109 protein-coding genes, 1 tRNA gene and 2 pseudogenes (2 of these 112 running past the window's edge) are annotated in these 112,838 nt (G+C 70.2%); 74 read left to right on the top strand and 38 right to left on the bottom strand.

Annotation, left to right across the window (positions count from 1 at the left end; translation table 11 throughout):
• Positions 1–934: the 5' portion of a TIGR01777 family oxidoreductase gene (locus tag G6N60_RS17230; RefSeq protein ID WP_163739534.1), read on the bottom strand. The gene continues 2 nt to the left of window position 1, outside the view; only the first 934 of its 936 coding nucleotides appear in the window; it begins with the start codon at positions 932–934; the stop codon is cut by the window's left edge — 1 of its three bases falls inside, at position 1.
• A gap of 4 nt (positions 935–938) precedes the next feature.
• Positions 939–2,714 carry a 2-oxoglutarate dehydrogenase, E2 component, dihydrolipoamide succinyltransferase gene (sucB, locus tag G6N60_RS17225; protein WP_163739532.1) on the bottom strand — a complete coding sequence of 592 codons (1,776 nt, stop codon included), beginning with the start codon at positions 2,712–2,714 and terminating at the stop codon, positions 939–941.
• 144 nt (positions 2,715–2,858) lie between these two features.
• On the opposite strand from sucB, the gene G6N60_RS17220 reads away from it, so the two are divergent.
• Positions 2,859–3,197: an oxidoreductase gene (locus G6N60_RS17220; protein ID WP_163739530.1), complete on the top strand. Its 339-nt coding sequence runs from the start codon at positions 2,859–2,861 to the stop codon at positions 3,195–3,197.
• Positions 3,198–3,207: 10 nt separating this feature from the next.
• On the opposite strand, the gene G6N60_RS17215 is transcribed toward G6N60_RS17220, so the two are convergent.
• Positions 3,208–4,713: a leucyl aminopeptidase gene (locus tag G6N60_RS17215; protein WP_163739528.1), complete on the bottom strand. Its 1,506-nt coding sequence runs from the start codon at positions 4,711–4,713 to the stop codon at positions 3,208–3,210.
• Positions 4,714–4,751: 38 nt separating this feature from the next.
• On the opposite strand from G6N60_RS17215, the gene gcvT reads away from it, so the two are divergent.
• Both gcvT and G6N60_RS17205 read left to right on the top strand, forming a co-directional pair.
• On the top strand, positions 4,752–5,849 hold the full coding sequence (gene gcvT / locus G6N60_RS17210; RefSeq protein ID WP_163739526.1) for a glycine cleavage system aminomethyltransferase GcvT: 1,098 nt from the start codon (positions 4,752–4,754) through the stop codon (positions 5,847–5,849).
• Positions 5,850–5,871: 22 nt separating this feature from the next.
• Positions 5,872–6,978 (top strand): branched-chain amino acid aminotransferase, encoded by a 1,107-nt coding sequence (locus tag G6N60_RS17205; RefSeq protein WP_163739524.1) that lies wholly within the window; start codon positions 5,872–5,874, stop codon positions 6,976–6,978.
• On the opposite strand, the gene G6N60_RS17200 is transcribed toward G6N60_RS17205, so the two are convergent.
• Genes G6N60_RS17200 through G6N60_RS17185 form a run of 4 tightly spaced genes read right to left on the bottom strand, consistent with a single transcriptional unit; the run spans position 6,975 to position 9,965 of the window.
• Positions 6,975–7,697 (bottom strand): adenosylcobinamide-GDP ribazoletransferase, encoded by a 723-nt coding sequence (locus G6N60_RS17200; RefSeq protein WP_163739522.1) that lies wholly within the window; start codon positions 7,695–7,697, stop codon positions 6,975–6,977. The two genes, G6N60_RS17205 and G6N60_RS17200, sit on opposite strands and share 4 nt — an antisense overlap.
• Positions 7,694–8,761, bottom strand: a complete 1,068-nt coding sequence (gene cobT / locus G6N60_RS17195) for a nicotinate-nucleotide--dimethylbenzimidazole phosphoribosyltransferase (RefSeq protein ID WP_163739520.1) — start codon at positions 8,759–8,761, stop codon at positions 7,694–7,696. Before cobT ends, G6N60_RS17200 begins: the two co-directional genes overlap by 4 nt.
• Positions 8,758–9,288 (bottom strand): bifunctional adenosylcobinamide kinase/adenosylcobinamide-phosphate guanylyltransferase, encoded by a 531-nt coding sequence (locus G6N60_RS17190; protein WP_163739518.1) that lies wholly within the window; start codon positions 9,286–9,288, stop codon positions 8,758–8,760. Before G6N60_RS17190 ends, cobT begins: the two co-directional genes overlap by 4 nt.
• Before the next feature lie 5 nt (positions 9,289–9,293).
• Positions 9,294–9,965 carry a DUF3043 domain-containing protein gene (locus G6N60_RS17185; RefSeq protein ID WP_163739516.1) on the bottom strand — a complete coding sequence of 224 codons (672 nt, stop codon included), beginning with the start codon at positions 9,963–9,965 and terminating at the stop codon, positions 9,294–9,296.
• Between the two features lie 71 nt (positions 9,966–10,036).
• Between G6N60_RS17185 and G6N60_RS17180 the strand changes: the two genes are divergently transcribed.
• Both G6N60_RS17180 and G6N60_RS17175 read left to right on the top strand, forming a co-directional pair.
• Positions 10,037–11,113, top strand: coding sequence for a glycerate kinase family protein (locus tag G6N60_RS17180; protein ID WP_163739514.1), 1,077 nt, complete (start codon positions 10,037–10,039; stop codon positions 11,111–11,113).
• 75 nt (positions 11,114–11,188) lie between these two features.
• Complete coding sequence (locus G6N60_RS17175; protein ID WP_163739512.1) at positions 11,189–11,554, top strand: HesB/IscA family protein; 366 nt, start codon at positions 11,189–11,191, stop codon at positions 11,552–11,554.
• Between the two features lie 36 nt (positions 11,555–11,590).
• On the opposite strand, the gene G6N60_RS17170 is transcribed toward G6N60_RS17175, so the two are convergent.
• Positions 11,591–12,259: an Rv0361 family membrane protein gene (locus tag G6N60_RS17170; RefSeq protein WP_163739509.1), complete on the bottom strand. Its 669-nt coding sequence runs from the start codon at positions 12,257–12,259 to the stop codon at positions 11,591–11,593.
• A gap of 77 nt (positions 12,260–12,336) precedes the next feature.
• Here G6N60_RS17170 and G6N60_RS17165 point away from each other — a divergent pair, with 77 nt between their 5' ends.
• Positions 12,337–13,311: a carbohydrate kinase family protein gene (locus G6N60_RS17165; RefSeq protein WP_163739507.1), complete on the top strand. Its 975-nt coding sequence runs from the start codon at positions 12,337–12,339 to the stop codon at positions 13,309–13,311.
• Here G6N60_RS17165 and asnB read toward each other — a convergent pair whose 3' ends face one another.
• A complete protein-coding gene (gene asnB, locus G6N60_RS17160; RefSeq protein WP_163739505.1) occupies positions 13,312–15,255 on the bottom strand; it encodes an asparagine synthase (glutamine-hydrolyzing) in 1,944 nt (647 codons plus the stop codon).
• 137 nt (positions 15,256–15,392) lie between these two features.
• On the opposite strand from asnB, the gene ctaC reads away from it, so the two are divergent.
• The 4 genes from ctaC to G6N60_RS17140 all read left to right on the top strand — a co-directional run bounded on the left by ctaC (position 15,393) and on the right by G6N60_RS17140 (position 18,521).
• Positions 15,393–16,424 (top strand): aa3-type cytochrome oxidase subunit II, encoded by a 1,032-nt coding sequence (gene ctaC / locus G6N60_RS17155; RefSeq protein WP_163739503.1) that lies wholly within the window; start codon positions 15,393–15,395, stop codon positions 16,422–16,424.
• 10 nt (positions 16,425–16,434) lie between these two features.
• Positions 16,435–16,854: a cytochrome c oxidase subunit 4 gene (locus tag G6N60_RS17150; RefSeq protein WP_163739501.1), complete on the top strand. Its 420-nt coding sequence runs from the start codon at positions 16,435–16,437 to the stop codon at positions 16,852–16,854.
• 156 nt (positions 16,855–17,010) lie between these two features.
• Positions 17,011–17,871, top strand: a complete 861-nt coding sequence (locus G6N60_RS17145; protein ID WP_163739499.1) for an MmpS family transport accessory protein — start codon at positions 17,011–17,013, stop codon at positions 17,869–17,871.
• Positions 17,871–18,521: a DUF2561 family protein gene (locus G6N60_RS17140; RefSeq protein ID WP_163739497.1), complete on the top strand. Its 651-nt coding sequence runs from the start codon at positions 17,871–17,873 to the stop codon at positions 18,519–18,521. The genes G6N60_RS17145 and G6N60_RS17140 overlap by 1 nt, the downstream gene beginning before the upstream one ends.
• 378 nt (positions 18,522–18,899) lie before the next feature.
• Here the strand turns inward: G6N60_RS17140 and qcrB are convergent, their stop codons facing one another.
• The 4 genes from qcrB to ctaE are packed head-to-tail and all read right to left on the bottom strand — an operon-like array spanning position 18,900 to position 23,234.
• On the bottom strand, positions 18,900–20,576 hold the full coding sequence (qcrB, locus tag G6N60_RS17135; RefSeq protein WP_163739495.1) for a cytochrome bc1 complex cytochrome b subunit: 1,677 nt from the start codon (positions 20,574–20,576) through the stop codon (positions 18,900–18,902).
• Positions 20,573–21,793 (bottom strand): cytochrome bc1 complex Rieske iron-sulfur subunit, encoded by a 1,221-nt coding sequence (qcrA, locus tag G6N60_RS17130; protein WP_163739493.1) that lies wholly within the window; start codon positions 21,791–21,793, stop codon positions 20,573–20,575. Before qcrA ends, qcrB begins: the two co-directional genes overlap by 4 nt.
• Positions 21,790–22,596 (bottom strand): cytochrome bc1 complex diheme cytochrome c subunit, encoded by an 807-nt coding sequence (gene qcrC, locus G6N60_RS17125; RefSeq protein ID WP_163739491.1) that lies wholly within the window; start codon positions 22,594–22,596, stop codon positions 21,790–21,792. The genes qcrA and qcrC overlap by 4 nt, the downstream gene beginning before the upstream one ends.
• Positions 22,597–22,622: 26 nt before the next feature.
• Entirely contained in the window at positions 22,623–23,234 is a 612-nt protein-coding gene (gene ctaE, locus G6N60_RS17120) for an aa3-type cytochrome oxidase subunit III (protein ID WP_163739489.1), read from the bottom strand.
• A 60-nt stretch (positions 23,235–23,294) separates the two neighbouring features.
• On the opposite strand from ctaE, the gene trpD reads away from it, so the two are divergent.
• Complete coding sequence (gene trpD / locus G6N60_RS17115) at positions 23,295–24,362, top strand: anthranilate phosphoribosyltransferase (RefSeq protein WP_372511093.1); 1,068 nt, start codon at positions 23,295–23,297, stop codon at positions 24,360–24,362.
• Here the strand turns inward: trpD and G6N60_RS17110 are convergent.
• Positions 24,300–26,126: pseudogene (locus G6N60_RS17110) on the bottom strand (DEDD exonuclease domain-containing protein); the annotation flags it as partial. The gene trpD and the pseudogene G6N60_RS17110 sit on opposite strands and share 63 nt — an antisense overlap.
• 106 nt (positions 26,127–26,232) lie before the next feature.
• Between G6N60_RS17110 and G6N60_RS28620 the strand changes: the two are divergent.
• The 4 genes from G6N60_RS28620 to G6N60_RS17090 all read left to right on the top strand — a co-directional run bounded on the left by G6N60_RS28620 (position 26,233) and on the right by G6N60_RS17090 (position 29,764).
• Positions 26,233–26,499: a hypothetical protein gene (locus tag G6N60_RS28620; protein WP_372511092.1), complete on the top strand. Its 267-nt coding sequence runs from the start codon at positions 26,233–26,235 to the stop codon at positions 26,497–26,499.
• Positions 26,500–26,665: 166 nt separating this feature from the next.
• Positions 26,666–27,793 carry a peptidoglycan hydrolase RipC gene (gene ripC / locus G6N60_RS17100; RefSeq protein ID WP_163744123.1) on the top strand — a complete coding sequence of 376 codons (1,128 nt, stop codon included), beginning with the start codon at positions 26,666–26,668 and terminating at the stop codon, positions 27,791–27,793.
• Between the two features lie 150 nt (positions 27,794–27,943).
• A complete protein-coding gene (locus G6N60_RS17095) occupies positions 27,944–28,609 on the top strand; it encodes a peptidase (RefSeq protein WP_246240792.1) in 666 nt (221 codons plus the stop codon).
• An 18-nt stretch (positions 28,610–28,627) separates the two neighbouring features.
• Entirely contained in the window at positions 28,628–29,764 is a 1,137-nt protein-coding gene (locus G6N60_RS17090; protein ID WP_163739486.1) for a glycosyltransferase family 4 protein, read from the top strand.
• On the opposite strand, the gene G6N60_RS17085 is transcribed toward G6N60_RS17090, so the two are convergent.
• The gene (locus G6N60_RS17085; RefSeq protein ID WP_163739484.1) at positions 29,761–31,572 is read right to left on the bottom strand and encodes an AMP-dependent synthetase/ligase; all 1,812 of its coding nucleotides are present in this window, start codon (positions 31,570–31,572) and stop codon (positions 29,761–29,763) included. The two genes, G6N60_RS17090 and G6N60_RS17085, sit on opposite strands and share 4 nt — an antisense overlap.
• Before the next feature lie 91 nt (positions 31,573–31,663).
• Between G6N60_RS17085 and G6N60_RS17080 the strand changes: the two genes are divergently transcribed.
• The 5 genes from G6N60_RS17080 to G6N60_RS17060 all read left to right on the top strand — a co-directional run bounded on the left by G6N60_RS17080 (position 31,664) and on the right by G6N60_RS17060 (position 35,059).
• Positions 31,664–32,053 carry an SRPBCC family protein gene (locus tag G6N60_RS17080; protein WP_163739482.1) on the top strand — a complete coding sequence of 130 codons (390 nt, stop codon included), beginning with the start codon at positions 31,664–31,666 and terminating at the stop codon, positions 32,051–32,053.
• A gap of 94 nt (positions 32,054–32,147) precedes the next feature.
• Positions 32,148–32,585, top strand: coding sequence for an SRPBCC family protein (locus tag G6N60_RS17075; protein WP_163739480.1), 438 nt, complete (start codon positions 32,148–32,150; stop codon positions 32,583–32,585).
• Positions 32,578–33,870 carry an ArsA family ATPase gene (locus tag G6N60_RS17070; protein ID WP_163744122.1) on the top strand — a complete coding sequence of 431 codons (1,293 nt, stop codon included), beginning with the start codon at positions 32,578–32,580 and terminating at the stop codon, positions 33,868–33,870. The genes G6N60_RS17075 and G6N60_RS17070 overlap by 8 nt, the downstream gene beginning before the upstream one ends.
• Positions 33,867–34,277 (top strand): hypothetical protein, encoded by a 411-nt coding sequence (locus tag G6N60_RS17065; protein ID WP_163739478.1) that lies wholly within the window; start codon positions 33,867–33,869, stop codon positions 34,275–34,277. Before G6N60_RS17070 ends, G6N60_RS17065 begins: the two co-directional genes overlap by 4 nt.
• A 59-nt stretch (positions 34,278–34,336) precedes the next feature.
• Complete coding sequence (locus tag G6N60_RS17060; protein WP_163739476.1) at positions 34,337–35,059, top strand: lysophospholipid acyltransferase family protein; 723 nt, start codon at positions 34,337–34,339, stop codon at positions 35,057–35,059.
• Between the two features lies 1 nt (position 35,060).
• Here G6N60_RS17060 and G6N60_RS17055 read toward each other — a convergent pair whose 3' ends face one another.
• On the bottom strand, positions 35,061–36,383 hold the full coding sequence (locus G6N60_RS17055) for a glycosyltransferase 87 family protein (protein WP_163739474.1): 1,323 nt from the start codon (positions 36,381–36,383) through the stop codon (positions 35,061–35,063).
• Positions 36,384–36,467: 84 nt separating this feature from the next.
• Between G6N60_RS17055 and G6N60_RS17050 the strand changes: the two genes are divergently transcribed.
• The 3 genes from G6N60_RS17050 to G6N60_RS17040 all read left to right on the top strand — a co-directional run bounded on the left by G6N60_RS17050 (position 36,468) and on the right by G6N60_RS17040 (position 39,321).
• Positions 36,468–37,337, top strand: a complete 870-nt coding sequence (locus G6N60_RS17050) for a hypothetical protein (protein ID WP_163739472.1) — start codon at positions 36,468–36,470, stop codon at positions 37,335–37,337.
• The gene (locus tag G6N60_RS17045) at positions 37,337–37,861 is read left to right on the top strand and encodes a polyadenylate-specific 3'-exoribonuclease AS (RefSeq protein ID WP_163739470.1); all 525 of its coding nucleotides are present in this window, start codon (positions 37,337–37,339) and stop codon (positions 37,859–37,861) included. Before G6N60_RS17050 ends, G6N60_RS17045 begins: the two co-directional genes overlap by 1 nt.
• Before the next feature lie 62 nt (positions 37,862–37,923).
• Entirely contained in the window at positions 37,924–39,321 is a 1,398-nt protein-coding gene (locus tag G6N60_RS17040) for a class II 3-deoxy-7-phosphoheptulonate synthase (protein ID WP_163739468.1), read from the top strand.
• A gap of 3 nt (positions 39,322–39,324) precedes the next feature.
• Here G6N60_RS17040 and G6N60_RS17035 read toward each other — a convergent pair whose 3' ends face one another.
• Positions 39,325–40,515 (bottom strand): protein kinase domain-containing protein, encoded by a 1,191-nt coding sequence (locus G6N60_RS17035; RefSeq protein WP_246240790.1) that lies wholly within the window; start codon positions 40,513–40,515, stop codon positions 39,325–39,327.
• 23 nt (positions 40,516–40,538) lie between these two features.
• Here G6N60_RS17035 and G6N60_RS17030 point away from each other — a divergent pair, with 23 nt between their 5' ends.
• Positions 40,539–40,940 (top strand): Rv2175c family DNA-binding protein, encoded by a 402-nt coding sequence (locus G6N60_RS17030; RefSeq protein WP_163739467.1) that lies wholly within the window; start codon positions 40,539–40,541, stop codon positions 40,938–40,940.
• Here G6N60_RS17030 and G6N60_RS17025 read toward each other — a convergent pair.
• From G6N60_RS17025 to G6N60_RS17010, 4 genes are all read right to left on the bottom strand, one after another.
• Positions 40,934–42,463 (bottom strand): alpha-(1->6)-mannopyranosyltransferase A, encoded by a 1,530-nt coding sequence (locus tag G6N60_RS17025; RefSeq protein ID WP_163739464.1) that lies wholly within the window; start codon positions 42,461–42,463, stop codon positions 40,934–40,936. The genes G6N60_RS17030 and G6N60_RS17025 overlap by 7 nt on opposite strands.
• Before the next feature lie 14 nt (positions 42,464–42,477).
• Entirely contained in the window at positions 42,478–43,575 is a 1,098-nt protein-coding gene (gene idsA2 / locus G6N60_RS17020; RefSeq protein WP_246240788.1) for a bifunctional (2E,6E)-farnesyl/geranyl diphosphate synthase, read from the bottom strand.
• A gap of 79 nt (positions 43,576–43,654) precedes the next feature.
• The gene (locus G6N60_RS17015) at positions 43,655–44,299 is read right to left on the bottom strand and encodes an LppM family (lipo)protein (protein WP_163744115.1); all 645 of its coding nucleotides are present in this window, start codon (positions 44,297–44,299) and stop codon (positions 43,655–43,657) included.
• A 56-nt stretch (positions 44,300–44,355) separates the two neighbouring features.
• Positions 44,356–44,952, bottom strand: coding sequence for a GNAT family N-acetyltransferase (locus G6N60_RS17010; RefSeq protein WP_163739462.1), 597 nt, complete (start codon positions 44,950–44,952; stop codon positions 44,356–44,358).
• A 229-nt stretch (positions 44,953–45,181) separates the two neighbouring features.
• Here G6N60_RS17010 and G6N60_RS17005 point away from each other — a divergent pair, with 229 nt between their 5' ends.
• From G6N60_RS17005 to G6N60_RS16915, 19 genes are all read left to right on the top strand, one after another.
• Positions 45,182–45,583 carry an SCO2097 family morphological protein gene (locus G6N60_RS17005; RefSeq protein ID WP_163739460.1) on the top strand — a complete coding sequence of 134 codons (402 nt, stop codon included), beginning with the start codon at positions 45,182–45,184 and terminating at the stop codon, positions 45,581–45,583.
• Positions 45,584–45,913: 330 nt separating this feature from the next.
• On the top strand, positions 45,914–46,345 hold the full coding sequence (mraZ, locus tag G6N60_RS17000; protein ID WP_163739458.1) for a division/cell wall cluster transcriptional repressor MraZ: 432 nt from the start codon (positions 45,914–45,916) through the stop codon (positions 46,343–46,345).
• Positions 46,346–46,496: 151 nt separating this feature from the next.
• Complete coding sequence (rsmH, locus tag G6N60_RS16995) at positions 46,497–47,501, top strand: 16S rRNA (cytosine(1402)-N(4))-methyltransferase RsmH (RefSeq protein WP_246240786.1); 1,005 nt, start codon at positions 46,497–46,499, stop codon at positions 47,499–47,501.
• The gene (locus G6N60_RS16990) at positions 47,501–48,598 is read left to right on the top strand and encodes a cell division protein FtsL (protein ID WP_407665256.1); all 1,098 of its coding nucleotides are present in this window, start codon (positions 47,501–47,503) and stop codon (positions 48,596–48,598) included. The genes rsmH and G6N60_RS16990 overlap by 1 nt, the downstream gene beginning before the upstream one ends.
• Entirely contained in the window at positions 48,595–50,466 is a 1,872-nt protein-coding gene (locus G6N60_RS16985; protein ID WP_163739452.1) for a peptidoglycan D,D-transpeptidase FtsI family protein, read from the top strand. Before G6N60_RS16990 ends, G6N60_RS16985 begins: the two co-directional genes overlap by 4 nt.
• 43 nt (positions 50,467–50,509) lie before the next feature.
• Complete coding sequence (locus tag G6N60_RS16980) at positions 50,510–52,024, top strand: UDP-N-acetylmuramoyl-L-alanyl-D-glutamate--2,6-diaminopimelate ligase (RefSeq protein WP_163739451.1); 1,515 nt, start codon at positions 50,510–50,512, stop codon at positions 52,022–52,024.
• The gene (locus tag G6N60_RS16975) at positions 52,021–53,526 is read left to right on the top strand and encodes a UDP-N-acetylmuramoyl-tripeptide--D-alanyl-D-alanine ligase (RefSeq protein ID WP_163739449.1); all 1,506 of its coding nucleotides are present in this window, start codon (positions 52,021–52,023) and stop codon (positions 53,524–53,526) included. Before G6N60_RS16980 ends, G6N60_RS16975 begins: the two co-directional genes overlap by 4 nt.
• A complete protein-coding gene (mraY, locus tag G6N60_RS16970) occupies positions 53,523–54,602 on the top strand; it encodes a phospho-N-acetylmuramoyl-pentapeptide-transferase (RefSeq protein ID WP_163739447.1) in 1,080 nt (359 codons plus the stop codon). The genes G6N60_RS16975 and mraY overlap by 4 nt, the downstream gene beginning before the upstream one ends.
• A gap of 162 nt (positions 54,603–54,764) precedes the next feature.
• Complete coding sequence (ftsW, locus tag G6N60_RS16965; RefSeq protein WP_246240784.1) at positions 54,765–56,432, top strand: putative lipid II flippase FtsW; 1,668 nt, start codon at positions 54,765–54,767, stop codon at positions 56,430–56,432.
• On the top strand, positions 56,429–57,550 hold the full coding sequence (gene murG / locus G6N60_RS16960; protein ID WP_179969706.1) for an undecaprenyldiphospho-muramoylpentapeptide beta-N-acetylglucosaminyltransferase: 1,122 nt from the start codon (positions 56,429–56,431) through the stop codon (positions 57,548–57,550). Before ftsW ends, murG begins: the two co-directional genes overlap by 4 nt.
• Positions 57,547–59,004, top strand: coding sequence for a UDP-N-acetylmuramate--L-alanine ligase (murC, locus tag G6N60_RS16955; RefSeq protein ID WP_163739445.1), 1,458 nt, complete (start codon positions 57,547–57,549; stop codon positions 59,002–59,004). Before murG ends, murC begins: the two co-directional genes overlap by 4 nt.
• Positions 59,001–59,912 carry a cell division protein FtsQ/DivIB gene (locus G6N60_RS16950; RefSeq protein WP_163739443.1) on the top strand — a complete coding sequence of 304 codons (912 nt, stop codon included), beginning with the start codon at positions 59,001–59,003 and terminating at the stop codon, positions 59,910–59,912. Before murC ends, G6N60_RS16950 begins: the two co-directional genes overlap by 4 nt.
• A 145-nt stretch (positions 59,913–60,057) precedes the next feature.
• Positions 60,058–61,200, top strand: a complete 1,143-nt coding sequence (ftsZ, locus tag G6N60_RS16945) for a cell division protein FtsZ (protein WP_163739440.1) — start codon at positions 60,058–60,060, stop codon at positions 61,198–61,200.
• Positions 61,201–61,234: 34 nt separating this feature from the next.
• Positions 61,235–61,942 carry a peptidoglycan editing factor PgeF gene (gene pgeF / locus G6N60_RS16940; RefSeq protein ID WP_179969705.1) on the top strand — a complete coding sequence of 236 codons (708 nt, stop codon included), beginning with the start codon at positions 61,235–61,237 and terminating at the stop codon, positions 61,940–61,942.
• Positions 61,939–62,751, top strand: coding sequence for a YggS family pyridoxal phosphate-dependent enzyme (locus tag G6N60_RS16935; RefSeq protein WP_163739437.1), 813 nt, complete (start codon positions 61,939–61,941; stop codon positions 62,749–62,751). Before pgeF ends, G6N60_RS16935 begins: the two co-directional genes overlap by 4 nt.
• A gap of 19 nt (positions 62,752–62,770) precedes the next feature.
• The gene (locus tag G6N60_RS16930) at positions 62,771–63,433 is read left to right on the top strand and encodes a cell division protein SepF (protein WP_163739435.1); all 663 of its coding nucleotides are present in this window, start codon (positions 62,771–62,773) and stop codon (positions 63,431–63,433) included.
• Between the two features lie 118 nt (positions 63,434–63,551).
• Positions 63,552–63,836, top strand: a complete 285-nt coding sequence (locus G6N60_RS16925) for a YggT family protein (RefSeq protein ID WP_163739433.1) — start codon at positions 63,552–63,554, stop codon at positions 63,834–63,836.
• A 184-nt stretch (positions 63,837–64,020) separates the two neighbouring features.
• Entirely contained in the window at positions 64,021–64,845 is an 825-nt protein-coding gene (gene wag31, locus G6N60_RS16920; protein ID WP_163739431.1) for a DivIVA-like cell division protein Wag31, read from the top strand.
• Between the two features lie 19 nt (positions 64,846–64,864).
• The gene (locus G6N60_RS16915; RefSeq protein ID WP_163739429.1) at positions 64,865–65,236 is read left to right on the top strand and encodes a DUF308 domain-containing protein; all 372 of its coding nucleotides are present in this window, start codon (positions 64,865–64,867) and stop codon (positions 65,234–65,236) included.
• Between the two features lie 16 nt (positions 65,237–65,252).
• Here G6N60_RS16915 and G6N60_RS16910 read toward each other — a convergent pair whose 3' ends face one another.
• A complete protein-coding gene (locus G6N60_RS16910) occupies positions 65,253–65,852 on the bottom strand; it encodes an alpha/beta hydrolase family protein (RefSeq protein ID WP_246240782.1) in 600 nt (199 codons plus the stop codon).
• A 79-nt stretch (positions 65,853–65,931) separates the two neighbouring features.
• On the opposite strand from G6N60_RS16910, the gene G6N60_RS16905 reads away from it, so the two are divergent.
• Positions 65,932–67,290, top strand: a complete 1,359-nt coding sequence (locus tag G6N60_RS16905; RefSeq protein ID WP_163739425.1) for a TIGR01777 family oxidoreductase — start codon at positions 65,932–65,934, stop codon at positions 67,288–67,290.
• Here G6N60_RS16905 and G6N60_RS16900 read toward each other — a convergent pair.
• Positions 67,281–67,991 (bottom strand): type 1 glutamine amidotransferase, encoded by a 711-nt coding sequence (locus tag G6N60_RS16900; RefSeq protein ID WP_163739423.1) that lies wholly within the window; start codon positions 67,989–67,991, stop codon positions 67,281–67,283. The two genes, G6N60_RS16905 and G6N60_RS16900, sit on opposite strands and share 10 nt — an antisense overlap.
• A gap of 109 nt (positions 67,992–68,100) precedes the next feature.
• On the opposite strand from G6N60_RS16900, the pseudogene G6N60_RS16895 reads away from it, so the two are divergent.
• Positions 68,101–68,379: pseudogene (locus G6N60_RS16895) on the top strand (DUF2784 domain-containing protein); the annotation flags it as partial.
• Between the two features lie 70 nt (positions 68,380–68,449).
• Here G6N60_RS16895 and G6N60_RS16890 read toward each other — a convergent pair.
• The 3 genes from G6N60_RS16890 to G6N60_RS16880 are packed head-to-tail and all read right to left on the bottom strand — an operon-like array spanning position 68,450 to position 71,409.
• On the bottom strand, positions 68,450–69,151 hold the full coding sequence (locus G6N60_RS16890; RefSeq protein ID WP_163739421.1) for a M24 family metallopeptidase: 702 nt from the start codon (positions 69,149–69,151) through the stop codon (positions 68,450–68,452).
• A gap of 4 nt (positions 69,152–69,155) precedes the next feature.
• Positions 69,156–69,839: a response regulator gene (locus G6N60_RS16885; RefSeq protein WP_163739419.1), complete on the bottom strand. Its 684-nt coding sequence runs from the start codon at positions 69,837–69,839 to the stop codon at positions 69,156–69,158.
• The gene (locus tag G6N60_RS16880; RefSeq protein ID WP_163739417.1) at positions 69,832–71,409 is read right to left on the bottom strand and encodes a sensor histidine kinase; all 1,578 of its coding nucleotides are present in this window, start codon (positions 71,407–71,409) and stop codon (positions 69,832–69,834) included. The genes G6N60_RS16885 and G6N60_RS16880 overlap by 8 nt, the downstream gene beginning before the upstream one ends.
• Positions 71,410–71,549: 140 nt before the next feature.
• On the opposite strand from G6N60_RS16880, the gene G6N60_RS16875 reads away from it, so the two are divergent.
• From G6N60_RS16875 to G6N60_RS16860, 4 genes are read left to right on the top strand one after another with little or no spacing between them, the layout of a single operon-like run.
• Positions 71,550–72,548 (top strand): Bug family tripartite tricarboxylate transporter substrate binding protein, encoded by a 999-nt coding sequence (locus G6N60_RS16875; protein WP_163739415.1) that lies wholly within the window; start codon positions 71,550–71,552, stop codon positions 72,546–72,548.
• On the top strand, positions 72,545–73,060 hold the full coding sequence (locus G6N60_RS16870; protein ID WP_163739413.1) for a tripartite tricarboxylate transporter TctB family protein: 516 nt from the start codon (positions 72,545–72,547) through the stop codon (positions 73,058–73,060). Before G6N60_RS16875 ends, G6N60_RS16870 begins: the two co-directional genes overlap by 4 nt.
• Before the next feature lie 2 nt (positions 73,061–73,062).
• On the top strand, positions 73,063–74,601 hold the full coding sequence (locus G6N60_RS16865) for a tripartite tricarboxylate transporter permease (RefSeq protein ID WP_163744109.1): 1,539 nt from the start codon (positions 73,063–73,065) through the stop codon (positions 74,599–74,601).
• Positions 74,598–74,990: a universal stress protein gene (locus G6N60_RS16860; protein WP_163739410.1), complete on the top strand. Its 393-nt coding sequence runs from the start codon at positions 74,598–74,600 to the stop codon at positions 74,988–74,990. Before G6N60_RS16865 ends, G6N60_RS16860 begins: the two co-directional genes overlap by 4 nt.
• Positions 74,991–75,027: 37 nt before the next feature.
• Here G6N60_RS16860 and G6N60_RS16855 read toward each other — a convergent pair whose 3' ends face one another.
• Genes G6N60_RS16855 through G6N60_RS16845 form a run of 3 tightly spaced genes read right to left on the bottom strand, consistent with a single transcriptional unit; the run spans position 75,028 to position 78,218 of the window.
• Positions 75,028–75,345 carry a Rieske (2Fe-2S) protein gene (locus tag G6N60_RS16855; protein WP_163739408.1) on the bottom strand — a complete coding sequence of 106 codons (318 nt, stop codon included), beginning with the start codon at positions 75,343–75,345 and terminating at the stop codon, positions 75,028–75,030.
• Positions 75,346–75,405: 60 nt separating this feature from the next.
• Positions 75,406–77,865, bottom strand: coding sequence for a nitrite reductase large subunit NirB (gene nirB, locus G6N60_RS16850; protein WP_163739406.1), 2,460 nt, complete (start codon positions 77,863–77,865; stop codon positions 75,406–75,408).
• A complete protein-coding gene (locus G6N60_RS16845) occupies positions 77,865–78,218 on the bottom strand; it encodes a molybdopterin oxidoreductase (RefSeq protein ID WP_163739403.1) in 354 nt (117 codons plus the stop codon). Before G6N60_RS16845 ends, nirB begins: the two co-directional genes overlap by 1 nt.
• Before the next feature lie 161 nt (positions 78,219–78,379).
• Here G6N60_RS16845 and G6N60_RS16840 point away from each other — a divergent pair, with 161 nt between their 5' ends.
• The 5 genes from G6N60_RS16840 (at position 78,380) to G6N60_RS16820 (ending at position 85,507) form a co-directional block, all read left to right on the top strand.
• Positions 78,380–79,819 carry a nitrate/nitrite transporter gene (locus G6N60_RS16840; protein WP_163739401.1) on the top strand — a complete coding sequence of 480 codons (1,440 nt, stop codon included), beginning with the start codon at positions 78,380–78,382 and terminating at the stop codon, positions 79,817–79,819.
• A gap of 5 nt (positions 79,820–79,824) precedes the next feature.
• On the top strand, positions 79,825–83,847 hold the full coding sequence (locus tag G6N60_RS16835; RefSeq protein ID WP_163739399.1) for a bifunctional nitrate reductase/sulfite reductase flavoprotein subunit alpha: 4,023 nt from the start codon (positions 79,825–79,827) through the stop codon (positions 83,845–83,847).
• A gap of 92 nt (positions 83,848–83,939) precedes the next feature.
• Positions 83,940–84,077 (top strand): hypothetical protein, encoded by a 138-nt coding sequence (locus G6N60_RS16830; RefSeq protein WP_163739397.1) that lies wholly within the window; start codon positions 83,940–83,942, stop codon positions 84,075–84,077.
• A 270-nt stretch (positions 84,078–84,347) separates the two neighbouring features.
• Positions 84,348–84,560, top strand: a complete 213-nt coding sequence (locus G6N60_RS16825) for a hypothetical protein (RefSeq protein WP_163739395.1) — start codon at positions 84,348–84,350, stop codon at positions 84,558–84,560.
• Positions 84,561–84,643: 83 nt separating this feature from the next.
• Positions 84,644–85,507 carry a PhzF family protein gene (locus G6N60_RS16820; RefSeq protein ID WP_246240779.1) on the top strand — a complete coding sequence of 288 codons (864 nt, stop codon included), beginning with the start codon at positions 84,644–84,646 and terminating at the stop codon, positions 85,505–85,507.
• 25 nt (positions 85,508–85,532) lie between these two features.
• On the opposite strand, the gene G6N60_RS16815 is transcribed toward G6N60_RS16820, so the two are convergent.
• Complete coding sequence (locus tag G6N60_RS16815; protein ID WP_246240777.1) at positions 85,533–86,261, bottom strand: polysaccharide deacetylase family protein; 729 nt, start codon at positions 86,259–86,261, stop codon at positions 85,533–85,535.
• A 179-nt stretch (positions 86,262–86,440) separates the two neighbouring features.
• On the bottom strand, positions 86,441–87,139 hold the full coding sequence (locus tag G6N60_RS16810) for a class I SAM-dependent methyltransferase (RefSeq protein ID WP_163739392.1): 699 nt from the start codon (positions 87,137–87,139) through the stop codon (positions 86,441–86,443).
• 267 nt (positions 87,140–87,406) lie between these two features.
• Between G6N60_RS16810 and G6N60_RS16805 the strand changes: the two genes are divergently transcribed.
• On the top strand, positions 87,407–88,489 hold the full coding sequence (locus G6N60_RS16805; protein ID WP_246240774.1) for an alpha/beta hydrolase fold domain-containing protein: 1,083 nt from the start codon (positions 87,407–87,409) through the stop codon (positions 88,487–88,489).
• A gap of 40 nt (positions 88,490–88,529) precedes the next feature.
• On the opposite strand, the gene G6N60_RS16800 is transcribed toward G6N60_RS16805, so the two are convergent.
• The 3 genes from G6N60_RS16800 to G6N60_RS16790 all read right to left on the bottom strand — a co-directional run bounded on the left by G6N60_RS16800 (position 88,530) and on the right by G6N60_RS16790 (position 90,665).
• A complete protein-coding gene (locus G6N60_RS16800; RefSeq protein WP_163739390.1) occupies positions 88,530–89,288 on the bottom strand; it encodes a prevent-host-death protein in 759 nt (252 codons plus the stop codon).
• Positions 89,278–90,336 (bottom strand): transcriptional regulator, encoded by a 1,059-nt coding sequence (locus tag G6N60_RS16795; RefSeq protein WP_163739388.1) that lies wholly within the window; start codon positions 90,334–90,336, stop codon positions 89,278–89,280. Before G6N60_RS16795 ends, G6N60_RS16800 begins: the two co-directional genes overlap by 11 nt.
• A gap of 243 nt (positions 90,337–90,579) precedes the next feature.
• Positions 90,580–90,665, bottom strand: a tRNA-Leu gene (locus G6N60_RS16790).
• Positions 90,666–90,740: 75 nt separating this feature from the next.
• On the opposite strand from G6N60_RS16790, the gene G6N60_RS16785 reads away from it, so the two are divergent.
• Together G6N60_RS16785 and G6N60_RS16780 are read left to right on the top strand one after the other, a co-directional pair.
• Positions 90,741–92,075, top strand: coding sequence for a M20/M25/M40 family metallo-hydrolase (locus G6N60_RS16785; RefSeq protein ID WP_163739385.1), 1,335 nt, complete (start codon positions 90,741–90,743; stop codon positions 92,073–92,075).
• A 22-nt stretch (positions 92,076–92,097) separates the two neighbouring features.
• Positions 92,098–92,631, top strand: coding sequence for a YbhB/YbcL family Raf kinase inhibitor-like protein (locus tag G6N60_RS16780; RefSeq protein WP_163739383.1), 534 nt, complete (start codon positions 92,098–92,100; stop codon positions 92,629–92,631).
• Positions 92,632–92,681: 50 nt separating this feature from the next.
• Here the strand turns inward: G6N60_RS16780 and G6N60_RS16775 are convergent, their stop codons facing one another.
• The 3 genes from G6N60_RS16775 to G6N60_RS16765 are packed head-to-tail and all read right to left on the bottom strand — an operon-like array spanning position 92,682 to position 94,980.
• Positions 92,682–93,755 (bottom strand): quinone-dependent dihydroorotate dehydrogenase, encoded by a 1,074-nt coding sequence (locus G6N60_RS16775; protein WP_163744100.1) that lies wholly within the window; start codon positions 93,753–93,755, stop codon positions 92,682–92,684.
• Positions 93,755–94,012: a DUF5703 family protein gene (locus tag G6N60_RS16770; RefSeq protein ID WP_163739381.1), complete on the bottom strand. Its 258-nt coding sequence runs from the start codon at positions 94,010–94,012 to the stop codon at positions 93,755–93,757. The genes G6N60_RS16775 and G6N60_RS16770 overlap by 1 nt, the downstream gene beginning before the upstream one ends.
• Positions 94,009–94,980 (bottom strand): YncE family protein, encoded by a 972-nt coding sequence (locus tag G6N60_RS16765; protein ID WP_163744098.1) that lies wholly within the window; start codon positions 94,978–94,980, stop codon positions 94,009–94,011. Before G6N60_RS16765 ends, G6N60_RS16770 begins: the two co-directional genes overlap by 4 nt.
• A gap of 149 nt (positions 94,981–95,129) precedes the next feature.
• Between G6N60_RS16765 and G6N60_RS16760 the strand changes: the two genes are divergently transcribed.
• The 9 genes from G6N60_RS16760 to G6N60_RS16720 all read left to right on the top strand — a co-directional run bounded on the left by G6N60_RS16760 (position 95,130) and on the right by G6N60_RS16720 (position 102,341).
• Positions 95,130–95,441, top strand: coding sequence for a hypothetical protein (locus G6N60_RS16760; RefSeq protein WP_163739379.1), 312 nt, complete (start codon positions 95,130–95,132; stop codon positions 95,439–95,441).
• 37 nt (positions 95,442–95,478) lie between these two features.
• A complete protein-coding gene (locus G6N60_RS16755; RefSeq protein WP_163744096.1) occupies positions 95,479–96,309 on the top strand; it encodes an undecaprenyl-diphosphate phosphatase in 831 nt (276 codons plus the stop codon).
• Between the two features lie 92 nt (positions 96,310–96,401).
• The gene (locus G6N60_RS16750; protein WP_163739377.1) at positions 96,402–97,079 is read left to right on the top strand and encodes a histidine phosphatase family protein; all 678 of its coding nucleotides are present in this window, start codon (positions 96,402–96,404) and stop codon (positions 97,077–97,079) included.
• Between the two features lie 65 nt (positions 97,080–97,144).
• A complete protein-coding gene (locus G6N60_RS16745; RefSeq protein ID WP_163739374.1) occupies positions 97,145–97,732 on the top strand; it encodes an Rv2134c family protein in 588 nt (195 codons plus the stop codon).
• The gene (locus G6N60_RS16740) at positions 97,716–98,555 is read left to right on the top strand and encodes an Rv2133c family protein (protein ID WP_163739372.1); all 840 of its coding nucleotides are present in this window, start codon (positions 97,716–97,718) and stop codon (positions 98,553–98,555) included. Before G6N60_RS16745 ends, G6N60_RS16740 begins: the two co-directional genes overlap by 17 nt.
• A 58-nt stretch (positions 98,556–98,613) precedes the next feature.
• Positions 98,614–99,291, top strand: a complete 678-nt coding sequence (locus G6N60_RS16735) for a GNAT family N-acetyltransferase (protein ID WP_163739370.1) — start codon at positions 98,614–98,616, stop codon at positions 99,289–99,291.
• Positions 99,292–99,296: 5 nt separating this feature from the next.
• Complete coding sequence (locus tag G6N60_RS16730) at positions 99,297–100,061, top strand: 3'(2'),5'-bisphosphate nucleotidase CysQ (protein ID WP_163744094.1); 765 nt, start codon at positions 99,297–99,299, stop codon at positions 100,059–100,061.
• A gap of 131 nt (positions 100,062–100,192) precedes the next feature.
• Complete coding sequence (mshC, locus tag G6N60_RS16725; protein WP_163739368.1) at positions 100,193–101,440, top strand: cysteine--1-D-myo-inosityl 2-amino-2-deoxy-alpha-D-glucopyranoside ligase; 1,248 nt, start codon at positions 100,193–100,195, stop codon at positions 101,438–101,440.
• 10 nt (positions 101,441–101,450) lie between these two features.
• The gene (locus G6N60_RS16720; RefSeq protein WP_163739366.1) at positions 101,451–102,341 is read left to right on the top strand and encodes an SDR family oxidoreductase; all 891 of its coding nucleotides are present in this window, start codon (positions 101,451–101,453) and stop codon (positions 102,339–102,341) included.
• Here the strand turns inward: G6N60_RS16720 and G6N60_RS16715 are convergent.
• Positions 102,338–103,225, bottom strand: coding sequence for a PAC2 family protein (locus G6N60_RS16715; protein ID WP_163739364.1), 888 nt, complete (start codon positions 103,223–103,225; stop codon positions 102,338–102,340). The genes G6N60_RS16720 and G6N60_RS16715 overlap by 4 nt on opposite strands.
• 378 nt (positions 103,226–103,603) lie before the next feature.
• Here G6N60_RS16715 and metH point away from each other — a divergent pair, with 378 nt between their 5' ends.
• The 8 genes from metH to G6N60_RS16675 all read left to right on the top strand — a co-directional run.
• Positions 103,604–107,272 (top strand): methionine synthase, encoded by a 3,669-nt coding sequence (metH, locus tag G6N60_RS16710; protein WP_246241257.1) that lies wholly within the window; start codon positions 103,604–103,606, stop codon positions 107,270–107,272.
• 6 nt (positions 107,273–107,278) lie between these two features.
• Complete coding sequence (locus G6N60_RS16705; protein ID WP_263992042.1) at positions 107,279–107,983, top strand: HAD family hydrolase; 705 nt, start codon at positions 107,279–107,281, stop codon at positions 107,981–107,983.
• A gap of 77 nt (positions 107,984–108,060) precedes the next feature.
• Positions 108,061–109,542: a sugar porter family MFS transporter gene (locus tag G6N60_RS16700; RefSeq protein ID WP_163739360.1), complete on the top strand. Its 1,482-nt coding sequence runs from the start codon at positions 108,061–108,063 to the stop codon at positions 109,540–109,542.
• Positions 109,543–109,590: 48 nt separating this feature from the next.
• Positions 109,591–109,872 carry a phosphoribosyl-ATP diphosphatase gene (locus G6N60_RS16695; protein WP_163739357.1) on the top strand — a complete coding sequence of 94 codons (282 nt, stop codon included), beginning with the start codon at positions 109,591–109,593 and terminating at the stop codon, positions 109,870–109,872.
• A 5-nt stretch (positions 109,873–109,877) separates the two neighbouring features.
• Positions 109,878–110,729, top strand: coding sequence for an ATP phosphoribosyltransferase (hisG, locus tag G6N60_RS16690; RefSeq protein ID WP_163744090.1), 852 nt, complete (start codon positions 109,878–109,880; stop codon positions 110,727–110,729).
• A gap of 50 nt (positions 110,730–110,779) precedes the next feature.
• The gene (locus G6N60_RS16685; RefSeq protein WP_163739355.1) at positions 110,780–111,277 is read left to right on the top strand and encodes a DUF4126 family protein; all 498 of its coding nucleotides are present in this window, start codon (positions 110,780–110,782) and stop codon (positions 111,275–111,277) included.
• Between the two features lie 10 nt (positions 111,278–111,287).
• Positions 111,288–112,658: an FAD-containing oxidoreductase gene (locus tag G6N60_RS16680; protein ID WP_163739353.1), complete on the top strand. Its 1,371-nt coding sequence runs from the start codon at positions 111,288–111,290 to the stop codon at positions 112,656–112,658.
• Positions 112,659–112,769: 111 nt separating this feature from the next.
• On the top strand, positions 112,770–112,838 hold the 5' end (the start) of the coding sequence (locus tag G6N60_RS16675) for a MarR family winged helix-turn-helix transcriptional regulator (RefSeq protein ID WP_220100366.1). It continues 423 nt past the right edge of the window; the window shows 69 of its 492 coding nt (coding positions 1–69); it begins with the start codon at positions 112,770–112,772; its stop codon lies off the right edge, out of view.

Here is a 112,838-nt window from a genome sequence, read left to right as displayed (position 1 = left end):
AGGCGCCCGCGGGAGCGGAGACGTAGGCCAGCGCCTCGCCGATGGTGTTGTGGTGGAACTCGAAACCCGCCCGCTCCAGCGCCGACGGTATGGCGCGCTGCCCGATGAGCAGACCCTCGTCGGCGAATTCGCCGAGCAGCGCGCGAATGGCGAAGGCGGGGGCCGGCAGTGGCGTCGGCCGGTTGAGGGCCCGGCCGAGCGCCGCGGTGAATTCGGCATTGGTGACCGGCGCGGGACCCGTCGCGTTCAGCGGGCCGGCGAGATCGTCGTGGCCGATCGCGAACAGCAACGCCCGTACCTCGTCCTCCATGCTGATCCACGGCATGTACTGCCGTCCGCTGCCCAGCCGGGCGCCCAGGCCCAGCGAGAAGATTGGTTTCAGTCGGCCGAACAACCCGCCGCGCGGGGACAGCACCAGCCCGGTGCGGACGAGCACGACCCGTACGCCGGCGCTGCTGGCGGTGTGGGTCGCCGCCTCCCAGTCCTGGCACAGCGTGGCGAGGAAGCCGTGGCCGGCCGGCGCCGACTCGTCGAGCACCCGGTCGCGCCCGTCGCCGTAGTAGCCGACCGCGCTGGAGTTGATCAGCACCGGCACCCCGGCTTCCACGACGCACCGGGACAGCACCTCGGTCGGGCCGATTCGGCTGTCGCGCAGGCTCTGCTTGAAGGCGCCGGACCAGCGCTTGCCCGCAACGTTGACGCCGCACAGGTTGATCACGGCGTCGGCACCGCGCAGCGCGGCCGCGTCGAACTCGCCGGTGTCGGGATTCCAGAACACCTCGTCGGCGGCGGCCGGCGCGCGCCGCACCAGTCGCAGCACGCGATGGTCGGCCGAGCGCAGCACCGACGTCAACGCCGAACCGATCAGTCCCGAGGAACCGGCTATCGCGATGACGGCACGACCCGAGGCCGACGGCCCGACTCCGTTGGCCACGTCGTCAGAGTCCGAGGTCGGCCTCGAACGCTCCTTCTTCGAGGCGACGCTTGATGGTGGTCAGGAAGCGACCGGCGTCGGCGCCGTCGATGAGTCGGTGGTCGTAGGTCAGCGGCAGGTAGCAGACCGAGCGCACGCCGATCGACTCGTTGCCGTTCTCGTCGACCACCACGCGCGGGCGCTTGACGATCGCGCCCGTACCCAGCATCGCCGCCTGCGGTGGCACCAGGATGGGGGTGTCGAAGAGCGCGCCCTGGCTGCCGATGTTGGTGATGGTGAACGTGCCCCCGGACAGTTCGTCGGGCTTGAGGTTGCCCGACCGGGCGCGGGCCGCGATGTCGGCGATCGCCCTGGCCAGCCCGCCGAGGGACAGGTCACCGGCGTTGTGGACGACGGGGGACAGCAGACCCTGTTCGGTGTCGACCGCGAAGCCGAGGTGCTCGGCGTCGTAGTAGGTGATCTGCTTGGAGTCCTCGTCGTAGCTGGCGTTGACGTTCGGGTGCGCCTTGAGGGCGTCGATGACGGCGACCGCGAAGAACGGCAGGAAGGTCAGGTTGACGCCCTCGCGTTCCTGGAACGTCGCCTTGGCGCGGGCGCGCAGCGCCACGATCTTGGTCAGGTCGACCTCATGGGTTTGCGTCAATTGCGCTGTGGTCTGCAGGGATTCGCGCGTCTTCTTGGCCGTGATCTGGCGGATCCGGTTGGCCTTCTGGGTGGTGCCACGCAGGTGCGCCAGTGCGGGCGCCGGCGCGGGCGCCTTCGACGGGGCGGCCGCTGCCGGCGCCTCGGCCGCAGCGGGGGGCGCAGCGGGCGCCTTGTTGGCCTCCGCGGCCGCCAGCACGTCCTGCTTGCGGATGCGTCCCCCGACGCCGGTGCCCTTGACCGACCCCAGATCGACGCCGTTCTCCGAGGCCAGCTTGCGCACCAGCGGCGTCACGTACGGACTGCCGTCACCCGACGGAGCGGCCGCAGCCGGTGCGGGCTCTGGCTGGGGTTCGGGCTTCGGTTCGGGCTTGGGCTCCGGCTTGGGTTCGGGCTTCGGTTCGGGCTTGGGCTCTTCGGCCTTCGGCGCGGGTTCCGGCTCTGGCTCGGGTTCGGGCTCCGGCTCTGGTTCGGGTTCGGGCTCCGGCTCGGGGGCCGACTGCGAGGGCGCCGCGCCCTCCGCACCGATCTTGGCCAGCTCGCCACCCACGGCGACGGTGTCGTCCTCGTCGGCGGTGATCGACAGCAGGGTGCCCGCGACGGGCGAGGGGATCTCGGTGTCGACCTTGTCGGTGGAGACCTCGACCAGTGGCTCGTCCACCTCGACCGTGTCGCCGACCTTCTTGAGCCAGCGCGTGACGGTGCCCTCGGTGACCGACTCGCCCAGCTCGGGCATCACGACCGACGTCGACTCCCCGCCACCGGAGGACGCGGCCGGCTGGCTGGATGCGGCGGGCTCCTCCTTCGCAGCGGGCTCGGGTTCCGGTTCGGGTTTGGGTTCCGGTTCGGGTGCCGCCTCGGCTTCGCCGCCGCCAGAAGCACTTTCGTCGCCACCCTCGCCCGCGTCACCGATGGTTCCGAGGTCGCCGCCGACCTCGACGGTGTCGTCCTCGTTCGCGATGATCTTCGTCAGGACGCCCGCGGCGGGAGAGGGGATCTCGGTGTCGACCTTGTCGGTGGACACCTCGAGCAAGGGCTCGTCGACCTCGACGGTGTCGCCTTCCTGCTTCAGCCATCGCGTGACGGTCCCCTCGGTGACGCTCTCACCGAGTGCGGGCATCTGGACGGTGATGGCCATGTGCGTTGACTCCTCGAACGGTCGCTCGTATCGGGCCGAAATGCTCGGCACCCATCCTGTCACGTCCGTGGCCACCGGTCGCCGCAGACCGGTCCACTTGGTGCTCTGGCACCATTGAAGGAGGCCGAGGAGAGAGGGATTGCGTTGGGACTGTTCGACACGTTTCGTCAGCGACGCCGCGCCGACGGCCGCGATCCCTCCGCCGACGTGGAGTACCTGCGCCGGTGGGTCGCCGAGCACCATGGCGTCGAGGCCTTCGTCGAACCCAAGACGACCGTCACCGAACTGACCGTCGTGCTGGTCGCCGCCGACGGCGAGTGGACCCGTCGGCGCACCGGTGGCGAGAAGGGCGCGCGTCGGCTCAACGCTCAGCTCGGCATCCCGGTCTACGACGTCCAGAAGGTTGGCTACCCCCAGCGCATGCGCGATCACGATGCCCGCGAGCGCATCAAGCGCGACCGCGAACGCCGGCGCGAGCTCTGAGTCCCCGGCGTCAGCCGTTCTTGGCGATGTCCTCGAGCACGGCGAACATCGTGCGAACCGGTACGCCGGTACCACCCTTGCCGGTGTAACCCCACGGCCCGCCGGTGTTGTAGGCCGGTGCGGCGACGTCGATGTGGGCCCACTGCACGCCGTCGGCGACGAACTCGCGCAGGAACACCCCCGCCACCAGCATGCCCGCGTAGCGCGACCCGCTGACGTTGGCCAGGTCGGCGACCGTCGACTTCAAGTCGTCCTTCAGTTCGTCGGGCAGCGGCATCGCCCACGCGTTCTCGCCGATCGCCTGCGACGTCGTGGCGACCCGGTCGCGGAACGCGTCGCTCCCCATCACGCCGGGGGTGCGGCTGCCGAGTGCCACGGTTTGCGCGCCGGTCAGCGTCGAGGTCTCGATCAGGTAGTCGGGGTCGTCCTCGCACGCCCGCACGATCGCGTCGGCGAGGATGAGTCGGCCCTCGGCGTCGGTGTTGAGCACCTCGACGGTGATGCCGCCGTACTGCGTCAGCACGTCACCGGGCCGCTGCGCGGTGGCCGACGGCATGTTCTCCGCCATCGGCACCGTGGCGACGACGTCGATCGGCAACTGCTGCTTGGCGGCCAGGACGACGGTCGCGATGACGGCCGCCGCGCCGCCCATGTCGGACGTCATGTGATGCATGTTGGCCGCGGGCTTGATGGAGATGCCACCGGTGTCGAACGTGATGCCCTTGCCGATGAGCGCCACCTTCTTGCTCTTTCGCGAACCGCCCGCGTGGGTCAGGCGGACCAGTCGCGGTGGCCGTGAGGACCCCTTGCCGACGCCGACGATGCCGCCGTAGCCGCCCTTCTCGAGCCCCTTCTCGTCGAGGATCTCCACCCGCAGTCCGACCGACTCGCCGAGAGCCCTTGCGCGCTTCGCGAATTCGTCGGGGAACAGGTGACTCGGAGGAGTGTTGACGAGATCGCGGGCGGTGGCGACCGCGGTGGCGACGTCGGTCCCGCGGACGGCCTCGGTCTTCGCGGACTTGGCGGTGGCCAGTGCCGTGATCTTGGCCAGGGGCGCATCCTTGGGCGCGGTCTTGGTGCTGCGGAAGTCGGCGAACCGGTAGGAGCCCAGGATCAGACCCTCCACGGCCGCGGCCACGTCGAGCTCCGAGAGCGTGGTGACGACGCTCTCCGTGCCGCTCAGCGCGCGGGCCGCGACGCCGGCCGCGCGGCGAACCGCCTCCTGCGACCACTCCTCGCGGGCCTTGCCGAGGCCGACCGCCAGCACGCTGGCGAACGGCAGCGACGCGGCTACCGCCCGCGTCGTCTGATCGGCGCCACCCTTGGCGCCGAGCGCCTTGAGGGCCCCCTCGATCTCGCCGACCGCCGCGGCGTCGAGGAATGGATTGGCGACCACCCTGGCCTGGTCGTCGTCACCCGTCGCGACGGGAACGATCAGTACCGATCCGCCGGCGCGCTTGGGTAGCGAGGCCGAGACGGTGACGGTGGGGGACTGGTAGCCAGGTGCGGTGCTCACGCAGTTCACCCTAGCCGGGGGCACTACGCTGGCTCGCTGTGAGTGAGAACCTGCTGAAGGGCCCGTTGGAGGATCGCCACCGTCAATTGGGGGCGAGCTTCGCCGAATTCGGGGGATGGCTCATGCCGGTGTCCTACGCGGGCACCGTGACCGAGCACAACGCCACGCGCACCGCCGTCGGCCTCTTCGACGTCAGCCATCTCGGCAAGGCTCTGGTGAAGGGGCCGGGCGCCGCGGAGTACGTGAACGCCGCACTGACGAACGACCTGCGCCGCATCGGACCCGGCAAGGCGCAATACACGTTGTGCTGCAACGACTCTGGCGGCGTCATCGACGACCTGATCGCCTACTACGTCTCCGACGACGAGGTGTTCCTGGTGCCGAACGCGGCCAACACCGCCGCCGTGGTCGCCGCGTTGCAGGCCAACGCGCCGGACGGCGTGACCGTCACCGACGAGCACCGGTCCTACGCCGTGCTCGCGGTGCAGGGGCCCAGGTCCACCGACGTGCTCCGCGCACTGGGCCTGCCGACCGACATGGACTACATGGGCTACGCCGACGCGGAGTTCGACGGCGTGCCCGTCCGCGTGTGTCGCACCGGCTACACCGGCGAGCAGGGCTTCGAATTGCTGCCGGACTGGGATCGCGCCGGGGTGGTGTTCGACGCCCTGGTCGAGGCGGTCCGGGCCGCGGGCGGGGAGCCCGCCGGACTCGGCGCCCGCGACACGCTGCGCACCGAGATGGGCTACCCGCTGCACGGTCACGAACTGTCGCCGGAGATCTCGCCGCTACAGGCCCGCTGCGGGTGGGCGATCGGCTGGAAGAAGGACGCCTTCTGGGGCCGCGACGCACTGCTGGCAGAGAAGGAGGCCGGGCCGCGCCGGTTGCTGCGTGGCCTGAAGGCGGTCGGGCGCGGGGTGCTGCGCGCCGACATGACCGTGCTCGACGGTGACCGCGAGATCGGCGTCACGACGTCGGGAACCTTTTCTCCGACATTGAAACTCGGCATCGCGCTGGCGCTCGTCGACGCCGACGCGGGCGTCACCGACGGGAAGCGCGTCGCGGTGGACGTACGGGGACGTTCGCTCGAATGCGAGGTCGTGACACCGCCGTTCGTGGCGGCCAAAACTCGGTAGTCATGGGTTATACAATCGGCCCATGACTGACGGCCCCCTCGAGTTCACGCTTGCCCGCTCTTCGAGTCCGGCGAGCGACGAGGTACGTGCCGGCATCCTGTCCGACCCCGGGTTCGGGCGCTTCCACACCGACCACATGGTGTCGATCGACTACACCGACGGCCGCGGCTGGCACGACGCGAAGGTCGTCCCCTACGGTCCCATCGAACTCGACCCGTCGGCGATCGTGCTGCACTACGCGCAGGAGGTCTTCGAGGGGCTGAAGGCCTACCGCTGGCTCGACGGCTCGATCGTGTCGTTCCGCCCGGAGGCCAACGCGGCGCGGCTGCGGACGTCGGCGCGTCGACTGGCCATCCCCGAACTCCCCGACGAGCTGTTCCTGGAATCGCTGCGGCAGCTCATCGCCGTCGACGGTGACTGGGTGCCCGCGGCGGGCGGCGAACAGTCGCTCTACCTGCGGCCGTTCATCTTCGCCACCGAGCCGGGTCTGGGCGTGCGGCCCGCGATCGAGTACCGCTACCTGGTGATCGCGTCGCCCGCGGGTGCCTACTTCAAGGGCGGCATCAAGCCGGTCTCGGTGTGGCTGTCGACGGAGTACGTGCGGGCCAGCCCCGGCGGCACCGGTGCGGCCAAGTTCGGCGGCAACTACGCCGCGTCGCTGCTGGCCCAGGCCGAGGCGGCCGAGCACGGGTGTGACCAGGTCGTGTGGCTCGACGCCATCGAGCGCCGCTACGTCGAGGAGATGGGCGGGATGAACCTGTTCTTCGTCTTCGGCAGCGGGGGTGCGGCCCGGCTGGTGACCCCCGAGCTCAGCGGCTCGCTGCTGCCCGGGATCACGCGAGATTCGTTGCTGCACTTGGCAACCGACGCAGGCTTCTCCGTCGAGGAGCGCAAGATCGACGTCGACGAGTGGCAGAAGAAGGCCGCCGCGGGGGAGATCACCGAGGTGTTCGCGTGCGGGACCGCCGCGGTCATCACGCCGGTGTCGCACGTGAAGTCCGGCGACGGCGAGTTCACCATCGCCGACGGTCAGCCGGGGGAGGTCACGATGGCCCTGCGCGACACCCTCACCGGGATCCAGCGCGGCAAGTTCGCCGACACCCACGACTGGATGACGCGCCTCGGCTAACGGACGGCCAGGCCGAGGGCGCCGATCGTCGTCGCCACCTCGACGCACGCGCCGAGCACGTCACCGGTGATGCCGCCGAACCGTCGCACGCAGTGCGCCACCAGTCCGACGGTGACCACGAGCGCGACCGCCACCGCCACCGGGCCCTGCCAGGGTCGTCCGGTGGCCAGTGTCGCAACCGCGGCCAGTGCGACGGCCCAGGCGGCACCGACCCACCGGGGTTGCGTGCCGGCCACCAGGGCGCCGAGGGTGCTACCCGGTGCGGCCGGCACCGAGCGACGGCAGGCCAGCACCACCGCGACGCGGCCCGTCGTCACGGCCACCACGATCGCCAGCGGATCCAGCAGCGTGAACGCCGCACCCTGCACTGCGACCGTCACGACGATCGCCGCCACGCCGAACGGTCCCGCCGTCCCGTCGCGCATGACCTGGAGCGCCCGCTCGGGCGGGCCGTAACACCCCAGGCCGTCCACGGTGTCGGCGAAGCCGTCGACGTGCAGGCCGCGGGTGGTCAGCAGGAGCACGGCCACCGCCGCCAGGCCCGTCAGCAGCCCGGGGCCGAACGCCTGTGTCGCCGCCCAGGCCGCCGCGGCCGCCACCGCGCCGAGGACCACCCCGACCACGGGGAGCGCGGTGAGGGCACCCCTGCCGAAGGGGTGGTCGGTGCGCACCGGTAGCACGGTGGCGAACGCGAAAGCCGATGCGAGCGAACCGATCACGGTGAATCGGTGACGTTGGCCTCGTCGAAGGTGGCCATCGACGCCAGCGTCGCGACGGCGGCGCGCAGCACGGGCAGTGCCACCGCAGCGCCGGTGCCCTCGCCGAGGCGCATGCCCAGGTCGACGATCGGCTCCAAGCCGAGGTGCGCGAGCGCGAGGCTGTGCGCGGGTTCGGTCGAGCGGTGGCCGGCCTGCCACCATTGCGACGCGCCGGGGGAGAGTCGAGCGGCGACCAGCGCGGCCGCGGTGACCACGACGCCGTCCAGCAGCACCGGCGTGCGGCGCACCGCGGCCTGGGCGAGGAAGCCGGCCATCGCGGCGAGGTCGGCGCCGCCGCAGACCCGAAGCAGCGCAACGGGATCCGACGTCACGTCGCGGGCCCGGAAGAGGGCATCCCGGATGGCGGCGGTCTTGCGGGCCCACCCCGCGTCGTCCACCCCGGTGCCGCGACCCACCACCGCGACGGGCTCCGATGACGTCAGGGCGGCGATCAATGTCGTTGCGGGCGTGGTGTTTCCGATACCCATGTCACCGGCGATCAGCAGGTCGGCACCACCGTCGACCTCCTCGTCGGCGATCGCCCGGCCCGCGGCCACGGCGGCCGTCGCCTCGTCGTCGGTCAGCGCGTCCTCGACGGCGATGTTCCCGCTGCCGCGCCGCACCCGGTGGGCGCCGATGGCCTCGGACAGCGGCTCGGCGGAGTCGACCGCGATGTCGACCACGCGCACCGTCGCCCCGGCGAGTCCGGCGAGCACGTTGATCGCCGCGCCGCCCGCGTCGAAGTTCGCCACCATCTGTCCGGTGACTTCGGAGGGGAACGCGGACACGCCCGCCGCCGTCACGCCGTGATCACCGGCGAACACGACAACCCGTGGGCGGACGAATTGGCGTGGCGGGCACTCGCCCTGGCAGGCCGCCACCCAGATGGACAGCTCCTCGAGTCGACCCAGCGCGCCGGGCGGCTTGGTCAACCGGCCCTGCCGCGCGCGGGCGGCCTCCTGCGCCGCCGCGTCGAGCGCGGGGACGTCCGAGCTGGGCTCGAGGGTGGGTTCAGCGTCCGTCACAGTGACTCCTTGACCGTCAGCGGTTGACCGGCCACCACGAGTACGACGCGGTCGCACACCGCCGCGAGCCGTTGGTTGAGTGATCCCAGTTCATCGGCGAAACGCCGACCGGATCGTGTCGCGGGCACCACGGTCAACCCGACTTCCGGGCTGACCAGGGCCAGCGGACCGTGGAACGCGTCGACCGCGGCCACCAGTTCGTCGACGTCGCCGGTGATCCGCCCGTCGGTCCAGGCGCCGCGGCGGTCCATGGCGGCGACGAGCCAGCCGCCGACGTCGTCGACCAGGGTGGGTGCACCCGGTTCGTCGCGCAATTGCGTTGGCACGTCGGCACTTTCGATCGTCGACCAGTAGGCGGGTCGGCGCAGGCGGTGGGCGGCGACCCGCTCCGCCCACTCGGGTTCCGCGGAGACGGCGCCGGTGGCCACGTAGCGGACGGACCCGTCGGGGCCCGCGGACCGGGCGATGTCCGCCTCGGCCCACTGCGATTTGCCGGAGCGGATGCCGCCGAGCGCGAGGACGCGCACCCGAGTCAGGCGACCGTGGCGCCGCGCTCGACCTGTGGGCGCGGGGCCCGCATGCGGCGCAGCTGAGACGCCCGACTGGCCGCGTAGAACCCGAGCTTCCACCCGCTCTCGGTGTGGTCGGGGAACTTCGCGTCGACGGCCTTGGTGACCCGGCGACCGATCAGCAGTCCGTCGCCGACCATGACGACGACCAGGGCGAGCATCACGAACTGCACGTAGTACTGGATCTGCACGGTCGGCAGGGTGAGCATGACGAACACCAGGACCAGCGCGGCGGGCATGAACAGCCCGAGCAGACTGCGCCGCGCGTCGACCAGGTCGCGGACGTACTTGCGCACCGGGCCCTTGTCGCGGGGGAGTAGGTAGGCGTCGTTGCCCGACATCATCTTCTCGCGGCGTTCGGCCATCTCGGCGCGGCGCGTGACCTTGTCGGCCTTGCGCTCCTCCTTGGTCAACGACTGCCTGACCGCCTTCTTGCGCTTGCGCGCCTCAGCGGACGTCATCGGCGCGGGGGCCACCGGACCGCGGGCGCGCGGCTGGTTGCGCTTGGGGGTGGGCCTGCCCTTGGGAGCCGTGACACGGCTGACCGACGGTTCGCCGGCGGACACCTCGGCGACCGTGGAGCCGTTGCCCGCCTCCGGTGGGGAGTTGTCCTTCTTGCGACCCAGCAGATTCACGCCTGCCAGGTTACTTCCGTTTCGGTACGGCCCGACATGCACCTCCGGCCCCACGGACCTACCGTTGGCCAATGAGCGAGGCGCTGCGCGTGCTGATCGCCCCCGACTGCTTCGGCGACAGCCTGACCGCCGTCGAGGCGGCCGAGGCCATCGCCGACGGATGGGCGCGTGGCAGGCCCGCCGACGAGCTCACCCTCGCCCCCCAATCCGACGGCGGCCCCGGCTTCGTCGACGTGCTGGCCAGCCGGCTCGGCGAACGACGATGCGCCACGACGAGCGGACCGCTCGCCGACGAGGTGAACGCCCACTGGGTCCTCGACGCGGCGTCGGGTACCGCGTACGTCGAATGCGCCCAGGCGTGTGGACTGGCTCTGCTCGGAGGACCGCCGACCCTGCGCACCGCCGTCGACGCCCACAGCCGGGGAGTCGGCCAACTCGTCGATGCCGCCCTGTCCGCGGGCGCCACCCGCATCGTGGTCGGGTTGGGCGGCAGCGCCTGCACCGACGGTGGCCGCGGCCTCGTCGACGCACTCGGCGGGGTGGCGGCGGCCGCCGCCCGGCTGGCTCCGGTCGAGCTCATCGCGGCCACCGACGTCGAGCATCCGCTGCTCGGCCCGCGCGGCGCGGCGCACGTGTTCGGGCCGCAGAAGGGCGCCGATCCCGCCACCGTCGAGCTGCTCGAGACGCGCCTGACCGAATGGGCCGCCACGCTGGAGGCGGCGACCGGCCGCGACGTCAGGACCGCACCGGGGGCCGGCGCTGCCGGGGGCCTCGGGGCGGCGTTGCTGGCGCTGGGTGGCCGTCGCGAATCGGGGGCGGCCGTCATCGCCGACCACACCGGGTTGGCGGGCGACGTCGCCCACGCCGACGTGATCGTCACCGGAGAGGGCCGGTTCGACGACCAGTCGCTGCACGGCAAGGTCGTCAGCGCGCTGGCCGCCTGGGCCGCGGGCACCCCGGTGGTGGTGCTGGCGGGCCAGGTCACCCTCGACGACGCGGCCCTGCACGCCGCAGGCATCACCGCTGCCCACTCGATCACCGACTTCGCCGGCTCGGTTCGACTGGCGATCGAGGACGCCGCGCACCAGCTCAACGGCCTCGCCCTGCAGACGGCGGCCCGATGGCACGCCGCCACGGGTCGGGAATAGCGGTCCGGCAGGGTACCGTTGACATCACCAACGCTCGACGATCCCCTCGACGAAGATTGGCACTAGGGAGAAGGAATGACTGTTCAGGACGAGTCGACCACCACGACTACCGCAGCTCACGGAGCCATCCTCACCGACGCCGCCGCGGCGAAGGCCAAGTCCCTGCTGGACCAGGAGGGTCGGGACGATCTGAACCTGCGCATCGCGGTCCAGCCCGGCGGCTGCGCGGGACTTCGCTACGAGCTGGCCTTCGACGACCGCACGCTCGACGGCGACCTCAACGTCGACTTCAACGGCGTCACGCTGACCGTCGACCGCATGAGCGCCCCCTACCTGCAGGGCGCGACGATCGACTTCGTCGACAGCATCGAGAAGACCGGCTTCACCATCGACAACCCCAACGCCGGCGGTTCCTGCGCCTGCGGCGACTCGTTCAACTGAGTCGAACCCGGCCAGTTCGCGCCGCGTGACCCGCGGCTAGAACTGGCCGGTGTTGCGGGGCAGGTACGAGCACACCAGGATCGTGCCGTCCTGGACCAGGAGTTGGGCGATGCCCTGCCGCTGCACCGAGCCCTGGCTGCGACCCGCCGGGGTGGCTCGCATCGTGAAGAGCACCTGGTACTGATACTGCGACCACGTCACGATCTTGTCGATCGTGGCCACGGTCGCCTTCTCGTACTGTCGGCGGAACGCGTCGCTGCCGAGCTTGGCGAGCGTCATGTCCGTCTCGCGGTCGGTGACGACGTCGTAGAACCCACACGAATTGTTGCGGGCGACCGTCTCGTCATCGCCCTTCGTCAGCGCGTCGAGATACCCCTGAATCGCAGTGGTGGCCGAGGCGTTCGACAACGCGGGAGGCCCGGCGTCGCCGCGCTTGGTGGCCATCACGATGGATACGACGAGAGCGATCGCCAGGACGACGACCAGCGCGCCGAGACCGCCGACCAGCAGACGGCGTCGGCGCGGTGGCGGGGGATAGTTGACCGGCGGCGGCAGCGCGCCCGGGTAGGCCGACGGGACGTGTCCCGGGTAGGGCATGGGCCCCTGCTGCGGCATCCCGGCAGGCGGCATCCCGGGTGGCGGAAAGGGCTGCTGGGACGACGATTCCGGGCGGGGGGACTCGGGGTACGGGATTGGTCCGGCCATGACGTTGTTAGGCTAGCGCACCGACCTGCGGGTTAGTCTTACGTAGACGGTTTAAATAATTTGAAGGGTGACGCTTCGTGACGATTGTGGTGACCGGTTCCATCGCGACCGACCATCTGATGAAGTTCCCCGGCAAGTTCTCCGAACAGTTGCTGGCCGATCACCTGCAGAAGGTGTCGCTGAGCTTTCTGGTCGACGACCTCGTCGTGCACCGCGGTGGTGTCGCCGGGAACATGGCGTTCGCGATCGGCGTCCTCGGTGGCGACGTAGCGCTGGTCGGCGCCGCGGGCAAGGACTTCGACGACTACCGCGGCTGGCTCACCTCCCACGGCGTGAACTGCGACGGCGTCCTCATCTCGGACTCGGCCTACACCGCCCGCTTCGTCTGCACCACCGACGAGGACATGGCCCAGATCGCCTCGTTCTACCCGGGAGCGATGTCGGAGTCGCGCAACATCGCGCTCGCCGACGTCGCCTCGCGGACCGAGAACGTCGATCTGGTCATCGTCGGCGCCAACGACCCCGAGGCGATGTTCCTGCACACCGAGGAATGCCGGGCGCTGGGACTGCCCTTCGCCGCCGACCCGTCGCAGCAGCTGGCCCGCCTGTCCGGTGAGGAGATCCGCAAGCTCATCGACGGCGCCACCTACCTGTTCACCAACGACTACGAGTGGGATTTGCTGCTGCAGAAGTCGGGCTGGACCGAGGCCGAGGTGATGAGTCAGATCGGGCTGCGCGTCACGACGCTGGGCCCCAAGGGCGTCGACCTGGTGTCGGCCGACGGCACTAGCGTGCACGTCGACGTCGTGCCCGAGACGCATCAGGCCGACCCGACCGGCATCGGCGACGCCTTCCGCGCGGGTTTCCTCACGGGCCGCTCCGCCGGGCTGAGCCTCGAACGTTCGGCACAGCTGGCCTCCCTGGTCGCCGTGCTGGTGCTCGAGGCGCCCGGCCCACAGGAGTGGAGCTGGGACCGCGACAGCGCCATCACGCGGATCTCGGAGGCCTACGGAGCCGACGCCGCGACGGAGATCGCCGCCGCGCTGAACTAGCTACAGCTGGACGGGGTACGTCGGCTCGGCGATCTGCGGCACCACGGTGTGCTCGACGAAGATCGCGTGCCACAGCATGAAGATGAGCACCGTCCACAGCCGGCGGCTGTGGTCGGCCGCTCCGGTGCGGTGCTCGTCGAGCAGCCGTCGCACCTCGACGAGGTCGACCAGATGGTCGGCGTGTGACGCCGCCACCGTCGCGTAGGCCCAGTCGAGCAGCTCGCCGGAGCGCAACCAGTGCCGAATCGGCACGGGGAAGCCGAGTTTCGCGCGGTTGAGTACGTGGGCGGGGACGATCGGCTCCAGCGCGCGACGCAGCGCGTACTTCGTGGTGGCCCTGGTGATCTTCTGATCGAAGGGCAGCCTGGACGCCACCGCGAACACCTCGGGGTCCAGGAACGGCACGCGCAACTCCAGCGAGTTGGCCATCGTCATCTTGTCGGCCTTGACCAGGATGTCCCCGCGTAGCCACGTGAACAGGTCGACGTGCTGCATGCGCGCGACCGGATCCCAGCCCTGCGACTCGGCGTACAGCGGCGCCGTCACGTCGGTGTGGGTCCACTCCGGCCGAAAGCCCGGCAGCACCGCGCGCAGCTGGGCGTCGGAGAAACTCCTGGCGTTCCCGTAGTAGCGCTCCTGCAGCGTCAACGAACCGCGGTGCAGCAGGCTCTTGCCGCGCACGCCCTCGGGCAGCGGCCGCGACGCCTTGCCCAGCGAGCGTCGCAACGGCCCCGGCACGTAGTCGAAGGCCTTGAGCGACAACGGTTCTCGATAGATGGTGTACCCGCCGAACAACTCGTCGGCACCCTCGCCGGACAACACCACCTTGACGTGCTTGCGCGCTTCGCGGGCGATGAAGAACAGCGGAACCAGAGCGGGGTCGGCGACGGGTTCGTCCAAGTACCAGACGATTTCGGGCAGCGCCGCCACGAACTCGGCCTGGCTGACCACCTTCGTGACGTGGCGGGCGCCGATCGCCTCCGCCGACGCCTCGGCGACGTCGACCTCGGAGAAGCCCTCCCGCTCGAAGCCCGTGGTGAACGTGATGAGGCGGGGGTTGTGTCGCATCGCCAGCGCCGCGATGGCCGTCGAGTCGATGCCCCCGGACAGGAATGCGCCCACCGTGACGTCGGCGCGCATGTGCTTGGCGACCGAGTCCTCCAGGACGGCGGTGATCTCGTCGTAGCGGGCCTGCTCGGAGCCCGCCGCGAACGGCACCGCGGCGAACCGCGGCACGAAGTACCGCGTGACCTCCGGCTGCCCGCCCGGCCTGGTGCGGGCATAGCTGCCGGATTCCAGCCGGCGAATGCCGCGGTGCAGCGTCTCGGGCTCCGGCACGTACTGCAGGACGGTGTAGTGCTGCACCGCGCGTTCGTCGATGCCCAGGTCGACGCCGGCTTCCCGGGCGAGGTCCAGGAGGCACTTCTTCTCGCTGCCGAAGACCGTCCCGCCCGGACCCGTCGCCACGAAGAGGGGCTTGATGCCGAACGGGTCGCGCGCGCAGAACAACTCGCGCTCCTCGGTGTCCCACAGCGCGAACGCGAACATGCCGCGCAGCCGGTGCAGGACGTCGACGCCCCAGTGGTGGAAGCCCGCCACGATCGCTTCGCCGTCACCGTCGGTGGCGAACTCGGCGCCATGGCGCGCCGTCAGCTCCTCGCGTAGCTCGAGGTAGTTGTAGATCTCGCCGTTGAAGACCAACTGGTAGCGGTTGGGTTGTTCGGGCGGGCCCCAGCTCAGCGGTTGGTGGCTGTGGGCGATGTCGATGATCGACAGGCGGTTGAAGCCGAAGACGACGTCGGCGTGGGTGTCGTCGTCAGCCCAGGTCCCCGGCTCGTCGGGACCCCGGTGCCGCATCAGATGGGTGGCTCCGGACACCGCGTCCACCAGCTCGGCAGACGAGTCGGCGGACGGGTTGCGTAGGTAGGCCAGCAGTCCGCACACCGCGCCAGTATGCCCAATGCGGAGGACGTCACCGGACCGACACCCTCACCATGGCCCGGTCGCTTCGCGGCGGGCCTCCGGTGTGGTCTACGCTGCGTAGTATTCGCCTGATTGCACGATTTCTAGGAGGCACCAGCGTGACCGCTCGCGGGTTCCGGTTGGTGGCGTTGGCGCTGGTCCTGGGCGGAGCCGCGGTTCTGCTCAGCGGCTGCAGCTACCAGACGATCTTCGGCCTCGGCTGGCCGACCGGCATCACGCCGGAAGGCAAGCTGAACCGCGATCTGTGGGTGTGGTCGGTGATCGCGTCGCTGGTCGTCGGCGTCATCGTCTGGGGCCTCATCTTCTGGACCAGCGCCTTTCACCGGCACAAGAAGACCGATACCGAGCTACCCCGCCAGTTCGGCTACAACATGCCGCTGGAGCTGGTGCTCACGGTCGTCCCGTTCCTGATCATCTCGGTGCTGTTCTACTTCACCGTCGTGGTGCAGGAGAAGATGCTGCACAAGGATCCCAACCCCGACGTGGTCATCGACGTGACCGCCTTCCAGTGGAACTGGAAGTTCGGCTATCAGAAGATCGACTTCAAGGACGGCACCCTCACCTACGACGGCGTCGACACCGCGCGCAAGAACGCCATGGTGTCCAAGCCGGAGGGGCTCGACGCCCACGGTGAGGAGCGCGTCGGCGCGATCAAGGGCCTCAACCCCGAGGACCGCACCTACCTGAACTTCGACAAGGTCGAGACGACGGGCACCACCACCGAGATCCCGATCCTGGTGCTGCCCAAGGGCAAGCGCATCGAGTTCCAGATCGCCTCGGCGGACGTCATCCACGGATTCTGGGTGCCGGAATTCCTCTTCAAGCGCGACGTCATGCCCGACCCGAAGGCGAACAACTCCGACAACGTCTTCCAGGTGACGCAGATCGAGCAGACGGGCGCGTTCGTCGGCCGCTGCACCGAGATGTGCGGCACGTATCACTCGATGATGAACTTCGAGGTGCGGGTGGTGGAGCCAGACGTCTTCAAGTCCTACCTCCAATACCGGATCGACCATCCGAACGGCACCAACGCCGACGCGCTCGCCTCGGTGGGCCTGCCGGGGCTGGCCGTGACGACGCATCCGTTCGAATCGCGACGCGGCGAGCAAGTTCCGCAGGCGAGCAAGTAGGGGACACCGCATGCACATCGAAGCGAGACTGTTCGAATTCCTGACCGCGTTCTTCGCCTTCGCGGCGGTGCTGTACGGCACGCTGACCGCGATCTTCGCCTACGGCGGCATCGAGTGGGCGGGCACCACCGCCCTGGTGCTCACCACGGGTCTGTCGCTCATCACGGGCACGTTCTTCCGGTTCGTCGCGCGACGGCTCGACACCCGCCCCGAGGACTACGAGGACGCCGAAATCTCCGACGGCGCAGGCGAATTGGGCTTCTACGCGCCGCACAGCTGGTGGCCGCTGCTGATCGCGCTGTCCGCGTCGGTCACCGCGGTGGCGATCGCAATGTGGCTGCCCTGGATGATCGCGGCCGGAGCGTGCTTCGTGTTGGCGAGCGCCGCGGGCCTGGTGTTCGAGTTCTACACCGGCCCCGAGAAGCACTGACCACACCGCAAGGTCACGAAAATGGCCCCAGTTGCCTGACGTGTCGTGCCGCGGGGACCGCGCCGGTGCCAAGTTCGGTAGGGTTGCCGAGGCACGACCAGCGACGACACCGACGCTGACGTCGCGCCACCTGGGCAGCGAAAAGGACAGTCGTAGATGAGCGGGCCGAATCCCCCTGGACCGGATTCTCCAGGGTCGCAGTCACCCGGGCCGGACGAACCGGGCCGAGATGCGCCGAAGACCGGTGAGACCGAGATCTACTCGCGCGCCTACTCCGCGCCCGAATCCGAACAGTTCACCAGCGCACCCTACGTGCCGCCGGACGCGGCCCTCTACGACTACGACACCTACGACTCCGCCCCACCCGCCGCCGACGACGACGCGCCCCCGCCGCGCTGGCCCTGGGTGGTCGGCGTCGTCGCCATCGTCGCCGCGATCTCCCTGGTGGTCTCCGTCGCCGTGCTGGTCACCCGCACCGACAGCGAGAACCTCGCGACCCCCGGTACTAGCACCACGACGTCCGTCCCGCCCTTCCAGGACGAGATCACCACGACGACCACCCCGCCGCCGCCACCACCCACGACGACGACCGAAGAACCGCCACCGCCGCCTCCGCAGACCGTGACCGTGACCCAGGAGCCGCCGGCGCCGCCCCCCGCGTCGTCGACCGAGGAAGCGGCGCCGCCCCCGCCACCACCACCTGCCGAGACGGGACCACCGCCAGTGACCACCACCGCACCCGCGGGGCCACGCTTCATCACGTATTCGGTGACGGGGACCAAGGCCCCGCTCGACCGCATCTCCGTCACCTACACCGACGCCTCGGGTCGGCAGCGCACCCAGCAGAACGTCTACATTCCGTGGTCGCTGACGGTGACGCCCATCTCGATGTCGGAGTTCGGCTCGGTCCAGGCATCGAGCCTGCTGCGGTTGAGCCGATTGAACTGCCAGATCACCACCAGTGACGGCCAGACCATCGCCTCCCAGCAGACCAACGACTGGCAGACCAGCTGCTGATGATCCAGGACGTCGAAGACGGGGCAACCAGGGCATCACGGCTGCGCCCGGGGTCACCCGACCAGGCCGATCGCATCCTGGTCATCGCCGCCGTCGTGTCATGGCTGGTGGCGCTCGGCGCTACGGTGGCCGCCATCGTCGCGCTGGTGGATCTCGGGAGCTCCCAACCCGTCGCCACCGGTGGATCGGACACCCCGTGGCTGCTCTACACGGTCATCGCGGTGTCGGCCGCCGTCATCATCGGCGCGATACCCCTGCTCCTGCGGGCGAGGCAGGCGGCGTCGTCGAACGACCCCGGGCCCGCTGCAGCGGATGCGGGTGGTCGACCGAGCGCCACCGCACCGGGGGAGGCGCGGCTCGAGCCCTTCGGCGCGCCGGTGATCCGCCGGCATGCGACGCCCCCCGCCAGTAGTCGGGTGGGCTTCCCCACGGCCGCGGTCGATCAGGTGTGGCTTCGGTTCACCGCCACCGTCGCCGTGGCGATGGGGCTGGCGATGACCGGCGTGGGCGTCGCCACGTACCTCATGGCGTCCCACGACGACGCTGCCGCCTGGAGTGTGTACGGCGTCGTCGCGGTGATCACCGTCGCGATGGTCGCCGCGCCGTGGTACTTCCTGCGCCAACTGCACGTCGTGCTCGACGCGTCCTGAGCCCTGTCGCGGTAGCGCCGTCGGTGGGGTAGGGGAGTCCTTCGCCTGGGCGGTGATGCGCCGCGTTGGCCGCGCTGACTCGCGTGGTGGGGGAGGGCGCCCCGGGGTCTTGGGACGACGAGCCATGACGAAGGCGCCGCGATGAAGGCCCCATGACGGAGGCCTCATGACGAAGACCTCATGACGAAGACCTCATGACGAGACCGCTGCTGGTGACGCAGTCCGCGGGGCGGAGACCTCCTGCGACGACCGGTGACGACGACCTCCTGCGACGACCGGTGACGACGAACTGCTGCCGGCGACGCTGTCCCCATGACGAAGAACCGCCCCGACCGTGGGGTCGGGGCGGTTCTCGTCGTGCCGTGTGGTGCGTCCTGGTCAGTGGTGACCGTTGGACCCATTTCCGTTGGTGCCGTGGCCGTTCGATCCGTTGGCGTCGTGACCGTTGGTGGCCTGCTGACGCTCCTTAAGGGCCAGCATCGCCCGGTGCTCGGACGCGTGGGCGGCATCGACCAGAGCCGTCTGCTCGCCCTCGGGATCCGGGAACAGGAAGCTACCCGTGCCGGGTGCGCCTCCGGAGCCGAGCTTGTTCATCCGCTTGGGCAGTGCGGCCCCCTGGTACTCCAGCGGGATGGGGTGGCCATGGTCGTCGACGGGGCCGAGCGGCTGGTGCAGCTCGATGTACGCCCCGTGCGGCAGCCGCTTGAGGATGCCGGTCTCGATGCCGTGCTCGAGCACCTCGCGGTCACTGCGCTGCAGGCTGATCGCCCACCGGTAGGCGATGTAGTACACGATCGCGGGCAGGACCACCATGCCGATGCGCCCGATCCACGTCGTCGCATTCAGCGAGATGTGGAACTTCAACGCGATGATGTCGTTCATGCACGCGAACGTCAGCACGATGTAGAGCGCAATCGCCATGGCGCCGATGGCCGTTCGAACCGGAGCGTCACGCGGGCGCTGCAGCAGGTTGTGGTGCGCCACGTCCCCGGACAGCTTCTTCTCCAGGAACGGGTAGATCGTGAGCAGGATGAAGACCAGGCCCATGATCAGCGCTACGGCCACCGCGGCGGGCACGGTGTGGCCGAAGGGGTAGATCTCCCAGGGCGGCCACATGCGGGCCAGGCCGTCGGTCCACATCATGTAGAAGTCGGGCTGGCTACCCGCGGAGATCTGGGAGGGCTTGTAGGGACCCAGCTGCCAGATCGGGTTGATCTGCAGCACGCCGCCCATGATGCCCAGGATGCCGACGGTCATGGCGAAGAACGCCCCGGACTTGACCGCGAACACCGGCATCACGCGCACCCCGACGACGTTCTTCTCGGTGCGACCCGGGCCGGGGAACTGGGTGTGCTTCTGGAACCACACCAGGGCCAGGTGAACCCCGATGAGCGCCAGGATGATTCCCGGGATCAGCAGGATGTGCAGCGCGTAGAGCCGCGGAATGATGATCTGGCCGGGGAAGTCCCCGCCGAACAGCGCCCAGTGCAGCCAGGTGCCGATCAGCGGCATGCCCATCGTGATCGAGGAGAACGCCGCCCGCAGACCCGTGCCCGAGAGCAGGTCGTCGGGCAGGGAGTAGCCGAAGTAGCCCTCGAACATGGCCAGGATCAACAGGATCGAGCCGATCACCCAGTTGGCCTCGCGCGGCCGGCGGAACGCGCCGGTGAAGAAGATGCGGGCCAGGTGCACCATGATCGAGGCGGCGAACAGCAGTGCGGCCCAGTGGTGGACCTGGCGCACGAACAGTCCGCCGCGCACCTCGAAGGAGATGTCCAGCGCGGTCTCGTAGGCCCGCGACATCTGGATGCCGTTGAGCGGTTGGTACACCCCGTGGTAGGTGACCTCGGCCATCGACGGGTCGAAGAACAGGGTCAGGTACACCCCGGTCAGCAGCAGCACGATGAAGCTGTAGAGCGCGATCTCGCCCAGCAGGAAGGACCAGTGCGTGGGGAAGACCTTGTTGAGCTGGCGTCGTACCGCGGCCGACGGGTGGTAGCGCGAATCGATCGCGTTGCCTTGCGCGGCTGCCAATTCAGCGAGTTTCGGGCTCATGACTTTCGCTCCCAGAATGCCGGTCCGACGGGTTCGATGAAGTCTCCGTTGGCCACGAGATACCCATCGCGATCGATGGTGATCGGCAGCTGAGCCAACGCACGCGCCGCGGGACCGAAGATGGGCCTCGCGAAGTGCAGTGCGTCGAACTGCGACTGGTGGCAGGGACACAGAATGCGGTAGGTCTGCTGCTCGTACAGCGACGACGGGCACCCGAGATGCGAGCACACCTTGGTGAACGCGAACAGGTCACCGAAGTTGAAGCTTTCCTGACCCTGGCGCTTCACGACCCGCGAGATGTCCTCGGGGCGGATGCGGATCAGCATGACGGGGTTGCGCACGCCCATCGCGATGACGTTGAGCGCCTCGTGGGACTCGAACGTCGAGCCGTCGCCGTCGGACTCGCGCCACGGGAACACGGTCTCCATGCCACCGGCGTCGATGTCCTCCGGGCGCATCTTGACGAACGGCGAATCGCCGGGCTGACCGGTCGCGCGGGCCAGGAAGATGGTCTCGCCGTGGAAGCGCGGCGTCCAGCCCGACGTCCACAGCACCGCCTTCTTGCCGTCGGCGGTCGGGACCACCGGCTTCCACGGGTTCTTGATGATGCCGCCGATGAAGGCCACCGCGGTGCCAAGGCCGAAGGCGCCGAGGCCGATGCCCAGGGACAGGCCAATCAGCTTGCGCCGCTTGATGGTCGAGCCCTCGAGCGCGTCGGTGAGGTTGGCCGCCGCGGTCTTGCGCTGAATCTCGGGGGAGGCGCCGTCGTGGCGGTCCTGGATCGAGATCTCCTCGGGGATGAACTTCTTCTGGTAGAGCACCGCGCCGATGCCGATCGCCATGATCGAACCGCCGAAGGTGATGCCGTAGAGCGGAGTGGCGAGGCTGTAGATCAGTTCCCCGGCCGAGCCGTAGGGCTTGTACTCCCACGGCCAGAAGAGGAAGACCAGCAGCAGCGCCAGTCCGGCGAACCCGCCGAGCATCAACCAGTAGGCGACCGATCGCTCGGCGCGCTTCTCGGCCTTGGTGCCCTCGATGGGCCAGCGGTTCTCCTTGAAGACGGTCTCGACGCCGTCCATCCGGCCGCCGAGTTCGACCAGTTCCTCGCGGGACATCCTGGCCAGTTCGGCGTCGGTGGGCTGGTGCGGCTCACCCTGCTGACCGGGCGTGTCCGAACCCCGGCCGGCCGGTGCGTTCACGTTGTCAATGTCGCTCATGCGCGCGATCCCACCCACATAGCGGCGCCGATGACGGCGACCATCCCAATGATCCAGGCCGCCATGCCTTCTGGCGCGGGGCCGAAGCCGCCGAGCCCGTAGCCGCCCGGGTTGGGCGTCTCGGTGGCCTGGCGGACGTACGCGACGATGTCGCGCTTCTCGTCGGGGCTGAGCTGGCGATCGGAGAACTTCGGCATGTTCTGCGGACCGGTCAGCATGGCGGCGTAGATCTCCGCGGGCTTGGCCTCGTCGAGGGGAGGTGCGTACTTGCCGGAGGACAGCGCGCCACCCTTGCCGGTGAAGTTGTGGCACGACGCGCAGTTCAGCCGGAACAGGTCGCCACCGCGGGCGACGTCGTTGCCGATCAGGCTGCTCTGCGCCACGGCGCCGTTGGCGTCGCGGGGGATGGTGGGTCCGCCGCCGTTGGCCTGGACGTAAGCGCCGATCGCGTCGACCTGGTGCTCGTCGTAGATCGGGGGCTTGCGCTGGGCCTGGGCCTCGCCGCGCATCGCGGGCATGCGGCCCGTGCCGACCTGGAAGTAGACCGCCGCCTCACCGACGCCGATGAGGCTGGGGCCGCGGTCGGGCACGCCCTGCAGGTTCGCGCCGTGGCAGGTCACGCAGGACGTCTCGTAGAGCTGCTTGCCCGTGCGCAACAGCGCCAGGCTGGACTCGTCCGCAACCGCCACCTGCGGCTTGGGCGTGAGGGTGGCAGCGATGCCGCCCGCCACGAGAAGTCCGGTCAGCAGCAACAGTGCTGCCGACGCACGCCGACGTAGCCGACGGCGAGACTTGCTGGTCATCGAACCCCTTCTCAACGGAGCACCGGTCATCGAACGAAGTAGATGGTGGCGAACAGGGCGATCCACACGATGTCGACGAAGTGCCAGTAGTAGGACACGACGATCGCCGCGGTGGCCTGCGCCGGGGTGAACTTGGACATCCGGGTGCGCGCCAACAGGAAGATGAACGCGACCAGACCGCCGATCACGTGCAGCCCGTGGAAACCGGTGGCCAGGTAGAACACCGAGCCGTACGCGCTGCCGGGAATGGTGGTCCCCTCGCTGACGAGCGCGTGGTACTCGTAGCCCTGGCCGGCGACGAAGATCGCGCCCATGATGAGGGTGATCGTGTACCAGCGGCGCAGCCCGAAGACGTCACCCCGCTCGGCGGCGAACACGCCCATCTGGCACGTGAACGACGAGGCGATCAGCACCAGCGTGACCGGCACCGCCTCGAACAGGTTCAGATGCGTCGGATGCGGCGGCCAGTCACCTGCGGCCTGCGCCCGCGCGGTGAAGTACATCGCGAACAGCCCAGCAAAGAACATAAGTTCGCTGGAAAGCCACACGATGGTGCCAACACTTACCATGTTCGGTCGGTTCAGCGAATGCACGCGCGCCGTGATCGCGGTTCCCGAGGTCCCTACAGCACTCGTCACATCAAGAAGTATGACGCTTTGTAGTTGTCGAACTCCACCCGGGGGCGGACATTCGTAATAATCACTTCCGTGACTGCCTCCGAAACCCACACCTGGCCCGAGGTTCTCGGCCGCCTGACCACGCGACGGGGACTCGCGAACGGCCAGGCAGCGTGGGCGATGGATCAGGTGATGACCGGCGCGGCGTCGCCCGCGCAGATCGCGGGATTCGCCGTGGCGATGAAGATGAAGGGGCCGACGTCGGCGGAGGTGAAGGAGCTCGCCGACACCATGCTGACGCACGCGCGCAGGGTGCCAACGGACGTCATCGGCCGCGAGACCGTCGACGTGGTGGGCACCGGCGGCGACGGCGCCAACACGGTCAACCTGTCGACGATGGCCGCGATCGTCGTGGCGGCGAGTGGCGTGCCGGTGGTGAAGCACGGCAACCGCGCGGCGTCGTCGCTGTCCGGCGGCGCCGACACGCTCGAGGCGCTCGGCGTGCGCATCGACCTCGGCCCCGACGACCTGGCGCGCTGCATCGCCGAGGTCGGCATCGGGTTCGCGTTCGCCCCGCAATTCCACCCGTCCTACCGGCACGCCTCGGTGGTGCGCCGCGAGATCGGCGTGCCGACGGTCTTCAATCTGCTGGGGCCACTGACCAATCCGGCGGCGCCGCGGGCCGGGCTGATCGGCTGCGCCTGGGGTGAGCTGGCCGAGGTGATGGCCGGGGTGTTCGCCACGCGGGGGTCCAGCGTGCTCGTGGTGCACGGCGACGACGGGCTCGACGAATTGACCACGACCACGACGAGCACCATCTGGCGGGTGCAGGCGGGCACCGTCGAGCGGCTGTCGTTCGACCCCGGCGCCTTCGGCTTCGAACGTGCCGACCTCGGTGAGCTGACCGGTGGGGACGCCGAGGCCAACGCGGCCTCCGTCCGGCAGGTGTTCGGTGGCGCCAAGGGTGCGGTACGGGACGCGGTGATCCTCAACGCCGCCGGCGCGATGGTGGCTCATGCCGGGCTATCCAGCGACGCCAAATGGGTGCCGGCGTGGGAGACCGGTCTCGCGAGGGCCGCCGACGCGATCGACTCGGGGGCGGCCGAAGACCTGCTCGCGCGTTGGGTGCGGTTCACCCAGCAGCTCTGACCGTTCGATCTGCTGTGCGGCCGCGCGTGCGGAGCGCGCCGTCGCCGCCCACGCGACGTGGCGTCCCGCCGCTCCGATCGGCGTCGCATAGCCGACGTCGGTGGCCGTCTGCACCCGTACGATCCGCACGCCCGGCTGCACCAGCCAGCGCGCGATGAGCGCGGTCTCCTCGACGAGCGCACCGCCCAGCGGCGCCGCGTCGGGCAGCACCGCCTGGGCGGCGGCGGTGATCGCGTCGACGACCGGCATCGGGGGAACGCCCCGCCGGGCCGAGCCCGCCGCGGCGAGCTGCCCGCTCCTGACGATCGCCAGATGCCAGCCGCCCGCGCCGTCGGGTCGGGCGGCAACGAGTTCGTCGACCGCCGCCAACGCGCCCAGCCGCTGACCCCGCCAGGCGACGTCGATCGCGGTGGCCGCGTGGTCGCGCAGCCGCGCTGCGGTCTCGTATCTCCCGTCGGCCGCCAGCTCCTCGACGTGGCGCTGGACCGCCCGCAGCGCCGCGTCGTCGGTGCCGGCGATGAAGGCGGCGGCACGGGCGACGGCCGCGGCGTACGCGACGGCCGTCGCCTCGCGTTCGGCGGGACACGGGGACAGCTCCACCTCCGGGCACGACGGACCGTGTCGCGCGGTGCGGCCGAGCCGGGTGGTGCACGTTCGCACGCCGGTGAACCGGGCCAGCAGCAGGCCGGTCTCGACGGCGTCGGCGCGCGCCCGGAACGGCCCGATGGCGCGGTCGTGCTTCGGTGACCGCACGACCGAGAACCGCGGGAAGGGTTCGTCGGTGAGTACGAGCCACCACCAGCGGTGGGGGAACTTCGACCGGCGGTTGTACGGGGGAGCGTGGGCGGCCAGCAACCTGAGCTCGCGGACGCCCGCTTCGAGGTCGTGCGCGCACTCGACGTGGTCGACGCGCGTGGTGAGCGACGCCATCTCCTTCATCCGGGTCCGCGGGTCCGCGCCGTTGAAGTACTGCCCGACGCGCCGGCGCAGATCGACCGCGGTGCCGACGTAGAGCACCTCGTCGGAGGGGCCGCGGAAGAGGTAGACCCCCGGCCGTCGCGGGAGCGCGGTGGCGAGGTGGCGGTTGCGTCGCTGGGCCGGCGTCACGTCGGGCAGGTAGGCGCGCAGGTCGGCGTAGGTGTGGATGCCCTGGTTGCCCACCCGTTCGATCAGGGCGTGCAACACGTCGACGGTGGCTCTGGCGTCGTCGAGGGCGCGGTGGGTCGGCGTGGTGGTGGCGTGGAACAGCTGCGCCAGCGCCGACAGCCGCACGCTGGGCGCCTCGTCGCGGGTGAGGACCCGGCGGGCCAGCTTGACCGTGCACAGGACGGGCGGCCGCTGCCACGGCAGCCCGAGGCGTTCGGCCGCGGCGCGCAGGAAGCCGACGTCGAAGCCGGCGTTGTGGGCCACCAGCACGGCGCCCCGGGAGAACTCCAGGAACGCAGGCAGTACGGAGTCGATGGTCGGGGCGTCGTGCACCATCGCGGTCGTGATGCCGGTCAGCGCCACGATCTGCGGGGGAATGGCACGGCCCGGGTCGACGAGCGTGCCGAGTTCCCCGAGCACCTCGCCACCGCGCACCTTGACCGCGCCGATCTCGGTGATCGCGTCGAAGCCGCGGCCGTCGGGATCCCCCTTGGCCCGACCGCCCGTGGTCTCCAGGTCGACCACGACGAACGTCGTGGCGTGCAGCGGAACGTCCATCAGACCTGCCGAGTCGTCACCGAACGCCGTGTCGACGTCGCCGAAGCTCAGCTGGTCCATGGCAGGGACCGTAAGCCCGACGACCGACACCGGCGGGCAGCGAATGCGATGCGTGTCGGTGCCCGTCGCTAGCGTGCGCCGTAACTCGAATGAGAGGAGTGCGGCCATGACTCGACCAGAGACGGGACCGGACCTGCCAGAGGCACGATCGGACCGGATGGGACCCGATCCCGGGACCGTGCACATCGACTGTGATGACTGCGCAGTGCGCGGACACGGGTGCAAGGACTGTGTCATCAGCGTGTTGCTTGGGGTGCCAGAGACTTTGCTGGCCGACGAGCGCCGAGCGCTCGAAGTGCTGGCCGACGCCGGAATGGCGCCACGATTGCGGCTGGTTCCCATTCACCGGGGGCGGGCCGACGGAGTTGCGTAACAGGGGTGAATACCCCATGGCAGCGAAAAATTCCCGCGACGCCTGTTAAATTTGCGTCCTCTGTTGGACAACCCCGATGCCGTTTCGTAACCTATCTGAGACCTCACGCAGTTCGGGCGGCTCGCTTACGGCAGTTGAAGGACGCGAAATCTTGAGTTTTGACGCTATGCACCGGTGCACACGTGGTCTTCGGCGTCCGATCGTTGGTGCCCTGGCGGGTCTGATGATCGCTGGTGGAGTGGTAGCCGGAGGTGTGCACGCAGACCCGTCCGAGGATGCGGTGGCAAAGCTCAATCAGCTGTCTCGGCAGGCCGAGGAGACCACCGAGGCCATGCATAGCGCCGAGCTCGATCTGGGCAACAAGCTGCAGGCACAGCGTGCGGCCGAGCAGAAGCACGCTGCCGACGTTGCTGCCGTCGATGCCGCGAAGGCGCAGCTAGCAACCTTCCAGACCTCCGTCGACAAGGTTGCTGCAGCGCAGTACATGGGCGGCCGGACCAGCGGTCTCGACGCGATGCTCACCGCCAACTCCCCGCAACTCCTCATCGACCAGCTCTCGGTGCAGCGCGTGATGGCCACCGAGATGTCGGCGCAGATGCAGAACTTCAAGAGCAGCAGCGTGGCGGCCAACCAGGCCGAGGTGGAGTCGGCGAAATCGGCCGCGGACGCCAAGACCGCCGCCGAGCAGGCCGCCGCAGTGCGCGCGGACCTGCAATCCAAGCAAAGCAAGCTGCAGGTGCAGATCGCGATCGTCAAGTCGCAGTACACCGCCCTGACCCCGGCCCAACGCGAGGCGCTCGCGGCGGTCCCGCCGCCGCCACCGATGCCGCCGGCCCCCGCCGCTCCGCCGCCACCCGATTCGCCGGACGTGCTGGCCGCAGCGCCGCCGAGCGTCGACCCCGGCGACGTCGCACCGCCGCCCGACGCTGCCCCGGCCCCCAACCCGGACGGTGAGGGCATGGTCGCCGTGCAGGCCGCACTGACCCGGATTGGATCGCCGTACTCCTGGGGCGCAGCCGGCCCCGGCGCATTCGACTGCTCGGGCCTCGTCATGTGGGCCTTCGGTCAGGCGGGTGTCAACCTGCCCCACTCCAGCCAGGCGCTGGCACAGGGTGGTCAGCCCGTGTCGATGGACCAGATGCAGCCGGGCGACCTCATCACCTACTACTCGGACGCATCGCACGTGGGCATCTACATCGGCGACGGGATGATGGTGCACGCGTCGACGTACGGCACACCGGTGCGAGTCGCTCCGGTGGACAATGCGCCGATCCACAACGTCCGCCGGTACTGAGCGTCCGCTGGTCGGCCTGCTCCTGCTGGCCGAGCTAGCCGCCGCCGCAGTGCTCGTCGCCCACCCGTTCGGGGGGCGCACGCCACCGATCCCGGGTCACCCGCGGCCACCCACGCCTCACTGGACGTTCCCTCGTCGCCGACGGACCCGATGACGCTGCGCGACGGTCGCACGGTATCGCTGGTCGCACTCGGTGGGGCCAGGACGGCCGACGTGGAGGGCCGGGTGTGGGGCGATCTGGACGGCGCCGCGGACGCGGTCAGCGCGTTCTGGGGCGATGACTGGTCTCGCACCATCGTGGTGGTCCTGACCGGCACCGACGAGCAGTTCCGTGCGCTGGCCGGTGGGGCGTCCGACGTCGCCGCCGCGACGACCGCGCAGCGCATCGTCTTCTCGCCGGGGGCCAGCTCGATGACGGAGAACGCGTTGCAGGTCGCCGTGCGGCGCGAACTCTTCCACTACGCGGCGAGGGACCGCACCGCGGCGGACGCACCGCGCTGGCTGGCCGAGGGCGTCGCCGACTTCATCGGCCGTCCGCCGACGCCGTTGCCGGGACCCGCCGCGGCGGCGACACTGGCGCAGCTGCCGACGGACGCCGGACTGAACGCCCCCGGCGCGGTCGGCTCGCTGGCCGCCGACAGGGCGTGGTGGTTCAGCCGCTTCGTCGTCAGCCGCTACGGTGCCGCCGCCCTGCGCAGTCTCTACGTGACGGCCTGCGCGCCGGGGCATCCCGATGCGGCGACGGCCATCCGGCAGACCCTCGGTGCGGACACCCCGCAGGTGCTCGCCGCGTGGCGCGTCTGGCTCAGTGGCTGACGTCCCGGGAGACCGCCGGTGACTCGAATCCTGTTGGTCACCAATGACTTTCCGCCTCGCCGCGGCGGCATTCAGTCCTACCTCGAGAACCTGGTCGGGGAACTCGTCGGCGCCGATCCGATCACGGTCTACGCGCCGCGGTGGAAGGACGATGCCGCCTACGACGCCGCCGCCCGCGACGTCGGCGTGCAGATCGTGCGCCATCCGACGTCACTGATGCATCCCGAGCCGTCGGTGGCGAGGCGAATGCGACGGCTGATCGCCGACCGCGGGATCGAGACGGTGTGGTTCGGCGCCGCCGCGCCGCTGGCCCTCCTGGCGCCGCTGGCGCGCGATGCCGGGGCCACCCGCGTACTGGCCAGCACGCACGGCCACGAGGTGGGTTGGTCGATGCTGCCGCTCGCGCGAACGGCGCTGCGGCGCATCGGAGATCACACCGACGTCGTCACGTTCATCAGCGACTACACGCGCCGCCGGTTCGCCTCCGCGTTCGGGCCCGCCGCCGCGCTCGAGCGGCTCGCCCCTGGCGTGGACACCGACCGGTTCGAACCCGATTCGGTGGCCCGGGCGCAGATGCGCGCCCGCTACGGGCTGGGGGAGCGGCCGGTCGTGGTGTGCCTGTCGCGACTGGTGCCCCGCAAGGGGCAGGACATGCTGATCCGCGCGCTGCCCGCGATCACCGACCGGGTGCCGGGTACGGCGCTGGTGATCGTCGGCAACGGCCCCTACGCCGAGGACCTGCATCGGTTGGCGCGGCGGTTCGGCGTCGCGCAGCACGTCGTGTTCACCGGGGCGGTGCCCGGGGAGGAGCTGCCCGCCCACCACGCGATGGCCGACGTGTTCGCGATGCCGTGTCGCACCCGCGGCTCCGGGCTCGACGTCGAGGGATTCGGCATCGTCTATCTGGAGGCGTCGGCGGTGGGCGTGCCGGTCGTCGCGGGCAATTCCGGGGGAGCGCCGGAAGCCGTCGTCGACGGGGAGACCGGCGTCGTCGTCGACGGGTGGGACGTCGGCGCGATCGCCGCGGCGGTGGGGGACCTGCTCGCCGACCCCGACCGGGCGGCCGCAATGGGGCGCGCCGGTCGCAAGTGGGTCGTCGACAACTGTCAGTGGCGCACCAGGGCGGCGCGCCTGTCCGAGTTGCTGACGGGTTAGCCGCCGGCCTTGGCGTAGAGCGCGTCGATGTCGCCCGCGAACTTCTCGGCGACCACCTTGCGCTTGACCTTCAGCGTGGGGGTGAGTTCGCCGGTGTCCTCGGTGAAGTCGACGGGCAGGATGCGGAACTTGCGGATCGACTCCGCATGGGAGACCGCCTGATTCGCGTCCTTGACGGCGAGGTCGACCTCGGCCGTCAGATCGGGATCCTCGGTCAGGTCGCCCACGGTCGCCGACGCGGCCTTGCCGTGGCGTTGCTTCCAGCCGGGGAACGCCTCGGGGTCGATCGTGATGAGGGCTGCGATGAACGGCTGCGCGTCACCGACGACCATGGCCTGGCTGATCAGCGGGTGCGCCCGCAGCCGGTCTTCGAGCAGCGCCGGGGCGACGTTCTTGCCGCCGGCGGTCACGATGATCTCCTTCTTGCGACCCACGATGCTCAGGAAGCCCTGCTCGTCGATCGCCCCGAGGTCGCCGGTGTGGAACCAACCGTCGGTGATCGCCGCCGCGGTCTCGGTCTCGTTGTGCCAGTAGCCGGAGAAGACGACGCCGCCGTAGACCAGCAGCTCGCCGTCGTCGTCGATGCGCATGGCGTTGCCGGGCAACAACTTTCCGACCGAGCCGACCTTGACGTCACCGACCCGGTTGACGGTGATCGCCGCGCTGGTCTCGGTGAGGCCGTAGCCCTCGTAGATGGTGAGCCCGACGCCGCGGTAGAAGTGTCCGAGCCGTGCGCCCAGCGGGGCGCCCCCCGAGATCGCGGCGCGGCAGTTGCCGCCGAGCGCGGCGCGGAGCTTGCCGTAGACCAGCCGATCGAAGACCGCGTGCTTGGCCCGCAGCAGCAGGCCGGGGCCCTTGCCGGTCGCGATGGCCTGACTCCACGCGATCGCGGTGTCGGCCGCCGCGGCGAAGATCGCGCCCTTGCCGCCGTCGCGCGCATTCTGCTCGGCGGTGTTGTAGACCTTCTCGAAGACGCGGGGCACCGACACCACCAGCGTCGGCGTGAACACCGCCAGGGTGGGCACCAGGTTCTTGACGTCGCTGGTGAACCCCAGCGTCACCCCGTTGCTGAACGCCGCGATGGTGATGGCGCGCGCCAGCACGTGCGCCAGCGGCAGGAACACCAGGAGCTTCTCGCCCTTGTCCAGCAGATCCGGGAAGCACGCCTTCGCCCCGCGCATTTCGTGGAGCAGGTTGGAGTGCGTCAGCTGGCAACCCTTGGGCCGTCCGGTGGTGCCGGAGGTGTAGACGAGGGTCGCGACGTCGGCGGAGCGAATGGCCTGCAGCCGGGAGGTGACGAGGCTCGGGTCGACGTCGCCGCCGATCCTGGCGAGTTCGTCGAGGGCGGCGGGCCCGGAACCGTCGACGCAGTAGACGTGGCGTAGGGCGGGCAACTCACCCTTGAGCTGGTCGATGGTGGCGAAGTGCTCGTCGGTCTCGGCGAACGCCGCCACGGCACCGGAGTCGCCGAGGACGAACCGCACCTGCTCGGCCGAACTGGTCTCGTAGATCGGCACGGTGACGGCGCCGATCGACAGGATGGCGAAGTCCAGGATCGGCCATTCGTACCGGGTCGCCGACAGGATCGCGACGCGATCGCCCGGCTCGACGCCCTCGGCGATGAGCCCCCGTGCGGTCGCGCGGACCTGATCGGCGACCTGAGCGCAGGTCACGTCGGTCCAGGAGCCGTCGACGAGGCGCTGGATGATGACGTGGTTCGGATCGTCGGCGGCGAGGGTGAACACGGAGCTGACGACGGTGTCGTGCTCGTCGACGGTGAACGAAGCCGGGACGCTGAACTCGCGCACGATGAGGGCCCTTTCGGACGGTAGGTGTGTCCGACCAGCGTAGTCGGCCACCCGTCGTGTCGCGGCGGCGTATGTGTGAAGGTAGGAAGCCATGAACAGCATTCAGGTCGCCGACGAGACCTTCGTGTGCGCCGACCCCGCCGACGTCGGGCGGGCGGTCGCCGACCCGTCGAGCTGGCGGCGGTGGTGGCCCGATCTGCGGTTGTCGGTCGTGGAGGACCGGGGCCCGGCCGGGCAGCGCTGGACGGTGACCGGCGCGCTCACCGGCACGATGGAGGTGTGGCTGGAGGCGTCGTTCGACGGCGTCATCCTGCACTACTTCGTGCACGCCGAGCCCGCGGGCGTCGCGGCCTGGCAGTTGGCGAAGATGGATCTCGCGAAGGCCAACCATCAGCGGCGGGTGGCCGGCAAGAAGATGGCGTTCGAGGTCAAGCAGAGGCTGGAGGCGTCGCGCGAGGTCGGGATGTCACGGCTGGCGTGAGCGCTCCGAAGCAGCGATCCGGGCGGGACGGGTACATTTCTGTGCGGAAGGACGCGAGTCCAGCGGCGCTCTAACGACCCGGGGAAGTGAACACGTGGCGGACAAGACTGCGCAGACGATCCACATCGACGCCGACCCGGCGACGGTGATGGACGTCATCGCCGACATCGGTTCCTACCCGGACTGGGTGGCGGAGTACAAGGAGACCGAGGTCCTCGACACCGACGACCAGGGCTACCCGAAGACGGCCCGGCTGGTGCTCGACGCCGCGGTGCTCAAGGACACGATGGTGCTGGCCTACACCTGGCCCGCCGATCGCGCGTCGGTCACCTGGTCGCTGGTGTCCAGCTCGCTGCTGCGGGCGCTGGACGGGAAATACCTGTTGTCTCCCAAGGGTTCTGGCACCGACGTGACCTATGAGCTGTCGGTGGACCTGGTCATCCCCATGATCGGACTGCTCAAGCGCAAGGCCGAGCGCCGGCTCACCGACACCGCGCTGAAGGATCTGAAGAAACGAGTCGAGGCTGACTGAGCGCAACGTTCCGGACGACCCTCCCGCAGCAGGAAGCGCCAGGATCAGCCTCTTCGTCGGCAAGGGTGGAGTGGGCAAGTCCACCCTGGCCACCGCTACTGCGGTCCGTGACGCGCGCCATGGTCTGCGCGTGCTGATCGTCTCGACCGACCAGGCGCACTCGACGGGGGACGTGCTGGGCGTTCCCATCGTCCCCACCGGTGAGCGGGCTCCCACGCGGGTGCTCGCCGACCTCGACGCGGGTGCCGACGGCTCGACCGGTGGCTTCCTCGACGCGCTGGCCCTCGACACGCTGGCCCTGCTCGAGCAGCGGTGGCGGGAGGTGGCCGGCGTGCTGGCCGCCCGGTTCCCCGAATCCGACATCGGAGACGTTGCGCCAGAAGAGCTTTCGGCTCTGCCGGGCATTCAGGAAGTGCTGGGTCTCGACGAGGTGGGCGCGCTCGCGGCGTCGGGGTGCTGGGACCACGTCGTCGTGGACTGCGCCTCGACCGCGGATGCCATGCGGATGCTGACCCTGCCCGCCGCGCTGGGCATGTACCTCGAACGCGCCTGGCCGCGGCACCGCAGGTTGTCCCTCGCCGGGGACGACGCCGGCACCGCGGGCCTGGTCGCCCTGCTGGAGCGCGTCGCGGCAGGCACCGATCGGCTCGGCGAGATGCTCACCGACTCGAGTCGGGTCAGCGCCCACCTCGTCCTGACCGCCGAGCGGGTGGTCGCGGCCGAGGCGACCAGGACGCTGGGTGCCCTGGCCCTGATGGGGGTGTCCGTCGACGAGCTGATCGTCAATCAGATTCTGGTGCAGGACGATTCGTTCGAATACCACAACCTGCCCGAGCATCCCGCGTTCGACTGGTACAGCGAGCGGATCGCCGAGCAGCGCGCCGTGCTCGACGAGTTGGCCACCACGATCGGTGACGTCACGCTGGTGCTCGTCCCGCATCTCGCGGGCGAGCCGATCGGCCCGAAGGCGCTGGCCGAGCTGCTCGCCGGCGCCCGGCAGCGCGACGGCTCGGCGCCGCCGGGGCCGGTGCGCCCCGTCGTCGACCGGGAATCGGGCTCCGGGCTCGATGCGGTGTACCGGCTGAGACTAGAGTTGCCCCAGGTCGATCCCGGCGCCCTGACCCTGGGCCGGGTCGACGACGATCTGATCATCGGCGCCGGAGGCATGCGCCGCCGAGTGCGTCTGGCGTCCGTCCTGCGGAGGTGCACCGTGGTGGGCGCGCAGCTGCGCGGCGGTGAGCTGACGGTGCGATTCCGCCCGAACCCGGAGGTGTGGCCCGCGTGAGCGACGCACACCCCGACGTGTCCCCCGAATTGCGGCGGCTGGCGCAGTCCCTCCTGGACCGGCTCGACCCCGCGGTGCGGATGGCCGCCGCCCGCGCGACGACCGGGCGCGACAGCAGATGCCAGCAGAAGTGGTGCCCGGTGTGCGCGGTCGCGGCTTTGGTGACCGGCGAACAGCATCCGATGCTGACCGTCGTCGCCGAGCACAGCGTCGCGCTGCTGTCCGTCGTGCGCGCCATGACCGACGCCCTCGACCAGGGTCAGGGCGGGCCCCCCGCGCCACCGTCCGATCCGTCCGGGCGGGGCCCGGCCGCCGGTCCGCCCCCCGACGATGGGGGACCCGACGACGACCCGCCGCCACCGGCACCCGGTCGCTACCAGCACATCCCCGTCTCCGTCGAGGACTGAGCGGCAACTGGGTACAGTGATCGCAGGGCGCCGTCCGGGGGCCCGCCGCGGGAGGCTCGATGTGGTATTGGCTGTTCAAGTACGTGTTCATGGGCCCGCTGCTCTCGCTGCTGGGGCGCCCGAAAGTCCAAGGGCTGGAACATGTTCCGAACACGGGCGCGGTCATCCTCGCCAGCAACCACCTCGCCGTCGCCGATAGCTTCTACCTGCCGTTGGTGGTGAAGCGCCGGATCACGTTCCTCGCCAAGGCCGAGTACTTCACCGGAACCGGTCTGAAGGGTTGGTTCCAGCGGTGGTTCTACACCGCCGCGGGACAGGTGCCGATCGACCGCACCGACGCCGACTCGGCGCGCGCCGCACTGACGACCGCCGAGCGCATCGTGAAGCAGGGCAAACTGCTCGGGATGTATCCCGAGGGCACCCGCTCACCCGACGGCCGGTTGTACAAGGGCAAGACGGGTCTCGCCCGGCTGGCACTGGAGACCGGGGTCCCGGTCATTCCGGTGGCGATGATCGGCACCGACGTCGTCAACCCGCCGGGGTCGAAGATGTGGCACTTCGGCCGCGTCGAGGTCCGCTTCGGCAAACCCATGGACTTCAGCCGCTTCGAGGGGCTCGCGGGCAACCGGTTCATCGAGCGGGCCGTCATCGACGAAGTGATGTACGAACTCATGCGGCTCTCCGACCAGGAGTACGTCGACCTGTACGCCGCCGACGTGAAAGAGGCCGCCGAGGGTGCGGCCACCCCGGCGTCGCGCATGCCGTCGGCCGCGGCGGGCTAGCTCAGCGGACGGCGTGCGCGGGCGCGGCGTCGACGGCAGGCCCGGTGCGGGCGCGATCGCGGAGGACGACGATGCCCGCCACGGCGATCAGCGCCAGCGCCCACCACACGTAGGAACCGCCGAGCATCTGACGCCACAGCGCCGCCGACGTCTCCTTGTGCTCGGTCATGAGGTGGATGGGCGCGAAGTACATGAGCAGGATGCCGACGACGCTGACCGCGCCCATCGCCACGCTGCGGTACCGGTAGGCGAGCACCCCCGTCACCAGGACCGCGGGCAGCGCCCACACCCAGTGGTGTGACCACGACACCGGCGAGACGACCAGACCGAACATCGCGACGCAGACGACCGCGAGCACCGACTGCTCACCCGCGCGCACCGTTGAGTCGGCGACGTCGGGGGCGGGCGGGTCGCCCCCGCGCAGGATCCGCCGCACCGCCCAGGCCACCAGCGCCAGCACCGCGAAGCAAGCGACCAGCCAGATGACGAACCGAGGGGTCGCCCCGAGCCCGAGCCGGGCCAGGGTGCCCGCGATGTTCTGGTTGGTCAGATAGGTGGCGGTGCCGATGCGGTCGGTGTCGTGCACGGTCTCGGTCCAGTACACCCAGGAGTCCCGCGGGGCGACGACGAACCCGATCCCGGTGGCGACGACCGCCGAGGCCACGCTGGTCAGCAGGGCCCGCCGGTCCCGACGGAGCAGGAAGTACAGCAGGAACACCGCGGGGGTGAGCTTGAGCGCGATGGCCACGCCGAGCAGCAGACCGCGCGGCCACGGCGTCTTGCGCGGCACGCAATCGGCGATCACCAGGGTCATGAGGACGACGTTGATCTGCCCGAAGTCGAAGTTGGACCGGATCGGTTCGAGGTACACCGCCGCGGGCGCCACGATGGCCGCCGCCAGCCAGCACCGCCGCCGCCACGCCGGCCCGGGGATCGCGGCGCTGGCCTCCCACACCTGCAGTCGCGTCAGCACGATCACCGTCGTGACCAGCAGGAGCGCGAAGGTGATGACGGTGATCGTCGCGCTCGCGCCGGGCAGCGTGAGGAAGGCGAACGGGGCGAAGACGGCCGCCGCGAGCGGTGGATAGGTGAACGGCAGACCCAGACCGGCCTCGGTGCGGAACAAGATGCCGTCGCGGTAGAGCGACGTGCCGTCGAGCCAGGCGCGCCCGCCCATCCGGTAGACGTCGATGTCGATCCGGTACGGCGTCGTCGCCAGCAGCCGCCACCCCGCCCAGCCGACCGCTGCCAGGGTCAGCAGCTGAAACAGCCGCCACGCCGGGATTGGCCACCGCGCCCACGCGGGCGACTGCCGAATTCTCATGTCGCGGTCAAGAGTATCGGTGCGGTTCGGCGAGTCGGGGACCATCCGCTCCGCGACGCGCACCGGTCGGCGTAAGTTTTGCGGGTGTTCGACGATTGGAAGTTCGACTTCGGACTCGACCTGGGCATCCCGCCCGGCCGATTGCCGCTGCTGTGGTGCCTGATCTCGTTCCTGCTGACGTTCCTGGTGACCCGCACCATCGTCCGGTACATCCGCCACAACGCGAACAGCGCCACGCCGCCCAAGTGGTGGCAGCCGCGCAACATGGGCCACGGCACCGTGCACATCCACCATGCGGTGATCGGCGTCGTCCTCGTCATGATCTCCGGGGTAACCATGGTCACCCTCGCAGTCGACGGCGGTGTGGGTGAATTCACAGCCGCCGCAATCGTCTTCGGCATGGGCGCCGCACTGGTGCTCGACGAGTTCGCGCTGATCCTGCACCTGCAGGACGTCTACTGGTCCGAGGACGGTCGCACCTCGGTGGACGCGGTGTTCGCTGCCGTCGCGGTGGCGGGACTGCTGATCCTCGGCTTCAACCCGCTGTCGTTCTTCGACATCGACATCTGGCGGGAGGATCAGACGTTGCTGGCCAGGGCGACGGTGGTCGGCATCGCGTCGCTCACCCTGTTATTGGCGGTGGTGGTGCTGCTCAAGGGCAAGGTCTGGACCGGGCTGGTGGGGATGTTCATCACGCCGTTGCTGTTCGTCGGCGCCGTCCGGTTGTCCCGGCCCCACGCGCCGTGGGCGCGGTGGCGGTACGGGAAGCGGCCGCGCAAGATGCATCGCGCACTGGAGCGGGAGCGACGCCAGCGTCGGCCCGTCGTCCAGGCCAAGCTGTGGGTGCAGCACGTCATCGCCGGCGAACCGCACTTCCCCGACGTCCACGAGGTCAACGCTCAGCTCGACCGGGAGATCCACCCGGCGCCCGCGCCGGCGACGGAAGCGGCCTGATGCGCTACTTCTACGACACCGAGTTCATCGACGACGGGCGCACCATCGAGCTGATCTCGATCGGCGTCGCCGCCGAGGACGGCCGCGAATATTACGCCGTCTCAACCGAATTCGACCCCGACCGGGCCGGCTCCTGGGTGCGCAAGCACGTGCTGCCCAAGTTGCCGTCGCCGTCGTCGAAGGCGTGGCGGTCCCGGCGTCAGATCCGGTCGGACCTGGAGGACTTCCTCGACATCGACGGTGACGACACCATCGAGCTCTGGGCGTGGGTGGCGGCCTACGACCACGTCGTGCTGTGCCAGCTGTGGGGCCCGATGGTCGATCTGCCGCCGGCGATCCCCAGGTTCACCAGGGAGTTGCGCCAGTTCTGGGAAGAGCGGGGATCCCCGCGGATGCCGCCGCGGCCCAGGGATTCGCACGACGCCCTCGTCGACGCCAGGCACAACCTGCTCCGGTTCCAGCTGCTCACCGCGCGGTCCCCACGCGACGACGAGGACGACGGCGCCTGGGCCGCACGCGCCTGAACTGCGGGTATGGGCAGGTGCGGGCGGTAAGACCCGTTTGGCGTCGCGGTTACCATGGACGGGTGAACTGGACCGTCGACGTACCCATCGACCAGCTGCCGGAGCTGCCTCCGCTCTCGCACGACCTGCGGGAACGGCTCGACGCCGCCCTGGCCAAGCCGGCCGCCCAACAGCCCAGCTGGCCCGCGGATCAGGCGAAGGCCATGCGGACGGTGCTGGAGAGCGTGCCGCCGGTGACCGTGCCCTCGGAGGTCGAACGCCTCAAGGGTCACCTCGCCGACGTCGCGCGCGGCGAGGCGTTCCTGCTGCAGGGCGGTGACTGCGCCGAGACGTTCGTGGACAACACCGAACCGCACATCCGCGCCAACATCCGGACGCTGCTGCAGATGGCCGTCGTGCTCACCTACGGGGCGAGCATGCCGGTGGTCAAGGTCGCCCGCATCGCGGGGCAGTACGCCAAGCCGCGCTCGGCCGACATCGACGCGCTGGGCCTGAAGTCCTACCGCGGCGACATGATCAACGGTTTCGCCCCCGACGCGTCGGTCCGCGACCACGACGCGTCCCGGCTGGTGCGGGCCTACGCCAACGCGAGCGCCGCGATGAACCTCGTCCGCGCCCTGACGTCGTCGGGCCTGGCGTCGCTGGAGTCGGTGCACGACTGGAACCGCGAATTCGTCAGGACCTCGCCGGCGGGGGCCAGGTACGAGGCGCTGGCCGCCGAGATCGACCGCGCGCTGCGTTTCATGAGCGCTTGCGGTGTCAACGACCGCAACCTGCAGACCGCCGAGATCTACGCCAGCCACGAGGCGCTGGTGCTCGACTACGAGCGGGCCATGCTGCGACTGTCGGAGAAGGAGACGGCCGAGGGTTCGGTCCCCGCGCTCTACGACCTGTCGGCGCACTACGTGTGGATCGGCGACCGCACCCGCCAGTTGGACGGGGCGCACGTCGCGTTCGCCGAGGTCATCTCCAACCCGATCGGGGTGAAGATCGGCCCCAACATGACCCCGGAGCTGGCCGTCGAGTACGTCGAGCGGCTCGATCCGCACCACGAGGCGGGTCGGCTGACGCTGGTGAGCCGGCTCGGCAACGGCAAGGTGCGTGACCTGCTGCCGCCGATCATCGAGAAGGTGCAGGCCACCGGCCACCAGGTGATCTGGCAGTGCGATCCGATGCACGGCAACACCCACGAGTCCTCGACGGGCTACAAGACGCGCCACTTCGACCGCATCGTCGACGAGGTGCAGGGCTTCTTCGAGGTGCACCGGGCGCTGGGCACGCACCCCGGGGGCATCCACGTCGAGATCACCGGTGAGAACGTCACCGAATGTCTCGGTGGGGCACAAGACATCTCGGATTCGGATCTGGCGGGACGCTACGAGACGGCCTGCGATCCGCGGCTCAACACCCAGCAGTCCCTGGAGTTGGCGTTCCTGGTCGCCGAGATGCTGCGCGACTGACGCTCAGATCAGTCCCTGCAGGTTGCTGCCCAGGGTCCACGCCCCGGCGGCGACCAACGCGGTCAGCGTGAGGATGCCGACCAGCCAGAACAGCACGATGCGGCGACTGCGCTGCCTCGCCCACTCCAGCTCGTCGATCGCGATGCCCGCGAAATGACTTGCCGCCGAACGATTCTCGGTGCTTCCCCAGTCCTCGGGTCCACGCGTCATCGCCCGGGTGTGCTGCCGCGGCGGGGGAGCGGGCATCCGGTGGTCGCCGTCGTCGGGTCCCATCCGGCTGTGAAGGGCGGTCGCGGCGGCGTGCTGAGCGGAGTTCTGCGGCGCGGGCACCCGGAACGGCGGCAGGCCCAGTTCCTCGACGATGGCCTGCAGGTCCGCCGCCATCACCGCCGCATCGGGGTAGCGCTGCTCCGGGGAGCGCCGCGTCGCCCGCCGCACCAGTTCGTCGAACTGGGGTGGGACGCCCGCGATCGCCGCACTCGGCGGGGGCACGTCGTGGTCCATCCGCTGGTAGGCGACGGCGAGAGCACTGTCACCGTCGAAAGGCGTGCTGCCGGTGAGCAATTCGTAGGCGAGGATCCCCACGCCGTAGACGTCGCTGCCCGGTCCGGCGTCCCCGGTGCCGACCTGCTCGGGCGACAGGTACGCCGCGGTGCCGAGGATGACGCTGGTCGAGGTGACCTTCGCCTCGGCGACCGCGCGCACCAGGCCGAAGTCGGCGATCTTGACCTCCCCGTCGTCGGAGATCAGCACGTTCTCGGGCTTGACGTCGCGGTGCACCAGGCCGGCCCGGTGCGCGGCGGCGAGGCCACCCAGGATGGGTGCGAGCACGGCGGCGACCGCGTGCGGGGGCATGGGGCCGCGCTCGCGCAGCAGTTCGCGCAGCGTGCCGCCCTCGATGAGTTCCATGATCAGGAAGGGATGGTGGCCGTCGAGGCCCTGGTCGTACACGGCGACCAGGCCGGGGTCCTTCAACCGCGCGACCGCACGGGCCTCGCGCTGGAACCGGGCCAGGAACTGCTGATCGCCCGCGTACCGGGAGTCCATGACCTTGCACGCCACCGGCCGGTCCAGCCGCAGATCGAGCCCCCGGTACACCGAGGACATGCCGCCGGTCGCGATCATGGCGTCGATCCGGTAGCGCCGGTCCAACACGAGACCCACGAGCGGGTCCGAACGCTGGCTGGCATCCACGCGTGCATCTTAGACTTGGCCCGGTGAGCACCATTCCGGCCGCGGACGACATCCTCGACCCCGACGAAGCCGTCTACGACCTCCCCACCGTCGCGTCCATTCTCGGCGTGCCCGTCACCAAGGTGCATCAGCAGCTACGGCAGAAGCACCTGATCGGCGTGCTCCGCAACGGCGTGCTGGTGGTACCGCAGATCTTCTTCGACGGCAGCCAGGTCGTCCGCAGCCTGCCCGGGTTGCTGGTCGTCCTGCACGACGGTGGTTACGGCGAGACCGAGATCGTGCGGTGGTTGTTCACTCCCGACGCATCGCTGACCATCAGCCGAGACGGTTCGACCGAGACCCGCGCCAACGCCAGGCCGGTCGACGCGCTGCACTCCCATCAGGCCCGCGAGGTGGTGCGGCGCGCCCAGGCCATGGCCTACTGAGCGTCGACCGTCGCCGCGTCGGCGTCGGCCCGCTCCGGGGACGTCGCCAGCGAGTACCAGGCCGCCGCCGCGCAGGCCGTCGCCAGCCCGACCTGCAGCCACGAGTACATGCCGTGGGAGCCATCGGGTTTGAAGATCACCATGATCCACGTCGAGAAGCCGGCGACGGCCGCCACCGCCCGTCGGCTCTGTGCCAGCGCGGACAGGACCGCCAGCGGCCACGTGTAATACCAGGGCAGGGCGGCGGGCACGAACAGCACGACGACGAGCATCGCGAGCGCGATGCCGGTGAGCGCTTCCCGGTCGTCGTGGCGAAACCTCCACCACAGCAAGGGAAGTGAGATGGCGATGATTCCCACGCCGACCACGCGGGCGACGTCGAGCACCGCATAGAAGTTGACGGGGAAGAACAGCCCGCCGACCGCGTTGGTCACGTTGGCGACGGCCGTGGGGATGGTGAGCCAGTTGATGATCTTGACCGAGCCCGCCAGCGCCGTCAGCCACCCGAGCCCGACGCCGGCCAGCCACGACACGACGGCGAAGACCACCACGAAGATCAGCAGCGACGCCGCCGTCGCGACGCCAAAGGCCTTGGCGCCGCTGAGACCGCGGTCGTCGCGCAACCGGCGCATCCACATCCACACCATGAACGGCAGCGCGATGCCCGCGGTCGCCTTGACCGCGACCGCGATGGCGATGAGCCCGACGCCCCACACCGGTCGGTCCTGCAGCGTGAGTGCGATGGCGGCCATCATCAGGCCGACCATCAGCATCTCGTTGTGGACGCCGCCCATCAGATGGATGATCACCAGCGGGTTGAGCACGCAGATCCACAGTGCGGCAGGCCCGTTGGCGCCCACGTGCCGGGCGACCCGGGGCGCCGCCCAGATCAGCATGACGAGCCCGGGCAGCATGCACAGCCGCAGCAGCATGGTGCCCTCGATGACGTGGTTGCCGACGGCCATCGTCACGAATTTCGCGACGAGGATGAAGACCGGTCCATAGGGGGCGGTGGTGGTGGTCCAGATCGGGCTGACGTTGTCGAGCAGCGTGTTGGCGTTCTCGACCGGTCCGACGAGGTAGGGGTCGAAACCGTCGCGCAGCAGCGCGCCCTGCGCCAGGTAGGAGTAGGTGTCGCGGCTGAAGACGGGGACGCTCAGCAGTAGCGGCGTGAGCCAGAAGCCCGTCGTCGCGAGCATCGTGTACGTCGTGGCCGAGCGGTCCACGACGCGGCGACCGAGCCACAGCCACGCGGCCAGCATCGCCGCCACCCCGCACCACAGCAGCACCGACGAGACGACCAGCCCGTGGCCGAAGCGCAGCCACGACAGCTGCAGCGACTCCAGGAGGGGGTCGTGCAGGCGGGTGCTCCCCGCGCCGAGCCCGCCGAGGGTGATGAGCGCCGCGCCCGCGCAGCCCAGCAGGGCGGGCCTGCCGTCCGTCGAGATCGCGAATCGGGCCAGCCGCGACACGTGGTCGCCGCGGGAGCGGGTCGGTTGGGCGGTCACCGGTGGCGTCGTCATCGTCGATCCCGACCTCAGGCGGACCGGTTGGAGGCCAATCCGGCGAGTTCGGCCAGACCGACCTTGGCGTCCTCGTCGATGGGCGCCGCCGCCAGCAGCGCCAGGGCCTCCCCGGTGAGGGACTCGATGCGGCTCTCCACCGCGGCGAGGGCGCCGACCGATTCGATGGCCCGGCACAGTTCGCCGACCTGGGCGTCGGACAGGTCCGTTCCGACGGACGTGCGCAACAGCTTGGCCGCCAAGGGATCCGACGCGTCGGCGCGCGCGACGGCCTCGGCCAGCAGCACCGTGCGCTTGCCCGAGCGCAGGTCGTCACCGGAGGGTTTGCCGGTGACGGCCGGGTCACCGAACACGCCCAGGACGTCGTCGCGCAGCTGAAAGGCCACGCCGAGGTCGGTGCCCGCGCGGTGGAACACGTCCTGCACGTCGGGCCGGTCGGCCGCGGCCGCGGCGCCGAGCTGCAGGGGTCGCGTCACGGTGTAGGACGCCGTCTTGTAGGTGTTGACGTTCATCGCCGATTCGACGGTGTCCGCGCCGCTGGCCTCCGCGGCGATGTCGAGGTACTGGCCGCCGAGCACCTCGGTCCGGATGTCGGCCCACACGCGCTGCACCCGGCGCCGGGCGTCGGGCGCCAGGTCGGCGGAGGCCACGATGTCGTCGGCCCACACCAGCGACAGATCACCGAGCAGGATCGCCGTCGACAACCCGAACTGCTCCGAGGAGCCGAGCCAGCCGCGTTCGCGATGCCGGTCGGCGAACAGCCGGTGCACCGTCGGCAATCCGCGTCGCGTGGCCGAGGCGTCGATGACGTCGTCGTGGACCAACGCGCACGCATGCAGCAGTTCCAGTGCGGAGAACAGCAGCAGCACGTCGGCGTCCGCGGTACGGCCCGCGGGTGCGACCGCACGCCAGCCCCAGTACGCGAACAGTGGCCGCAGACGTTTGCCGCCGCGCAGCACGAACTCCTCGAGGGCAGCCGTCGCCTCGGCGTACTCCGGACCGATGTAGGCCGCGTCGCGACGCCGCTCGCCGAGATGGTTGCGCAGGCGTTCGGTGACGGCGCCCACCAACTCGATGGCCGACGGTGCGGCGGCAGCATTCACGCTCAGCACGCGCCCCTTTCACTTCCCGAGAACGTCTTCACACTAGAGCGTGGCGACGGGTTCGCCGCAAGTCAGGGTGGCCGGGCCGTCAGCGCGGCTCGTGCGGATTGGCCAGCACGGGTTGGCGGTCGCGACTCGCCCACGCCACGCCGCCGATGATGCCCGCGACCACGAACGCGGCGACGGCCAGCCAGATGGCCGCACCCGTGAAGGACCGTGCGCTGGGGTCGGTGTAGCGGGCCTGGGCGTTCATCGTGCTCACGACGCCGGGTTTGAGCGTCCACTGCACGGTGTCGGAGGCGACCTGCTGCCCGTTGGTCGACGTGACGTCACCGGGGAAGGACACGTTGAGCGAGACGTCGGCGTCGGGGTCGTTGAGGGACGTCAGGTCGGCGCGGCCCTCGAGGATCACCAGGTCACCGGCGCGGCGCAGCGAGACGTCGACGCCCGCGGCGTCGTTGTTCATGTTCGCCAGCTGCGGGAGTTCGGAGAAGGTCAGGTCGGAGAACACCGCCTGCGACCCGACGTAATCGTCCTGGGCGTAGGGCGTCACCGACACCTTGTCGCTGAAGGGCAGGCTGTTGAGCAGCTGCGGGCCCTTGTCGTTGGAGTCCTTGGCCTTCGCCGCCGCGATGATCTGTCCGGACACGTGGTCGTCGGGGGAGACGGTGAGGGAGGCGTGCACCCGCACGCAGCCCGCGATCATGGGCGCCAGCACCGCCAGCAGGAGCATCGCGATCAGGCGTTTGCGGCGGTGTGGCACCCCGACATGGTGCCAGATCGTCCTCGTCACAGCGGCAGTTCCCTGCCGAGGATCGCGAACGGCCGCGGGTCACCGGCGAAGTGGTAGCCGCGGATCACGTCGGTGAACCCGAGGCGACGGTAGAGGCGCCAGGCCCGGTTGGCCTCGCCGTTGATCTCCGGCGTCGAGAGCAGCACGTGGGGCTCGGTGCGACCGGATAGCAGGCGTCGCGCGAGCGCCTCGCCGAGGCCGCGGCCCTGCGCCCGGGGGTGGATGTGCAGCTCGGTCAGCTCGAAGTAGCTGTTCATCAGGTCGGCGATGCGCGCCCGCTCGGTCCCGCCGCGTTCGAGGCCCTGCACGACCTGCTGCTGCCACCACTGGTCTGGGGCGCCGCAGTAGCCGTAGGCCACGCCGAGCATGGGCGCGGCCGCCAGGTCGGGTCCCGGGTCGTCATCCCCGGCGTCGGGTACCTCGACGGCGGCGACGCACGACCACCCCGTGCGGCGAGTGTGCTCGAGCCACATCGAGGCGCGCTGGTCCTCGGTGCCGCGGGGGTAGTGCATGGCCTCGACGTAGATGCCGAGGGCGTCCCCGAGGCGGCGCTGCATGTCGCCGGGTGACAGGTCGATGAGGAACGTGGCCAACCTCTTGGTGCCCTTCGCGCGGATGGGGGAGTCGACGTCATTATCAGGTCAGCGATGTCGCATCTGACCACCGGCGGGCCACCAACTACAATCGGGCATCGAACTAGGTGGTACGCGTCAGATTCTGCTCGTATCATTGTGATCGGGTGCCCCGCAAACGCGGGAGTACGTACTTCGAACGCACGGCCGCGGTTCGCGGCCGCAGCAGGACGCACCATGGGAGGCGCGGATGCCACTCTCCGATCATGAGCAGCGCATGCTCGACCAGATCGAGAGCGCACTTTATGCCGAGGATCCCAAGTTCGCCTCGAGCGTTCGCGGTGGGAACCTCCGGGCGCCGTCGGCGCGGCGTCGTCTCCAGGGTGCGGTGCTGTTCCTGGTCGGTCTCGGTCTCCTGGTCGCCGGTGTGCCGTTCTACGCCAACGTGAACCACGCCTTCCTCATCGTCAGCGTGATCGGGTTCGTGATCATGTTCGGTGGGGTGGTCTTCGCGATCACCGGCCCGCGCGTGGCCGGCGCCCGCGAGGGCAACGCGCCCGAGCAGGGTTCGGCCCGGCAGAAGCGGGCCAAGGGCAACAATTCGTTCTCCAGCCGGATGGAGGAGAGGTTCCGGCGCAGGTTCGAGGAATAGGTCCTTCGGGACGACGAGGGCAGCTCCTGTCGGAGCTGCCCTTTTTCTTTGCTCGCGACACGCCGTGAGCGCCCCGCGACGCCAACGGGACCCCCGTCGTCCCCCACCTCGCCCCACCATGCCCCGGACCGGCGTTGAGCTGGGCGATCGTCGATGGGGACGGCGTATTCGCACGTCGTCGACCGCCGAGGAGGCCCCGATCGTGGTGCCGGGTGGGGCCGTGACCCAAACTTGCCCCAAGGAATGGCGCGAAGTGGGGGATCGTGGGGTAATGTGGCTGACAACGGAGCGACCGGAGCTCCGTGAGCAGGGCTCCTGGAGGTGGCGGGGATGTTTCTCGGCACCTACACGCCCAAGCTCGACGACAAGGGGCGGCTCACGCTGCCCGCCAAGTTCCGCGACGCACTGGCAGGGGGGTTGATGGTCACCAAGGGCCAGGACCACAGCCTTGCCGTCTATCCGCGAGCGGAATTCGAGAAGGTCGCGGAACGGGCGTCACAGGCATCGCGTAGCAATCCGGAGGCACGCGCATTCCTGCGATACCTGGCCGCGGCGACCGACGAACAGCATCCCGACGCCCAGGGCCGGATCACTCTGTCGGCCGATCACCGCCAGTACGCCTCGCTGTCGAAGGAGTGCGTGGTGATCGGTTCGATCGAGTACCTGGAGATCTGGGACGCCCAAGCCTGGCAGGCGTATCAGCAGACCCACGAAGAGAACTTCTCCGCGGCCAGCGATGACATCCTGCGCGACATCATTTGATCCGGCCGTCCTGACGGCCCCCGTGCCCGGCTCCGCCCGTGCATCGTGGCCTCTGTCCGAACCGGCCCTGGCGTACTTCCCCAACGCCAGGTCCGCGACCTCGGACAGGGACCTCGATGCAGGGGCAGCCACCCACCTCGAGGGTGTTGCGATGCCTGACCGCCAGCCGCACGATCCCGTTCTGCTGGACCGCTGCCTCGAGCTGCTGACCCCCGCGCTCACCCGGCACGCCGACGACGGGTCCGGCGCCGTCCTCGTCGACGCCACGCTGGGCGCGGGCGGCCACGCCGAACGCTTCCTCACCGAACTGTCCGGCCTGCACCTCATCGGGCTGGACCGCGACCAGACCGCGCTGTCGCTCGCCGCCGACCGGCTGGCGCCCTTCGGCGACCGGGTCACCTTCGTCCACACCCGTTACGACGGCTTCTGGGCCGACCGCGACGACCGGAACGCACCGCGCGTGGACGGCGCCCTCTTCGACCTCGGGGTCTCCTCGATGCAACTCGACCGTCCCGAGCGTGGGTTCTCCTACTCCCACGACGCGCCACTGGACATGCGCATGGACCAGGACGCTCCGCTGACGGCGGCCGACATCGTCAACACCTATGACAAGCGGGCTTTGACGCGGCTGCTGCAGGAGTACGGCGAGGAGCGCTTCGCCAGCCGCATCGCGGGCGAGATCGTCCGGCGGCGTGCCCACACGCCGTTTCAGACGACGTCCCAACTGGTCGAGGTGCTCTACGCCATGATCCCGGCACCGGCCCGGCGGACCGGCGGACACCCGGCCAAGCGCACGTTCCAGGCGTTGCGCACCGCGGTGAACGGCGAACTGGACTCCCTGCGTGCCGCCGTCCCCGCCGCGCTCGAGGCGCTGCGCGAGGGCGGCCGGATCGTGGTCATGTCCTACCAGTCGCTGGAGGACCGAATCGTCAAGGGGGAGTTCGCGACTGCCACGGCGTCGCGCACCCCCGCGGGACTGCCCGTCGAACTACCCGGCCACGAACCGCTCTTCACCTCGCTGACCCGCGGTGCGGAGAAGGCGAGCGCCGAGGAGATCGACGTCAATCCGCGCAGCGCGTCCGTGCGGTTGCGGGCCCTGGAGAAGGTTTCGGACGCGAGGAGCGAGAAGGCTCCCGTCAGAAGGGATGGTTCGTGATGGCCAAGCGACGAGAAGCGGTGCGCGCCAGCGACGACCGCGTGCGCACGCCACGCACCCCGCGCCCGGCGGGCACGCCCCGCGAGGCGGCGGGCCGGCGTCGCGCGGTCGAGGCGCCCCCGCGTCCTCGCCGGTCGGCCCGCGAGCAGCGCCCGCCGCGCCCCGAGGACTCGCGGCCGCACACCGGCCCCATGCCGCGGCCCACCGAGGCGCCCAAGCGACCCAAGAACGCCGCCCAGGCCAAGGCTCGCGCCAAGGCGCGAAAGGCCAAGGCGCCGAAGCTCGTTCGCCCGCCGCTGCGCGATCGGCTGCTCACCAGGCTGGCGGCCATCGAGCTCGACCCCCGCCGTTTCGTCACCCGGGTGCCGTTCGTGGTGCTCGTCATCGGCGCGCTGGGAGTCGGCCTCGGCGTCACCCTGTGGCTGTCGACCGACGCGGCCGAGCGTTCCTACGAGCTGGGCCGCACCCGGCAGGTCAATCAGGCTCTGCTGCAACAGAAGGAGGGCCTCGAGCGCGACGTGCTCGAAGCGCAGGCCGCGCCCGCGCTCGCCGAGGCCGCCCGCAACCTCGGCATGATCCCGTCCCGGGACACCGCGCACCTGGTGCAGGATCCGACCGGGAACTGGCTGGTCGTCGGTACGCCCAAGCCGGCCCAGGGGGTGCCGCCCCCTCCGCTGAACAGCCCGATCCCCGACCCCGGTCCGCCGGTGCCCCCGCCGCCGCCCGCCCCGCGCGTCGTGGACCCGCGTGAGGTGACGGTGCACCTGCCGCCGGCTCCGGCAGCGGTGCCCAACCCCGAGGTGGCACTGCCCGCGACCGTCGTGCCTCCGGGCGGTGCGCCGGTACCCGGTGCGCCCGCCATGGCCGGGCCCGCTCCCGCACCAGCCCCCGCGCCTGACGCCGCCGCGCCGCCCGCCGCGGTCGCGGCACCGGTGCCGGCTCCGGTCGCCCCGCCCGCGGCCGTGCCGCCCGCCCCCGGCCCGCCTGCCGCCGTCGCGGCGCCGCCCGCCGCTCCGATGGACGGCGTCTCGGTCCTGCCCGGCCCGCCGCCCGCCGCGCAGGTCGCTCCGGCACCGGCCCCCGGCGCACCGGCATGAGCCGCCAGGACGTCCCGCACTTCGCCCACGAGCGCCGCACGCGCAAGCCCGTCGCCGAAGAGGGTCCGCGCAGCTCGTCGTTCGCGTTCCGGCACCGCACCGGCAACCTGGTGATCCTGCTGGTGCTCGTCGTGGCGGCCGGCCAGCTGTTCATGCTGCAGGTCCCACGCGCGCAGGGCCTGCGGGCCGAGGCCGCCAGCCAGCTCAAGGTCACCGACGTCGAGAAGGCCGTGCGCGGCAGCATCGTCGACCGCAACGGTGACAAGCTGGCATTCACCACCGAGGCCAGGGCGCTGACGTTCCAGCCGACCAAGATCCAGAAGCAGCTGCTCGACGCGCAGGCGAAGTCACCGTCGGCGCCCGATCCCAACAAGCGGCTGCACGAGATCGCCACGGGCGTGTCGGGGCTGCTGAACAACAAGCCCGACGCCGACACCCTCTACAAGAAGCTGGCGAGCAAGGACTCCTTCGTCTACCTCGCCCGGGCGGTCGACCCCGCCATCTCCGACGCGATCACCACCAAGTACCCCGAGGTGGGTGCCGAACGCCAGGACATCCGCCAGTACCCCGGCGGGTCGCTGGCCGCCAACATCGTCGGCGGCATCGACTGGGACGGCCACGGTCTGCTCGGCCTGGAGGACTCCCTCGACGCCAAGCTCGCGGGCACCGACGGATCGGTCACCTACGACCGCGGCTCCGACGGCGTGGTGATCCCGGGCAGCTACCGCAACCGCCACGACGCGGTCGACGGCTCGACGGTTCAGCTCACGCTCGACGACGACATCCAGTACTACGTCCAGCAGCAGGTGCAGCAGGCGAAGAACCTCTCCGGCGCCAAGAACGTCTCGGCGGTGGTGCTGGACTCGAAGACCGGCGAGGTCCTCGCCATGTCGAACGACAACACCTTCGATCCCAGCCAGGACCTCGGCAAGCAGCAGGACCGCGAACTCGGCAACCTGTCGGTGTCCTCGCCGTTCGAGCCGGGCTCGGTCAACAAGATCATCACCGCGTCCTCGGCCATCGAGTTCGGCCTGACCACCCCCGACGAGGTGCTGTCGGTGCCCGGTTCGATCGACATGGGCGGCGTCACCGTGCACGACGCGTGGTCACACGGCGTCATGCCCTACACGACGACCGGCGTCTTCGGGAAGTCCTCCAACGTGGGCACGCTGATGCTGGCGCAACGGGTCGGGCCGGACCGGTGGGCCGACATGGCCGCCAAGTTCGGGCTGGGACAGCGCACCGGCGTCGGATTGCCCGGCGAGAGTTCGGGTTTGGTGCCGCCGATCGATCAGTGGTCGGGCAGCTCGTTCGCCAACCTGCCCATCGGACAGGGTCTTTCGATGACGCTGCTGCAGATGACCGGCATGTACCAGACCATCGCGAACGACGGCGTGCGCATCCCGCCGCGCATCATCAAGTCGACCATCGCCGCCGATGGCACCCGCACCGACGAACCACGGCCCGACGGCGTGCGCGTGGTGTCGCAGCAGACGGCGCAGACCGTGCGAAACATGTTGCGCGCCACCATTCAGCACGATCCGACCGGCGTTCAGCAGGGCACCGGTTCCGGCGCAGCGGTCCCGGGCTACCAGCTCGCGGGCAAGACCGGCACCGCGCAGCAGATCAACCCCGGCTGCGGGTGCTACTACGACGACGTCTACTGGATCACGTTCGCCGCCATGGTGCCCGCCGACAACCCGCGCTACGTCGTCGGGGTGATGATGGACAACCCGCACCGGACGGCGGACGGGTCGCCCGGCACGACGGCGGCGCCGCTGGTGCACAACCTGGCGGCGTGGCTGCTGCAGCGCGAAAACGTGCCACTGTCCCCGGATCCCGGTCCACCGCTGGTCCTGCAGGGCTGAGCCCGCGAGCGGCCGGGACGTCGGCCGGTAGGGTGTCATCGCCATGAACTTGCGTCCCTCGCGTCCTGCCGGTGCAGGCCTCGCGGCGTTGGCCCAGCACGTGCGCGCGGTCCCCGTGGGCGGCGGCGCGGCGCACGCCAGGGTGACCGGGGTGACGCTGCGCAGTCAGGACGTGCGCGACGGTGACCTGTTCGCCGCGCTGGCCGGGGCGTCGGCACACGGCGCCCGGTTCGCCGCCGACGCGGTGGCGCAGGGCGCGGTGGCGGTGCTGACCGACGAGGCGGGCGTCGCGATGATCGGCGACCTCGACGTGCCGATCGTGGTCCACCCCTCGCCGCGGACCGTGCTCGGTGAGGTCGCCGCAACGGTGTACGGACATCCCTCCGAACGGCTGCGGGTCATCGGGGTCACCGGGACGTCGGGCAAGACCACCACGACGTATCTGGTGGAGGCCGGGTTGCGCGCGGCCGGGCGGGTTGCCGGACTGATCGGATCGATCGGCATCCGCATCGACGGTCGCGACGAGGCCAGCGCATTGACCACCCCGGAGGCACCCGATCTGCAGGCGCTGTTCGCCGTCATGCTGGAGCGGGGCGTCGACACCGCCGTCATGGAGGTCTCCAGTCACGCGCTGACACTGGGCCGGGTCGACGCCGTGCACTTCGAGGCGGGCGGCTTCACCAACCTCTCCCGCGATCACCTCGACTTCCATCCCACGATGGAGGACTACCTCGACGCCAAGGCCCGGCTCTTCGAACCTGAATCGCCAACGCACGCCCGGGTTTCCGTGGTGTGCGTGGACGACGACGGCGGCCGTACCATCGCCTCCCGGGCGTCGTCGCCCATCACGGTCAGCGCGGGCGGCGCCGCTGCGGACTGGCAGGCCCGCGACGTCAGGACCCTCGACCGGGGCGCCCAGGAATTCGTGGCCGTCGACCCGGCGGGTGTGCACCACGGGTTGCGCATCGGCCTGCCGGGGTCCTACAACGTGGCGAACTGTCTGCTGGCGACGGCACTGCTCGACGCGGTGGGGGTGTCGCCCGAGCAGGCCGCGCCGGGGTTGCGGACGGCGACCGTGCCGGGGCGGCTGCAGCCGATCGACGCCGGGCAGGACTTCCTCGCCCTGGTCGACTACGCCCACAAGCCCGGCGCGCTGCGCGCGGTGCTGCAGACCCTGCGGGAGCAGACCGACGGTCGGATCGCGGTGGTGTTCGGGGCCGGCGGCAACCGCGACCCCGGCAAGCGCGCGCCGATGGGTCGGACCGCCGCGGAACTGGCCGACCTCGTCGTCGTGACGGACGACAATCCACGCGACGAGGACCCCGCCGACATCCGGGCGGCGATCCTGGCCGGAGCCTGCGGCGGCGCGGACGTCGTCGAGATCGGCGACCGTCGGGCCGCTATCGACCACGCCGTGCGCTGGGCGAGGAGGGGTGACGTCGTGCTGATCGCGGGCAAAGGACACGAGGCAGGTCAGACGAGCCACGGGCAGACCCGCCCGTTCGACGACCGCGACGAGTTGGCCGACGCGCTGCGTCGGCTGGGTTCCGTGCCGTGATCGATCTGACGCTGGCCCAGATCGCCCGCATCGTCGGCGGTGCGCTCGCCGACGTGTCGGCCGATGACGCCGAGAAGACCGTCGTCACCGGCACCGTCGAGTTCGACTCGCGCGCGGTGACCCCCGGCGGGCTGTTCCTGGCCCTGCCCGGGGCGCGGGCCGACGGGCACGACTTCGCCGCGGGTGCGGTGGCGGCCGGTGCCGCGGGAGTGTTGGCGGCGCGCCCGGTCGGCGTGCCCGCGGTCGTCGTGCCGCCGGCTGCGGCCGGTGACGCCGGGGCCAGCGTGCTGGAGCACGACGTCGACGGGGCGGGGGCCGCGGTGCTCGCGGCGCTGGCCAAGCTGGCGGCGCACGTCGCGGCGGAACTCGTCGCCAACGGTCTCGTCGTCGTCGGCGTGACCGGCTCGTCGGGCAAGACGTCGACCAAGGACCTGCTGGCCGCCGTGCTCGAACCGCTCGGCGAGGTCGTCGCGCCGCCCGGCTCGTTCAACAACGAGCTGGGGCACCCGTGGACGGTGCTGCGGGCGACCACCGAGACGGACTACCTGATCCTCGAGATGTCGGCGCGCCACCCCGGCAACATCGCCGCACTGGCCCGGATCGCCCCGCCGTCGATCGCGGTGGTGCTCAACGTCGGCACCGCCCACCTGGGGGAGTTCGGGTCGCGCGAGGCCATCGCCGCGACGAAGGCCGAACTGCCGCAAGCGGTTCCGGCGTCCGGCGTGGTGATCCTCAACGCCGACGACGCGAACGTGGCCGCGATGGCGGAGAAGACCGCGGCGCGCGTGGTGCGGGTCGGACGGTCCGCGGGAGCCGACGTCGTCGCCACCGGGGTCGTGCTCGACGACCTCGCGCGGGCGCGGTTCACCCTGCACGCGGGGGACCGGCAGACCGAGGTGACGCTCGCCGTGCACGGTGACCATCAGGTGTCCAACGCGCTGTGCGCGGCGGCCGTCGCCCTCGAGTGCGGGGCGACCCTGGATCAGGTGGCGGCGGCGCTGGCCGCGGCGGGTCCGGTCTCGCGGAGCCGGATGCAGGTGGCGACGCGCGCCGACGGCGTCACCGTCGTCAACGACGCCTACAACGCCAACCCGGACTCGGTGCGGGCCGGGTTGAAGGCGCTGGCGTGGATGGCCAAGGGCGGTCGCGAACAGAGCGCCGCGCCGCGTCGGAGCTGGGCCGTCCTCGGCGAGATGGGCGAACTCGGTGACGACGCGATCAGCGAACATGACAGCATCGGTCGACTGGCCGTGCGCTTAGATGTGTCACGACTCGTCGTCATCGGAACCGGGAGATCAATGAGCGCCATGCATCACGGGGCGGTGATGGAGGGGTCGTGGGGCAGTGAGGTCACCATGGTCGCCGACGCCGACGCTGCCCTGGCCCTGCTGCGCGAGGAGCTGCGCGCCGGTGACGTGGTGCTGGTGAAGGCGTCCAACTCGGCAGGACTCGGGCGACTGGCCGAGGCCTTGCTCGACGAGTCGGGCGACGGCGCCGGATGAGACAGATACTCATCGCGGTCGCCATCGCCCTGGCCGTGTCGATCCTGTTGACGCCGGCGCTGATTCGCCTGTTCACCCGGCAGGGCTTCGGGCACGAGATCCGTGAGGACGGTCCGCCCAGCCACCGCAAGAAGCGCGGCACCCCGTCGATGGGCGGCGTCGCGATCCTCGCCGGGATCTGGGCCGGGTACCTGGGCACGCACCTGGTCGGGCTGGCGCTCGACGGCGAGGGCCCGTCGGCGTCGGGGTTGCTGGTGCTCGGTCTGGCCACCGCGCTGGGCGGCGTCGGGTTCGTCGACGACCTCATCAAGATTCGGCGGGCGCGCAACCTGGGCCTGAACAAGACGGCCAAGACGGTCGGGCAGCTCGTCGCCGCGGTGCTCTTCGGCGTGCTGGTGCTGCAGTTTCGCAACGCCAACGGGCTGACCCCCGGCGGACCCGAGCTGTCCTACGTCCGCGAGATCGCGACCGTCACGCTGGCCCCCGCGGTCTTCGTGCTGTTCGCCGTCGTCGTGGTCAGTGCCTGGTCGAACGCGGTCAACTTCACCGATGGGCTGGACGGACTGGCCGCCGGGGCCATGGCCATGGTGACCGCGGCGTACGTCATCATCACGTTCTGGCAGTTCCGCAACGCGTGCGCGTCGAGCCCGGGACTGGGCTGCTACAACGTGCGCGACCCGCTCGACCTCGCGCTGGTCGCGGCCGCCACGGCCGGGGCGTGCATCGGATTCCTGTGGTGGAACGCCGCGCCCGCCAAGATCTTCATGGGCGACACCGGCTCGCTGGCCCTCGGCGGGATCATCGCCGGGCTGTCGGTGACCAGCCGCACCGAGATGCTCGCGGTCGTGCTCGGTGCGCTGTTCGTGGCCGAGGTCACGTCGGTGGTGGTGCAGATCCTGGCCTTCCGCACGACGGGGCGTCGGGTGTTCCGGATGGCGCCGTTCCACCATCACTTCGAGCTGGTCGGGTGGGCGGAGACCACGGTGATCATCCGGTTCTGGCTGCTCACCGCCATCGCGTGCGGTCTGGGCGTGGCCCTGTTCTACAGCGAGTGGCTGGCCGCCGTCGGGGCGTGATCGGTCTGCGTCGGTCGTTGGGCGGTCGCTGCCATTACCGCGACACGCGCCGGATGTGCGCCTCGCCGGCCTCGTGGCGGGGGAGGATTCTGGGGTGCAAGGGACAAATGAGCCTGCTGATGCTGATGTGACTCATGTGACCATCGGCAGCGGTCGCCGATCGTGACCACGATCTTCGCTCGATTACGTCGCAGCAAACCCGATGCGGTTGCGGCGACGCCCCCGGTGCGCACCGGGATGGCCCCGCGCACCCGCTTCGGCGCCTGGCTCGGCCGGCCGATGACGTCCTTCCACCTGGTGATCGCCGTCGCCGCCCTGCTCGTCACCCTCGGGTTGATCATGGTGCTGTCGGCCTCGGGCGTGCACTCCTACGACGAGGACGGCTCGCCGTGGGCCATCTTCGCCAAGCAGGTGCTGTGGACCGTCGTCGGCCTCGTCGCGTTCTACATCGCCCTGCGCACGCCGGTCGGCTTCATGCGCAAGCTGGCGTTCCCCGGCTTCGTCATCACCATCGTGATGCTCGTCCTGGTGCTGATTCCCGGAATTGGCAAGGAGTCCAACGGTTCTCGCGGGTGGTTCGTCGTCGCGGGCTTCTCCATGCAGCCGTCGGAACTGGCCAAGATCGCGTTCGCGATCTGGGGCGCCCATCTGCTGGCGGCGCGCCGGATGGAGCAGGCGACGGTCCGGGAGATGCTCTTCCCGCTGGTGCCGGGCGCATTCATCGCCCTGCTCCTCATCGTGCTGCAGCCCGACCTCGGTCAGACCGTGTCGTTGGGCATCATCCTGCTCGGCCTGCTGTGGTACGCCGGTCTGCCGCTGCGCGTCTTCACGACGTCGCTGGCCGCCGTGGTGGTCGCCGCGGGCGTCCTCGCGATGTCGGAGGGCTACCGCTCCGACCGCGTGCAGTCATGGCTCAACCCCGGCGCCGACGACATGGGCTCGGGTTACCAGGCGCGACAGGCCCGCTTCGCACTCGCCAACGGCGGGGTCTTCGGCGACGGCCTCGGGCAGGGCACCGCGAAGTGGAACTATCTGCCCAACGCCCACAACGACTTCATCTTCGCGATCATCGGGGAGGAGCTCGGCTTCGTCGGCGCGGTCGGCCTGCTGTGCCTGTTCGGTCTGTTCGCCTACGCGGGCATGCGGATCGCGAGGAGGTCTGCCGATCCCTTCCTGCGGCTGCTGACCGCCGCCACGACGCTGTGGGTCATCGGGCAGGCGTTCATCAACGTCGGCTACGTCGTCGGGCTGCTGCCCATCACCGGACTGCAACTTCCGCTGATCTCCGCGGGCGGCACCTCGACGGCGACGACGCTGTTCATGCTGGGCATCATCACCAACGCCGCCCGGCACGAGCCGGAGGCGGTGGCGGCGCTGCGCGCGGGCCGCGAGGACCGGGTCAACCGCCTGCTGCGCCTGCCGCTGCCCGAGCCGTACATGCCGACCCGGCTGGAGACGGCCCGCGACCGGCTGCGGACCCGGTCGGGCAAGCCCGCCCCCGACAAGCCCAAGCCCCCGCCGAAGCCGAAGCCCCCGTCGAAGGCCAAACCCCCGTCGAAGCCCAAGGCCGCGAAACCCAAGGCCTGGTCGAAACCCAAGCCGAAGCCCACACCGAAGCCCACCTCGAGGTCGAAGCCCGCGCCCGAGCCGAAGCCGTCGAAGGCCGCGTCGCGGAAGAAGCCGAGCCGGGCCCGCGTGCCCGCGGGGGAGCGCAGGCGCGCCACGGCGGATGCGGCCGATCGGACGGCCAAGGGCTCAGGGCATCATGGAGGCCGTCAGCGTCAACTGAGCCGGGGGGCTCGCAGTCTGGAAGGTCAGCGTTACGGGTGAGCGTGTCCGTGGTCCTCGCAGGTGGTGGCACGGCGGGGCACATCGAGCCCGCGATGGCGGTCGCCGATGCCCTCGTCGCCCTCGTACCGGAGGTGCGGATCACGGCGCTGGGCACCGCGCGCGGGCTCGAGACGCGGTTGGTGCCCGAGCGCGGCTATGACCTGCAGCTGATCACACCCGTCCCGCTGCCCCGCAAGCCCTCGGGTGACCTCGCCCGGCTGCCGCTGCGCGTGCGCACCGCGGTCCGCGAGACCCGCGCCATCTTCGACCGGGTCGGCGCCGACGTCGTGATCGGCTTCGGCGGCTACGTCGCCCTGCCCGCCTACCTCGCGGCCCGCGGGGGCGCGCTCGGCAGGCACCGGGTGCCCGTCGTGGTCCACGAGGCGAACGCCAGCGCGGGGTGGGCGAACCGCGTCGGTGCCCGCACCGCGCGGCGGGTGCTGTCCGCGGTGCCCGCGCCGGGGCTGCCCAACGTCGAGGTGGTGGGCGTACCGGTCCGCGAGGCCATCACGTCCCTGGACCGCGCCGCGCTGCGCGCGCAGGCCCGCGCGCACTTCGGGTTCGCCGACGACGCCCGGGTGCTGCTGGTGTTCGGCGGGTCCCAGGGGGCGCAGTCGCTCAACCGCGCGGTCGCCGGGGCCGCCGAAGAGCTTGCCGCCGCGGGCATTTCGGTCCTGCACGCCCACGGGCCCAAGAACGAGCTCGACCTACGCGAGCGGGCCCCCGGCGACCCGCCCTACGTCGCGGTGCCGTACCTCAGCCGGATGGACCTCGCCTACGCCGCCGCCGACCTCGCGATCTGTCGATCAGGCGCGATGACGGTGGCCGAGGTGACGGCCGTCGGGCTGCCCGCGGTGTACGTTCCGCTGCCGATCGGCAACGGCGAACAGCGGCTCAACGCGCTTCCGGTCGTCGGTGCGGGTGGCGGAATGCTGGTGTCCGACGCCGACCTGACCTCGGCGTTCGTCGCCGAGACCGTCCGCGTGCTGCTCGGGGACCCCCAGCGCCTGTCCGACATGACGACCGCGGCCACGCTCGCCGGCCACCCCGACGCCGCGCGCCGGGTCGCCGAAGTGGCACTCGAGGTCGCCAGCCAGGTCCGGGGGGCGTCGCGATGACACCGCGGGTGCTGCCGCCGCAACTGCAGCGCGTGCACATGGTCGGCATCGGCGGCGCGGGCATGTCGGGCATCGCCCGCATCCTGCTGGACCGGGGCGGGGAGGTCTCGGGGTCCGACGCGAAGGAGTCGCGGGGCGTGGCGGCCTTGCGGGCCCGCGGCGCCCAGGTGCGGATCGGTCACGACGCGTCGTCGCTGGACATGCTGCCCGGTGGGCCCACCGTCGTCGTCAGCACGCATGCCGCCATCCCCAAGGACAATCCCGAGTTGGTCGAGGCGCGGCGCCGGGGAATTCCGGTCATCCTGCGCCCCGAGGTGCTGGCCCGGTTGATGGACGGCTACACGACGGTGATGGTGACCGGCACCCACGGCAAGACGACCACCACGTCGATGGTGATCGTGGCGTTGCAGCGCAGCGGGTTCGATCCGTCGTTCGCGGTCGGTGGCGACCTCGGCGAGGCGGGCACCAACGCCCACTACGGCAGCGGCGAATGCTTCGTCGCCGAGGCCGACGAGAGCGACGGCTCGCTGCTGGAGTACACCCCCGACGTCGCGGTCGTCACCAACGTCGAGGCCGACCACCTCGACTTCTTCGGCAGTGCGCAGGCCTACGCGTCGGTGTTCGACCGCTTCGTCGCGCGGTTGCGCCCGGGTGGCGCCCTCGTCGTGTGCGTCGACGATCCCGGGGCGGCGGCGCTGGCCGACCGCGCCGCGGCCGACGGGGTCCTGGTGCTCCGCTACGGCACCCCGCGCGACGACGGTGCCGACGCGAATCTGGCTGCGGCGCTGGTGAAGTGGGAGCAGCAGGGCACCGGCAGCGTCGCGACCGTGCAGCTCGCGGGCGACGCGCAACCGCGGGGCATGCGGCTCGCGGTCCCCGGCAGGCACATGGCCCTCAACGCCCTCGGGGCGCTGCTGGCGGCGACACGGGCCGGGGCGGACGTGGTGACCGTACTCGACGGGCTCGCCGCGTTCGAGGGCGTCCGCCGTCGCTTCGAGTCGGTGGGGACGGCGGCGGGGGTCCGGGTGTTCGACGACTACGCCCACCATCCCACCGAGGTGAACGCCACGCTCGAGGCGCTGCGGGACGTCGCCGGGCACGGCCGCTCCCTCGTGGTGTTCCAGCCGCACCTCTACTCGCGGACGCAGACCTTCGCCGCGGAGTTCGGCCAGGCGCTCAGCCGCGCCGACGAGGTGTTCGTACTCGACGTGTACGCCGCGCGTGAGCAGCCCATCGCCGGCGTCAGCGGGGCCAGCGTCGCCGAGCACGTCACCGTGGCGAAGCGGTACGTGCCCGACTTCTCGGCGGTCGCGGACCTGGTGGCGGCCTCGGCGCGGCCGGGTGACGTCGTGGTGACGATGGGGGCGGGGGACGTCACCCTGCTCGGCGCCGAGATCCTGGCCGCCGTGCAGCGGCGCGCGAGCCGCGACGTCCCCGGGGCGCGGCCGTCGTGACCGAACCGACCGACACGCCCACCACCGAGGAGGCCGAGGCCGACCCGGCCGCTCAGCTCGACGAGGCGCCCGACGAGGCCGGCACGGGTGAGTTCGAGGGTCCCCGGCGCAGGGCCAGGCGCGAACGCGAGGAGCGCCGCGCGGCCCAGGAGCGGGCGATCGCAATCGAGAACGCCAGGCGCGAGGCCAAGCGACGGGTCACCGCCCGTTCCTCCGACGAGCCGAAACCACCTGCGCGCGGCCTCATTCGGGGCCTCAAGGCGCTGATGTGGTCGGCACTGGTGAGCGTGCTGGTGGTCGGCGCGGGGCTGCTGCTGTACTTCACGCCCATCATGTCGGCGCGCGTCACGCAGATCACCGGGCTGGTCACCCTGACCCAGGACGAGGTGGAGCAGGCGGCCGCGGTGGCACCGAACACCCCGCTGCTGCAGATCGACACCGACGCCGTCGCCGACCGCGTCGCGGCCATCCGCCGGGTGGCCACCGTCCGCGTGCAACGCGAGTATCCCTCGACGCTGCGGATCACCATCGTCGAGCGAATCCCCGTGGTGGTCAAGGACTATCCGGACGGGCCGCACCTGTTCGACCGCGACGGCGTCGACTTCGCGACGGCACCGCCGCCGCCGGGGCTGCCGTATCTGGACGTCGACACGCCGGGCCCGACGGACCTGCCCACCCTTGCGGCGCTGCAGGTGCTGACCGCACTGCGGCCGGAGGTGGCCAGTCAGGTCGCCCGCATCGCGGCGCCGTCGGTCGCGTCGATCACGCTGACGCTGGTCGACGGGCGGCAGGTGATCTGGGGGACCACCGATCGCACCGACGAGAAGGCCCTCAAACTCGGTGCGCTGCTGACTCAGCCGGGGACGACGTACGACGTGTCCAGTCCCGATCTGCCGACCGTCAAGTAACGCCGCGGAAAATCACGCGGCGTGTCGCGGCGCGCCTGCGCCGATACGTCGCGCGCTCGCCCTACCGTTCTTTTTGCGCGACACTACTTGACATAACTCTAAGCCTGTGGTTGAGGTTGAGGGTTTGCACAGGAGGAACCTACCGATGACACCCCCGCACAACTATCTCGCTGTCATAAAGGTGGTCGGCATCGGTGGCGGCGGCGTCAACGCCGTCAACCGCATGATCGAACAGGGCCTGAAGGGCGTCGAGTTCATCGCCATCAACACCGACGCGCAGGCGTTGTTGATGAGCGACGCCGACGTCAAGCTCGACGTCGGCCGCGATTCGACCCGTGGCCTAGGCGCCGGCGCCGACCCGGAGGTGGGTCGCAAGGCCGCCGAGGACGCCAAGGACGACATCGAGGAACTGCTGCGCGGCGCCGACATGGTGTTCGTCACCGCGGGTGAGGGCGGTGGCACCGGCACCGGCGGCGCCCCGGTCGTCGCGACGATCGCCCGCAAGCTCGGCGCGCTGACGGTCGGGGTCGTCACGCGGCCCTTCTCGTTCGAGGGCAAGCGCCGGTCCAACCAGGCCGAGTCGGGCATCGCGGCGCTGCGCGAGAGCTGCGACACGCTCATCGTGATCCCCAACGACCGCCTGCTGCAGATGGGCGACGCCGCCGTCTCGCTCATGGACGCGTTCCGCAGCGCCGACGAGGTGCTGCTCAACGGCGTGCAGGGCATCACCGACCTCATCACGACGCCCGGCCTGATCAACGTCGACTTCGCCGACGTCAAGGGCGTCATGAGCGGTGCGGGCACCGCGCTGATGGGCATCGGGTCGGCCCGCGGCGACGGCCGCGCGCTGAAGGCGGCCGAGACGGCCATCAATTCACCGCTGCTGGAGGCGTCGATGGAGGGCGCCCAGGGCGTGCTGCTGTCGGTCGCGGGCGGCAGCGATCTCGGCCTGTTCGAGATCAACGAGGCCGCGTCGCTGGTGCAGGACGCGGCCCACCCCGAGGCCAACATCATCTTCGGCACCGTCATCGACGACTCCCTCGGCGACGAGGTGCGCGTCACGGTGATCGCCGCGGGCTTCGACGCCGCCGGACCCAGCCGCAAGCCCGTCGTGGGATCGGCTGCCGGGGGCATCACGCCCGGCCGGGCCGGCAAGGTCACGTCGTCGGCGTTCGAGTCGATCGATCCCGCCAGCGTTCCGCTGCACACCAACGGTGCGACGGTGAGCATCGGCGGCGGTGGCGACGATGACGACGACGTCGACGTGCCACCCTTCATGCGCCACTGACCTGCGGCGAGTCGACGGCCGGGATACTGGCACCGTGACCTTCCGCATCCGTCGGGTGACGACCACCAGGGCAGGCGGCGCCTCCGCCGCGCCGTTCGACTCCTTCAACCTCGGTGATCACGTGGGCGACGATCCGGTCGCGGTGGGGGCCAATCGGTCCCGCCTCGCGGCGGCCATCGGGCTCGGCGAACACCGCATCGTGTGGATGAACCAGGTGCACGGCGATCGCGTCGTGACGGTCGACGGACCCGTCGGCCACACCATCGACGACGCCGACGGACTCGTGACGGCGACGCCGCGACTCGCACTGGCGGTCGTGACCGCCGACTGCGTCCCGCTGCTCATGTCCGACGCGCGTGCGGGGGTCGTGGCCGCCGTGCACGCCGGGCGGGTCGGGGCCCAGAAGGGCGTCGTCGCCCGCGCGATCGAAGCGATGGTCGCCAAGGGCGCGCACGTCGAGGACGTGTCGGTCCTGCTCGGTCCCGCCGTCAGCGGACGCAACTACGAGGTGCCCGACGCGATGGCCGACGAGGTCGAGGCGGCGCTGCCCGGCAGTCGGACGACGACGTCGCGGGGGACCGCCGGACTCGACCTGCGGGCCGGAATCGCCAAACAGCTGGCCGACGTGGGCGTCGCCTCGGTGGGCGTCGATCCGCGCTGCACGTTCGACGATCCCGCCCTGTTCAGTCATCGGCGGGGTGCGCCGACCGGGCGGTTGGCGTCCCTCGTGTGGATGGAATGACCGTGGCCGCAACGACTTCCGCCCGCGCCGCCGAACTCGCCGAAGCCCTGGCCGCGCTACGGACCCGCATCGCGGACGCCGCGACGGCGGCCGGCCGCGACCCGGCCGACGTCGAGCTGCTGCCCGTCACGAAGTTCTTCCCGTTCTCCGACATCGCGACGCTGATCGACCTCGGCTGCCGCTCCTTCGGCGAATCGCGCGAGCAGGAGGCGTCGAAGAAGATCGCCGAGCTGGCCGAGAGTTCCTCGGGGGAGGACCCCGCGCCGACGATCCGCTGGCACATGATCGGCAGCATTCAGCGCAAGAAGGCCCGCGCGGTGGCGCGCTGGGCGTACGCCGCGCATTCGGTGGACGGCGCCCCGCTCGTCGAGGCGCTCGGCAGGGGGGCGGTGGCGGCCATGTCCGAGGGGCTGCGTGCCGAGCCGCTGCGGGTCTACCTGCAGGTGAGTCTGGACGGCGACGAGGCCCGCGGGGGCGTCGACGTGCAGCAGCCGCACCTCGTGGACGACCTGTGCGCGCTCGCCGACGCCACCGACGGGCTCGAGTTCGTCGGGCTCATGGCGATCCCTCCGATAAATGCTGACGTCACAGCGGCATTCACGCGTTTAGAGGAGGAACTGCGGCGGGTACAGGCTTCCTACCAGCAACGGCTCGGTCTCTCCGCGGGAATGTCGGGTGACCTCGAGACGGCGGTACGACACGGCTCGACCTGTGTGCGTGTCGGTACCGCGCTTATGGGTCAACGTCCTCTAACGTCACCCGGAGTAGTCACTCCAGTCACATCTTCATCACAGACAACACGGTCATGAGTCATCAGAAGGGTCTCCGATGAGCACACTGCATAAGGTCAAGGCCTACTTTGGCATGGCTCCGATGGACGATTACGACGACGAGTACTACGACGACGAGGAGCGTTCGCCCCGCGCGTACCCCCGTCGCGCCCGGGACGAGCGCTTCGACGACGACGGCCGCGGGTACGACGCCCGTCCCGCCGGCTACGACGACCGCATGGACCGCGTGAGCAGCCGCGAATTCGAACGCGAAATGGCAGGCGCCCCAGCGGGATACCGCGGCAGCTACCTCGACGAGCCCTCGTTCCGCGGCCGCCGCGAATTCGAACGCCCGCGCTTCAACACCCTGCGCGGGGCGACCAACGGTGCCGTGGCGATGGAGCCGCGCCGGATGGCCGCGCTGTTCGAGGAGGGCAGCCCGCTGGCGAAGATCACCACGCTGCGCCCCAAGGACTACAGCGAGGCCCGCACCATCGGTGAGCGCTTCCGCGACGGCACGCCGGTGATCATGGACCTGGTGTCGATGGACAACGCCGACGCCAAGCGCCTGGTCGACTTCGCGGCCGGACTCGCGTTCGCTCTGCGCGGCTCGTTCGACAAGGTCGCGACCAAGGTGTTCCTGCTCTCCCCGGCCGACGTCGACGTCACCGCCGACGAGCGCCGGCGCATCGCCGAGGCGGGCTTCTACGCCTATCAGTGAACCGGGCGCACGACCACGGGTGACGAGGGCCGGACGGGTAGGCTGACGAGGCGAGTCCGGCCCGACTCGCCTCCCCGTCGTCACCACTGTCACCACCGCCTGGAGTGAGGTCGCACCGTTGTCCCTGTTCTTCTCGATCCTGGGCTTCGTGCTGTTCGCCTTCTGGTTGCTGCTGATCGCACGGGTGGTCGTCGAATTCGTGCGCTCGTTCAGCAGGGACTGGCGGCCGCGGGGCTTCATGGTCGTCGTCCTCGAGGTGATCATGACGGTGACCGACCCGCCGGTGAAGCTCCTGCGCCGCTTGATTCCCCAGCTCACGATAGGTGCGGTGCGTTTCGACCTGTCGATCATGGTGCTGCTGCTGGCCGCATTCATCGGCATGGAACTGGCGTGGAGCCAGTAACCTCGAGCTAGCCCTGGGAGGCTTGGCACGCCCGACGTGGCCTGCTCGTACTGTGAAAATCGCTCTTATTTCTGGACCTCACCAGCAACCGCCGGGTCTGCTGTGACAGGATGGACGCCAGTTACTCCAGCATGGCTCTACACTTTGACACCGGTTGCCGGTCCAGACCTCAAGGGGGCAGACGATGCCGCTCACACCAGCCGACGTGCACAACGTCGCGTTCAGCAAGCCGCCGATCGGTAAGCGCGGTTACAACGAGGACGAGGTCGACGCGTTCCTCGACCTGGTCGAGAACGAGCTGACTCGTCTCATCGAGGAGAACGCCGATCTCCGCCAGCGCGTGTCCGAGCTCGACCAGGACCTCGCCTCCGCGCGTTCCGGCAGCGGCGTCCAGGCGACGCAGTCGATCCCGCAGTACCAGCAGCCCGAGCCGGAGCCCGAGCCCGTCGCCGCGCCCCAGCCGGCGTACGAGGCGCCGCCGCAGCCCGTCGCCGCCGCGCCGGCCAGCGAGGACTCCCACGTCAGGGCCGCGAAGATCCTCGGTCTGGCGCAGGACACCGCCGACCGTCTGACCGGTACCGCCAAGGCGGAGTCCGACAAGCTGCTCGCCGATGCCCGCGCCCAGGCCGACGCCATGGTCAGCGAGGCCCGCCACACCGCGGAGACCACGGTGTCGGAGGCCAAGGCCCGCGCCGACGCCCTGCTGGCCGACGCGCAGACGCGTTCGGAGGCTCAGCTGCGGCAGGCGCAGGAGAAGGCCGACGCCCTGCAGGCCGATGCCGAGCGCAAGCACTCCGAGATCATGGGCACCATCAACCAGCAGCGCACCGTGCTGGAGGGCAGGCTCGAGCAGCTGCGGACCTTCGAGCGCGAATACCGGACCCGGCTCAAGACGTACCTGGAGTCGCAGCTCGAAGAGCTCGGCCAGCGCGGGTCGGCGGCTCCGGTCGACTCGACGGCCAACAACGACGGCGGCGGGTTCAACCAGTTCAACCGGGGAAACAACTGACCGTTAGGCAGACTGACTGATGCTCATCGTTGCGCTCGTCCTTGCCGTCATTGGCCTCGCGGCCCTGGTGACGGCGGTCGTCACCAGCAATGAGCTGATCGCCTGGGTGTGCATCGGGGCGAGCGTGATCGGCGTCGTGCTGTTGATCGTCGACGCGCTGCGGGAGCGTTCGCGCACCACCGAGGGTGACGTCGACGCCGACGACACCCACGACCACGACACGACCGTCATGCCCGCGGTGCCGGAGTCCGAGGTCACCGAGGACTATCCCGACGAGCCGTCCGACGCCGAGACGACCGTCAGCCACGTCGAGCACGACGAGCCGGAGACTTCGGCCGTCGGCGTCGAGGCGCACGACGAGGCGACGACCACCAAGGACGCGCGCGACTGACACCGGGTGGTGGTCGCTAGGTCTGCGACCGCTCCGACCACTGCGCGATGACGAAGTCGGCGGTGAGCCGATGCCACCGGGCGTAGTCCTTCAGCAGGAAGTGTCCCGCGCCGGGGAACCCGACCCAGGTGGCGTCGACGCCGCGGGCGGCGGCCCGTTCGGTCTGCCGCCGGGAGGCGACGGGATCGGTCCACGTGTCGGCGGTGCCGTGCATGGTGAGCAACCGGCACGACGGAGGGATCAGGTCGGCGTCGTTCGTCGGCCACCACGGCGCGAGGGCAGCGACGGCAGCGACGCCTCCCTCGGCTGCCAGATGCGCCGCGACCCGGCCGCCCATCGAATGCCCGACGACGACCACCGGGCCGTCGCCGACGGTCTCGCTCAGCGCGTGCAGCGCCGCCCGGCCGTCGCGCACGGCGTCCAGGGCTCCCTCGTTCCATCCCCTGAGCCGGTACCGCACCTGTCGCACCTCGACGCCGGCGCCCACCCGCCGCCGCAGTGACTGCACGATCAGGTCGATCCGGAGGTTGGCCAGCTGCAACGCGCGGGACGGCTCGTCGCTTCTCGGTTTGCCGCCGGGAAGGACGAGAACGCCCGCCGTGACGGGGGAATTCACGTTTGGTGATTCGTCGCCGCGGGCACCGCGGTTGGGGCGTGGTGGCCATCCGCGCCGACACCCGCTACGAATGGACGTCGTGAGCATCGAGTTCGAAAGCGTCGTCGACCATCCGCTCGAGGAGGTGTTCGCCTGGCACACCCGGCCCGGCGCGATGCCGCGCCTGGTGCCCCCGTGGCAGCCGATGACGGTGGTCGCCGAGGCGTCGTCGCTGGCCAACGGTCGCGCCGTGCTCGGGCTGCCCGGCGGGTTGCGGTGGGTGGCGCAGCATCAGAGCGCGGACTTCGACCCACCGCACCGCTTCGTCGACCAGCTCTCGTCGGACGGCCTGCGCTCCTGGCCGCCGCGGGTCATCGGAATGTGGCGGCACACACACGATTTCATCGCCGACGGGCCCGACGCCACCCGGGTGCACGACCGCGTCGAGGCACCGATCCCGGCCGCGGGCCTGCGCCCGACGTTCGTCTACCGGCACCAGCAGCTCGCCGACGATCTCGCCGCGCACCGCGACGCGGCCGACGCCGGGCTGGCGCCCATCACCGTCGCCGTCACCGGCGCGTCCGGCCTCGTCGGGTCGGCCCTGACCGCCCTGCTCACCTCGGGTGGCCACCGGGTGATCCGCCTGGTCCGCCACCGCGCCGTCGGGCCGGACGAACGGCAGTGGGATCCCGACGCACCCGCCGCCGACCTGCTGGACGGGGTGGACGCCGTCGTGCACCTCGCGGGCGCGTCGATCGCCGGCAGGTTCACCGACGCCCACCGCGCGGCGATCCGCGACAGTCGCATCGAGCCCACCAGGAAGCTCGCCGAGCTCGCGGCCCGCGGGTCGGACGGCCTGCGGGCCTTCGTCACGGCCTCGGCGATCGGGTTCTACGGATACGACCGCGGCGACGTCGAACTGGCCGAGGACGCCTCGAAGGGCGACGGTTTCCTCGCCGACGTGGTCGCGGACTGGGAGGTGGCGGCCACCCCCGCCGCCGAGGCCGGGTTGCGGACCGTCGCGGTGCGGACGGGCATCGTCCAGGCCGCCAGGGGCGGCACGCTGCGACTGTTGCGGCCGCTGTTCAGCGCCGGGGTCGGCGGACGGCTCGGCAGTGGCCGGCAGTGGCTGTCGTGGATCGGCATCGACGACCTCGTCGACGTGTACTACCGCGCCCTGTACGACGACCGTCTGACCGGCCCGGTGAACGCGGTGGCGCCGAATCCGGTGCGCAACACCGAGTACACGAAGGCGTTGGCGCACGTGCTGCACCGGCCCGCCATCCTTCCGGTGCCGTCCTTCGGGCCGCGGCTCCTCCTGGGCAGCCAGGGTGTGCGCGAGCTGGCCGAGGCCAATCAGCGGGTCCAACCGGCAGCGCTGCTGAAGGTCGGTCACCGCTTCCGGCAGCCCGTGATCGGGGACGCGCTGGCCCACCAGCTGGGCCACGCTCAGCTCTGAGCGACGGTCTCCACGAAGCTGCGGACCAGGCGGTGCACCCGCTTGGTGGCGGCGTCGAGCTCCCGGCGCGTCAGGTCGCGCAACTGGTCGGCGGTGCGGCCGAGCCGCTCGATCTCGGCGGCGCCGTCGCCGGCCAACCAGAGCTCGAGCAGCCCCTCGTCGACCTCGGGGTGGAACTGCAGGCCCATGGTGCGGCCCATGACGAAGGCCTGCGGTGCGCTGCCCGTTCTCGCGACCTCGACGGCGCCGGGGGGCACCGTGAACCGGTCGAAGTGCCACTCGAACCACGGACCCTGGGGAACGAGGTCGGTGCGCGCGGAATCGACGTCGTACCAACCGATTTCAGGGGCCGGCGAGCGCTCGACGGAGCCTCCCAGCGCATGGGCGAGGAGCTGGCCGCCGAAGCACACCCCCAGCAGCGGCACCCCCGCCTCGTGCGCGTCGCGGACCATCGCGACCTCCGAGGTGATCCACGCCATCCCGTGGGCGCCGTCGTTGACCGACCAGCGCGAGCCCAGGGGAACGACCGCGTCGTAGTCGCGGGGGTCGGGAAGGGTCACGTCGAACCGGGGGTCCGCCGCGCCCTCGGCGGTGACGATCTCGAAAGTGTGGGTGTCATAACCGCATTCGACGAAGGCGTCACCGAGCATCGCCTCCGCTGCGGTCGGGTCGTTGTAGAGGAACAGCACCTTCTTCGCCACCGCTCGAGGATACGGGGGATCGGCCACCTCTTCGCGTCGGACGGCCCGCACCCAGGGTGGAGCGGTATCGTGGAGGGTCCGAGCAAGGCACGAATCGTAGGTGTTGGTGATGGCTGACTTCTTCCGGATTCTCGTCGCGGTGACCGTGGCCGCGCACTTCGCCTTCGTGTTCTACGGCGTGCTGGGTGGTTTCCTGGCGCTGCGGTGGCCGAAGACCATCTGGCTGCACGTTCCGGTCGTCATCTGGTGCGTGGCGATCGAGATCGTCGACTTCATCTGTCCACTGACGGCGTTGGAGCGGTGGGAGCGCGAGCGAGCCGGCATGCCGCCGCTCGCGTCGGACGGCTTCATCGACCACTACATCACCGGGGTGTGGTACCCGCAGCGCTATCAGTACGTGGTGATGGGGCTGGTGCTGGTGGTCGTCGTCGCGTCATGGGTGCTGTTCGCGGCGAAGGTCAGGTCGGCGGGACGTCGAGGAGCTGTTCGTAGAAGCCACCGAAGCCCCGCTGCCGATCGACCAGGTGGACCTCCAGAATCCAGTGGCAGTCCCGACCTGCGGCGTCGGTCCGGCGCATCGGATGGACGTTCGGCGGGGTGAGGTAACTCTCCAGCTCGTCGCCCGCGATGCGTTCGTGCGGGAACTCTCCGACGAGGTGCCCGACGTGTTCGGCGGGATGCCCGTACCCAGCGTCGTCGATCAGCCCGGTGACGTAGGAGAACATCTCGGCGCCCGTCACGTTCGGGTGCGTGACGAAGTACTCCCGACCCGCCTCCCAGATCCGCGGCAGGTCGTCGGCGAGCCGATGCTTGGCGGGATCGTCACCCAGCACGTAGGTCCTGCCGAAGTCGGCCTCCCACTCGGCGAAGATGGGGCCGAAGTCGAGGAACACGATGTCGTCGGCTCCGATGACGCCGTCGGGCGGGTTGTCCGCATAGGGCGACATGGTGTGCGCGCCGGCCCGCACGATCCGCTTGTGCCAGAACCGCCGGGTGCCGAACAGCTCGTCGGCGAGGTCGCGGATCTGGTCGCTGAGCTCGCGCTCACCGACGCCGGGCACGATCAACCCCCGGCCGACCACCTCGTCGAACAGCTGCCGAGCCTTGCGTTCGGCCTCCTGCAGCGACTCGACTCGAACGTTCTCGGCGGTGGGCGTCATGCCACTATTGTGCGCCAGCGACGCGGTAGCGCCGCTCGGGTCGCCCTGCCCCGTACTGCAGGCGCAGCTCCACCGCACCCGTGCCCAGGAAGTGTTCGAGGTACCGCCGCGCGCTGACCCTCGAGATGCCCACGCGCTCAGCACATTCGGCGGCGGACGCCTCGCCCGCGTCGCGCACCGCGTCGAGCACCAGGCGTCCGGTCACCGCGCCGAGTCCCTTCGGCAGGACGTCGTCGGTCGCCGCCGTCGGGGTCGCGACCGGTCCGCCGAACAGCGTGTCGATCAGCGTCTGGTCGACACCCCTCGCCGATGCCAGGGCGTCGGCTCGGGCGGCGAACGCCTCGAGCTTCGCGCGCAGCTGCGGGAACTCGAACGGTTTGATGAGGTAGTCCGCGGCGCCTCCATCGAGGGCGCCGGTGACGGTGTCGAGCTCGCGCGCCGCGGTGATCATGATGACGCCGACGGAGTCACCGCCCGCACGCAGTCGTTGCAGGACCTCCAGCCCCGTCACGTCGGGAAGGTAGACGTCGAGCAGGATGAGGTCGGGCCGCAGTGCGGCCGCCATCTCCAGTGCCTGCGCACCGCTCGTAGCGGTGGCCGCCGTGGTGAAGCCGTCGACGCGGTCGACGAACCTGCGGTGGATGTCGGCGACCATGAAGTCGTCGTCGACGACGAGCACCTCACGCACGATCGGGCCGTCCGGTGGCGACGGCGCCGGCGAGTCGCGCCGGCGGTAACCGCACGGTGAAGCACGCACCGCCGAGCGGCGCGTCGGCGACGTGCACCGTGCCCCCGAGTTGGACGCTGACGAGGCGCACCAGCGCCAGCCCGATGCCGCGGCCGCCCGGCACGTCGGGTTTGGAGGTGACCCCGCGGGCGAAGATCTGCTCCCGAAGGCGTTGCGGCACACCGGGTCCCGAGTCGGTGACGGACAGGAGCATGCCGTCGGCGTCGTCCAGGTGGACGGTGACCCGCGCCGCGGCCGATCCCTCCGAGACGTCGACCGCATTGTCGATCAGGTTGCCCAGCAGCGTGATCACGTCGGTCGCCAGCGCAGGATGCAACGCCGACAGGCGCGAGTCCGGGGTAATGCTCAGCGCCACACCGCTTTCGGCGGCGAGTGATGTCTTCGCGATCAGCAGTGCCGCGACGGCGGGGTCGGCGACGTGCCTCGTCACCGCGTCGTTGAGCTCGGCGCGCCGCCTGGTCAGGTCACCGACGAAGTGGTGGACGGAGTCGTATTCGCCGAGCTGTACCAGCCCGGAGATGGTGTGCAGCTGATTGGCGAACTCGTGGGTTTGCGCGCGCAGGGTGTCGGTGACGCTCTTGTGCGATGACAGCTGACCCTGCATGGACGCCAGCTCGGTGCTGTCCCGCATCGTCGTCACGGTACCGATCCCACGGCCCTGACTACTGGCGGCCCGTCGGTTCAGGGCCAGCACCCTGGTGCGGGTGACGATCACGACGTCGCGGTCGTCGCCGCCGGAGGACAGGAACTCGGCCACCGTCGGATCGAGCCCAACGGCGTCGACCTGGCGGCCCACGGCGTCGGCGGCGACGTCGAGCAGGAGCTGGGCGCTGTCGTTCACCACCGTGATGACGCCGTCGTTGTTGACCGCGACCACGCCCTCACCGATGCTGTGCAACAACGCATCCCGGTGTTCGGCCAGCCCGGCGATGTCGGCGATCTCGAGCCCGCGCGTCTGGCGCTTGATGCGGCGCGACAGCAGCCACGACGCGAGCAGGCCCAGGGCCGCCCCGAGCCCCAGGTACACCAGCAGACGTTCGCCCGCGCCGCTGAGCAGTTGCCACGGCGAGGGGTAGCGCTGCGAGACCGAGACGACCGCCAGGACGACGCCGTTCGCGTCGTTGATCGGTACCTGCCCGGCCAGGCCGTGGACGCCGTCGACGTCCAGATCGCCGAACCATGCCCGCCCGTGAATGGCCGTGCTGTGGGTCAGGTCCAGCCTCCGCCCGTTCCGCGAGGGATCCGAGGACACCGTGACCAGACCCGCCGGCGTCGCGATCTCGGCGACGTTCGCCCCGGACAGGGCCACGGCCCGGTCCACGTCGGGCGCCAGCAGCTGCGCGGCGAACGGGTCGGCGAACCGGTCGCGCACGATCGGCGTGGACGCCAGGTTCTCCGCGACGGCAATCATTCGCTGACCGGCGACGTCGCGAAACTCCCTGGTGGACTGGTGCACCGACACCGCGGCGACGGCACCGAGCACGACCGCGACCACCAGCAGCTGAAACATCAAGAACTGGCCGGCCAGGCTTCGCGTCGCCCATGGTGACCGCAATGACCACAACTTCCTCTTCGTCCGTAACAGTGACCTGTGTCACTCCAGGGTTCAGTATTGCTGAGCATCACACCAAGTGAAGGGGGACGGCCCTGATGAGAACACGACCGGCGCGGTCGCTGCGATGGCTGGCGTTGCTCGTCGGCCTCGCGGTGTGCGCCGCCACGGCGACGGCGTGCGGGGTGACCCGCGGCAGCGACGAACCCGGGCTGCACCGTCTGCGGATGATGGTGCCCAACAGCCCTGGCGGCGGTTACGACCTCACCGCCCGCACCGCCGTCAAGATCATGGAGGACGAGGACATCACGGGCCGCGTCGAGGTGTTCAACGTCATCGGCGCAGGCGGCACGGTGGCGATGGCTCGTCTGATGAACGAGGAGGGCAACGGCGACCTCGTGATGATGATGGGCCTCGGCGTGGTCGGCGCCGTGTACACCAACGGCTCGAAGGCCCTGGCCACCAACGCAACTGCGCTCGCCAAGGTCGTCGAGGAGCAGGAGGGCGTACTCGTCCCCGCGGACTCGCCCTTCAGGACCATCGCCGACTTCGTCGCGGCGTGGAAGGCCGATCCGGCCAGGGTCACCATCGGCGGCGGATCATCCCCCGGCGGACCCGACCACCTGTTTCCCATGGAGACGGCGCGTGCGGTCGGGGTCGATCCGAGGAAGGTCAACTTCATCTCCTACGACGGCGGCGGAGACCTCCTCACCGCGCTGCTCGGCAAGAAGATCGCCGCGGGCACCTCCGGACTGGGCGAGTACGTCGACCAGATCGAGGCCGGCCAGGTCAGGGTCCTCGCCGTGTCGGGTGACCAGCGGGCCGAGGGCATCGACGCGCCGACCCTGAAGGAGGCCGGGATCGATCTCACCTTCACCAACTGGCGGGGCGTGCTCGCTCCGCCGGGGATTTCAGAGCAGTCCAAGCGCGCGCTGGTGACGGCGCTCGAGGAACTGCACGGCACCGATGCGTGGAAGGCGGCACTGGTGAAGAACGGCTGGACCGACGCGTTCATGACCGGAGAGCCGTTCGAACGGTTCCTGCGGGATCAGGACCAGCGCGTGTCCTCGACGCTGACCGAGCTGGGGTTGCTGTGACCGGGCCGATCGACGCCGCGCAGCGACCGACCGTGGACCGCGCCCAGTATCTGGTGTGCGCCGTGCTCGTCGCCGTCGGGGCCTTCCTCGTCTACGACGCGCTCACCCTGCCCGGCGGGTACGCGAAGGTAGATCCCGTGGGGCCCAAGCTCTTTCCGGTCGCCATCGGCGTCGGGTTGATCGTCCTGTCGGTGATCCTGGCCATCGCGATCCCGCGCGGCTCGAAGGGGGAGGCCGACGCGGGTGAGGACATCGATCCCGACATGCCCAGTGACTGGCGGACGGTCGGACTCCTGGTCGGCATCTTCGTGGCCATGATCCTGCTGGTGAATCCGCTCGGCTGGGCCATCAGCGGTGCCCTGATGTTCGCCGGGTGCGCGACCGTGCTCGGCAGCAGGCACCACGTCCGCAACGTCCTGATCGGCGCCGTCCTCAGCGTCGGGAGTTTCTACGCGTTCTACTCAGGGCTCGGAATCCCGCTGCCCGCAGGGATCTTGGATGGGATTCTGTGATGCTGGACAATCTGGGTTGGCTGCTGCAGGGTTTCGAGCAGGCCGCCACGCCGATGAATCTGCTCTACGCCGTGATCGGCGTGCTGCTGGGCACCGCGGTCGGGGTGCTGCCGGGCATCGGCCCCGCGATGACGGTGGCGCTGCTGCTCCCCATCACCTACAACGTGAGCCCCAGCGCGGCGTTCATCATGTTCGCGGGCATCTTCTACGGCGGCATGTACGGCGGATCGACCACGTCCATTCTGCTCAACACCCCTGGTGAGTCGTCGTCGGTGATCACCGCGATCGAGGGCAACCGGATGGCCAAGGCGGGTCGAGCGGCGCAGGCCCTCGCGACGGCGGCCATCGGGTCCTTCGTCGCGGGCAGCATCGGCACGATGCTGCTGGTGCTGTTCGCCCCCGCGGTCTCGCGGTTCGCCGTCACCCTCGGCGCGCCGTCGTACCTCGCGATCATGGTGTTCGCGCTGGTGGCCGTGACCGCGGTGCTGGGCTCGTCCAAGCTGCGCGGCGGCATCTCGCTGCTGCTCGGGCTGGCGATCGGCCTGGTCGGCATCGACTTCCTCACCGGTCAGGCCCGCGCGACCCTCGGCATCCCGCAGCTGTCCGACGGCATCGACATCGTGGTCATCGCGGTCGCCATCTTCGCCGTCGGCGAGGCACTCTGGGTGGCCGCCCATCTGCGGCAGAAGCCCGCCGAGGTGATTCCGGTCGGCAGGCCGTGGATGGGCCGCAGCGACTGGCGACGGTCCTGGAAGCCGTGGCTGCGCGGAACCGCGTTCGGGTTTCCGTTCGGTGCCCTGCCCGCCGGTGGTGCGGAGTTGCCGACGTTCCTGTCCTACATCACCGAGAAGAAGCTCTCCACGCATCCCGAGGAGTTCGGCAAGGGTGCGATCGAGGGCGTCGCCGGGCCCGAGGCGGCCAACAACGCCTCCGCCGCGGGCACCCTGGTGCCGATGCTGTCACTCGGACTGCCCACCAACGCGACCGCGGCGGTCATGCTGACCGCGTTCGTGTCCTACGGAATTCAGCCGGGGCCCACGCTCTTCGACAAGGAGCCGCTGCTGATCTGGACGCTCATCGCGAGTCTGTTCATCGGCAACTTCCTGCTGCTGGTGCTGAACCTGCCGCTGGCGCCGCTGTGGGCGAAGCTGCTGCGCACGCCCCGGCCGTACCTGTACGCGGGCATCCTGTTCTTCGCGACCCTCGGCGCGTTCGCGGTCAACATCCAACCGCTCGACCTGGCGCTGCTGCTCATCTTCGGGCTGCTCGGATTGATGATGCGGCGCTTCGGTTTACCGGTGCTGCCGCTCATCATCGGCGTCATCCTCGGCCCCCGCATCGAACGCCAATTACGCCAAAGTCTGCAGCTGGGTGGGGGCGACTGGGGCAGTCTGTTCACCGAGCCCGTCGCGGTCGTCGTGTACGTGTGCATGGCCCTGCTGCTACTGGCGCCGTTGGTGCTCAAGCTGGTGCACCGCAGTGAGGAGACGCTCCTGATCGTCGAGGACGACCGGGATCAGAGAGAGAAGGCGCAAGCGTGACGATCGTCGTCGGGTACACCACGGACCGGTTCGGCGCCGCTGCGCTGGAGGCAGCGATCGCGGAGGCCAAGGTGCGCAACACCGCGCTGCTGGTCTGCAACTCGACGCAGGGCGACTCCTACGTCGATGCTGCCTTCGCCCATCAGCGGCAGGTGCACGACCTCGAGTCCACGTTGGCCGCGTCCGGCGTTCCGTTCGAGGTGCGCCAGCCCGTCGGGGTCTATGCGGTCGACGCCCTGCTGGAGATGATGGCCGACGACGACGCCGAACTGCTGGTCATCGGCATTCGCCACCGCAACCCGGTCGGCAAGCTCCTCCTCGGCAGCGCATCACAGCAGCTGATCCTCAACTGTCCCAAACCCGTGCTGGCGGTGAAGCCGCCGGAGTGAGGCGTTCATCGACGGGGTTGCCGAAAGGTCGATTGCCTCAACGGCATTCGAGTGTCAGCCGGATGGATCCGTCGTCGTCGGCGGTGACCGGGTGGGAGCACACCCCCGGCCCGGTGCCCGACGTCTCGGCACCCGTGGCGAGGTCGTAGCCGATCCCGTGCAGCGGGCAGACCACGACGTCGTCGTCGGCGAGGCCGTCGGCCAGCGGACCGCCGCGGTGCGGACACACCGCGCCGAGCGCGCGCAGGCTCCCGTCGCGCAGGCGGTAGACCGCGATCTGCTCGCCGTCGACGGCGAACGTACGGCCCTCACCGACCGGGATCTCGTCGACGTGACCGACCGTGACGTCCGTCATTCTGATCCTCGGCTCTTCGCGCAAGCGCTCATCGGTGTCCTCGGCTCTTCGCGCAAGCGCTCATCGGACCGGCACGGCGGGCAGCGGCAACAGCGGCAACGACGACCGGAACTGTCCCTCGGTGACCGGCTGCTTGCCGTCCTGCCACGGATCACGATAGGAGGCAACTGATTTCGCCATCGCGGCGTCGAGCTCCTCGGCGATGCCGTCGGCGTCGTCGACCACCACGGCACGGATCTTCTCGATCCCCAACCGCGGGACCCAGGCGTACGTGCGCTCCAGCCAGTTGGCGTTCTCGCGGTAGTACTGCAGGAAACGTCCGGTCAAGGTCATGACCTCGGCGGGGCTGTCGACGGTGGCCAGTAGGTCGCCCTTGCGGACGTGGGCGCCCGCCGCGCCGCCGACGTAGATCTCCCACTTGCCGCCGTCGACGGCCACCACCCCGAGGTCCTTGCACAGCGCCTCGGCGCAGTTGCGGGGGCAGCCGGTGACCGCGAGCTTCATCTTGGCCGGGCTGGCGAGCCCCTGGTAGCGCTCCTCGATCGCGATGCCGAGCGCCGTGGAGTCCCCGACGCCGAACCGGCAGAAGTCGCTGCCGACACAGGTCTTCACGGTGCGGAAGCTCTTGCCGTAGGCGTAGCCCGACGGCATGTCGAGATCGCTCCACACGGCGGGCAGGTCCTCCTTGCGCACCCCGAGGAGGTCGATGCGCTGACCACCGGTCAGCTTGATCATCGGGATCGCGTACTTGTCGGCGACGTCGGCGATGCGGCGCAGCTGGTCGGCGCTGGTGACCCCACCCTTCATCTGCGGGACCACCGAGAACGTGCCGTCGCGCTGGATGTTGGCGTGGACCCGGTCGTTGATGAACCGGGCGTCGGTCTCGTCGACGAAGTCAGCGCCCCACATCATCTCCAGCAGCGACGACAGCGCCATCTTGGAGCCGGCGTGCGGCTTGCCGTCGGGAGTCAGGGCCGCGAACACCGATGACACGGAGTGCAATTCGAGCTCGCGGATGAGCCGCATCAACTCGGGCTTGTCGTAGGGGACGCCGGGGACGTACCAGTTCGCCGACGGATCCTCGGTCACCTCGCCGCCTGCGGCCCACTCCACGATCTGGGCGACCAGTTCCTTGCACGAACCGCACCCCTTGCCCGCCTTGGTCTTCGCCATGACACCGCTGACCGACGTCTCGCCTGCCGCGACGCAGGCCGCCAGGGCGCCCTTGGAGACGCCGTTGCAGTTGCAGACCTGAGCGTCGTCGGCGAGTTCGGCGACGCCGACACCCACGTCGGGCGTGCCGATGTCGAACATCAGCGAGACGCGCTCGTCGGGCAGTGGCAGGCCGCTGTCGAAGGCCTGGGTCAGGAACGACACCTTGCTGACGTCGCCGACCAGGGTCGCGCCCACCAGTTTGCCGTCGCGGATGACGATGGTCTTGTACACACCGTGCCGCGGTTCGGAGTACTGGACGAACTCGTCGTCCTCGTGCTCGGGCGCCTTGACGCCCATCGACGCCACGTCGACACCGGCGACCTTCAACTTCGTGGCGACCCTCGACCCGTGGTAGGCGGCCTTCGGGTCGACTCCGGTCAGATGGTCGGCCAGCACCTTGGCCTGCTCCCACAGCGGTGCCACCAACCCGTAGACCTGGCCGCGGTGCTGCGCGCACTCACCGACGACGTAGACGTCGTCGTCGTCGATGGAGCGCATGTGGTCATCGGTCACGATGGCGCGTTCGACGGTGAGACCGGCGCGCTGGGCCAGTCCGACGTTGGGGCGAATCCCGGCCGCGATGACGAGCATGTCGCAGTCGACGCGGTCCCCGTCGGCGAACGTGACGCCGGCGAGCCTGCCGTCCTCGACGACCACGCCCGTCGTGCGCTTGTTCAGCAGCACGCCGATTCCCAGGTCCTCCACGGACTTTCGTAGGATCGCGCCGGCGAGATCGTCGAGTTGGGCATTCATCAGCGTCGGGCCGGAATGCACCACGTCGACGGTCAGGCCGCGGTTCTGCAGACCCCGGGCGGCCTCCAGGCCCAGCAGGCCACCGCCGATGACGACGGCCTTGGTCCGGCGGGCGGCTTCGGCGATCATCGCCGCGGTGTCGTCGAGCGTGCGAAATCCGAAGACGCCGTCGGCGAGGGTCTTGTCGTCGGCCCACAGGCCGGACATCGGAGGGAAGAACGACCGGCTGCCGGTGGCGAGGATCAGTTTGTCGTAGCGGACGCTGCTGCCGTCGTCGGCGTGGACCAGGTGGGCGAACGTGTCGATGCGCACCACCCGGACCCCGGCACGCAGATCGATGCCGTTCTCGCGGTACCAGTCGACCCCGTTGAGGTAGATCTCGGCCGGATCATCGCTGCCGGCAAGCACATTGGAGAGCAGGATGCGGTTGTAGTTGCCGTAGGGCTCGTCACCGAACACCGTGACGTCGAACCGCTCACCGCCGCCGCGCGCCAGCACCTCCTCGATGGCCCGCACGCCCGCCATGCCGTTGCCGACCACGACCAGCCGCATCAGAGCTCCACCAGGCCGAGGTCGATGACCACGGTGCCGGCGCACCCGGCGGGCGCGGCGACGTACAGCTCGATGGCGGTGTCACCGAGGAGGTCCTCCACGACCCGCAGGGCGACGTGCGTCGCACCCTTGGCGGCAATGGGGAAGTAGCGCATGGGCTTTCCGTCCCGGACCAGCACGACGGTCACCATCTCGTCGCTGGAGTTGCCGCCCCGGAAGTACACCGGTTGAGTGATGGCACCGGCAGGCACCACGTAGCGCAGCGCGTCGTCGATCGGTACCGGTTCGGTCAGGCCCTTGCCAAGGAAGTCGAAGGCGCCCTGCAGGAATCGTGGTGTGCTGCCGTCGCTCATGGCTCCACCATCGAGTCAGAGTGTTTCGAGTTCGTTTCGTGGTGGCGTCATTCGTGAATCCCGTTCCGCACCTGCGTTCGTCGCGGGCGGTGAGCCGCTGTTGACACATTGGTCACGGACGCGAAATCGACGCGGAACTGCCCGCTCGTAGACATGGTTCCATGAGCACAAGGAACGCCGATGGTCTGCGGCGCAGCCGTGACATCGAGCACTGGGACGCCGAGGACGTGCAGGCCTGGGAGGCGGGCGGGAAGAAGATCGCCACCCGCAACCTGATCTGGTCGATCGTCGCCGAACACGTCGGCTTCTCGATCTGGTCGATCTGGTCGGTGATGGTGCTGTTCATGCCGCAGAACGTCTATCACATCGACGCTGCGGGCAAGTTCTATCTGGTCGCCATGCCGACGCTGGTCGGGGCGTTCCTGCGGATCCCGTACACCGTGGCGCCGGCGCGGTTCGGTGGGCGCAACTGGACGATCGTCAGTGCGCTGCTGCTGTTGATCCCGACCCTGATGACGCTGTACGTGATGCTGCATCCCGGCACGTCCTACACCACCTTCATGGTGGTCGCCGGGTTCGCGGGACTGGGCGGCGGCAACTTCGCGTCGTCGATGACGAACATCAACGCGTTCTTTCCGCAACGGCTGAAGGGCTGGGCGCTGGGACTCAACGCCGGGGGCGGCAACATCGGCGTGCCGGTCATCCAGTTGATCGGCCTGCTGGTGATCGCCACCGTCAGCAATACCGACCCCGAGCTGGTGTGCGCGGTGTACCTGGTGCTCATCGCGTGCGCCGCCCTGGGCGCGGCGCTGTTCATGGACAACCTGCGCAATCAGAAGTCGAACTTCGGCGCGCTGGCGGAAGCGTTGCGCTACCGGCACTCCTGGGTGATGAGCTTCCTCTACATCGGGACGTTCGGGTCGTTCATCGGCTTCTCGTTCGCCTTCGGTCAGGTGCTGCAGATCAACTACCTCGCCGGGGGTGACACCGCCGCGCAGGCGTCGCTGCACGCGGCTCAGCTCTCGTTCCTCGGTCCGTTGCTCGGCTCGATCGCCCGCCCCGTGGGAGGCAAGTTCGCCGATCGCATCGGAGGGGGCCGGATCACGCTATACACCTTCATCGCGATGATCTTCGCCGCGGGCATCCTCGTCGCTGCGGGCACCAGTGACGACGCCACGAAGGGCGCGCCCACCAGTGGCCAGATGGCCGGGTACGTCACCGGTTTCATCCTGCTGTTCATCCTGTCCGGCATCGGCAACGGCTCGACGTACAAGATGATCCCGTCGATCTTCGAGGCGAAGGCTCAGGACAAGGACGGTCTGTCCGCGGAGGAGAAGGCGGCGTGGTCCCGTCGCATGTCCGGCGCGCTGATCGGGTTCGCCGGCGCGATCGGCGCGCTCGGCGGCGTGTTCATCAACATCGCGCTGCGGGTGTCCTACGTCGGCGCGGCGAAGTCGGCGACCAACGCGTTCTGGGTCTTCCTGATCTTCTACGTCATCTGCGCCGTGGTCACCTGGGTCGTGTTCCTGCGGCTGAAGTCGGTCAGGGCGGTCACCGGTGAGGACGTGGGCCGCGCCTCCGCCCCGGTCGGAGCCAGCTGATCGACGTGACGGCCACGACCAGGACCGCGTGTTCCTACTGCGGTGTCGGCTGTGGCATCGAGGTCACGACCCGCACGGATGCCGAGGGCGGGGCGCCCGTCATCACCAGGGTGTCCGGCGATACCCGCCACCCCACCAACGCGGGGCGGCTGTGCACCAAGGGCGTCACGCACCTCGAGATGATGAACGCCACCGAGGACAGGCTCGCGACCGCGCTGGTGCGTGACACCCGAGGCGGTCCGGCGACGCCGACACCGGTGGACGAGGCGGTCGCACGGGCGGCCTCGCGGCTGCGGGAGATCGTCGCCGAACACGGACCCGACGCCGTGGCCCTGTACGTGTCCGGTCAGATGTCGATCGAGGCGCAGTACCTCGCGACGAAGCTGGCCAAGGGTTTCCTGCGCACGGTCCACATCGAGTCCAACTCCCGGCTCTGCATGGCCAGTGCGGGAACGGGTTACAAGCAGTCCCTCGGCGCCGATGGACCCCCGGGCTCCTACGCCGACTTCGATCGCACCGACCTCTTCTTCGTCATCGGCTCCAACATGGCCGACTGCCATCCCATCCTGTACCTGCGCATGCTCGACCGGCTCAAGGCGGGCGCCAAGCTGATCGTGGTCGATCCGCGCCGCACCACGACCGTCGACCAGGCCGATCTGTTCCTGCAGATCGCGCCGGGAACCGACCTGGCGCTGCTCAACGGCCTGCTCCATCTACTGGTCGAGGCCGGCGCCATCGACGACGACTTCATCGCCGAGCACACCGAGGGCTGGGACGCCATGCCGGCGTTCCTCGCCGACTACCCACCGGACGTCGTGTCGGCCGTGACGGGGCTCTCCGAGGACGACATCCGCACGGCCGCAACGATGATCGCCGACGCGGGGGAGTGGGTGACGTGCTGGACGATGGGCCTCAACCAGAGCACTCACGGCACCTGGAACAGCAATGCGATCTGCAACCTGCACCTCGCGACGGGCGCCATCTGCCGTCCGGGCAGCGGGCCGATGTCCCTGACGGGCCAACCGAACGCCATGGGCGGGCGCGAGATGGGCTACATGGGACCGGGTCTGCCCGGTCAGCGGGTGGTCACCTCGGCCGACGACCGCGCGTTCGTGGAACGCACGTGGAACGTCGCCCCGGGGACGATCCGCACCGAGGTCGGGCCCGGCACCGTCGAGATGTTCGCGCGGATGTCCGCAGGCGACATCAAGGCCTGCTGGATCATCTGCACCAATCCCGTTGTCAGCGTGGCGAACCGGAGCACCGTGATCGCCGGCCTCGAGGCGGCCGAGCTGGTGATCACCCAGGATGCCTACGCCTCGACGGCCACCAACCACTACGCCGACATCGTCCTGCCCGCTGCGCTGTGGGCCGAGTCGGACGCGGTGATGGTGAACTCCGACCGCACGCTGACCCTGCTGCGCCAGTCGATCGAACCCGCCGGCGAGGCGCGCCCCGACTGGCGGTTGATCTGTGACGTCGCCACGCATCTCGGCTTCGGCGAGCACTTCGACTTCGCCTCCAGCGCAGAGGTCTTCGACGAGATCCGCCAATTCTCCAACACGCGAACGGGTTACGACCTTCGCGGCATCACCTACGACCGGCTGCGGGAGACGCCCGTGCAGTGGCCGGCGCCCCCGCGCGATCAACCGGGCGGCGTCGAGGACCGCCACCCGGTGCGCTACCTCAACGACGGCGTGAGCCAGGACCTCTTCACCGACCCCAGCGGGCACCGACCCCGGCTGGCGTTTCCGACGCCGTCACGGCGGGCCGTCTTCCATCCGCGGCCGCACATGGACGCCCGCGAACTGCCCGACGACGACTATCCCGTGGTGCTGAATACCGGTCGGCTGCAACACCAGTGGCACACGTTGACCAAGACCGGCAAGGTCGCGAAGCTCAACAAGCTCAACCCCGGCCCCTTCGTCGAAGTCCATCCCGAGGACGCCGCAGCCCAGGGCATCCTCGACGGTCGACGCATCGAGCTGGTGTCGCGCCGCGGCCGGGCCGTGCTGCCCGCCGTGGTGACCGACCGTGTGCGCCAGGGCAATTGCTTCGTCCCGTTCCACTGGAACGACGAGCACGGCGAGTACCTCGCCATCAACGCCCTCACGAACGATGCCGTCGACAAGGACTCGCTGCAGCCGGAGTTCAAGGTCTGCGCCGTGGCGTTGCGTCCGCTGCCCGTCGAGACTCCCGGACCCGCCGCGCTGGGGCTAGCGGACCGCCCGCCGCCCACGCTCGAAGAGGCCGAGAAGACCTATCTCGCAGGGTTCTTCGCCGGCATCCCCGGGGGTGCGCCCGGCGTTCCCGTCCTACCCGCGACGGCTCCGGTGCGTACGGAGGTGCGGTTGTGGGTCGACGGACTGCTTGCCGGCACGCACTCGCGCGCGCCCGACGCGACGGAGGAGGCCGCATCGGAGACGCCCGGCGACGGGCCGCTCGTGCTGTGGGCGTCGCAGACCGGCAACGCCGAGGAATTCGCGGGTCGGGTCGCCGGGGGAATCGCCGGGGCGCGGCTGGCCAACATGGACGACGTCTCGGTCACGGACCTGAGCGGTGACGTGGTGATCGTCACCAGCACCTTCGGCGACGGCGGGCCGCCGGACAACGGCGCGGGGTTCTGGACGCGCCTGGAGTCCGACGAGGCGCCCGATCTCGACGGCGTGCGGTACGCCGTGCTCGGCATCGGCGACCGCTCCTACGACGACTTCTGCGGGCATGCCAAGTCCCTGGACCGCAGGCTCTCCGACCTCGGGGCGACGCGCCTGGCCGAGCGCGCCGAGTGCGAGGCCTACGACGACGAGCCCATGGCGAACTGGGCCGCGACGATCAGCGAGCTCGTCGCGCCGTCGAATGGCACCGCGGCGCCCGCGTCGAACGGCACCGCTGCGCCGTCGAATGGCACCGCGGCGGCGCCGCCGTTCACGCGCACCCATCCGGTCTCGGTGCCGTTGTGCCGCAACGTTTCCCTCACTCCGGCGGGTGCGGCGAAGGAGGTGCGGCACTTCGGCTTCGACGTGTCGGAGCACCGCCTCGACTACTCCGTCGGCGATGCGCTGGGGGTATTCGTCAGCAATGACCCCGAGGTGGTCGACGCGTGGCTGGCGGCGACGAATCTGGACGGGACCGCGCGGGTCGAGATCGACGGCGCCGAGGTGGCGCTGCGCGCGGCGCTCACTGACTCCTTCGACGTCTGCCGCGTCACGCCGGGGCTGCTGAGCTTCCTGGCCGAGCGATGCCGGGACCGCGACGCCGGGGTGCTGCGCGCCCCCAAGGCGGACCGGGAACGCTGGCTGCGTGGCCGCAACGCGCTGGACGTCATCGAGGAGTTCGGGGTCGACGCCGAGGCCGCCGACTGGCTGAAGGCGCTGATCCGGTTGACGCCGCGGTCGTACTCGATCTCGTCGAGCCCCCTGGTCAGTCCGCACGAGGTGCAGCTGACGGTGTCGGTGGTGCGGTATCGCAGTGTGCGGGGCCGCGAGCGCGGCGGGGTGTCCTCGACCTTCCTGGCCGACCGGGCGTCGCATGCTCCGGTGTTCCTGCAGCCGTCACCGCACTTCCGTCCGCCCGAGGACGGTTCGGTGCCCATGATCATGGTCGGACCGGGAACGGGCGTCGCGCCGTTCCGCGGTTTCCTGCAGGAGCGGCGCGCCCGCGGGGAGCGGGGTCGCAACTGGCTGTTCTTCGGCGACCAGCATCGGGCCGAGAACTTCTACTACCGAGCCGATCTGGAGGACATGGTCCGCGACGGCCTGCTCAGCAGACTGGATCTGGCGTTCTCGCGGGACCAACCCGAACGCGTGTACGTCCAGCACAAGATGCTCGACTACGGCGCCGACGTCTGGCGCTGGCTCGAGGACGGCGCGCACTTCTACGTCTGCGGCGATGCCACCCGGATGGCCAAGGACGTCGACGACGCGCTGACGACGATCATCTGCACCCACGGTCGGCTGTCCCAGGAGGCCGCCCACGACTACAAGCGTGAACTCGTCGCCGCCAAGCGCTACGTGCGCGACGTGTACTAGTCCTGGGTTGACGCAGCCCAGCGCGGGGTACGTTCCCTTCCCCGTCGAGCGCCGCACCGGTTCGGTCGACACGCACAGAAGAGAACGATTCCATGACCAATCCGCAGGAACCCCGCACCGAAGAGCACCTGGCGGCCGAAGAAGACGACGGCTCAGCCGAATTGCAGCCCGAAGACGGGGGCAGTGCCGCCTCGCCCCCCGACAAGCCGTCATCGGCGCCGCAGAGCTGAGCATCGTCGCAGCTCAACCGGTCATCGCAATGTCGTTGCGGGCGTTCATGATCGAATATTCCCCCACGTGGGCGAAATGTGGGGTGTCCGACATCGACGGTCGGGCAATGGTTCTCGAAACCGGCCCTGAGCTGCACCGAACTCGTTGCGGCCCTTGACCACTGCGATCTTGATGTCGACGACGCCGGTTTGGCGCCCGTGTTACGCAGGTATGCCGGACACATGAACCAAACATCATCTTCATGGACCGGCCGTGCGGCACTCGCCGTCATGGGAGTTAGCGCAGCAGCACTCATCGGATTCGCGGCCCCGGCCGCAGCGGACCCGGGGGTGAGCGGCGGCTGCAACACCGTGGGCACCAGCACCTCGGCGGGCGGAACGACCACCGGGAACTCGGGTGGCACCTGCGTCCCGAACACCAGCGGCGCCAACGGCATCGGCCCGGGTGGACCCGCCTACAACGGCACCGACCCGCGCAGCTAGTCGACGAAGCGAGGACCCCGCGGACCGCATTGTGTCCGCGGGGTCCGTCGCGTCGTAAAGCGGTTGTCTCGTCGGCGTGACCCGTGCCAGGGTGGCCCGTGCACCAATTCTCCCAGGTCGACGTCTTCACCTCCAGATTCACCTACGGCAATCCCGTTGCCGTCGTCCATGACTGCGACGATCTGCCCGAAGAGCAGATGGCGGCGTTCGCGCGCTGGACCAACCTCAGCGAGACCACGTTCCTCCTGACGCCGACCGACCCCGAGGCCGACTACCGGCTCCGTATCTTCACGACCGCTCGCGAGCTGCCCTTCGCCGGGCACCCGACGCTCGGTTCGGCGCGAGCGTGGCTGGCGGCCGGGGGCGTCGCGCGCTCGGACGGCGTCCTGGTCCAGGAGTGCGGTGTGGGACTGGTGCGGTTGCGCAACGTCGCGGGCCGCTGGGCCTTCGCCGCGCCGCCACTGCTGCGGGGTGGACCGGTGGCCCCCGACGACGTCGCCGAGGTCGCCGCCGCCGTGGGTGTCGCGCCGTCCGACGTCGTCGACGCCCAGTGGGCGGACAACGGACCCGGGTGGGTCGCGCTGTTGCTGGCGTCCGCGGATCACGTGCTCGCCCTCGATCCGGTGCTGCCGCGGGCGGGCCGGTTTCCCACCATCGGCGTGGTCGGTCCGCACCGACCCGGGACCAGCGACGCCGACGTCGAGGTGAGGGCGTTCACCAGCACCGAGGCGGCATCGGAGGACCCGGTCACCGGCAGTCTCAACGCCGCCCTGGGCCAGTGGCTCATCGCCGCCGGCCACCTGCCGACCTCCTACGTCGCGGCGCAGGGCACGCGGCTGGGACGTCGCGGTCGCGTGTACGTGAACCTGGAGGACGATCAGGTGTGGGTGGCGGGTGACACCGTCGTCGGCGTCCGCGGCGAGGTGGCCTTGCCGTCGATCGAATGATCAACCGCGCCAACGCGATTCGTCGTCATGCGAACACGTCGTCGAGGGTGACGGTCGTCAGTCCCTTCGCGGCGATGATGCCCGCCCACTGCGGCAGGACGTGACTGATCGGGGCGAGGTTGGCGTGCGCGAGCACGATCTGCTGGGGTGCGAACGCACCATGCGCGTTGGCGATCAAACCTGCCTCGTCGATGGGTCGGGAATCCCCGACCTCGGCACTCCACATCGCGATGGTGGTGTAGCCGTGTGCGGCGGCGATGCGGTCGGTCGCCGCGTCGTGACTACCGTAGGGCGGCCGGAAGTAGGGGGTTCCGTCGACGCCGTAGGTGTCGCGCAGGAAGTCGGCGTTGCGGCTGATCTCGCGGTCGAGCGCGGCCGGCGTGAGCGTCGTGATGTGGGGATGGGACCACGTGTGGTTGCCCATTTGGATCTGACCCGAGGCGACCATGGGTCGGAGCAGTCCCGCGTTCACCGTCCACGACGGGTTGATTCCGTTGACGAAGAACGTCATGCGCGTGCCGGTGTCGGCGCAGAATCGGCCAAGCGCCGTGACGTCGGCGGTGCTGCAGCCGTCGTCGACCGTCAGGGCCAGCTGATTGCCGTCACCGGGCAGGCGGGTCAGTATGTTCGGCGCCGGAGGGCGGGCCTGCGGCGCGGGTGCGGGACGTGCTCCCGCCGCGGCCACCGAGGCCCTCGCCGCGAAGGCGCCGAGCGCACAGGTACCCAGGAACATCCGGCGAGTCAAAGGCGCCATCGTGCAACCACTTCCGACGTGACCGGCGAGGCGGGCAGGCGACGGGCCCCGTGCGGGCAGGCCCGAGATCACAATGGACGTCCGATCTGTCGAAACCCGGCCAACGCGCTGTGAAGCGGCTGGGCCCGGGTCCCGACGGAGTGTCGTCGCGCGATTCGCGCCGGTGCGGCGTCGGGCGGTCAACCGCGCCTGGGGCGAAATGCGTGCAGCACCAACGCCGGTGGGCAGTTGCCCCACACCGTCCGCCCCGCGATGACCTCCTCGAACGAGGCCTCCAGCAGCCGACGGAACCGGCGGGCCGCCGTCATGGGCGTGGCGTGCAGGTAGGCGAAGGTGGCGAAGGACCCGCGAGGGTTCAGCGCCGCCGCGGTGGCCTCGAGCAGGCGGGTCTGCGAGGCGTCGGGAAGGATCGCCCACGGCAGGCCGCAGACGACGTGGTCGACCCGGCCGACCCCGCGGGTGGCCAGGATGTCCGGCAGCCGGCTGGCGTCGTCCTCGACGATCTCCGCGCCGTCGAAGCGGCCTCGCAGCAGGGCGGCGAACGTCGCGTCGACCTCGATGGCAAGGTGGCGACCCCGCCCGCCGAGTCGGCGCTGGATCTCCCCGGTGAAGACCCCGGTGCCCGGGCCGAGTTCCACCACGGTGGGATGGCCGTTCTCGGGCAGCGACGAGCAGATCGCCCGTGCCAGCGCGGGTGAGCTCGGCGCAATGGCGCCCACTCGGGCCGGCCGCCGGAGCCACCGACGGACGAAGACGCGACGGTCGGCGGCGGTGGTCGCGACGTCGCCGGACGTGGCCGGCCTGCCGCGGGTGGCACTGTGCGGGCCCGTCTCGACGGACCGGAGGGTCGCGTGCCCGGCCTGCCTGGTCCTACCCATGTCGAGCTCCTTGATCGTGTCGTGTGCCGCTCGGGCCCGGAGAAGCTACCGCGCCCGACGGGTCGCGGACGGGTGTGCAACTGCGTCGAAGCCGGGCGCCCTTCTCGACGGCCGCCCACCCGGCGCGCCGCCACCGTCGCCGTCCCCGAGCCGAATCCCGTTGTGCCCCATGGCTTCGGTGAGATGACCCGCCGTGGATGGGGGATGGCGGCGGCCAGCGGTGCGCCGACGGCCCGGGTCGTCGGAGTGCTGGAGTAGGTTCGCGACATGGCCGCACCCACGTTCGACGTCACGCTGCCCGGTCGCCTCGGAGACCCGGCCATGGAGCTGCGCACCGACCCGCGGGCGGACCCGAGGATGGTGGCGGCGCTCGCCCCCCTCGGCCTGGCCGGGCGGGCCGCCGAGCTGCCCGTCAGCAGACGCTCGCCGCTCGACGAGCTGCTGGCCGTGGCGCTGGCGGCCGAGCACGCCTTCGACCAGTCGTTCGCCACGCTGCTGGCCGACGTGCCGCGTGCGTCCGGCGTCGAGATGCGGACGCTGAGCATCACCGGGGTCGACGGCAACGACATCGAGCTGTACGTCCACCGCCCCATCGGCGTGGCCGGTCCGTTGCCGGGGCTGCTGCACCTGCACGGCGGCGGCATGGCCATCCTGAAGGCCGTCGACGAGTCCGCGGCGCTGTGGCGCGGCCACCTCGCCGCCCAGGGCGCGCTGGTGGTCGGCGTGGAGTTCCGCAACTCCGGCGGCGCGCTCGGCCCCCACCCGTTCCCCGCCGGACTCGACGACTGCGCCGCCGCGCTGGACTGGATGCACGGCCAGCGCGAGGGGCTCGGCGTGACGTCCATCGTCGTCACGGGGGAGTCCGGCGGCGGCAACCTGTCGCTGGCGACAGCGCTGAAGGCCAAGCGCGAGGGCCGCATCGACCACCTCGACGGCGTCTACGCCCAGGTGCCCTTCATCTTCGGGCGCTACGACGAGCCCGATCCCGCGCTGCCCTCCCTGGTCGAGAACGAGGGCTACGTCCTCAGCCCGTCGATCATGACGCTGATGGCGACGCTCTACGACCCCAGCGGCCAGCACGCCGCCGACCCGCTGGCCTGGCCGTACTTTGCGTCGGAGGAGGATCTGCGGGGCCTGCCGCCCCACGTCGTCACGACCGACGAGATCGACCCGCTGCGGGACGAGGGTCTGGCGTATCTGCGGGCGCTGCAGCGGGCCGGGGTGGATGCGACCGGTCACACGTTCAACGGCATGGGTCACGCGGGCGAGATGCTGATGGGGGCGGCCGTGCCCGAACTGTTCGCGCGGGCCCTGCGCGACGTGGCGGACTTCGCCCGCCGCGTGTCGTGAAGAGCGTGTCCGAGGGGGGACGTGAAAGCGGGGTGCGCGGTCAGTGGTCGAGCGCCCCGCTGAGTAGTTCGGCGACGAGGTGGATGTCATCGAGACGTACGTCGGCGCCTTCCGGGATGGCGTTGATCAGCGATAGTGATCGGTCGGCGCGTGCGTCGAGGCAGAACTCCACGTGTCGTGCGACATCTTGCGCGAGTTGGGACTCGGCCCGTGAAAGCTGTTCTCGCACTGCGGGTCCCGACTGTCGATCCAGGGTGAGACGGACGACGTCGAGCAGGTCCGTGCCCTCCTTGGCCTTGCCGCGATCGAAGGTCGCTTGGAGTTTCATGGCGATCAGCGGGCCGGGCTCGGAAACGGCGACCGCGATGTCTGGCTGTCCGCGTACGCCGATGATGACGGGAGTCGCGGTGGCCGCAGCCCAGGCGTGAGACAGGACGAAGAGTCGGCCGGTGGGATCGTCGGGCAGCGGATGCAAATCGGCGTCGGCCACTTCCAGGACGTCGACGATCACCTTTCCAGCCTTGGTCGTGACCAACGCGGCATTGCGTCCTTCGACCGGCTCGCTCTTCGCGATCAGCATTTCGAGCTGAGGCACTTGGTCGTCGCTGCGGCGGTTGACGATGTCGAGGTCGCTGGTAGCTCGATGCGGGCTGCTGAGTCGGCATATGACCGCCAGGCCTCCGATCACCGTCACGGGTTGACCGGTCAGCATCTGGGTGGTGCGGATTGCGTCTGCCAGTGCGGTCATCTGGGCGCCCAGCAGTTCCACCCGCGGGGTCTGCTGCTGATTACCAGACACGGGACCACGGTTCTGGGGGAGTCCAGCCATCCACTATCTCGCGCCCTCGACCTGGGTCCTGAACGAGGTCGAGAGCCACGAAGAGGGGGCGGGTCATGGGCCAGTGCTCACCGTTCCCGTTACCGGGGAAACTGCTCGGGTCTTGCCGGTGCGTGCATACGAGGGGCGTGGGTGCAACGCGCACGACGGCTGTAGGCGTGGAGTCCTCGCGCGCCGGTACGAGCAGTTGGGCAGCGCGGCGCATCACCTGCTGGTCCGGAACGTACAGCACCGGCGGATGGTTCGATTTGATCGCGATGGGCGCGCCGTACACGGCGGCCGCGCGCGAATCACCGAGCGCCCATCCCGGCTCGTCGAAGTCGTCGAAGTTCACTCGAAGCGCTGTGAGCAGGCCACCGTCTCGCGGCTCGAGGGCGATGGCGAGTTCGGTGGGCCGCCACCGTGACGCCAACTCCCAGAAGAGCTCTGGTGTTCTGGGGAGCCCGGCCGGAGTGACCAGGTTGGCGTCACGGAACGCGGCGATCGTGGCGGACACCGAGCTGGGGGCGCGGCCGATCTGCGCGGCGAGTGGACGAATGGAGACCGCCCGTTCGGGTGTGAGCAGCATGGCTGACGCCACTTCGATACCAACCCGACCCGCGAACGGTTCGCGTCGGCGTGGCGCGTGCAGGGCAGCCGGCACGTTCGCGTCTATCAGCAGTCCGTCGGCGGCGAGTCGTAGGTGACCGCGAGTGTCCAGCCAGCTCCACCCGGCAGCGCGGAGCTCTTCGCGGGCATCGGCGGTGATGCGGTCGGCCACGACGACGCCGATGGTGTTCGCGCGCCGTCGGTGACTCCACAGTCGTAGCTGATCCCGCAGGCCCTTCGTGGTCACGAGTGACGACGTCTCGATCTCGACGAGCAGCTGGCGGTCGTCGGGCAGGACGAGGACCCCGTCCGCAGGTACATCGCCGGCTTCGTCCGGGCGCACGAAGTCGAGCCCCACCGTGGCCACGGCGTCGGCGAGTTCCTCGACCGCGTTCGGGTCGGCGTGGGGCGATCTCGTCACCCGAAGATCATCGCACGGTTTCGGTGTTCGGTCGTTACCGAACACCGAACGCATGGCGGTAACGCCCAGAGAGGGTCGCGGTCGTGTTGCCGGGTGCCACGTCGTCTAGTCGGCGTTGGGTTGGACTACGTAGGCGCGGAAGGCTGCGGGTCTTCGAACTTCGGGTGGATGTCGATGTGGCGATTGCCTCGTATTCACGCGTCGGCGGGTCAGGACTTCGCCCGCCGCGTGTCGTGAAGAGAGTGTCCGAGGGGGGACTTGAACCCCCACGCCCGTTAATAGGGCACTAGCACCTCAAGCTAGCGCGTCTGCCATTCCGCCACTCGGACAAGAGCGACTAAGGCTAACCGAACGGGGTGCCCGGACCAAAACCCGGCCGCCCTCCGGGTGGTACGAATGGGACCGTGACTGAAACTGCGCAGGCGAGCGACGAGGTCGTGGAGCTCGTCAGCTCGCTGATCCGGTTCGACACGTCGAACACCGGTGAGCCGGAGACCACGGCGGGTGAGGAGGCGTGCGCACGCTGGGTGGCCGAGCAGCTCGAGCAGGTCGGCTACGAGTGCGAGTACATCGAGTCGGGGGCGCCCGGCCGCGGGAACGTCGTCGCCAGGCTGCGTGGGGCCGACCCGAGCCGCGGCGCGCTGCTCGTCCACGGCCACCTCGACGTCGTGCCCGCCGTGGCCGCCGACTGGAGCGTGCACCCCTTCTCGGGCGCGGTGAAGGACGGGTACGTCTGGGGCCGTGGCGCGATCGACATGAAGAACATGATCGGCATGATGATCGCGGTCGCACGGCACATGAAGCGCAATGCGATCGTGCCGCCGCGGGATCTGGTGTTCGCCTTCGTCGCCGACGAGGAGGCCGGCGGCAAGTACGGCTGCGGGTGGCTGGTCGACCACCGGCCCGATCTGTTCGACGGGATCACGGAGGCCATCGGCGAGGTCGGCGGCTTCTCGCTGACGGTGCCGCGCCGCGACGGCGGGGAGAAGCGGCTCTACCTCATCGAGACCGCCGAGAAGGGCATGCAGTGGATGCGGCTCACCGCCCACGGCCGCGCCGGCCACGGGTCGTTCGTGCACGACGAGAACGCCGTCACCATCCTGGCCGCCGCGGTCGCTCGGCTGGGCAACCACACGTTCCCGCTGGTGCTGACCGACCCGGTGGCCCAGTTCCTGACCGCCGTCGGCGAGGAGACCGGGCATGCGTTCGATGCCGCCTCGCCGGACGTCGACGGCACGATCGCGAAGTTGGGGCCGCTCGCGCGCATCGTCGGTGCGACCCTGCGCGACTCCGCGAACCCGACGATGCTCAAGGCCGGCTACAAGGCCAACGTCATCCCGGGAACCGCGGAGGCCGTCGTCGACTGCCGCGTGCTGCCGGGCCGCCTGCCCGAATTCGAGAGGACCATCGACGAGCTGATCGGCCCGGACGTGACTCGCGAGTGGATCACGTCGCTGCCGGCGTATGAGACCACGTTCGACGGGGATCTGGTCGACGCGATGGACGCCTCGCTGCTGACGGTCGACCCCGACGCCCGCATCGTGCCCTACATGCTCTCCGGCGGGACTGACGCCAAACACTTTGCGCGCCTTGGCATCCGGTGCTTCGGGTTCATCCCGCTGCGGCTGCCGCCGGAACTCGACTTCGCCGCGCTGTTCCATGGCGTCGACGAGCGGGTACCCGTCGAGTCGCTGACGTTCGGGACCCAGGTCCTGCAACACTTCCTGCTGAACTGCTGATCGCGTCGACCGAGAGGATTCCATGAGCACCCCGTACGACTCCCTTCCCGAGCTGCCCAGCTTTACGCTGACGTCCGAGTCGGTGACCGACGGCCAACCGTTGGCCAACGATCAGGTCAGCGGCATCATGGGCGCGGGAGGATCGGACGTCTCGCCGCAGCTGAGCTGGTCGGGATTTCCCGAGGAGACCCGCAGCTTCGCGGTCACGATGTATGACCCCGACGCGCCGACGGGGTCGGGCTTCTGGCACTGGGCGGTGGCCAACCTGCCCGCGACGGTGACGGAACTCCCGGCGGGGGTGGGCGACGGCAGTCAGAACGGCTTCCCCGGCGACGCCCTGACCCTCTCCAACGACGCGGGGCTCAAGCGCTTCATCGGCGCCGCACCGCCGCCGGGGCACGGCCCGCACCGGTACTTCATCGCCGTGCACGCGGTGGACGTCGAGAAGCTCGACCTGCCCGACGACGCGACGCCCGCCTACCTCGGCTTCAACCTGTTCAGCCACGCGATCGCACGGGCCGTCATCCACGGCACCTACGAGAAGTCGGAGTCCTGACCCCCGCGAGCAGCCGCAGAGGGCCCTCAATGGGCACCAAACAGGGCCCTTTACGTCTGCTCGCGCCGGGCGGCTGAGCCCACGGCGTCGGCCAGGGTGGCGAAGCCGCCCGCGTGCAGGCGCGCGGCCAGGCCGTCGTGAACGTGCTTGGCCCACAGGCCTCCGCCGTAGACGAAGCCGGTGTAGCCCTGCAGCAGGGAGGCCCCCGCGGTGATGCGCTCCCACGCGTCGTCGGCGGTCTCGATGCCGCCGACGCTGACGAGCACCAGCCGACCGCCGACCCGCGCGTACAGCCGCCGCAACACCTCCAGGGACCGCCGCGCGACCGGCGGGCCCGAGACGCCGCCCGCGCCCAGCTCGCCCACGCCGGGGGTGCGCAGGCCGTCGCGCGACACCGTGGTGTTGGTCGCGACGATCCCCGCCAACCCCAGTTCGATTGCCAGGTCGGCGATCGCGTCGACGTCGGCGTCGGACAGGTCGGGAGCGATCTTCACCAGCACCGGGGTCGACGTCTGCGCGCGTACCGCGGTCAGGATGGGCCGCAGCGTCTCGACGGCCTGCAGATCGCGCAGGCCCGGCGTGTTGGGGGAGCTGACGTTGACGACGAGGAACGCGGCCAGGGGGCCCACCAGGCGGGCGCTCTCGGCGTAGTCGCCGACGGCGTCCTCGGGTGCCGTCGCCTTCGTCTTGCCGATGTTGGCCCCGATGGGCACCTCGCAGACGTGACGGCTCAGCTTGAGCGCCAGTTCACCGGCCCCATGATTGTTGAAGCCCATGCGGTTGAGCAGCGCGCGGTCGTCGGCCAGCCGAAACATCCGCGGCTGCGGGTTGCCCGGTTGGGCGTGCGCGGTGACGGTGCCGACCTCGGCGTAGCCGAAACCCAGTGCGCCCCAGGTCTTGAGGCCCGAGCCGTCCTTGTCGAAGCCCGCCGCCAGGCCGAGCGGTCCGGGGAACCGCACGCCGAACACCGTGGTCGCCAACGCCGGGTCGCGGGGCGCGAGCCACCGCGTCAGGGCTGCGCGCAGCGGCCGCGGGGCGGTAATCACCCGCAGGAACGCGAAGACCAGCATGTGGATCCGCTCCGGGGGAACCAGGAAGAAGATCCGGCGCAGCGCGCGGTAGATCACGACGTCGGCTGGTCGTCGACGCGCGCCCAGTCCGACGCAGACTTCCTGCGGCGCAACAACACTCGTCGACTTCCGTCGGTGTACAACCGAACCCTGGTGAGCTCCCAGCCGCGGTACTCGGCCTCGATCGACAACCGGATCGACGCCGATACGCGCGTCACGTCCGGCGGCAGCCGCAGTGGCACCCAGTCGTATTCGTCGGAGAGGTCGGCCTCCCACGCCGCGGGCATGCGGCCGCGCTGATGGCCGCTCATCGCGGCGCCCCCGGGATCACCTGCACGCCCGCTCCCGAACCGGACACCACGTAGAGCGTGCCGGTCCTGTCGTCGACGGCCAGCGAGTTCGGTTGTTGCACGGTTCGATGTCGCACCTTCTCGACGGGTATGCCAGTGGCCAGATCGTAACCAACCACGGTGTTCGTCGCCGTCTCGGACACCCAGGCCAGCCGCTGGGAGCCCGCCAACCCGTAGGGCGCGCCCGGTACCGGGTAGCGCTGACGCAGCAGCAGCGGATCCGATCCGAAGACCAGCAGCCCGTCGCCGCGAGTGTCGGCGACCAGCAGTCGACCGGCCGGATCGGCGACCATCGTGGTGGCGCCCTCACCGGCGCGCAGGGCGTGGTCGGCCGAGGTGCCCGACTCGTCGACCGTGGTGACCGACGTCTGGCCGCGGTCGAGGACCGCGACGACGTTGCCCCTCGCGACGAGCGCGTCCACTCGGGCGAAGATCTGCAGTTTCGCGGCGACCGCGGTGTCCGAGCCCAGCGTGTAGACGGCACCCACGGTGCTGCCGAGCACCAGCTTGCCGTCGGCGCGCCGGGCGATGGCGGTGAAGTCGGTGTCGCGCTCGCCGTCTACGTCGAACCTCCGCACGGCGTCACCCGGCCGCAGTCCCACCCGGAAGTAGCCGCCCCTGACCGCCGCGCAGACGGTGCCGTCGCCGTCTGTGACGATCGCCGTCGCGACGGCCGGCAACGGCAGGGTCCGCGGTGCGCCGGAGGTCGGGACGATCGTGATGGTCGACCCGCCCGCGGCCGTGCGACCCAGGACCACCAGCGCCGAGGTGACCGGGTCGAACACGGCGGCCACGCCCGCGTCGGCCAGCGGCACCACGGTGCCGTCGGGTCGCTGCGTCACCGCCGGCGAGACGGCCGCCCGTGCGGGGGCGATCGTCGGAGGGGGTGCGTCGGCCGTCTTGGTCGAACAGGCCAGGGCGGCAACCATCGTCACTACCACCAGGGCGCTGTGAGCTAGGAGACTCTTCGGTGTTGCGTGAAGTGGCAAAGGGTAGCTCTCGGTGCGTGGACTTCGGATGGCGATCGAATGGCCAGTTTAGGCACGTCCGGTCGTGGTTCCGACGGTATGGTTCGGCCATGACCCTCGCCGCCGGCGACGACGTGTCGGACACCGACTTCGGCGTCGAGTTCGTCTCGACGGGCGTGCACGCCAGCGGATTCGGCCGGGTCGGGGACGGCCGCACATTCTCCTTCCACGTCGACAAGCAAACGCTTCACGTCGAGGTCTATCGGCCGCGTCTGGCCGGGCCGGTGCCCCAGGCCGAGGACGTCGTCGCTACCGCCCAGCGCAGCGTGGCCCACGTCGACGCCTCCGACGAACGCAGCCTCACCGCCGCCGTCCGCGATGCGGTCGCCGACGCCCAACGGGTACCGCGCTCGGTTCGCTGAGCGCGCCGCCACGGTACGGTCTTGACCCGTGACGGACATGTCGTGGCTGCAGGTGATCGTGCTGTCCGTCGTCCAGGGTCTGACCGAGTTCCTCCCCGTGTCCTCCTCGGCCCACCTCGCGATCGTGTCCCAGGTGTTCTTCGCCGACGACGCCGGCGCGTCGTTCACCGCCGTCTGTCAGCTCGGCACCGAGCTGGCGGTGCTCATCTACTTCGCCCGCGACATCGGCCGCATCCTGGCCGCCTGGTTCGGCGGCCTGCGCGACCCCGCCCGCCGCACCCCGGACTACTGGCTGGGCTGGTGGGTGATCATCGGCACGATCCCCATCGCGGCCGCGGGCCTGATCTTCAAGCACTACATCCGCAACGACGTCCGCAATCTGTGGATCATCGCGACCGCGCTCATCGTGTTCTCCGGCGTCATCGCCGCGGCCGAGTACGTCGGCAGGAAGACCCGGCCCATCGACGAATTCACCTGGCGCGACGCGATTCTCATCGGTCTCGCGCAATGCCTGGCGTTGGTGCCCGGGGTGTCGCGGTCGGGTGCGACGATCAGCGCGGGCCTGTTCCTGGGCCAGCAGCGGGCGGCGGCCGCCCGGTTCGGCTTCCTGCTCGCGATCCCGGCCGTGCTCGCGTCGGGCCTGTTCTCGCTGCCCGATGCGTTCCACCCGTCGGGCACGGGCCTGAGCACCACCGGCCCGCAGCTGCTCGTCTCGATCGTCATCGCCTTCGTCATCGGCTACGCCGCCGTCGCGTGGTTCCTGCGGTTCCTGGTCCGCCACGGCATGTACTGGTTCGTCGGCTACCGAGTGATCCTCGGGGTGGCGCTGCTGGTGGCGCTCGGCACCGGAACGGTGGCCGCGCAGTGAATCCGCCCAACCCGCCGAGGCCCGCCCAGTGATTACTCCCACCCCACCGAGGCCCGCGCAGTGAATCCGCCCACCCCGCCGAGGCCCGCCCGATGACCGTCATCCTGCTGCGGCACGGCCGCTCCACGTCCAACACCGCCCACACGCTCGCCGGTCGCTCCGAGGGCGTCGACCTCGACGACAAGGGCCGTGAGCAAGCCGAATCGGTGATCGCCCGGATCGGCGAGCTGCCCGTCAAGGCCATCGTGCGGTCTCCGCTGCTGCGCTGTGAGCGAACGGTTGCCCCGCTCGCCGCGGCCCTCGGGCTGGAGCCCGAGGTGGACGAGCGGCTCTCCGAGGTCGACTACGGCGCCTGGACCGGACGCAAGATCGGCGACCTGGTGAAGGAGCCGCTGTGGTCGGTCGTGCAGCAGCATCCCAGCGCCGCGGTGTTCCCGGAGGGTGAGGGCCTCGCGCAGGTTCAGGCCAGGGCGGTCGCCGCGGTCCGCGAGCACGATCGCACCCTGTCCGAGCAGCACGAAGGCGACGTCCTGTGGATCGCCTGCACGCACGGCGACGTCATCAAGTCCATCGTGGCCGACGCGCTGGGCGTCCACCTGGACGGCTTCCAGCGCATCACCGCCGACCCGGCCTCCATGAGCGTCATCCGCTACACCGCGGTGCGCCCGTTCGTGCTCCACGTGAACCACACGGGGCCCGCGCTCACGGCCGCCCTCGCCGCCAAGCCGGAACCCTCCGGGGACGCGGTGGTCGGCGGCTCCACCGACTGAGCGCCCGACGCGGCCGCCGCTCGAATTACGGATGCGGTGCCGATACCGGTATTTTGAGAGGTGCCATGACCCGCTCGATTCACGTCTTCCGCTCTCCCGACCGCTTCGTGGCCGGGACCGTCGGGCAGCCGGGCGACCGCACGTTCTATCTGCAGGCCGTTCACGACGACCGGGTGGTGTCGGTGATCCTCGAGAAGCAACAGGTGGCGGTGCTCGCCGAGCGCATCGACGCGCTGCTGCTGGAGATCAACCGCCGCTTCGGCACCCCGGTGCCACCGGAGACCGGGCAGATCGAGGACCTCAGCCCGCTGGTCACCCCCGTCGACGCCGAATTCCGCGTCGGCACGATGGGTCTGGGCTGGGACTCCGAGGCGCAGACGATCGTCGTCGAGCTGCTTGCGGTGTCGGACACGGAGTTCGACGCGTCGGTCGTGCTGGACGACGCCGAGGACGGCCCCGACGCCGTCCGCGTCTTCCTCAGCCCGGAGTCCGCGCGCGAGTTCGCCGCCCGCTCGAACCGGGTCATCTCCGCGGGCCGCCCGCCCTGTCCGCTCTGCGACGAGCCGCTGGACCCCGCGGGCCACATCTGCGTGCGCACCAACGGATATCGCCGAGGAGCCCTTGCGGAATCCGACGATGACGCCGACACCTGAGCGCGACGGTGACGACGAGGTCATCCGCTGCGGCGACCTGACGGTGATCGGACGTATTCGATCGGCGAGCAACGCGACGTTCCTCTGCGAGGCGAACTACGGGGAGCGTCAGGCCCACTGCGTGTACAAGCCGGTCGCCGGCGAGGCGCCGCTGTGGGACTTCCCGGACGGCACCCTGGCGGGCCGCGAGGTGTCGGCGTACCTGGTGTCGGCCGCCATGGGCTGGAACGTGGTGCCCTACACCGTGGTTCGCGACGGCCCGGCCGGACGCGGCATGGTGCAGCGGTGGGTGGATCAGCCCGGTGACGCCCTCGACGACGGGGATCCGGTCGACGAACCACCGGCCGGGCCCGATCTGGTGGACCTGCTGCCCGTGGACGGCATCCCGCCGGGGTTCCTGCCCATCGTGCAGGCCTACGACTACGCCGGTGCCGAGGTGACCCTCGTCCACGCCGACGACGACCGGCTGCGGCGGATGGCCGTGTTCGACGTCCTCATCAACAACGCCGATCGCAAGGGCGGGCACATCCTGTCCTGCGTGGACGGCAACGTGTACGGCGTCGACCACGGCGTCAGCCTGCACACCGAGGACAAGCTGCGCACGGTGCTGTGGGGCTGGGCGGGCAAGCCCGTCGACGACGAGGCACTGGCGGCCGTGGCGGTTCTGCGGGACGCGCTGCTGGGTGACCTGGACGAGACGCTGCGCCCACACCTCACCCACCGCGAGATCGACGCGCTGTACGCCAGGGCCGTCGGTCTGCTCGCGCATCCGGTGATGCCGTCGCCGAACCGGCGCCGACCCATTCCCTGGCCGGCCTTCTAGTCGCTCGCCCCTCCCGCTTCGCCGCGCCCTTCCGGTGGCGTGTTCTACGCTCTTCGACATGACCGATCATGACCGCGCCGCCGCCCGTCGGGAAATCGCCGACGCCCTCCAGAAGGCACTCGACCGCCGCCACGAGGTCCTCGACGTCATCGTCGAAGCCGAGGACCGCGCCGCCGCCGTCGCCTCGATCGGCGCGCTGCTCGACACGTCGGCCCTCGGGGGCGAGGCGGTGATGACCATGGCGTTCGATCAGCTCACCAAGGACTCGCGCCGCCGCATCGCCACCGAACTGGACGACCTGAACAAGCAGCTCACCTTCACCCTCGGCGAGCGGCCCGCGAGTTCGGGCGAGGGCCTGGTCTTGCGGGCGTTCTCCTCCGACCTCGACCGTGACCTGTTCGCCGCGCGCACGACCGACGTCGGCGCCAAGGGCGACGGATCGGGCGCGCCCGCCGGTGACCTCGACGAGGAGATCGGCGCCGCCCTGGGCCGGGTGTCGAACGAGGAGGCCGTGTGGTTCGTCGCCGAGGAGGGCAGCCACCCCGGTGCGGCCAAGGTGGGCATGGTGTTCGGCGAACTCGTCGGCGGTGAGGTCAACGTCCGGATCTGGATTCATCCCGACTACCGCCACCGCGGCTACGGCACGGCCGCGCTGCGCCGCTGTCGCTCGGAGATGGCCGCGCACTTCCCCGCGGTGCCGATGGTCGTGCGCGCTCCCGGCGCCACGCCCAAGTAGCCCCGATTAGCACGGGCGACGCGGCGCTCGCCGCCGCCGTGGCCGCCGAGGCAGGCGAGTTGCTGGTGGCGCTGCGCGCCGAGCTCGGCTTCGGTGACTACTACGACCTCGGCGATGCCGGCGACCGCCTGGCCAACGCCTTGATCCTGGACCGGCTGCGCGAGCACCGGCCCGGTGACGCCGTGCTCTCGGAGGAGGCGGCCGACGACCTGAGCCGGCTCGACGCCGACCGGGTCTGGATCGTCGACCCCGTCGACGGGACCAACGAGTTCTCGACGCGCGGCCGCACGGACTGGGCGGTGCACGTCGCGCTGTGGCAGCGCGCCGACGGCGACGACGCGGGCCGCATCACCGACGCGGCGGTCGGGCTGCCCGCCGTCGGCGCGGTGTACCGCACCGACACGGTCACCGCCCCGCCGCCGCGCCGCCCGGGCCCGATCCGGATCGCGACGAGTCGCAACCGGCCGCCGACGGTGCTCTGGTGGCTGCGCGACATGCTCGACGTCGAGCTCGTCGGGATCGGATCGGCGGGCGCCAAGGCCATGGCCGTCGTGCGCGGCGACGTCGACGCCTACGTCCACGCGGGTGGACAGTACGAGTGGGACTCGGCGGCGCCGGCGGGAGTCGTGCAGGCGGCCGGTCTGCACGCCTCGCGCCTGGACGGGTCACCGCTGCGCTACAACCGTCCCGACCCGTACCTTCCCGACTTCGTGATGTGCAGGCCGGAGCTGGCGACCACCCTGCTCGACGCGATCCGATCGATCTACTGACCCGTCGTCGCGGCCGGGGAATGGATCGGCCCGCCGCATTGTCCGTTCAAGCGAGGTCCCTTCAAAGGCGAGCCCCGCGGAACGCCCGCCACCCCGCACGTGAGGAGAACGAGATCCCTAGAGTCGGAGCCATGCAATCGTGGGGTGCGCCGACCGTTCCCGAGCTGCCCGGCCGGGGACCTGCGCTGCGTCTCTTCGACACCGCCGACCGCCAGGTGCGCCCGGTGTCGCCGGGGGACACGGCCACGATGTACGTCTGCGGCATCACCCCGTACGACGCGACGCACCTCGGCCATGCGGCCACCTACCTCACCTTCGACCTGGTCTACCGCCTGTGGCTCGACAGCGGTCTGCGGGTGAAGTACGTGCAGAACGTCACCGACGTCGACGACCCGCTCTTCGAACGCGCCGCCCGCGACGGCATCGACTGGCGTGACCTCGGCGCGAGGGAGGTGCAGCTGTTCCGCGAGGACATGGCGGCGCTGCGGGTGCTCCCGCCCCATGACTACGTCGCGGCCACCGACGCCATCGACGAGGTGGTGCAGCTCGTCGAGAAGCTGCTGGCGTCGGGCGCGGCGTACGTCGTGGAGGACGCGCAGTACCCGGACGTGTACTTCCACGCCGACGCCACCATGCAGTTCGGCTACGAGTCGGGCTATGACCGCGACACCATGCTGCGGCTGTTCGGCGAACGCGGCGGCGACCCCGACCGCGCCGGCAAGGACGACGAGCTGGACGCGCTGCTGTGGCGCGCGGAGCGGCCCGGCGAGCCGAGCTGGCCGTCCCCGTTCGGTCCCGGTCGACCCGGCTGGCACGTCGAGTGCGCAGCCATCGCCCTGGATCGCATCGGCACCGATCTCGACATCCAGGGCGGGGGCAGCGACCTGATCTTCCCGCACCACGAGTTCTCCGCCGCCCACGCCGAATCCGCCACCGGGGAGCGACGTTTCGCGCGGCACTACGTGCACGCCGGAATGATCGGCTGGGATGGCCACAAGATGAGCAAGAGCCGCGGCAACCTGGTGCTGGTGTCGCGGCTGCGCGCCGACGGCGTCGAGCCGGCCGCCATCCGGCTCGGTCTGCTGGCCGGGCACTACCGCGCGGACCGGTCGTGGAGCGACGCGGTCCTCGCCGAGGCCCAGCAGCGGTTGCTGCGGTGGCGCGAAGCGACGGCACTGCCGGCCGGGCCCGACGCCGACGACGTGGTGGCCCGCGTGCGCCGCTACCTCGCCGACGACCTCGACACCCCGAAAGCGCTTGCCGCACTTGATGGTTGGGCAACCGACGCCCTGGAGTACGGCGGTCGGGTGGACGGCGCCCCCGCCACCGTGGCCGCCGCCGTCGACGCCCTGCTGGGGGTCCAGCTCCACCTGGGGTAGCTTTCCGCGCATGGGTTCAGTCGCGGGGAAGGTCGTGTTCATCACCGGTGGCGCCGCCGGCGTCGGCGCGGAGGCCGCCCGTCGGCTGCACGCCAAGGGCGCCCGGCTGCTGCTGACCGACGTCGACGACGCGGCGCTCGCGACGCTGGCCTCCTCGCTCGGCGGTGACCGGGTGCTGACGGCCCATGCCGACGTCCGCGACCTGGCCTCGATGCAGAAGGCCGCCGCCGCGGCCGTCGAGCGCTTCGGCGGCATCGACGTCGTGGTCGCCAACGCCGGGATCGCCAGCTACGGCTCGGTCCTGCAGGTCGACCCCGAGGCGTTCAAGCGGCTGCTGGACGTCAACGTGCTCGGCGTCTTCCACACCGTGCGCGCCGCGCTGCCCTCGCTCATCGAGCGTCGCGGCTACGTGCTCATCGTGTCGTCGCTGGCGGCGTTCGCCGCCGCCCCCGGGCTGGCGCCCTACAACGCCAGCAAGGCCGCGGTCGAGCAGTTCGCCAACGCGCTGCGGCTCGAGGTCGCCCACCGCGGGGTCGCCGTCGGCTCGGCGCACATGTCCTGGATCGACACCGCGATGGTGCGCGACACCAGGGCCGACCTGTCCACGTTCGGCGAGATGCTCTCCAAGCTGCCGTTCCCGCTCAACGCGACGACGTCGGTGAGCAAGTGCGGTGCGGCGTTCGTCGCGGGCATCGAGAACCGCAAGCGCCGCGTGTACTGCCCCGGCTGGGTGGGTGCGGTCCGCTGGTTGCGCCCAGTGCTGTCCACCCCGGTGGGAGAGGCGCCGGTGCAGCGCTTCGTCGCCGATCTGCTGCCGAGGATGGACGCCGAGGTCGCCGCCCTCGGGCGCTCGACCAGCCAGCACACCGAGGCCCTCGAACACGCGGGCCCCGGGGACTAACCCCGGTAGCCGGGCCCGCGCCGGCGCAGATAGCGCTCGAACTCCGCGGCCAGCGCGTCGCCGTCGATCTTGCCGAGCGCCTCGGTCATGTCGACCTCGGCGTCGCCGCGCTCCTCGAGGGACTGCACGTACTCGGCGATCTCCTCGTCTTCGGTCGTCATCTCGGTGACGGCCTGTTCCCACTCCTCGGCCTGGACCGGCAGATCGGCGAGGGGCACCTCGATGTCCAGCACGTCCTCGACCCTGCGCAGCAACGCCACCGTCGCCTTGGGATTGGGTGGCTGCGACACGTAGTGCGGAACGGCCGCCCAGAACGTCACCGCGGGGATGCCCGCCGCCACGCAGGCGTCCTGGAACACCCCGGCGATGCCGGTCGGGCCCTCGTAGCGCGTCTCCTCCAGGCCGAAGAACTTGGCCGACTCGGGGGAGTAGGCCGCCCCCGAGACCGGAACCGGCCGGGTGTGGGGCGTGTCGGCGAGCAGTGCGCCCAGGATCACCACGGTGTCGACGTTGAGCTTCTCGGCGATGGTCAGCAACTCCGCACAGAACGTCCGCCACCGCATGTTGGGCTCGACGCCGTGCATCAGCACGATGTCGCGATCGCTGCCGGGGGGACGGCAGTGCGAGATGCGCATCGACGGCCACACCAGCTCGCGGGTCACGCCGTCGATCTGGCGGATCACCGGGCGATTCACCTGGTAGTCGTAGTAGGCCTCGTCGTCGATCTCCACGATCGTCTCGGCCTCCCACATCACGTCGAGGTGTTCGAGCGCATCGCTGGCCGCGTCACCGGCGTCGTTCCAGCCTTCGAAGGCTGCCACGATGATGGTGTCCTGCAGGTCGGGCAGGTCTGTCACCAGGCCAGCGTAAGCCCTGCCCGGCACCCGTGAGGGCTATCGCCTGGTCGGCGCGAGCGCGTCCGCGGGGCTCCCGCCGCGGCGGCGTGAAATACGTTCGGCGGCACACGGGTTGACGCTGTCGACGGCGGCACCGCCGAGGCGATCCCGACCGGGGCCGCCGCGGCGGGGTGTCGGGCGTCCCAGGACGTCGATCGGGTGACGACGTAGACTCGTCGGGGTCGAGAGGCGTTGCAACGGTTTCAGCGGGGTCGGTTTCCCCGCCTTCCGCCACGCTCGGCAGAGTCAAGGACGCCTTCCGCTGAGGAAGGAGTGCACGTGAACGCCGTTCAGTCGAACACCCTGGCGCCGAACATCCGCCCCGACTGCACCGACGAACTGACGGCTGCGCTGCGCGAGCGGATCATGGTGATCGACGGTGCCATGGGCACGGCGATCCAGCGCGACCGCCCCGACGAGGCCGGTTACCGCGGCGAGCGGTTCAGGGAGTGGCCGACCGCCCTGCAGGGCAACAACGACCTGCTGACCCTGACGCAGCCGCAGATCATCGAGGGCATCCACCGCGAGTACCTCGAGGCGGGCGCGGACATCCTCGAGACGAACACGTTCAACGCGAACGCGATCTCGCTGTCCGACTACGACATGGCCGAGCACAGCTATGAGCTGAACTACGCAGGCGCCGCCCTGGCCCGCAAGGCCGCCGACGAGTTCAGCACCCCGGACAAGCCCCGCTACGTGGCCGGGGCGCTGGGGCCGACGACGCGGACCGCCTCGATCTCGCCCGACGTCAACGACCCTGGTGCGCGCAACGTCTCCTACGACCAGCTGGTCGCCGCCTACCTCGAGGCCGCCAACGGTCTCGTCGACGGCGGCGCGGACCTCCTCATCGTCGAGACCATCTTCGACTCGCTGAACTCGAAGGCCGCGGTGTTCGCCATCGAGACGCTGTTCGAGGAACGCGGCCGCCGCTGGCCGGTCATCATCTCCGGCACCATCACCGACGCGTCGGGGCGCACGCTGTCCGGGCAGGTCACCGAGGCGTTCTGGAACGCGATCCGGCACGCCAAGCCGCTCGCGGTGGGGCTCAACTGCGCCCTCGGTGCGCCCGAGATGAGGCCCTACATCGCCGAGGTGGCGCGCATCGCCGACACGTTCGTGTCCTGCTACCCGAACGCCGGGCTGCCCAACGCGTTCGGCGAGTACGACGAGTCCCCGGAGGCGCAGGCCGGCTACATCAGGGAGTTCGCCGAGGCCGGCCTGGTCAACCTGGTCGGCGGCTGCTGCGGCACGGCGCCGCCGCACATCGCCGAGATCGCCAAGGCCGTCGAGGGCACGCCGCCGCGCGCGCTCCCCGACATCCCGGTGGCGACCCGGCTGTCGGGCCTGGAGCCGCTCAACATCGACGAGAACTCGCTGTTCGTCAACATCGGCGAGCGCACCAACATCACCGGCTCCGCCCGGTTCCGCAACCTGATCAAGGCCGAGGACTACGACTCGGCCCTGTCGGTCGCCCTGCAGCAGGTCGAGGTCGGTGCGCAGGTCATCGACATCAACATGGACGAGGGCATGATCGACGGCGTCGCCGCGATGGACCGGTTCACCAAGCTGATCGCGGCCGAACCCGACATCAGCCGGGTCCCGGTGATGATCGACTCCTCGAAGTGGGAGGTCATCGAGGCGGGCCTGAAGAACGTGCAGGGCAAGCCGATCGTCAACTCGATCTCCATGAAGGAGGGCGAGGAGAAGTTCGTCCGCGAGGCCCGGCTGTGCCGCAAGTACGGCGCCGCCGTCGTGGTGATGGCCTTCGACGAGCAGGGCCAGGCCGACAACCTGGAGCGCCGCAAGGAGATCTGCGGGCGCGCCTACCGGATCCTCACCGAGGAGGTCGGCTTCCCGGCCGAGGACATCATCTTCGACCCCAACTGCTTCGCGCTGGCGACGGGCATCGAGGAGCACGCCACCTACGGCATCGACTTCATCGAGGCCTGCGCCTGGATCAAGGAGAACCTGCCGGGCGTGCACATCTCCGGCGGCATCTCCAACGTGTCGTTCTCCTTCCGCGGCAACAATCCCGTCCGCGAGGCGATCCACGCGGTGTTCCTGTTCCACGCCATCAAGGCGGGCCTGGACATGGGCATCGTCAACGCCGGTGCGCTGGTGCCGTATGACTCGATCGACCCCGAGCTGCGGGACCGCATCGAAGACGTCGTCCTGAACCGTCGCGAGGACGCCGCCGAGCGCCTGCTGGAGATCGCCGAGCGGTTCAACAAGTCGGAGAAGACCGAGGATCCGCAGGCCGCCGAGTGGCGGTCGCTGCCGGTGCGCGAGCGGATCACCCACGCCCTGGTGAAGGGCATCGACGCGCACGTCGACGCCGACACCGAGGAGCTGCGGGCCGAGATCGCGGCGGCGGGCGGTCGCCCCATCGAGGTCATCGAGGGCCCGCTGATGGACGGCATGAACGTCGTCGGCGACCTCTTCGGCTCGGGCAAGATGTTCCTGCCCCAGGTCGTGAAGTCGGCGCGGGTGATGAAGAAGGCCGTCGCGTATCTGCTGCCCTACATCGAAGCCGAGAAGGCCGAGCCGCTGCCCGGCGAGACGGCGAAGAAGGACACCAACGGCACCATCATCATGGCGACCGTCAAGGGCGACGTGCACGACATCGGCAAGAACATCGTCGGAGTCGTGTTGCAGTGCAACAACTTCGAGGTGATCGACCTCGGGGTGATGGTGCCTGCTGACAAGATCCTGGCCGCGGCCAAGGAGCACGACGCCGACATCATCGGGCTGTCGGGGTTGATCACCCCGTCGCTGGACGAGATGGTCAACTTCGCCGTGGAGATGGAGCGTCAGGGTCTGGAGATCCCGCTGCTGATCGGCGGTGCGACCACCTCGCGGGCGCACACGGCGGTGAAGGTGTCGCCGCGGCGCAGCGGTCCGGTGGTGTGGGTCAAGGACGCGTCGCGTTCGGTTCCGGTCGCGGCCGCCCTGCTCGACGACAAGCAGCGCCCCGGCCTGCTGGAGGCGACCGAGAAGGACTACGCGTCCCTGCGGGAACGGCACGCCCAGAAGAACGAGCGCAAGATGCTCACGCTGGAGAAGGCGCGCGCGAACCGGACGCCGATCGAGTGGGACGGCTACACGCCGCCCGTGCCCGCGCAGGGGCTGGGGATCCGCGAATTCCTCGACTACGACGTCGCCGAGCTGCGCGAGTACATCGACTGGCAGCCGTTCTTCAACGCCTGGGAGATGAAGGGCCGCTTCCCCGACATCCTGAACAACCCGGTGTCGGGGGAGACGGCGCGCAAGCTCTACGACGACGCCCAGGAGATGCTCGACACCCTGATCAAGGAGAAGTGGCTGACCGCCAACGGCGTGATCGGCTTCTTCCCGGCCAACGCGGTCGGGGACGACGTCGAGGTCTACACCGACGAGAGCCGCACCACGGTGAAGACGACGCTGCACAACCTGCGCCAGCAGGGTGAGCATCGCGACGGCATCCCCAACCGCAGCCTCGGCGACTTCATCGCCCCCAAGGAGACCGGTCTGGCGGACTACGTCGGCGCGTTCGCGGTGACCGCGGGGCTCGGCAGCCAGGCCAAGGCCGCGGAGTTCAAGGCCGCCAACGACGACTACAACGCGATCCTGCTGGAGTCACTCGCCGACCGGCTGGCCGAGGCGTTCGCCGAGCGCATGCACCAGCGCGTGCGCAAGGAGTTCTGGGGCTTCCAGCCCGAGGAGGAGCTCGACAACGAGGCGCTCATCAACGAGAAGTACGTCGGCATCCGCCCGGCGCCCGGCTACCCGGCATGCCCCGAGCACACCGAGAAGGCGACGCTCTGGGAATTGCTGGACGTCGAGGAGCGCACCGGCATCCAGCTGACCGAGTCGATGGCGATGTGGCCGGGAGCCGCCGTCAGCGGGTGGTACTTCTCGCATCCGCAGTCGCAGTACTTCGTCGTCGGCCGGATGGCGCAGGACCAGATCGCCGACTACGCCAGGCGCAAGGGCTGGACCCTGCAGGAGGCCGAACGCTGGCTGGCCCCCAACCTCGCCTACAACCCGGAGGACTGAGCGTTCGTGCCTGCCACGCTCAGGGGCGTCCTGTTCGACATGGACGGCACGCTCGTCGACTCCGAAAAGCTGTGGGACGTCTCGCTGCAGGCGCTCTACGCCCGCCTCGGCGGGGTGTTGACGCCCGAGGTGCGGGTGACGACGGTCGGCAGTTCCGCGCAGGGGTTGATGCGCATCGTCTACTCCGACCTCGGGCTGGAGCCGGACCCGGTGGCGATGGCCGAGTCCTCGGACTGGTTGCACGACTACACCGGTGAGCTCTTCGAGCAGGGGCTGACGTGGCTACCGGGGGCGCGCGAGTTGCTCGACGCGCTGACGGCGGCGGGCGTCCCCATGGCCCTGGTCACCAACACCAAGCGCGCGCTGACCGAGCGGGCCCTCAAGAGCATTGGGGCGCACTACTTCTCGGCGTCGGTCTGCGGCGACGAGGTCGAGCACGCGAAGCCGGCGCCGGACCCGTACCTGCGCGCGGCGCACCTGCTGGGCTTCGCTCCGCAGGAGTGTCTCGCCATCGAGGACTCGGTCACCGGGTCTGAGGCCGCCCTGGCGGCGGGGTGCCCGGTGCTGGTGGTGCCCAACGACGTGGAGGTGCCCGACGGGCCGCGCCGGCAGCACGTCGCCTCGCTCGCCGAGGTCGACCCCGAGGCCCTGCGCGCCATCCACGCACGGTTGGCCGCGGAGGTCGACGCGCCGGTGTCCGACCGGAGCTGAGATACGGCCATCTGCGTCGGTCATGTGCCCTAGTGTGGTGTGACTCGCATCACGCAGCGCTGCGGAAAGGACGCTTCATGGCTGGCCAGGGACCCCCCGTCGGAGACGGGCCGTCGGTGATCACCGACGAGGAGTTCTCCTCCGGTGGCACCGCGATTCGCATCGCGTCCGTCGCGGCGCTCGGCGGCCTGCTGTTCGGCTACGACAGCGCCGTCATCAACGGGGCGGTCGCCTCGATCCAGGAGGACTTCGGGATCGGCAACGCCGCACTCGGCTTCGCCGTCGCCTCGGCCCTGCTGGGGGCTGCCGTGGGCGCGATGACCGCCGGTCGCATCGCCGACCGCCTCGGGCGCATCACGGTGATGAAGATCGCCGCGGTGTTCTTCTTCGTCAGCGCGATCGGCACCGGCCTGGCGCCCAACGTCGAACTGGTGGTGCTGTTCCGGGTGGTGGGTGGCATCGGCGTCGGCATCGCCTCGGTGATCGCCCCCGCCTACATCGCCGAGACGTCACCCCCGCGGATCAGGGGCCGGCTCGGGTCGCTGCAGCAGCTCGCGATCGTCACCGGCATCTTCCTGTCGCTGGCCATCGACTACGGCCTGGCGCAGCTCGCCGGGGGCGCCAACGAGGTGCTGTGGCTGGGCATGGAGGCCTGGCGCTGGATGTTCCTCATCATGATGATCCCGGCGATCGTCTACGGGCTGCTGGCGTTCACCATCCCGGAGTCACCGCGCTATCTCGTGGCCAGCCACAAGATTCCGGAGGCCCGCCGGGTGCTCAGCATGCTGCTGGGGGAGAAGAACCTCGAGATCACCATCGACCGGATCAGGGAGACGCTGGAGCGCGAGGACAAGCCGTCCTGGCGCGACATGCGCAAGCCGGGCGGCGGCTTCCTCGGGTTCTACGGCATCGTCTGGGTCGGCCTCGGCCTGTCGGTGTTCCAGCAGTTCGTCGGCATCAACGTGATCTTCTACTACTCCAACGTGCTGTGGGAGGCCGTCGGATTCTCCGAGGGCGACTCGTTCGTGATCACGGTCATCACCTCGGTGGTCAACATCCTCACGACGCTGATCGCGATCGCGCTGATCGACAAGGTCGGGCGCAAGCCGCTGCTGCTGATCGGCTCGACGGGCATGGCCGTCTCGCTCGTCACGATGGCGGCCATCTTCGGCACCGCGACCCTGGGGGCCGACGGCAAGCCACACCTGGACGGCGCGGCGGGGCCCATCGCCCTGGTGGCCGCCAACGTCTTCGTCATCGCGTTCGGCATGTCGTGGGGCCCGGTGGTGTGGGTGCTGCTCGGCGAGATGTTCCCCAACCGCATCCGCGCGGCGGCCCTGGGCCTGGCCGCGGCGGGTCAGTGGGCGGCCAACTGGGCCATCACGGTGAGCTTCCCCGGCCTGCGGGACCACCTCGGCATCGCCTACGGCTTCTACGGACTGTGCGCGATCCTGTCGTTCCTCTTCGTCTTCCGCTGGGTGCAGGAGACCAAGGGCGTGTCGCTGGAGGACATGCACGGCCAGATCCTCAGCGCGGCCAAACCCACCGCGCACGCCTGACGGGGCGCCCCGCGGCGGTCGAACCGGCGTGACGCGGCCGTCGGCGGCGTGGAACAATCGCCTGCCGTGAAGACCTTCGACGCGCTGTTCGCCGAACTCAGTGAACGTGCGCGCTCTCGACCGGCCGGCAGTGGCACCGTCGCAGCGCTGGACGGCGGCGTGCACGGGCTGGGCAAGAAGGTCCTCGAGGAGGCCGGCGAGGTGTGGATCGCCGCCGAGCACGAAGGCGACGACGCGCTGGCCGGCGAGATCAGCCAACTGCTCTACTGGACTCAGGTGCTGATGATCTCGCGCGGCCTGACCCTCGACGACGTGTACGCCAAGCTGTGACCGACATGCTTCGGGTGGCGGTGCCCAACAAGGGCGCGCTGAGCGAGTCCGCCGCGGAGATCCTGTCCGAGGCGGGCTACCGGCGCCGGCGCGACCCCAAGGACCTGACCGTCGTCGACCCCGCCAACGGCGTCGAGTTCTTCTTCCTGCGCCCCAAGGACATCGCCATCTACGTCGGCTCGGGGGAGTTGGACTTCGGCATCACCGGCCGCGACCTCGCGGCCGAGTCCGACGCGCCCGTTCGGGAAAGGCTGGCGCTCGGCTTCGGGTCGTCGACGTTCCGCTACGCGGCGCCGTCGGGCCGGGACTGGGCCGTCGCCGACCTGGCGGGCATGCGCATCGCCACCGCCTACCCGAACCTGGTCCGAAAGGACCTGGCCGCCAAGCGCATCGAGGCCACCGTCATCCGGCTCGACGGCGCGGTGGAGATCTCGGTGCAGCTCGGCCTCGCCGACGTCATCGCCGACATCGTCGGCACGGGCCGCACGCTCGGCCTGCACGGCCTGGTGGCGTTCGGGGAGCCGCTGTGCGACTCCGAGGCCATCCTCATCGAGCGGGCCGACCCCGACGCCGACACCGCCAAGGCGCGCGACCAGCTCGCCGGACGGGTGCAGGGCGTGGTGTTCGGGCAGCAGTACCTGATGCTCGACTACGACTGTCCGCGTTCGGTTTTGGACCGCGCGACGGCGGTGACGCCGGGTCTGGAGTCGCCGACGATCGCTCCACTGGCCGATCCGGCGTGGGTCGCGGTGCGCGCCCTGGTTCCGCGTCGCACCGTCAACGCCATCATGGACGAGCTGGCCGACATCGGCGCGAAGGCCATTCTGGCCTCCGACATCAGGTTCTGCCGCTTCTAACCGGCCCGGGTGTTAGCTTTCTCCAGAATCGCGAGCGGCCGGGAGGCTCCATGACACAGGCATTCGTAATCGGGCTGGCGCTCCTCATCGGCATCGTCGCGGGACTTCGGGCGATGACGGCGCCCGCCGTCGTCGCGTGGGGCGCCCACCTCGGCTGGCTCGACACCAGCGACCGGTGGTCGCACTGGGTGGGGAGCTGGATCACCGTCGCGGTGCTGACCGTGTTCCTCGTCGTGGAGCTGGTGACCGATCAGCTGCCGAAGACGCCGAGCCGCACGACGCCACCGCAATTCGTCACCAGGATGGTCACGGGGGCGTTCGCGGGGGCGGTGATCGGCAGCGCCTGGCACCACACGTTCATCGCGATCGGCGGAGGAATCATCGGCGCCGTCCTCGGCACCCTCGGTGGTCACGCGGCCCGGCGCCGTCTCGTCGCCGCCAACGGGGGCCGAGACCTGCCGATCGCTCTGCTGGAGGACGCGATCGCCGTCCTCGGCGGTTTCGGAATCGTGGCGCTCGCCTCCACACTGCCCCCCTTCACCGGCTGAGATCGCGGTCGTGACAACGAGATTCGACGCCATCGTCGTCGGTGCCGGGCAGGCCGGACCACCCCTGGCGGGCCGGCTCACCGCGCAGGGCCGCACCGTCGCGGTGATCGAACGCAAGCTCGTCGGCGGCACCTGCGTCAACTACGGCTGCATCCCCACCAAGACCCTGGTCGCCAGCGCGCACACCGCGCACACCGCCCGCCGCGGCGCGCAGTACGGCATCGGCACCGGCGAGGTGACCGTCGACATGGCGGCGGTCAAGGCCCGCAAGGACAGGATCATGCTCGACGACCGCCACGGCGTCGAGTCCTGGCTGGAGGGCATGGACGGGTGCACCCTGATCCGCGGCCACGCCCGGTTCGAGGGCCCGCACACCCTGCGCGTCGACGACCAGGTGCTCGAGGCCGACCAGATCTTCCTCAACGTCGGAGGCCGCGCGACCGCGCCGAACATTCCCGGCCTCGACGAGGTGGACTACCTCACCAACGTCGGCATCCTGGACCTCGACGAGCTGCCCGAGCACCTGGTGATCATCGGGGGGAGCTACATCGGCCTGGAGTTCGCGCAGATGTACCGCCGCTTCGGTGCGCGCGTCAGCGTGGTCGAGCGCGGCCCGCGGGTGACCGCGCGCGAGGACGAGGACGTGTCCGCGGCGATCCAGGAGATCCTGGAGGCCGAGGGCATCGACGTGCACGTCGGTGCGACCGGTATGCGAATCGACAAGCGGGACAACGGATTCGCCCTGTATCCGCGCGACGGTGCCGACCCCGTCGAGGGCTCTCACCTGCTGGTGGCGACGGGGCGGCGGCCCAACACCGACGATCTCGGCCTCGACGTCGCCGGAATCGAGACCGACGCGCGCGGGTACGTCGTGGTCGACGATCAGCTGCGCACGACCGTGCCGGGCGTCTGGGCGATGGGCGACTGCAACGGCAAGGGGGCGTTCACCCACACCTCCTACAACGACTTCGAGATCGTCGCGGCCAACCTGCTCGACGGCGACCCGCGCCGCGTCAGTGACCGCGTGCCGACCTACGCGCTCTACATCGACCCGCCGCTGGGGCGGGCCGGGCTCTCGGCCGACGAGGTGCGCCGGTCCGGTCGCGAGGCGCTGGTCGGAAAGCTGCCGATGGCCAAGGTCGGTCGCGCGGTCGAGAAGGGCGAGACGCAGGGCTTCATGAAGGTCGTCGTCGCCGCCGACACGCACGAGATCCTCGGGGCGGCCATTCTCGGCGTCGGTGGCGACGAGGTGGTGCAGGACATCCTCGACGTGATGACCGCCAAGCTGCCCTACACCGCGATCTCGCGGACCATGCACATCCATCCCACGGTAAGCGAGCTGGTCCCCACGTTGCTGCAGGAGCTGACCCCGCTGCAGTGACCCCCGTCGGATCGACGTATAGCTAGCCTATCGATCCGGTAGTATTTGTCTTTGCCGTTAATTCGACGTGCGAAGGGTCTGCGTGCGCGCAGACGTCCACCGGGGGGTCGCATGGATCGACACGACGTGACCGACGCCGCCCGCCGCCGCCACCTCGAACGCCTTCTCAGTGCCGACCTG

Origin of the sequence: Mycolicibacterium madagascariense, assembly GCF_010729665.1 — a bacterium.
Taxonomy (GTDB): Bacteria; Actinomycetota; Actinomycetes; order Mycobacteriales; family Mycobacteriaceae; genus Mycobacterium; species Mycobacterium madagascariense.
This window is presented reverse-complemented; position numbering and strand designations above follow the sequence as displayed.

Excerpts from the sequence above, each read along its gene's own strand:
- sucB (WP_163739532.1), bottom strand. The coding sequence starts at position 2,714 with ATGGCCATCACCGTCCAGATGCCCGCACTCGGTGAGAGCGTCACCGAG.
- G6N60_RS17205 (WP_163739524.1), top strand. The coding sequence starts at position 5,872 with ATGACTGACGGCCCCCTCGAGTTCACGCTTGCCCGCTCTTCGAGTCCG.
- G6N60_RS17180 (WP_163739514.1), top strand. The coding sequence starts at position 10,037 with ATGAGCGAGGCGCTGCGCGTGCTGATCGCCCCCGACTGCTTCGGCGAC.
- G6N60_RS17175 (WP_163739512.1), top strand. The coding sequence starts at position 11,189 with ATGACTGTTCAGGACGAGTCGACCACCACGACTACCGCAGCTCACGGA.
- G6N60_RS17170 (WP_163739509.1), bottom strand. The coding sequence starts at position 12,259 with ATGGCCGGACCAATCCCGTACCCCGAGTCCCCCCGCCCGGAATCGTCG.
- G6N60_RS17150 (WP_163739501.1), top strand. The coding sequence starts at position 16,435 with ATGCACATCGAAGCGAGACTGTTCGAATTCCTGACCGCGTTCTTCGCC.
- G6N60_RS17145 (WP_163739499.1), top strand. The coding sequence starts at position 17,011 with ATGAGCGGGCCGAATCCCCCTGGACCGGATTCTCCAGGGTCGCAGTCA.
- G6N60_RS17140 (WP_163739497.1), top strand. The coding sequence starts at position 17,871 with ATGATCCAGGACGTCGAAGACGGGGCAACCAGGGCATCACGGCTGCGC.
- qcrB (WP_163739495.1), bottom strand. The coding sequence starts at position 20,576 with ATGAGCCCGAAACTCGCTGAATTGGCAGCCGCGCAAGGCAACGCGATC.
- qcrA (WP_163739493.1), bottom strand. The coding sequence starts at position 21,793 with ATGAGCGACATTGACAACGTGAACGCACCGGCCGGCCGGGGTTCGGAC.
- qcrC (WP_163739491.1), bottom strand. The coding sequence starts at position 22,596 with ATGACCAGCAAGTCTCGCCGTCGGCTACGTCGGCGTGCGTCGGCAGCA.
- G6N60_RS28620 (WP_372511092.1), top strand. The coding sequence starts at position 26,233 with ATGACTCGACCAGAGACGGGACCGGACCTGCCAGAGGCACGATCGGAC.
- ripC (WP_163744123.1), top strand. The coding sequence starts at position 26,666 with ATGCACCGGTGCACACGTGGTCTTCGGCGTCCGATCGTTGGTGCCCTG.
- G6N60_RS17095 (WP_246240792.1), top strand. The coding sequence starts at position 27,944 with ATGACGCTGCGCGACGGTCGCACGGTATCGCTGGTCGCACTCGGTGGG.
- G6N60_RS17080 (WP_163739482.1), top strand. The coding sequence starts at position 31,664 with ATGAACAGCATTCAGGTCGCCGACGAGACCTTCGTGTGCGCCGACCCC.
- G6N60_RS17060 (WP_163739476.1), top strand. The coding sequence starts at position 34,337 with ATGTGGTATTGGCTGTTCAAGTACGTGTTCATGGGCCCGCTGCTCTCG.
- G6N60_RS17055 (WP_163739474.1), bottom strand. The coding sequence starts at position 36,383 with ATGAGAATTCGGCAGTCGCCCGCGTGGGCGCGGTGGCCAATCCCGGCG.
- G6N60_RS17045 (WP_163739470.1), top strand. The coding sequence starts at position 37,337 with ATGCGCTACTTCTACGACACCGAGTTCATCGACGACGGGCGCACCATC.
- G6N60_RS17025 (WP_163739464.1), bottom strand. The coding sequence starts at position 42,463 with ATGACGACGCCACCGGTGACCGCCCAACCGACCCGCTCCCGCGGCGAC.
- G6N60_RS17015 (WP_163744115.1), bottom strand. The coding sequence starts at position 44,299 with ATGCTCCTGCTGGCGGTGCTGGCGCCCATGATCGCGGGCTGCGTGCGG.
- G6N60_RS17005 (WP_163739460.1), top strand. The coding sequence starts at position 45,182 with ATGCCACTCTCCGATCATGAGCAGCGCATGCTCGACCAGATCGAGAGC.
- mraZ (WP_163739458.1), top strand. The coding sequence starts at position 45,914 with ATGTTTCTCGGCACCTACACGCCCAAGCTCGACGACAAGGGGCGGCTC.
- rsmH (WP_246240786.1), top strand. The coding sequence starts at position 46,497 with ATGCCTGACCGCCAGCCGCACGATCCCGTTCTGCTGGACCGCTGCCTC.
- G6N60_RS16990 (WP_407665256.1), top strand. The coding sequence starts at position 47,501 with ATGGCCAAGCGACGAGAAGCGGTGCGCGCCAGCGACGACCGCGTGCGC.
- G6N60_RS16985 (WP_163739452.1), top strand. The coding sequence starts at position 48,595 with ATGAGCCGCCAGGACGTCCCGCACTTCGCCCACGAGCGCCGCACGCGC.
- G6N60_RS16980 (WP_163739451.1), top strand. The coding sequence starts at position 50,510 with ATGAACTTGCGTCCCTCGCGTCCTGCCGGTGCAGGCCTCGCGGCGTTG.
- mraY (WP_163739447.1), top strand. The coding sequence starts at position 53,523 with ATGAGACAGATACTCATCGCGGTCGCCATCGCCCTGGCCGTGTCGATC.
- murC (WP_163739445.1), top strand. The coding sequence starts at position 57,547 with ATGACACCGCGGGTGCTGCCGCCGCAACTGCAGCGCGTGCACATGGTC.
- ftsZ (WP_163739440.1), top strand. The coding sequence starts at position 60,058 with ATGACACCCCCGCACAACTATCTCGCTGTCATAAAGGTGGTCGGCATC.
- G6N60_RS16935 (WP_163739437.1), top strand. The coding sequence starts at position 61,939 with ATGACCGTGGCCGCAACGACTTCCGCCCGCGCCGCCGAACTCGCCGAA.
- G6N60_RS16930 (WP_163739435.1), top strand. The coding sequence starts at position 62,771 with ATGAGCACACTGCATAAGGTCAAGGCCTACTTTGGCATGGCTCCGATG.
- wag31 (WP_163739431.1), top strand. The coding sequence starts at position 64,021 with ATGCCGCTCACACCAGCCGACGTGCACAACGTCGCGTTCAGCAAGCCG.
- G6N60_RS16915 (WP_163739429.1), top strand. The coding sequence starts at position 64,865 with ATGCTCATCGTTGCGCTCGTCCTTGCCGTCATTGGCCTCGCGGCCCTG.
- G6N60_RS16890 (WP_163739421.1), bottom strand. The coding sequence starts at position 69,151 with ATGACGCCCACCGCCGAGAACGTTCGAGTCGAGTCGCTGCAGGAGGCC.
- G6N60_RS16880 (WP_163739417.1), bottom strand. The coding sequence starts at position 71,409 with ATGTTTCAGCTGCTGGTGGTCGCGGTCGTGCTCGGTGCCGTCGCCGCG.
- G6N60_RS16875 (WP_163739415.1), top strand. The coding sequence starts at position 71,550 with ATGAGAACACGACCGGCGCGGTCGCTGCGATGGCTGGCGTTGCTCGTC.
- G6N60_RS16855 (WP_163739408.1), bottom strand. The coding sequence starts at position 75,345 with ATGACGGACGTCACGGTCGGTCACGTCGACGAGATCCCGGTCGGTGAG.
- nirB (WP_163739406.1), bottom strand. The coding sequence starts at position 77,865 with ATGCGGCTGGTCGTGGTCGGCAACGGCATGGCGGGCGTGCGGGCCATC.
- G6N60_RS16845 (WP_163739403.1), bottom strand. The coding sequence starts at position 78,218 with ATGAGCGACGGCAGCACACCACGATTCCTGCAGGGCGCCTTCGACTTC.
- G6N60_RS16840 (WP_163739401.1), top strand. The coding sequence starts at position 78,380 with ATGAGCACAAGGAACGCCGATGGTCTGCGGCGCAGCCGTGACATCGAG.
- G6N60_RS16830 (WP_163739397.1), top strand. The coding sequence starts at position 83,940 with ATGACCAATCCGCAGGAACCCCGCACCGAAGAGCACCTGGCGGCCGAA.
- G6N60_RS16825 (WP_163739395.1), top strand. The coding sequence starts at position 84,348 with ATGGGAGTTAGCGCAGCAGCACTCATCGGATTCGCGGCCCCGGCCGCA.
- G6N60_RS16815 (WP_246240777.1), bottom strand. The coding sequence starts at position 86,261 with ATGGCGCCTTTGACTCGCCGGATGTTCCTGGGTACCTGTGCGCTCGGC.
- G6N60_RS16810 (WP_163739392.1), bottom strand. The coding sequence starts at position 87,139 with ATGGGTAGGACCAGGCAGGCCGGGCACGCGACCCTCCGGTCCGTCGAG.
- G6N60_RS16805 (WP_246240774.1), top strand. The coding sequence starts at position 87,407 with ATGGCCGCACCCACGTTCGACGTCACGCTGCCCGGTCGCCTCGGAGAC.
- G6N60_RS16780 (WP_163739383.1), top strand. The coding sequence starts at position 92,098 with ATGAGCACCCCGTACGACTCCCTTCCCGAGCTGCCCAGCTTTACGCTG.
- G6N60_RS16770 (WP_163739381.1), bottom strand. The coding sequence starts at position 94,012 with ATGAGCGGCCATCAGCGCGGCCGCATGCCCGCGGCGTGGGAGGCCGAC.
- G6N60_RS16765 (WP_163744098.1), bottom strand. The coding sequence starts at position 94,980 with ATGGTTGCCGCCCTGGCCTGTTCGACCAAGACGGCCGACGCACCCCCT.
- G6N60_RS16760 (WP_163739379.1), top strand. The coding sequence starts at position 95,130 with ATGACCCTCGCCGCCGGCGACGACGTGTCGGACACCGACTTCGGCGTC.
- G6N60_RS16755 (WP_163744096.1), top strand. The coding sequence starts at position 95,479 with ATGTCGTGGCTGCAGGTGATCGTGCTGTCCGTCGTCCAGGGTCTGACC.
- G6N60_RS16750 (WP_163739377.1), top strand. The coding sequence starts at position 96,402 with ATGACCGTCATCCTGCTGCGGCACGGCCGCTCCACGTCCAACACCGCC.
- G6N60_RS16745 (WP_163739374.1), top strand. The coding sequence starts at position 97,145 with ATGACCCGCTCGATTCACGTCTTCCGCTCTCCCGACCGCTTCGTGGCC.
- G6N60_RS16740 (WP_163739372.1), top strand. The coding sequence starts at position 97,716 with ATGACGCCGACACCTGAGCGCGACGGTGACGACGAGGTCATCCGCTGC.
- G6N60_RS16735 (WP_163739370.1), top strand. The coding sequence starts at position 98,614 with ATGACCGATCATGACCGCGCCGCCGCCCGTCGGGAAATCGCCGACGCC.
- mshC (WP_163739368.1), top strand. The coding sequence starts at position 100,193 with ATGCAATCGTGGGGTGCGCCGACCGTTCCCGAGCTGCCCGGCCGGGGA.
- G6N60_RS16720 (WP_163739366.1), top strand. The coding sequence starts at position 101,451 with ATGGGTTCAGTCGCGGGGAAGGTCGTGTTCATCACCGGTGGCGCCGCC.
- metH (WP_246241257.1), top strand. The coding sequence starts at position 103,604 with ATGGTGATCGACGGTGCCATGGGCACGGCGATCCAGCGCGACCGCCCC.
- G6N60_RS16700 (WP_163739360.1), top strand. The coding sequence starts at position 108,061 with ATGGCTGGCCAGGGACCCCCCGTCGGAGACGGGCCGTCGGTGATCACC.
- hisG (WP_163744090.1), top strand. The coding sequence starts at position 109,878 with ATGCTTCGGGTGGCGGTGCCCAACAAGGGCGCGCTGAGCGAGTCCGCC.
- G6N60_RS16685 (WP_163739355.1), top strand. The coding sequence starts at position 110,780 with ATGACACAGGCATTCGTAATCGGGCTGGCGCTCCTCATCGGCATCGTC.